At 44.6% G+C, this 115343-nt stretch carries 99 protein-coding genes and 6 pseudogenes (1 of these 105 running past the window's edge); 58 read left to right on the top strand and 47 right to left on the bottom strand.

Features of this window, described 5'->3' with window-relative positions:
• The 3 genes from L4C34_RS04910 to L4C34_RS04900 form a co-directional block, all read left to right on the top strand.
• On the top strand, window positions 1-307 hold the final stretch of the coding sequence (locus L4C34_RS04910) for a CoA pyrophosphatase (protein ID WP_428788233.1). It extends 320 nt beyond the left edge of the window; 307 of the gene's 627 nt are visible here — the last part of the coding sequence; its start codon lies off the left edge, out of view; it ends in the stop codon at window positions 305-307.
• Window positions 308-724: 417 nt separating this feature from the next.
• A complete protein-coding gene (locus tag L4C34_RS04905) occupies window positions 725-1978 on the top strand; it encodes an aromatic amino acid transport family protein (protein ID WP_428788232.1) in 1254 nt (417 codons plus the stop codon).
• A gap of 138 nt (window positions 1979-2116) precedes the next feature.
• On the top strand, window positions 2117-3478 hold the full coding sequence (locus tag L4C34_RS04900) for an L-serine ammonia-lyase (RefSeq protein WP_428788231.1): 1362 nt from the start codon (window positions 2117-2119) through the stop codon (window positions 3476-3478).
• 160 nt (window positions 3479-3638) lie between these two features.
• Here L4C34_RS04900 and queD read toward each other — a convergent pair whose 3' ends face one another.
• Window positions 3639-4001 carry a 6-carboxytetrahydropterin synthase QueD gene (gene queD / locus L4C34_RS04895; RefSeq protein WP_428788230.1) on the bottom strand — a complete coding sequence of 121 codons (363 nt, stop codon included), beginning with the start codon at window positions 3999-4001 and terminating at the stop codon, window positions 3639-3641.
• 338 nt (window positions 4002-4339) lie between these two features.
• On the opposite strand from queD, the gene asnS reads away from it, so the two are divergent.
• From asnS to L4C34_RS04875, 4 genes are all read left to right on the top strand, one after another.
• Complete coding sequence (gene asnS / locus L4C34_RS04890; protein ID WP_428788229.1) at window positions 4340-5740, top strand: asparagine--tRNA ligase; 1401 nt, start codon at window positions 4340-4342, stop codon at window positions 5738-5740.
• A 226-nt stretch (window positions 5741-5966) separates the two neighbouring features.
• Complete coding sequence (locus L4C34_RS04885; protein ID WP_428788228.1) at window positions 5967-6425, top strand: hypothetical protein; 459 nt, start codon at window positions 5967-5969, stop codon at window positions 6423-6425.
• A 170-nt stretch (window positions 6426-6595) separates the two neighbouring features.
• On the top strand, window positions 6596-8068 hold the full coding sequence (locus L4C34_RS04880) for an HD-GYP domain-containing protein (protein ID WP_428788227.1): 1473 nt from the start codon (window positions 6596-6598) through the stop codon (window positions 8066-8068).
• Between the two features lie 250 nt (window positions 8069-8318).
• Window positions 8319-9509, top strand: a complete 1191-nt coding sequence (locus L4C34_RS04875; RefSeq protein ID WP_428788226.1) for an amino acid aminotransferase — start codon at window positions 8319-8321, stop codon at window positions 9507-9509.
• Between the two features lie 79 nt (window positions 9510-9588).
• On the opposite strand, the gene L4C34_RS04870 is transcribed toward L4C34_RS04875, so the two are convergent.
• The 4 genes from L4C34_RS04870 to L4C34_RS04855 form a co-directional block, all read right to left on the bottom strand.
• Window positions 9589-10773, bottom strand: a complete 1185-nt coding sequence (locus L4C34_RS04870; protein ID WP_428788225.1) for a hypothetical protein — start codon at window positions 10771-10773, stop codon at window positions 9589-9591.
• A 209-nt stretch (window positions 10774-10982) separates the two neighbouring features.
• Window positions 10983-11804, bottom strand: coding sequence for a hypothetical protein (locus L4C34_RS04865; protein WP_428788224.1), 822 nt, complete (start codon window positions 11802-11804; stop codon window positions 10983-10985).
• Between the two features lie 246 nt (window positions 11805-12050).
• Window positions 12051-13241, bottom strand: a complete 1191-nt coding sequence (locus tag L4C34_RS04860) for a DEAD/DEAH box helicase (protein WP_428788223.1) — start codon at window positions 13239-13241, stop codon at window positions 12051-12053.
• A gap of 308 nt (window positions 13242-13549) precedes the next feature.
• Window positions 13550-14494 (bottom strand): homocysteine S-methyltransferase family protein, encoded by a 945-nt coding sequence (locus L4C34_RS04855; protein ID WP_428788222.1) that lies wholly within the window; start codon window positions 14492-14494, stop codon window positions 13550-13552.
• Window positions 14495-14723: 229 nt separating this feature from the next.
• Between L4C34_RS04855 and L4C34_RS04850 the strand changes: the two genes are divergently transcribed.
• The 3 genes from L4C34_RS04850 to L4C34_RS04840 all read left to right on the top strand — a co-directional run bounded on the left by L4C34_RS04850 (window position 14724) and on the right by L4C34_RS04840 (window position 17082).
• Window positions 14724-15314, top strand: a complete 591-nt coding sequence (locus L4C34_RS04850; protein ID WP_428788221.1) for a TetR/AcrR family transcriptional regulator — start codon at window positions 14724-14726, stop codon at window positions 15312-15314.
• A gap of 90 nt (window positions 15315-15404) precedes the next feature.
• The gene (locus L4C34_RS04845; protein ID WP_428788220.1) at window positions 15405-16433 is read left to right on the top strand and encodes an NADP-dependent oxidoreductase; all 1029 of its coding nucleotides are present in this window, start codon (window positions 15405-15407) and stop codon (window positions 16431-16433) included.
• A gap of 31 nt (window positions 16434-16464) precedes the next feature.
• Entirely contained in the window at window positions 16465-17082 is a 618-nt protein-coding gene (locus tag L4C34_RS04840; RefSeq protein ID WP_428788219.1) for a glutathione S-transferase family protein, read from the top strand.
• Between the two features lie 191 nt (window positions 17083-17273).
• Here the strand turns inward: L4C34_RS04840 and L4C34_RS04835 are convergent, their stop codons facing one another.
• On the bottom strand, window positions 17274-17606 hold the full coding sequence (locus L4C34_RS04835; RefSeq protein WP_428788218.1) for an NIPSNAP family protein: 333 nt from the start codon (window positions 17604-17606) through the stop codon (window positions 17274-17276).
• Window positions 17607-17901: 295 nt separating this feature from the next.
• On the opposite strand from L4C34_RS04835, the gene L4C34_RS04830 reads away from it, so the two are divergent.
• Entirely contained in the window at window positions 17902-19443 is a 1542-nt protein-coding gene (locus tag L4C34_RS04830; protein ID WP_428788217.1) for a methyl-accepting chemotaxis protein, read from the top strand.
• 144 nt (window positions 19444-19587) lie between these two features.
• On the opposite strand, the gene L4C34_RS04825 is transcribed toward L4C34_RS04830, so the two are convergent.
• Window positions 19588-20796 carry a multidrug effflux MFS transporter gene (locus tag L4C34_RS04825; protein ID WP_428788216.1) on the bottom strand — a complete coding sequence of 403 codons (1209 nt, stop codon included), beginning with the start codon at window positions 20794-20796 and terminating at the stop codon, window positions 19588-19590.
• 123 nt (window positions 20797-20919) lie between these two features.
• Between L4C34_RS04825 and L4C34_RS04820 the strand changes: the two genes are divergently transcribed.
• From L4C34_RS04820 to L4C34_RS04810, 3 genes are all read left to right on the top strand, one after another.
• A complete protein-coding gene (locus tag L4C34_RS04820) occupies window positions 20920-21480 on the top strand; it encodes a helix-turn-helix domain-containing protein (protein WP_428788215.1) in 561 nt (186 codons plus the stop codon).
• A 237-nt stretch (window positions 21481-21717) separates the two neighbouring features.
• Window positions 21718-22464 (top strand): outer membrane protein OmpK, encoded by a 747-nt coding sequence (locus tag L4C34_RS04815; RefSeq protein ID WP_428788214.1) that lies wholly within the window; start codon window positions 21718-21720, stop codon window positions 22462-22464.
• A gap of 428 nt (window positions 22465-22892) precedes the next feature.
• On the top strand, window positions 22893-24194 hold the full coding sequence (locus L4C34_RS04810; protein ID WP_428788213.1) for an MFS transporter: 1302 nt from the start codon (window positions 22893-22895) through the stop codon (window positions 24192-24194).
• Window positions 24195-24458: 264 nt separating this feature from the next.
• Here L4C34_RS04810 and L4C34_RS04805 read toward each other — a convergent pair whose 3' ends face one another.
• The 7 genes from L4C34_RS04805 to hisD form a co-directional block, all read right to left on the bottom strand.
• Window positions 24459-25148: a substrate-binding periplasmic protein gene (locus tag L4C34_RS04805; RefSeq protein ID WP_428788212.1), complete on the bottom strand. Its 690-nt coding sequence runs from the start codon at window positions 25146-25148 to the stop codon at window positions 24459-24461.
• Between the two features lie 429 nt (window positions 25149-25577).
• Complete coding sequence (locus tag L4C34_RS04800; protein WP_428788211.1) at window positions 25578-25802, bottom strand: hypothetical protein; 225 nt, start codon at window positions 25800-25802, stop codon at window positions 25578-25580.
• Between the two features lie 179 nt (window positions 25803-25981).
• Window positions 25982-27016, bottom strand: coding sequence for a nuclear transport factor 2 family protein (locus tag L4C34_RS04795; RefSeq protein WP_428788435.1), 1035 nt, complete (start codon window positions 27014-27016; stop codon window positions 25982-25984).
• A 24-nt stretch (window positions 27017-27040) separates the two neighbouring features.
• Window positions 27041-27754 carry an alpha/beta fold hydrolase gene (locus tag L4C34_RS04790; RefSeq protein WP_428788210.1) on the bottom strand — a complete coding sequence of 238 codons (714 nt, stop codon included), beginning with the start codon at window positions 27752-27754 and terminating at the stop codon, window positions 27041-27043.
• Window positions 27751-28758 carry a cupin domain-containing protein gene (locus L4C34_RS04785; protein WP_428788209.1) on the bottom strand — a complete coding sequence of 336 codons (1008 nt, stop codon included), beginning with the start codon at window positions 28756-28758 and terminating at the stop codon, window positions 27751-27753. Before L4C34_RS04785 ends, L4C34_RS04790 begins: the two co-directional genes overlap by 4 nt.
• Window positions 28759-28795: 37 nt before the next feature.
• Entirely contained in the window at window positions 28796-29530 is a 735-nt protein-coding gene (locus L4C34_RS04780; protein ID WP_428788208.1) for an SDR family NAD(P)-dependent oxidoreductase, read from the bottom strand.
• Window positions 29523-30827, bottom strand: coding sequence for a histidinol dehydrogenase (hisD, locus tag L4C34_RS04775; protein WP_428788207.1), 1305 nt, complete (start codon window positions 30825-30827; stop codon window positions 29523-29525). The genes L4C34_RS04780 and hisD overlap by 8 nt, the downstream gene beginning before the upstream one ends.
• A gap of 302 nt (window positions 30828-31129) precedes the next feature.
• Here hisD and L4C34_RS04770 point away from each other — a divergent pair, with 302 nt between their 5' ends.
• From L4C34_RS04770 to L4C34_RS04750, 5 genes are all read left to right on the top strand, one after another.
• Window positions 31130-31882, top strand: a complete 753-nt coding sequence (locus L4C34_RS04770; protein WP_428788206.1) for an HpcH/HpaI aldolase family protein — start codon at window positions 31130-31132, stop codon at window positions 31880-31882.
• A 27-nt stretch (window positions 31883-31909) separates the two neighbouring features.
• Entirely contained in the window at window positions 31910-32887 is a 978-nt protein-coding gene (locus L4C34_RS04765; protein ID WP_428788434.1) for a LacI family DNA-binding transcriptional regulator, read from the top strand.
• A 259-nt stretch (window positions 32888-33146) separates the two neighbouring features.
• Window positions 33147-34121 carry a nuclear transport factor 2 family protein gene (locus L4C34_RS04760; RefSeq protein WP_428788205.1) on the top strand — a complete coding sequence of 325 codons (975 nt, stop codon included), beginning with the start codon at window positions 33147-33149 and terminating at the stop codon, window positions 34119-34121.
• 265 nt (window positions 34122-34386) lie between these two features.
• The gene (locus L4C34_RS04755; RefSeq protein ID WP_428788204.1) at window positions 34387-35196 is read left to right on the top strand and encodes a substrate-binding periplasmic protein; all 810 of its coding nucleotides are present in this window, start codon (window positions 34387-34389) and stop codon (window positions 35194-35196) included.
• A gap of 2 nt (window positions 35197-35198) precedes the next feature.
• Entirely contained in the window at window positions 35199-35918 is a 720-nt protein-coding gene (locus L4C34_RS04750; protein WP_428788203.1) for a substrate-binding periplasmic protein, read from the top strand.
• 23 nt (window positions 35919-35941) lie between these two features.
• On the opposite strand, the gene L4C34_RS04745 is transcribed toward L4C34_RS04750, so the two are convergent.
• Entirely contained in the window at window positions 35942-37558 is a 1617-nt protein-coding gene (locus L4C34_RS04745; RefSeq protein WP_428788202.1) for a methyl-accepting chemotaxis protein, read from the bottom strand.
• 389 nt (window positions 37559-37947) lie between these two features.
• On the opposite strand from L4C34_RS04745, the gene L4C34_RS04740 reads away from it, so the two are divergent.
• The 4 genes from L4C34_RS04740 to L4C34_RS04725 all read left to right on the top strand — a co-directional run bounded on the left by L4C34_RS04740 (window position 37948) and on the right by L4C34_RS04725 (window position 41752).
• Window positions 37948-39549, top strand: coding sequence for a methyl-accepting chemotaxis protein (locus L4C34_RS04740; protein ID WP_428788201.1), 1602 nt, complete (start codon window positions 37948-37950; stop codon window positions 39547-39549).
• Window positions 39550-39579: 30 nt separating this feature from the next.
• Window positions 39580-40755, top strand: coding sequence for a hypothetical protein (locus L4C34_RS04735; protein ID WP_428788200.1), 1176 nt, complete (start codon window positions 39580-39582; stop codon window positions 40753-40755).
• A gap of 15 nt (window positions 40756-40770) precedes the next feature.
• Window positions 40771-41187: a type 2 periplasmic-binding domain-containing protein gene (locus L4C34_RS04730; protein ID WP_428788199.1), complete on the top strand. Its 417-nt coding sequence runs from the start codon at window positions 40771-40773 to the stop codon at window positions 41185-41187.
• Window positions 41188-41362: 175 nt separating this feature from the next.
• On the top strand, window positions 41363-41752 hold the full coding sequence (locus L4C34_RS04725) for an ASCH domain-containing protein (protein ID WP_428788198.1): 390 nt from the start codon (window positions 41363-41365) through the stop codon (window positions 41750-41752).
• Window positions 41753-41917: 165 nt separating this feature from the next.
• Here the strand turns inward: L4C34_RS04725 and L4C34_RS04720 are convergent, their stop codons facing one another.
• Window positions 41918-42730, bottom strand: a complete 813-nt coding sequence (locus L4C34_RS04720; protein WP_428788197.1) for a DsbA family protein — start codon at window positions 42728-42730, stop codon at window positions 41918-41920.
• 320 nt (window positions 42731-43050) lie between these two features.
• Here L4C34_RS04720 and nosR point away from each other — a divergent pair, with 320 nt between their 5' ends.
• The gene (gene nosR, locus L4C34_RS04715; RefSeq protein ID WP_428788196.1) at window positions 43051-44364 is read left to right on the top strand and encodes a response regulator c-di-GMP phosphodiesterase, NosR family; all 1314 of its coding nucleotides are present in this window, start codon (window positions 43051-43053) and stop codon (window positions 44362-44364) included.
• Window positions 44365-44458: 94 nt separating this feature from the next.
• On the top strand, window positions 44459-44809 hold the full coding sequence (locus tag L4C34_RS04710) for a GlpM family protein (protein WP_428788195.1): 351 nt from the start codon (window positions 44459-44461) through the stop codon (window positions 44807-44809).
• A gap of 95 nt (window positions 44810-44904) precedes the next feature.
• On the opposite strand, the gene metE is transcribed toward L4C34_RS04710, so the two are convergent.
• Window positions 44905-47229: a 5-methyltetrahydropteroyltriglutamate--homocysteine S-methyltransferase gene (metE, locus tag L4C34_RS04705; RefSeq protein WP_428788194.1), complete on the bottom strand. Its 2325-nt coding sequence runs from the start codon at window positions 47227-47229 to the stop codon at window positions 44905-44907.
• Window positions 47230-47457: 228 nt separating this feature from the next.
• On the opposite strand from metE, the gene L4C34_RS04700 reads away from it, so the two are divergent.
• Entirely contained in the window at window positions 47458-48369 is a 912-nt protein-coding gene (locus L4C34_RS04700; protein WP_428788193.1) for a LysR substrate-binding domain-containing protein, read from the top strand.
• A gap of 30 nt (window positions 48370-48399) precedes the next feature.
• Here L4C34_RS04700 and L4C34_RS04695 read toward each other — a convergent pair whose 3' ends face one another.
• The 3 genes and pseudogenes from L4C34_RS04695 to L4C34_RS04685 form a co-directional block, all read right to left on the bottom strand.
• On the bottom strand, window positions 48400-48600 hold the full coding sequence (locus tag L4C34_RS04695) for a DUF4250 domain-containing protein (RefSeq protein ID WP_428788192.1): 201 nt from the start codon (window positions 48598-48600) through the stop codon (window positions 48400-48402).
• A gap of 362 nt (window positions 48601-48962) precedes the next feature.
• Window positions 48963-50231, bottom strand: coding sequence for a hypothetical protein (locus L4C34_RS04690; protein ID WP_428788191.1), 1269 nt, complete (start codon window positions 50229-50231; stop codon window positions 48963-48965).
• A 521-nt stretch (window positions 50232-50752) separates the two neighbouring features.
• Window positions 50753-50856: pseudogene (locus L4C34_RS04685) on the bottom strand (IS1 family transposase); the annotation flags it as partial.
• 80 nt (window positions 50857-50936) lie between these two features.
• Here L4C34_RS04685 and L4C34_RS04680 point away from each other — a divergent pair.
• Window positions 50937-51329: pseudogene (locus L4C34_RS04680) on the top strand (transposase); the annotation flags it as partial.
• A 48-nt stretch (window positions 51330-51377) separates the two neighbouring features.
• Here the strand turns inward: L4C34_RS04680 and L4C34_RS04675 are convergent.
• Window positions 51378-52447, bottom strand: a protein-coding gene (locus L4C34_RS04675; protein WP_428788190.1) for an IS3 family transposase whose coding sequence is annotated in 2 segments (ribosomal slippage) — window positions 51378-52195 and window positions 52195-52447 — 1071 coding nt in all. Because the reading frame shifts where the segments join, the coding sequence is not laid out codon by codon here.
• A gap of 72 nt (window positions 52448-52519) precedes the next feature.
• Here L4C34_RS04675 and L4C34_RS04670 point away from each other — a divergent pair.
• Window positions 52520-53038: pseudogene (locus L4C34_RS04670) on the top strand (IS5 family transposase); the annotation flags it as partial.
• 68 nt (window positions 53039-53106) lie between these two features.
• On the opposite strand, the pseudogene L4C34_RS04665 reads toward L4C34_RS04670, so the two are convergent.
• The 6 genes and pseudogenes from L4C34_RS04665 to L4C34_RS04640 form a co-directional block, all read right to left on the bottom strand.
• Window positions 53107-53247, bottom strand: a pseudogene (locus L4C34_RS04665) (IS1-like element transposase); the annotation flags it as partial.
• 77 nt (window positions 53248-53324) lie between these two features.
• Window positions 53325-54278 (bottom strand): hypothetical protein, encoded by a 954-nt coding sequence (locus tag L4C34_RS04660; RefSeq protein ID WP_428788189.1) that lies wholly within the window; start codon window positions 54276-54278, stop codon window positions 53325-53327.
• 431 nt (window positions 54279-54709) lie between these two features.
• A complete protein-coding gene (locus L4C34_RS04655; RefSeq protein ID WP_428788188.1) occupies window positions 54710-55390 on the bottom strand; it encodes a hypothetical protein in 681 nt (226 codons plus the stop codon).
• Window positions 55391-55441: 51 nt separating this feature from the next.
• Window positions 55442-57898 (bottom strand): EAL domain-containing protein, encoded by a 2457-nt coding sequence (locus L4C34_RS04650; protein WP_428788187.1) that lies wholly within the window; start codon window positions 57896-57898, stop codon window positions 55442-55444.
• Window positions 57899-58245: 347 nt separating this feature from the next.
• The gene (locus L4C34_RS04645) at window positions 58246-59562 is read right to left on the bottom strand and encodes an EAL domain-containing protein (protein ID WP_428788186.1); all 1317 of its coding nucleotides are present in this window, start codon (window positions 59560-59562) and stop codon (window positions 58246-58248) included.
• Between the two features lie 447 nt (window positions 59563-60009).
• The gene (locus tag L4C34_RS04640) at window positions 60010-60132 is read right to left on the bottom strand and encodes a hypothetical protein (RefSeq protein ID WP_428788185.1); all 123 of its coding nucleotides are present in this window, start codon (window positions 60130-60132) and stop codon (window positions 60010-60012) included.
• A gap of 177 nt (window positions 60133-60309) precedes the next feature.
• Here L4C34_RS04640 and L4C34_RS04635 point away from each other — a divergent pair, with 177 nt between their 5' ends.
• The 6 genes from L4C34_RS04635 to L4C34_RS04610 all read left to right on the top strand — a co-directional run bounded on the left by L4C34_RS04635 (window position 60310) and on the right by L4C34_RS04610 (window position 67166).
• Window positions 60310-60972, top strand: coding sequence for a LexA family protein (locus tag L4C34_RS04635; RefSeq protein ID WP_428788184.1), 663 nt, complete (start codon window positions 60310-60312; stop codon window positions 60970-60972).
• A 438-nt stretch (window positions 60973-61410) separates the two neighbouring features.
• Entirely contained in the window at window positions 61411-63687 is a 2277-nt protein-coding gene (locus tag L4C34_RS04630; protein ID WP_428788183.1) for a YgiQ family radical SAM protein, read from the top strand.
• A gap of 256 nt (window positions 63688-63943) precedes the next feature.
• Entirely contained in the window at window positions 63944-64384 is a 441-nt protein-coding gene (locus L4C34_RS04625; RefSeq protein WP_428788182.1) for a hypothetical protein, read from the top strand.
• A gap of 261 nt (window positions 64385-64645) precedes the next feature.
• Window positions 64646-65563 carry a LysR family transcriptional regulator gene (locus L4C34_RS04620; protein WP_428788181.1) on the top strand — a complete coding sequence of 306 codons (918 nt, stop codon included), beginning with the start codon at window positions 64646-64648 and terminating at the stop codon, window positions 65561-65563.
• Between the two features lie 37 nt (window positions 65564-65600).
• The gene (locus tag L4C34_RS04615) at window positions 65601-66674 is read left to right on the top strand and encodes an HlyD family secretion protein (protein WP_428788180.1); all 1074 of its coding nucleotides are present in this window, start codon (window positions 65601-65603) and stop codon (window positions 66672-66674) included.
• Window positions 66675-66689: 15 nt separating this feature from the next.
• Window positions 66690-67166 (top strand): hypothetical protein, encoded by a 477-nt coding sequence (locus L4C34_RS04610; RefSeq protein WP_428788179.1) that lies wholly within the window; start codon window positions 66690-66692, stop codon window positions 67164-67166.
• A 43-nt stretch (window positions 67167-67209) separates the two neighbouring features.
• Here L4C34_RS04610 and serC read toward each other — a convergent pair whose 3' ends face one another.
• Both serC and L4C34_RS04600 read right to left on the bottom strand, forming a co-directional pair.
• Window positions 67210-68307 carry a 3-phosphoserine/phosphohydroxythreonine transaminase gene (gene serC / locus L4C34_RS04605; protein ID WP_428788178.1) on the bottom strand — a complete coding sequence of 366 codons (1098 nt, stop codon included), beginning with the start codon at window positions 68305-68307 and terminating at the stop codon, window positions 67210-67212.
• Window positions 68308-68449: 142 nt separating this feature from the next.
• Window positions 68450-69853: a DUF945 family protein gene (locus L4C34_RS04600; protein WP_428788177.1), complete on the bottom strand. Its 1404-nt coding sequence runs from the start codon at window positions 69851-69853 to the stop codon at window positions 68450-68452.
• 543 nt (window positions 69854-70396) lie between these two features.
• Between L4C34_RS04600 and L4C34_RS04595 the strand changes: the two genes are divergently transcribed.
• Window positions 70397-70957: a hypothetical protein gene (locus L4C34_RS04595; protein WP_428788176.1), complete on the top strand. Its 561-nt coding sequence runs from the start codon at window positions 70397-70399 to the stop codon at window positions 70955-70957.
• 53 nt (window positions 70958-71010) lie between these two features.
• On the opposite strand, the gene L4C34_RS04590 is transcribed toward L4C34_RS04595, so the two are convergent.
• Entirely contained in the window at window positions 71011-71628 is a 618-nt protein-coding gene (locus tag L4C34_RS04590) for a TfoX/Sxy family DNA transformation protein (RefSeq protein ID WP_428788175.1), read from the bottom strand.
• A gap of 339 nt (window positions 71629-71967) precedes the next feature.
• Between L4C34_RS04590 and L4C34_RS04585 the strand changes: the two genes are divergently transcribed.
• The 7 genes from L4C34_RS04585 (at window position 71968) to L4C34_RS04555 (ending at window position 79834) form a co-directional block, all read left to right on the top strand.
• Complete coding sequence (locus L4C34_RS04585) at window positions 71968-72882, top strand: HDOD domain-containing protein (protein ID WP_428788174.1); 915 nt, start codon at window positions 71968-71970, stop codon at window positions 72880-72882.
• Between the two features lie 161 nt (window positions 72883-73043).
• Window positions 73044-73949 (top strand): LysO family transporter, encoded by a 906-nt coding sequence (locus L4C34_RS04580; protein ID WP_428788173.1) that lies wholly within the window; start codon window positions 73044-73046, stop codon window positions 73947-73949.
• A 102-nt stretch (window positions 73950-74051) separates the two neighbouring features.
• The gene (locus L4C34_RS04575; RefSeq protein WP_428788172.1) at window positions 74052-74570 is read left to right on the top strand and encodes a hypothetical protein; all 519 of its coding nucleotides are present in this window, start codon (window positions 74052-74054) and stop codon (window positions 74568-74570) included.
• Between the two features lie 109 nt (window positions 74571-74679).
• Window positions 74680-76326: a pyridoxal-dependent aspartate 1-decarboxylase PanP gene (panP, locus tag L4C34_RS04570; protein ID WP_428788171.1), complete on the top strand. Its 1647-nt coding sequence runs from the start codon at window positions 74680-74682 to the stop codon at window positions 76324-76326.
• Between the two features lie 315 nt (window positions 76327-76641).
• On the top strand, window positions 76642-77496 hold the full coding sequence (locus tag L4C34_RS04565) for a MurR/RpiR family transcriptional regulator (protein ID WP_428788170.1): 855 nt from the start codon (window positions 76642-76644) through the stop codon (window positions 77494-77496).
• Window positions 77497-77622: 126 nt separating this feature from the next.
• The gene (locus tag L4C34_RS04560; RefSeq protein ID WP_428788169.1) at window positions 77623-77886 is read left to right on the top strand and encodes a GrxA family glutaredoxin; all 264 of its coding nucleotides are present in this window, start codon (window positions 77623-77625) and stop codon (window positions 77884-77886) included.
• Between the two features lie 265 nt (window positions 77887-78151).
• Window positions 78152-79834 carry an aspartate:alanine antiporter gene (locus L4C34_RS04555; protein WP_428788168.1) on the top strand — a complete coding sequence of 561 codons (1683 nt, stop codon included), beginning with the start codon at window positions 78152-78154 and terminating at the stop codon, window positions 79832-79834.
• A gap of 226 nt (window positions 79835-80060) precedes the next feature.
• Here the strand turns inward: L4C34_RS04555 and fabV are convergent, their stop codons facing one another.
• The 3 genes from fabV to psrA form a co-directional block, all read right to left on the bottom strand.
• On the bottom strand, window positions 80061-81263 hold the full coding sequence (gene fabV / locus L4C34_RS04550; protein ID WP_428788167.1) for an enoyl-ACP reductase FabV: 1203 nt from the start codon (window positions 81261-81263) through the stop codon (window positions 80061-80063).
• 217 nt (window positions 81264-81480) lie between these two features.
• On the bottom strand, window positions 81481-83763 hold the full coding sequence (locus tag L4C34_RS04545) for an acyl-CoA dehydrogenase (RefSeq protein ID WP_428788166.1): 2283 nt from the start codon (window positions 83761-83763) through the stop codon (window positions 81481-81483).
• Between the two features lie 81 nt (window positions 83764-83844).
• The gene (gene psrA / locus L4C34_RS04540; RefSeq protein ID WP_428788165.1) at window positions 83845-84486 is read right to left on the bottom strand and encodes a TetR family transcriptional repressor PsrA; all 642 of its coding nucleotides are present in this window, start codon (window positions 84484-84486) and stop codon (window positions 83845-83847) included.
• Between the two features lie 442 nt (window positions 84487-84928).
• On the opposite strand from psrA, the gene L4C34_RS04535 reads away from it, so the two are divergent.
• Window positions 84929-85369 (top strand): bleomycin resistance protein, encoded by a 441-nt coding sequence (locus L4C34_RS04535; RefSeq protein WP_428788164.1) that lies wholly within the window; start codon window positions 84929-84931, stop codon window positions 85367-85369.
• A gap of 66 nt (window positions 85370-85435) precedes the next feature.
• Here the strand turns inward: L4C34_RS04535 and L4C34_RS04530 are convergent, their stop codons facing one another.
• The 3 genes from L4C34_RS04530 to L4C34_RS04520 are packed head-to-tail and all read right to left on the bottom strand — an operon-like array spanning window position 85436 to window position 88294.
• Window positions 85436-85876, bottom strand: coding sequence for a GtrA family protein (locus L4C34_RS04530; RefSeq protein ID WP_428788163.1), 441 nt, complete (start codon window positions 85874-85876; stop codon window positions 85436-85438).
• Window positions 85866-87278 (bottom strand): ArnT family glycosyltransferase, encoded by a 1413-nt coding sequence (locus L4C34_RS04525; RefSeq protein WP_428788162.1) that lies wholly within the window; start codon window positions 87276-87278, stop codon window positions 85866-85868. Before L4C34_RS04525 ends, L4C34_RS04530 begins: the two co-directional genes overlap by 11 nt.
• Window positions 87275-88294 carry a glycosyltransferase family 2 protein gene (locus L4C34_RS04520; protein WP_428788161.1) on the bottom strand — a complete coding sequence of 340 codons (1020 nt, stop codon included), beginning with the start codon at window positions 88292-88294 and terminating at the stop codon, window positions 87275-87277. Before L4C34_RS04520 ends, L4C34_RS04525 begins: the two co-directional genes overlap by 4 nt.
• 155 nt (window positions 88295-88449) lie before the next feature.
• Between L4C34_RS04520 and L4C34_RS04515 the strand changes: the two genes are divergently transcribed.
• From L4C34_RS04515 to L4C34_RS04500, 4 genes are all read left to right on the top strand, one after another.
• Window positions 88450-89124: a response regulator transcription factor gene (locus L4C34_RS04515; protein ID WP_428788160.1), complete on the top strand. Its 675-nt coding sequence runs from the start codon at window positions 88450-88452 to the stop codon at window positions 89122-89124.
• 2 nt (window positions 89125-89126) lie between these two features.
• Window positions 89127-90395: a sensor histidine kinase gene (locus L4C34_RS04510; protein WP_428788159.1), complete on the top strand. Its 1269-nt coding sequence runs from the start codon at window positions 89127-89129 to the stop codon at window positions 90393-90395.
• Between the two features lie 137 nt (window positions 90396-90532).
• Entirely contained in the window at window positions 90533-91441 is a 909-nt protein-coding gene (locus L4C34_RS04505) for a 1-aminocyclopropane-1-carboxylate deaminase/D-cysteine desulfhydrase (RefSeq protein WP_428788158.1), read from the top strand.
• Window positions 91438-92469 (top strand): FUSC family protein, encoded by a 1032-nt coding sequence (locus L4C34_RS04500; protein WP_428788157.1) that lies wholly within the window; start codon window positions 91438-91440, stop codon window positions 92467-92469. Before L4C34_RS04505 ends, L4C34_RS04500 begins: the two co-directional genes overlap by 4 nt.
• A 23-nt stretch (window positions 92470-92492) precedes the next feature.
• Here the strand turns inward: L4C34_RS04500 and fghA are convergent, their stop codons facing one another.
• Window positions 92493-93332, bottom strand: coding sequence for an S-formylglutathione hydrolase (gene fghA / locus L4C34_RS04495; RefSeq protein WP_428788156.1), 840 nt, complete (start codon window positions 93330-93332; stop codon window positions 92493-92495).
• 131 nt (window positions 93333-93463) lie between these two features.
• Window positions 93464-94612 (bottom strand): S-(hydroxymethyl)glutathione dehydrogenase/class III alcohol dehydrogenase, encoded by a 1149-nt coding sequence (locus L4C34_RS04490; RefSeq protein ID WP_428788433.1) that lies wholly within the window; start codon window positions 94610-94612, stop codon window positions 93464-93466.
• 199 nt (window positions 94613-94811) lie between these two features.
• Between L4C34_RS04490 and L4C34_RS04485 the strand changes: the two genes are divergently transcribed.
• A complete protein-coding gene (locus tag L4C34_RS04485) occupies window positions 94812-95684 on the top strand; it encodes a LysR family transcriptional regulator (protein ID WP_428788155.1) in 873 nt (290 codons plus the stop codon).
• A 179-nt stretch (window positions 95685-95863) separates the two neighbouring features.
• Entirely contained in the window at window positions 95864-96235 is a 372-nt protein-coding gene (locus L4C34_RS04480) for a polysaccharide biosynthesis C-terminal domain-containing protein (RefSeq protein ID WP_428788154.1), read from the top strand.
• 150 nt (window positions 96236-96385) lie between these two features.
• Here L4C34_RS04480 and L4C34_RS04475 read toward each other — a convergent pair whose 3' ends face one another.
• The gene (locus tag L4C34_RS04475; protein WP_428788153.1) at window positions 96386-96838 is read right to left on the bottom strand and encodes a DUF2000 domain-containing protein; all 453 of its coding nucleotides are present in this window, start codon (window positions 96836-96838) and stop codon (window positions 96386-96388) included.
• A gap of 492 nt (window positions 96839-97330) precedes the next feature.
• Here L4C34_RS04475 and L4C34_RS04470 point away from each other — a divergent pair.
• The 9 genes and pseudogenes from L4C34_RS04470 to L4C34_RS04430 form a co-directional block, all read left to right on the top strand.
• Window positions 97331-98821, top strand: a pseudogene (locus L4C34_RS04470) (LysM peptidoglycan-binding domain-containing protein); the annotation flags it as partial.
• A gap of 2825 nt (window positions 98822-101646) precedes the next feature.
• Window positions 101647-102372, top strand: a complete 726-nt coding sequence (locus L4C34_RS04465) for a hypothetical protein (protein ID WP_428788152.1) — start codon at window positions 101647-101649, stop codon at window positions 102370-102372.
• Complete coding sequence (locus tag L4C34_RS04460) at window positions 102369-102830, top strand: hypothetical protein (RefSeq protein WP_428788151.1); 462 nt, start codon at window positions 102369-102371, stop codon at window positions 102828-102830. Before L4C34_RS04465 ends, L4C34_RS04460 begins: the two co-directional genes overlap by 4 nt.
• 113 nt (window positions 102831-102943) lie before the next feature.
• On the top strand, window positions 102944-103249 hold the full coding sequence (locus tag L4C34_RS04455) for a hypothetical protein (protein ID WP_428788150.1): 306 nt from the start codon (window positions 102944-102946) through the stop codon (window positions 103247-103249).
• Window positions 103246-103992: a hypothetical protein gene (locus tag L4C34_RS04450; RefSeq protein ID WP_428788149.1), complete on the top strand. Its 747-nt coding sequence runs from the start codon at window positions 103246-103248 to the stop codon at window positions 103990-103992. The genes L4C34_RS04455 and L4C34_RS04450 overlap by 4 nt, the downstream gene beginning before the upstream one ends.
• Before the next feature lie 75 nt (window positions 103993-104067).
• Entirely contained in the window at window positions 104068-104793 is a 726-nt protein-coding gene (locus tag L4C34_RS04445; RefSeq protein WP_428788148.1) for a hypothetical protein, read from the top strand.
• 21 nt (window positions 104794-104814) lie between these two features.
• The gene (locus tag L4C34_RS04440) at window positions 104815-105507 is read left to right on the top strand and encodes a hypothetical protein (protein WP_489686356.1); all 693 of its coding nucleotides are present in this window, start codon (window positions 104815-104817) and stop codon (window positions 105505-105507) included.
• Between the two features lie 28 nt (window positions 105508-105535).
• On the top strand, window positions 105536-106258 hold the full coding sequence (locus L4C34_RS04435) for a hypothetical protein (RefSeq protein WP_428788146.1): 723 nt from the start codon (window positions 105536-105538) through the stop codon (window positions 106256-106258).
• Window positions 106259-106286: 28 nt separating this feature from the next.
• Window positions 106287-107120: a hypothetical protein gene (locus L4C34_RS04430; RefSeq protein WP_428788145.1), complete on the top strand. Its 834-nt coding sequence runs from the start codon at window positions 106287-106289 to the stop codon at window positions 107118-107120.
• A 25-nt stretch (window positions 107121-107145) separates the two neighbouring features.
• Here L4C34_RS04430 and L4C34_RS04425 read toward each other — a convergent pair whose 3' ends face one another.
• The 8 genes and pseudogenes from L4C34_RS04425 to L4C34_RS04390 all read right to left on the bottom strand — a co-directional run.
• Entirely contained in the window at window positions 107146-109416 is a 2271-nt protein-coding gene (locus L4C34_RS04425; RefSeq protein ID WP_428788432.1) for a glycoside hydrolase, read from the bottom strand.
• Window positions 109417-110054: 638 nt separating this feature from the next.
• Window positions 110055-110753, bottom strand: a pseudogene (locus tag L4C34_RS04420) (DUF429 domain-containing protein); the annotation flags it as partial.
• Window positions 110754-111232: 479 nt separating this feature from the next.
• Window positions 111233-112162, bottom strand: a complete 930-nt coding sequence (locus L4C34_RS04415; RefSeq protein ID WP_428788144.1) for a WYL domain-containing protein — start codon at window positions 112160-112162, stop codon at window positions 111233-111235.
• Between the two features lie 205 nt (window positions 112163-112367).
• Window positions 112368-112931 (bottom strand): hypothetical protein, encoded by a 564-nt coding sequence (locus L4C34_RS04410; RefSeq protein ID WP_428788143.1) that lies wholly within the window; start codon window positions 112929-112931, stop codon window positions 112368-112370.
• Window positions 112932-113061: 130 nt separating this feature from the next.
• Window positions 113062-113898, bottom strand: coding sequence for a hypothetical protein (locus L4C34_RS04405; RefSeq protein WP_428788142.1), 837 nt, complete (start codon window positions 113896-113898; stop codon window positions 113062-113064).
• Window positions 113895-114377, bottom strand: a complete 483-nt coding sequence (locus L4C34_RS04400; RefSeq protein ID WP_428788437.1) for a hypothetical protein — start codon at window positions 114375-114377, stop codon at window positions 113895-113897. The genes L4C34_RS04405 and L4C34_RS04400 overlap by 4 nt, the downstream gene beginning before the upstream one ends.
• 4 nt (window positions 114378-114381) lie before the next feature.
• Window positions 114382-114633: a hypothetical protein gene (locus L4C34_RS04395; RefSeq protein ID WP_428788141.1), complete on the bottom strand. Its 252-nt coding sequence runs from the start codon at window positions 114631-114633 to the stop codon at window positions 114382-114384.
• A gap of 473 nt (window positions 114634-115106) precedes the next feature.
• A partial coding sequence (locus L4C34_RS04390) for an integrase core domain-containing protein (protein ID WP_428788140.1) occupies window positions 115107-115343 on the bottom strand: 237 nt, incomplete at its 5' end.

The raw sequence follows: 115343 nt of genomic DNA, 5'->3' as shown, positions 1-115343 counted from the left end.
AGGACAAATGCCTGAACTCGTCACCATCAGTCGTTTCTCAGTTACACCCATCGTGGGGTTAATTGATCCTAACTATTCAGCGGTACTTGATCCCAATGAAGTCGATGAGGCGTTTGAAGTTCCAGCTCAACACCTGCTCGACCGAGGAAAACTGTTTAGTCATACCTTCAAAGTGAATCAGCAAAACCACCGAGTGTTTGCAATTCCTTATAAACGACATTTTATTTGGGGAATGACCGCACAGATCATCGAAGCCATGCAAAAACACATCAACCCCAATAACCTCAATATCCAAGACTTAGTGTAATTACACTCGCGCTGAGCGTGACGGGCATAAGAATACCCAACCAGCAAGGGGCTTGGACCTACCCTCGCAGCCAAGTTTTGGCTGCTTAATCGAGCCTGATACTACCTCTATATATGCAATGGATAGATAACACACTAAAATATATCAATTTACTCATTAAGATTTAAGACCATTCACTTTTTGATATCGCTGAGGCTTTTAACGGTTCCTTTCCATCATTACGATGAATTAGTTTTTCTAATCGATATTATTATTAATAATTATTCCAAACTGACCAATTTCGTGATAAAAAGCCGACTTTCGAATTCTGGTGCAATTTTTTACAGCCAAATTTAGGTATTGATCATGTTTTTATGCAACATGTTCGTGTGAGAATTGCGCGCAATTTTTCCCGTGTAACAAAATGAGTAGCAAACTATGAACTCCACCGACACCTTAGCAGCCAATGGACGAAAATCGTCACGTTGGACCTATCACGACTTTACTTGGTGTTTATCGCTTTTTGGCACCGCCGTTGGCGCTGGTGTATTATTTCTTCCAATTACAGCTGGAGCCGGCGGTTTCTGGCCACTACTCATACTCGCGCTACTTGCCGCACCCATGACTTGGTTGGCACATAAAGGGCTCGCCCGTTTTGTACTGTCTGCAAAGAATCCTGAGGCAGACATCACAGACGCTGTTGCTGAGCACTTTGGTAAAAAAGGGGCAACTCTTATTACCTTCGCGTATTTCTTCGCGATCTTCCCTATTGTACTGATCTATGGTGTCAGCATTACCAATACCGTAAATTCGTTTATGGTCAACCAGATTGGCATGACAGCCTTGCCTCGCTGGCTTCTATCTGGTGTATTAATTTTTGCCATGACGGGCTGCGTTGTATACGGCAAAGAATTGATGCTTAAAGTCACCTCTGCGATGGTTTACCCTCTGGTTCTCATCCTGCTCGCACTTTCTATCTATATGATCCCTAGCTGGAACACCTCAATGATTGATGTGAGCCCTGACTGGGCATCAATGCCCGCTATTATTTGGCTTGCGATTCCACTGATTGTTTTTTCGTTCAACCACAGCCCGATCATCAGCCAGTTTACTAAAGAACAACGTCGAATTTACGGCGACGACGCCATGATAAAAACCGATAAAATTACTGGCGGCGCATCGTTAGTCCTTATGGTATTCGTGATGTTTTTCGTATTCTCTGTGGTATTAGCCTTGTCACCGGAGCAACTTGCCTCTATCAGCAAAGCTAACCTAGATGTACTTTCATTTTTGGCCAACACACACGATTCTCCAATCCTTTCGTACCTTGGTCCCTTTGTCGCATTTACCGCGATTACCTCTAGCTTCTTTGGCCACTTTTTAGGCGCAACAGAAGGTTTAACTGGATTAATCAAATCAAACACTAACCTGCCTTCGCGCACAGTAGAAAAGTTCTCTCTCTTCTGCATTGTCATCACAACTTGGATTGTTGCCATCATCAACCCAAGTATTCTTGACATGATTGTAAGCATGGGCGCACCAATGATTGCCGCTATCTTATTCCTTATGCCCGTTTTCGCAATGCGCAAGGTTCCTGCGATGGCAAAATATAAAACTTCGACTTTAGCTCAAATCTTTACAGCTATTTGTGGCGTTGCGGCTATAACCTCTGTTATATATGGTGCGTTTTAAACAAGCCTAATGAAACCCTGTCCAGCCAACAAAAAAAGAGGCGACCTGCCGCCTTGTCTGGACAGCGACAATATAACCAAAATAAAGATAAGAATGAGCCTCCATCCCTGCTGAGAGGCTCTTTTTAAGGAATTCAATATGATCAGTGTTTTTGATGTGTATAAGATTGGCGTTGGCCCTTCTAGCTCGCACACCGTTGGCCCAATGAAAGCCGGTAAGCAATTTGTCGATGACCTCATCGCTCAGAAAAAGCTCACCGCAATTAGCAAGTTTACGGTCGATATTTATGGCTCTTTATCATTGACAGGCAAAGGCCACCACACTGATATTGCGATTATTATGGGACTTGGTGGCAACACACCAGAAACCGTCGATATTGATTCCATTCCCGTATTCGTTAAACAAGTCGAAGATAACCAACAACTCGCAGTGTATGGCGACATGCACATTGTGGACTTTCCAAAAGATGGCGGCATCACTTTCCACCAGCATAATCTCGACTTGCACGAAAATGGCATGAAAATTCATGCGTGGGCAGGTGAAGAGCTCATCTACAGCAAAACTTACTACTCTATCGGAGGTGGTTTTATTGTCGATGAAGAGAACTTTGGCAAAGAAGTCAAAAGCCCAATTAGCATGCCATATGAATTTTCTAGTGCAGAGCAACTGGTTAAACTATGTAGTGAAAGCGGCCTATCGATCAGTGGCTTAGTGCTAGAAAACCAAAAGGCACTCTCTTCGGCACAAGAATCGAAAGAAACGTTCGCGAAAATTTGGCGCACCATGCAAGAGTGTATGGAACGAGGTATGAGCACTGAAGGAATTTTGCCTGGCCCATTGCGTGTTCCTCGCAGAGCTGCGGCATTGCACCAGCAATTAATTACTTCAGAACGCACGACCAACGACCCTATGTCCGTCATCGATTGGGTCAACATGTTCGCGTTTGCTGTCAATGAAGAAAATGCGGCAGGCGGCCGTGTGGTAACAGCACCAACCAATGGCGCATGTGGCATCATTCCAGCCGTACTGGCTTACTATGATAAATTCATTAACCCAGTCAGTGAACGCGATTACATCCGTTATTTCGCGGCTTCGGGTGCGATTGGTGGTCTATATAAACGTAACGCCTCTATTTCTGGCGCAGAAGTGGGTTGCCAAGGCGAAGTGGGCGTTGCCTGCTCAATGGCGGCGGCTGGACTGGCTGAGCTGATGGGCGCAAGCCCTGAGCAAGTATGTATGGCCGCGGAAATTGGTATGGAGCATAACTTAGGTTTGACATGCGACCCAGTTGCCGGCCTCGTACAAGTGCCTTGCATTGAGCGCAATGGAATTGCGGCTGTTAAAGCGATTAACTCAACTCGAATGGCCATGCGCCGTTCGTCAGCCCCAACCGTTTCTTTAGACAAGGTCATCGAGACCATGCTCGAAACAGGCAAAGACATGAACGCTAAATACCGTGAAACGTCACAGGGTGGCTTGGCCGTTAAGGTTGTCTGCTAATTGCGATGGTTGATAATTGCAATGGTTGATAATTGCGCTATCTGACTTGCCATAACACGATGGCAAGTCATAGACGATGAGTCGTACCCATAAAAACAAAGCCCAACTCTACAGTTGGGCTTTGTTTTAGAATTCCAGTTATTGGGTTTGCTGCTTTGGTTTAATCACCGCGATAGATACAGCCTGCCGTACAAGTCTCTTTAATTTCAATTTTACTAAGCAGAGGTAAACTTGGTTTCAGTTCCTGCCAAATCCATTTCGCCAAGACTTCGCTGGTCGGATTTTCCAAACCTTCAATATCGTTAAGGTAGTAGTGATCAAGGCGATCGTAAATTGGGGCGAACGCTGCTTTAATCTCAGAAAAGTCGACAACCCAGCCTGTATGCGGATCGACTTCACCTTCTACATAGAGCCTCACAAGAAAAGAGTGTCCGTGCAAACGCCCACATTTATGCCCCTCTGGAACATTTGGCAAGTGGTGCGCGGCTTCAAACATAAACTCTTTGTACAATTCTGATTTCATCTTGCTTCTCGGGGCTTAAAAAAGACAGGCAATACTAAGGAATAACACCCTTGCTGACAAGTTTAGACGGTAATTTTTCATTTAATCGAGCTATTTTCACATAGAGTCACTCAATGATTTTACGAGCCTGTAACACTTTTCCTCCCTTACCTTTTAGCTCATAAATGTAATTTGGCGAATAACACAATAAAAGGTTGATGCCAGCGATTTGGCAGGTAATATGTGGCTTTGAACAAAGTAATTTATACAGACCTGTATTTCGGCGCTTTTTTGTACTCTTTTCACTAGCGCTGCCAATACGGGTATGAATTTGTCCCTTAATGGAGAATTAAATCAACATGACTTACGCGCCTGTAACAGACGTACTTGGCGGCAAGCTAGCGGTAGACAGTGAAGTCACTGTTCGCGGCTGGATCCGTTCACGTCGTGATTCCAAAGCTGGAATCTCTTTCCTTGCCATTTATGACGGCTCTTGTTTCGACCCGATTCAGGCCGTGGTCCCTAATAATCTTAATAATTACCAAGACGAAGTCCTTAAGCTAACGACTGGCTGCTCTGTTGAGGTAACGGGTAAGATTGTAGAGTCTCCTGCAAAAGGGCAAGACTTCGAACTCGCGGCTACTGACGTAAAAGTTGTAGGCTGGGTTGAAGATGCTGACACTTACCCAATGGCAAAAACTCGCCATTCAATTGAGTACTTACGTGAAGTTGCCCACCTACGCCCACGTACTAACGTGATTGGTGCAGTCGCACGTGTGCGTAACTGCCTATCTCAAGCGATCCATCGTTTTTACCACGAGCAAGGTTTCTTCTGGACTTCAGCGCCACTGATCACAACCGCTGATGCAGAAGGCGCAGGTGAGATGTTCCGTGTGTCTACTTTAGACATGGAAAACCTACCTCGCACAGATGAAGGTAAAGTGGACTACAACGAAGATTTCTTCGGTAAAGAGACTTTCCTAACCGTATCTGGTCAGCTAAATGCCGAAGCATACGCGTGTGCCTTAAGCAAGGTTTACACCTTTGGTCCAACGTTCCGCGCTGAAAACTCAAACACTAGTCGCCACCTAGCGGAGTTCTGGATGGTAGAGCCTGAAGTAGCGTTCGCTGATCTAAACGATGTGGCTAAGCTGTCTGAAGATATGCTGAAGTACGTATTTAAAGCCGTCCTTGCAGAGCGTCGTGACGATCTTGAGTTCTTTGCACAGCGTATCGACAAAGAAGCCATTTCTCGCCTAGAGCAATTCGTTGATGCTGATTTCGCACAAGTTGACTACACTGACGCAATCCAAATCTTACTCGACTCTGGTAAGAAGTTTGAATTCGACGTTGAGTGGGGCATCGACATGTCTTCTGAGCACGAGCGCTACCTTGCTGAAGAGCACTTCAAAGCACCTGTTATCGTTAAGAACTACCCGAAAGACATCAAGGCTTTCTACATGCGCTTGAACGATGATGGCAAAACCGTTGCGGCAATGGACGTACTTGCACCGGGCATCGGCGAAATCATTGGTGGTGCTCAACGTGAAGAGCGTTTAGAAGTACTGGATGCTCGTATGAAAGACATGAACATCGATCCAGAAGACATGAGCTGGTACCGCGATCTGCGTCGCTATGGCACCGTGCCGCACTCTGGCTTTGGTCTAGGTTTCGAGCGTTTGGTTTCTTACGTAACTGGCATGGGCAACGTACGTGACGTGATCCCATTCCCACGTACTCCTCGTAGCGCAAGCTTCTAATATAGATTCCGCGCAAAGCAAAATAACGAAGCCCTCTACTGTTTGTTTCAGTAGAGGGCTTTTTGCTCTTCCCCACTCACTATCCAACGATTGCTTCGCTTGCTCGCATAAAGCGATCTCTCACATAAAGCAATATCTCGCATACACTCATATCATACGCCTTTCTAATTTTTCCTATCATCAGTCATAAGTTAAGGCTTCACAATACTTAATAGGAGTATGCACTATGAGCGAAGCTTGGCTATTGCTGGGGTTTTTAGCCTTTTTACTATGTGCTTATCTCTATGACCGCTTTAGCCCCAAATTCTGCGACCTATTTGTGGATAAAGAACTAAGACACGAAGCCCGTAACATTTACGCCGACTTAAAGTGTAATAAAATCGTCGGTAAAATAGACTCGGATTTTGAGGCATTTTTGTGGGAGGTAATTGGACGTAAAATCACCAAATCCAATAAAGAAATGCTGCTTATCGCCAAGCAACAATTTGAGAAAGCCATCAAGAAAAATCCGTCTTTAGAGGACCTAAAAATAGAAAACCCGCAGTCCAGCGCTACGGCAATAAAACGACTCGTTCTCATCGCCCATCAAATTGAGAATCAAAAGCCGATGTTCTACCACAGTAATACCGCCAGTTCATTGCTAATTCTATTTCTTTTTATGGGCAATGTACTCAAGGCAAAATAGTCGTTAATTCAAAGCATTGAAATACTCTGCACAAAATTCATTACAATCGTGAAAGATAATTCAATTGTGGGCGGTCTGTGTCTGCAATAGGATGAAATATCGCCTAACCTACTGAAAACAATCACAGCGACAAAGCGCAATAAAGAGTGGCGCGTAACAAGGAAGCGTTTATGGAACATTCTCACTACGACGTGAAACTCACCTCCCAACTTTACCTTATCGCAGCCCTGCTCTTTGGCTTCTACGGCAGTACCGTTTGCCCAATGCTCGATACCTTATCTGCCCAACAGATAATGCTGCATGTTTCTGTCACTTTTCTGCTGTTGTTCTTATTTCGTCATTTTTTGCTAGCCAATCACTCGCTGCTGAAAGAGCAAAAAATAGCTCAACTCGACACCACGATCTTCTTTATCGCCAGTATCCCACTGGCGATATTTTATAACTTGCATTACCACTTCCCACTCGAAAGTAACCTCAAAGTCGTTTTTGGTATGACGCTATTTGGTTTCTTTACCGGCACCATATTGCAACTCACTTCAAAAATTCGCCATTTTGAACACAATCGAGTACATAGCTGTAATCAGCTTGAACTTTCAGGTGAGCGTCATTCGCTAGTCAAACAAATGATCACACTGGTAATGATGTTAATTACCACTCTGACCGTCATTCTAATCATGGTTTCTATCAAAGATCTCACATGGCTAGAAATGCACCCCGAACGTATATTAGATGGTTCAGGGAAAATAAGTATTATCAAAGAGTTTGTGTACATCTCAGCGCTTCTTTCTGGCTACGCGATGCTCATTATGCTTCTGGCAAGCAAGTTAATGAAGAAGATCCTCACGGCACACGAGAACGCCTTAATAGCAGTCACCGAAGGCGATATGACACAGCGTTTACCAGTATTCACCCACGATGAACTAGGCTCGGTTGCACTACTGACCAACAAAATGCTCAACAGTCTGCAATCTGCCAACAACGAACTGCAAACTACACGTGACGCCGCGATTCTAAGCCTATCGGCATTAGCAGAATCGAGAGACAATGAGACTGGCGCTCACATCATGCGTACTCAAGAGTATGTCAAAGCATTAGCCATTCATCTGAGCCAGTTCAATCGATTTCAGTCACTACTTACCCCACAATATATTCAGACACTTTACAAATCAGCACCATTGCACGACGTCGGAAAAGTCGGCATCCCAGACAACGTACTACTCAAGCCCGGCAAACTCACTGGTGAAGAGTTTGAAATCATGAAAGGCCACCCTCAAATCGGAGCTGATGCGTTATCGTTGGCAGAAGAACAATTAGGCAGCAGCTCATTTCTTCGCGTCGCTAAAGAGATATCTTTAACTCACCATGAAAAATGGGACGGTAGCGGATACCCCAACCACCTCTCTGGCGATGAGATTCCTCTATCAGGGCGTTTGATGGCACTTGCTGATGTCTATGACGCTCTCATATCAAAACGGGTCTACAAACCCGCATTCAGTCACGACAAAGCGAAATCCATAATTTTACAAGGTCGAGGAACTCACTTTGACCCTATCGTGGTCGATGCTTTCCTCTCTATCGAAACTCAGTTCGTCGACATCGCCGCTCGATATCAAGACAAATCCCAGCAACAGGAAAGTGCGTAGAAAAACACCACTTTTAAAATTATGTTAGAGAAATGGGTGTATTAGCTGATAGAAATCATGGGGAAATTAGGTATTAAATACAAAACTTTGTCCAAATCATCATTTAGACAAGTTAAACGATAGCTAAGCCTCTTAGCTATCTGTTTTACTCTACATGTAATTTGCCTTTTAAGTTGCATCACGCGGTTGTCACATATATCTTTGACAGGTATAACTATACTCAAATCCTCAATCGACATGGACACAGATTATGTTTGATCACATTCAAGCCGCACCAGCAGACCCTATTCTTGGGCTCAACGATGAATTTAAAAAGGACCCACGCAACGACAAAATTAACCTTGGCGTGGGCATTTATAAAAATGAGGCAGGAGAAACTCCGGTCTTAAGTGCGGTTAAAAAAGCTGAGCAAACACTGGTCGTGTCGGAAAAGACCAAGTCTTATTTAACGATTGAAGGCACCAGTGAGTATGGATTAGCGGTTCAAAAACTGCTTTTCGGTGCCAATTCTCCGGTAGTTATGCAAAAGAAAGCCAAAACGGCACAAGCGCCGGGTGGAACAGGGGCTCTTAGAGTAGCTGGTGAGTTCATCAAGCGCCAATTAGGTGACGTGAAAGTATGGATAAGCAACCCAACGTGGGCCAACCACATTGGCGTGTTCACGGCAGCAGGCTTAGAAACAGCGCAATATAGCTACTACAACGCAGAAACAAAAAGCAAAGACTTTGATGCCATGCTTGCCGATCTCGAAAGCGCATCAGCGGGTGACATTCTGTTACTACACGGATGCTGCCACAACCCGACTGGAATCGACCCAACGGAACAAGAATGGCAGACTCTTGCAAAATTAGCGGCAGACAAGGGGCTACTTCCTCTATTTGATTTCGCCTACCAAGGCTTTGCCAAAGGCGTTGATGAAGATGCGCAAGGGCTTAGAATTTTTGCCGAGCATAACCAGCACATAGTGATTGCGAGCTCGTTTTCCAAGAACTTTGGCCTTTATAACGAACGTGTAGGCGCTATCACCCTCGTTGCACCAACAACTGAAACCGCAGAAACGGCCTTTTCTCAAATCAAAGGCATCATTCGTTCTATCTACTCCAACCCGCCAGCTCACGGCAGCGCCATCGTTACACAAATCTTAAACGACGACGCGCTCAAAGCGGAATGGTTGCAAGAACTAGCAGACATGCGCGATCGTATCCAAGAAATGCGTCACTTATTTGTTGCCTCGCTAAAAGAGCAAGGTGCTACGGCCGATTTCAGCTTTATTGAAAGACAAAATGGCATGTTCTCGTTTTCTGGCCTGACGAAAGTACAAGTCGAGCGCCTAAAACAAGAATTTGGCATCTACATCGTCGGCTCTGGCCGTATCAGTGTTGCAGGTATGACCAAAGACAATATGGTGCCACTATGTAAAGCTATCGCAGCGGTTTTATAACCCCGACCGAACACTTTATACCAAACATGAAAATGGGCAGCTCGAGAGATCTACCCATTTTTTATCGATAAGCCTCTCGCTAATCTAATAACACCCGACCATTGTCACCTTGTTCATAAATACATAAACTTACTCGCGATAAGGCCTCGATCTCCGCCAAACTGACTGATAGCGATGCATTTCCATTACTCATATTACTGGCAAGCCTAGCGACTAAGCGCTCCAATATTTCTACATCCCCTTTGGCTTTAGGCACTCGCTCTCTAATAAACTTAAACCAAGGACCGCTCATATTGCGTTGCACTTTGGCCAGCACTTCATGGTTCGTGATGGTAAAGGGTTTATCTAACGCTCCCCCATCACGCAAAATATCATAAATAATGTGACCATTTTTTTTCGCCACGATCATGTTGCGAGTGTTGAGCTGAAGCTCACCAATATGCCCGTTGCTCATTTTCAAAAAGAATTTAATGTCCTTATAGCCGGCATCCGTCGCACCGCAATTGAATCGAACGTCATCCCCTTGGCTCGTACCGTAACGATCTTTCATTGCGGACTGAAAATGTTGTAAAGCCTTAAATTCTTCTGTCAGGCGAATAATCGCCTTGGCGGCCACCATATCTTCCAAGGTTTCAAAGATAATCGTCATCCTAGCGGCGTCTTTTAAATCACCAATATCGTAATGGCGCTTCCTGTTGGTGATCTTGTCTAAAGAACCGTGAAAGTCTTTCACACCAAAATACGCGCCGGGGGGCTGCTTAACGATTCCTTTTGTCGAGAGTGCAACTTTTCGCGCATATTCCTTAAGTTCAGCCTGCGCTTCAGTTATCTCCATAAACATCATAAACAGCTGTTTTTTCTTTAAAGACGCATTTGCCAATTGGTTACGCGAACGAAAATCCACGTTACCCGATGCGACACTCTGTTTCGTTTGCTGATCAAGATAATTGGAGATTTTCTCTTTTTGGCTCATGATGCCTAACATGACTTGGTCTTGTTTCTTATTGTCTTGATTGGTGTACTGGTAGGACTCAATTTTTCTTTTGAGCTCCAATATTTTAGCTTTGTATTGGGTGTCGTTCACTAAACGAAAACCCTGTGACATGCTTTTCTGTTGATTAATTTTAGCTAAAACTTTAGCTTTGTTTTTCCTGACTTCGGCCTCACTAACGACATTTGGATTGTCGATGTCGGCCCCTCCCATACTATCTAAAAACGATACAAACCAATCTAACTGCTCTTCTGACTCTGATTGACCTGGCATAATCACCTCGACATATCACGCTAAGTGTAAACACAAACTCTTGCCTGCGATCCCAAACTATCTAAATTAACTGTAGACGGAATAAACGATGATATCGCTATGATAATCAGAACATTAAATCTCATTAATTCGCCTAGAAAAACGACGAAAACCCCCTATACATCCCCTTTGCGCGGACGGACGGTGGGTAAAGTGCGTGGTGGCGCTAATTAACAAAGTCTTGGGCAGGTTAAGTGGTCCGAAATCAGGTGATACATTTCCACTTCAGGGTGATTAAAAAACACTTCTTCGTAAGGGTTTTTATTCACGAATACCTGCTGCAAGTGGGAAAACAATAACGACGCTTGTGGCACTTCATACACCTCACCCCGAATAATGCAGTATTCGCATTCCGTTGCCTTTTCTACCGGAGAGGCAGAACGTCCATCAATAACAAAGTAACACTGGTTATTGCGCTTAAGCAGCTCAGATTTAAACGTACTTGGAAAGGTCACGAAAAAAATATCATCGTCGTACGTCGATAAATAAGCGAGTACTGTCGTGTGGGGTTGCCTCTGAGCATAAGTCAGTAGTATTCCCGCTTTATTTTCGTGGCACAGCACATCAGGTACTGGCACTTTTTGTAACGGAGAGTGCTCTAGGTGGATAACTTCACGGCTGTCACTTGGGAACTGGTAAGAAAGAGAATGGTACTCTTTTTCACATTCTTTCCCATGAAAGACTTGATACTGCTCTGCTTCTACCCAGACAAAAAATTCAGAAACACGCGTCACCAAACCTTTAAACGACGCTCTATGCACATGCAAATCTTCATCATAAGCCGTATGGTTTGAGCGGTTATCTAAATGAAGAGTGACCAGTTGATTTGGCAACAAATGATGCCCAGCAGAGAAACGTAACTTCAGACCCGTATCATCGATAACGTCGACACCACAAACATACACATCCATATCGGCCTTACCCGGAGGATAAGTCCCAAGTACCCCAACTACATGCTCACCAACCAACTGACTTAGCAGCGTATCGTTCATTTGGTCTCTGCTCCCTGCTCACCTTAGTTAAGCAATTATAGGAGCGAGATCTCATTTTAGACACATTACGTGGCAAGACAAATACGCCCTAACTGGGCTTAGTCACGCTTACTTACTGATAGAGAAAAGAAAATAATGTGACATTTTAGTAAGGCTTCAACCGTATCGCCAAAACTGCAAAATTCTTAATTGGCACAATGACTGGGTTCTTCCTGTTACACTACCGTCGCTATGAAACAGGTGACGTTAATCTTGATTACGTTTGTGTTTCGGCACGTAATTCAATATTGAAACAGGTACATCTTTTGTCGGTACAAACCCTTCAATCTCTCTACGCTCAATTAAGTGACCCAAACGGCTTTCAATCATGCAAAGGTTTTTAAAGTTATCGCGTGATACAAAAGAGATAGCCTCCCCTTTAGCACCTGCGCGGCCAGTACGACCGATACGGTGAACATATTCATCGGCTGGGAATGGAATATCGTAGTTCAGCACTCGAGTCAGATTTTCAATATCAATCCCACGCGCGGCAACGCCAGTGGCAACAAGGAACTTGATATTGCCATCTTTAAAGTCAGTCAACAGTTGCGAGCGAACATCTTGGCTTCGGCCACTATGAAAAGATTCCGCCGGAATACCACGTTTCTCTAGTTGAGAAACTAACTTAGCTGCGCCTTTTTTTGTTTCAATAAAAATCAGAGCTTGGTCCCAGTCATTGTCTTGAATCAAATGGCTCAATAGAGCTGATTTCTTGTCTTTATCAACCGTGATTAGCCACTGCTCAATGCTGCCTTTGGAAGCGCTGTGCTTCGCAATTGAAATCTCAGCAGGCTGGTCAATCGCTGATTTTGCCAAATCACGGACAGGGTTCGATAGCGTTGCAGAGAAAAGTAGGTTTTGAATGTTTTGCGGCAATCGAGCAATGATTTTATTAATATCTTCGATAAAGCCCATGTCGAGCATTCTATCCGCTTCATCAAGTACAAAGGTTTCAACTTCTTCAAAGTGAACCGCATGCTGACCGTAAAGATCCAATAATCGACCTGGTGTTGCCACGAGAACATCAATACCATCAATAAGCAGTTGCTTCTGCGGTTTTTCACTCACACCACCGTATATTGCCGTTGATGTTAAGTTAAGGTGCTTACCATATTCAGTAATATTATTATTAACTTGAATCGCAAGTTCGCGAGTCGGTGTCAGGATTAGAGCGCGAATGCGCTTTTTACGCTGCGTTTCGCCTTTACTCAGCATTTCCAGAATAGGTAATACAAAACTGGCTGTTTTACCGGTACCCGTTTGAGCTGCTGCAATCAGATTCTGCCCTGATAGTACTAGCGGAATCGCCTTTTCTTGAATCTCGGTCGGTTTATCGTAACCAAGTTCATTGATGGCTAGTAGAAGGGGATCGCTTAATCCTAAATTAGAGAATGGCATTGATGGTCTCGGTATGGTGTCAGGTAATGAAATACGTTGTCGCCTTAGTTTAGGCTAATTCGCAGTTTTGGCTTATGTTTCCATGGTTAGCGGATATTTTTAGAATCAGCTAATCGAAGCAAAGTGGCGCATTTTAACACGCACACATCGCTTTCCAAGCGGTTTTCAGGATTGTTTTTCTTGACGTAGTAACGCATCAGCGGCTGTTTTCTTTGCTTTACGGATGGGTTTCACCTGTTAATGAGCCACCTTCGAAAAGCCACACTCTAAGGATTCAGCTTAGATGGCTATACCCGTCAAATTGTTTCCTATGTAAAGGAAGAGTTTGGGTCGCGACGCCAACATGTTGAACTAGCTGTTGCCTCGGCCCTATCTCTATATGCCGCAAGCGCCTTGATATGAGTAGGTTCAATACCGCAACATCCGCCTATGATACTTGCCCCTAATTGATGCCATGTCTTCGCGAACCCAAGGTACTCCTGAGGTGAAAATCCTCGAAATTCTTGGTAAGTATTATTGGCTTGGTGACAAGACTTAATCGGCGTAAAATTATTAGCAAACACACCGATTGTTGACCTCTTCCCTGCACGTTCTAGAGCTTTGTTCACGGCTCTAATCGCTGGTTCAACGACCTCTGGAATCGAGCAATTAAAGAAAATACCGGCGGCATTGGTTTTCAATAAAGCGTCTACCGCATCAATCACAGACTCCCCTGAGCGAAGCCGTGACTTAGAGCTAAGTTCATCCATTAAGGTAAATGAAACGTAATAAGGTTTGGTCGTGTTCGCCAATACCTTTGAGACCATGTTGGCTTCCGCGAGACTAGCCACCGTCTCGGCAAGCCAAATATCGACGTATTCATCTTGGGCCTCAAACAAAGTCGCGCTAATCTCATAAGCTTTATCAGCTTCAAACAAATCAGGCCGGTATGAACCCAAAGCAGGAGGGAGTGAACCGGCAACCAATATCTCGTGTTGAGCATCAGTGGCGACATCACGAGCAATCTTGGCGGCTTCTTTTGCAAGCTCCGCCCCTTGCTCAGCGTAGAGCTCTTCCCCAAGATGAAATGGTACACAGGCATAGCTGTTAACAGTGATAATCTGTGCACCTGCCTCTACGAAACTTTGATGGGCTTGTTTCACATGTTGAGGCGATTCTATCAGCGCTTGTGCGCTCCAAAGTGGTTGCGAAAACGGAGCGCCAATACGCTTTAGTTCACGCCCCATACCACCATCTAAAATGGTCAGCTTCATTTTTAGACACCTAAATGGCTAGACTTCTATAAGCCCATTCAACCACAATGTATAGCGAGTTGAAAGAAAACTTTTCTACTGACAACATCTTTTATACTGACTACATAAGTAAGCTTCACGCTGTCCACTCAGGCAATGAAATATTAATTTCCTGCTCTATTCGAATTACAACTCAACGTCAGTAAATTAGCACTAGACGACTGGTCTAATTTACTTTATATTGCCCCACATGAAATACGATACAAACGATACTCGCCAGCACATACTGAATGTTGGTTACCAATTAGCCGTTGCTAAAGGGTTTACTAGCGTTGGTTTGTCTGAGCTATTAAAAACGGCCGATGTCCCGAAAGGCTCTTTCTACCACTACTTTAAATCAAAGGAGCAGTTTGGTGAGGCGCTAATCAACGACTATTTTCAACACTACCTTGAGCGTGTAAATCACTTGTTCAACCATGGTGAAGGCGATAGTTTACAACGGCTAATGCAATATTTTACTCGCTGGCTCGAAATGGAAAACGGAACTTGCAATGCCCATCGTTGCCTTGTTGTAAAACTCAGCGCTGAAGTCTCTGATCTGTCGGAACCGATGCGCGAAGCACTGCACAAAGGAGCAAAACAAGTGATCAATGCCATCGCGTCTTGCATCGAAAATGGCATTCAAGAAAACGTGATTGCGCACCAACCAAGTCAAGTGACAGCCAACATGCTGTATCAATTATGGCTTGGGGCAAGCTTATTAAGTAAATTGAGCCAAGATACATCAGGTTTGCAGCAAACACTCGTCACCACTGAGCAATTGCTACGCACTGAAATCTAAAGAACCACCCGCACCGCATGAGTTACTCATCTGATGCGGGATTTTTTCGACCCAACTCTAGACGACTGGTCTAATTGAAAAGGAATCATTATGACAACTGAAAATCGACAAATCGTATTAGCATCTCGTCCACATGGCGCTCCAACCCAAGAAAACTTCCGCTTAGAGTCGTCTCCAGTACCGGCTCTGGGCTCGGGCGAAGTATTATTGCGCAGCGTTTACCTCTCTCTCGACCCATATATGCGTGGACGCATGAATGATGCAGAATCTTACGCTGAGCCCGTCGCCCTGGGCGAAGTCATGGTTGGCGGAACCGTCTGCCAAGTTGAGCAATCTAATCACTCTAACTTCGCTGTCGGTGAATGGGTGCTGGCGTATACAGGCTGGCAAGACTACGCAGTATCAAATGGTGAGGGGCTCATGAAACTTGGTGACGCTCCTGCTCATCCTTCCTACGCATTAGGTGTCATGGGCATGCCGGGTTTCACCGCTTATATGGGTCTGCTCGATATCGGTCAACCAAAGCAAGGAGACACATTAGTCGTTGCGGCAGCAACTGGTGCGGTTGGCTCTATGGTGGGACAAATTGGTAAATTAAAAGGCTGCAAAGTTATCGGTATCGCAGGCGGAGCGGAAAAATGCCGTTATGCACAAGAAACACTGGGCTTCGATGCTTGTATCGACCACACCGCCGAGGACTTTGCCTCGCAACTAGCTGCAGCATGTAACGACGGAATCGATATCTACTTTGAGAACGTCGGCGGTAAAGTTTTCGATGCCGTATGGCCCCTTCTCAATACCGGAGCACGCATTCCTGTTTGCGGTTTGATCTCGCAATACAATGCCACCGCATTGCCAGATGGCCCAGATCGCACATCGAAGCTCGTAGCGACTCTTCTTGTAAAGCGCATTAGAATGCAGGGCTTTATCATTTTCGATGACTACGGACATCGCTACAACGAATTTGCCACGGACATGTCCCAATGGTTAGCTGATGGGAAAATTCACTACCGAGAGCATTTGGTCGAAGGCTTGGAACAAGCCCCTAGTTCATTCATTGGCCTATTAAATGGCACAAATTTCGGCAAACTCGTCGTCCAAACGAACCAAGCCCGCTAAAACGTCTAAAGAATTAGAAATAGGATACAAGATGATAACCCTACACCACTTAAATCGCTCTCGCTCTAAACGCATCATTTGGCTTCTCGAAGAACTCAAGCTTGATTATCAGATCAAACCTTACTTACGTGACAGCGTCACTCACCTTGCCCCACCAGAACTAAAGCAAGTACACCCGTTAGGTAAGTCTCCTGTTATAGAGAACGACGGGACGGTGATTGCAGAATCAGGCGCGATTACCGAATATCTGATTAATACCTATGCTTCAAAGGCACTAGCCCCTGAGTTTGGTAGCAAAGCTTATACCGAGTATTCTCAGTGGATCCATTTCGCTGAAAGCTCAGCTATTTTACCGCTACTGCTCAAACTATTTGTCTCAAAAGAGCCAGAAAAAACGAGCTTCTTAGAAGGTTATGCCAATGATGAGACAATGAAAGTGATCAGCTACTTCGATCAAGCATTAGAAAACAAGACGTATCTCGTTGAAGAACGTTTGACTGGCGCTGATATCATGATGTCTTTTATCGTCGATATACTAAACAATCGCGGCATGATTGACGATTTCCCCAACATTCGACGCTATGGAGAACAGCTCAGAACTCACCCTGCTTTGATTCGAGCAGAGCAGCTAGAGCAACAACACGGTTAGGCTATTATTCCAATTAAGCCATTGTTATAATTAAACTATTTCTATAATTAAACGATTATTCCAACTAGGCTACCGATCCAATTAAGGATCAGTACGATTAGCCTGTAACTACGGTTAAAATAAAAACCGATAAACAACCTAAAGGCCAGCTCAATCCGCTGGCCTTTTTACTATTCGGCTCTTTAAATAGTTCACACGTTACATGCTGGAATAAGTTCCACCGGTTCTAAAATACGAACCTTAATCTCATCTTGTTCAATGTGCTCAAACACCTGCGGGCGAATGTTCTTAATCCACCAGTCATTGTACGTTTTGCTATAAATGGCTTGGCGTTGATCTTCGTTTTCAAAAGCACGTAACCAAACAAACCAATCATCACCCTGCTCATCTTGGTAGGTATAAGTCTGTAGCACTTGCATGCCTTGCGACACTTGGTAGGGCAACAATTCCTCTTTCATCCAAGTAAGCCATTGATTCTTTTTGTTTGGCTTGAGCTTGTATTCTCTTAATTCAACCAACGGCATCTGTATCCCTTAATATAAATTGATATAGATCAATAACCCGCACCAAAGAATTCACATAAAATATGATACGCCCACATTCCATATCAAGTTACTGCGAAACTAAGACCATCACGACCACGGGTTATTGTATTAATAATACAGATGGGGGACACACAGCTTATTTACAAGCCCATAAACCACAACACAGTGCCAAGATCCTAAACAAAATGTGCCGCCAATCGAAGCGCATCACCAAGCCATTAATAGAACATATTCTGAACCAGATTAGAGCCTGAATGCTCCGAGGACACCCTACATGAACAGACGCAACGCCTATACTACCGACCAAGAAGTGACGTTCTCCGATGCTGAGGAACTCGTTTCCACCACCGATTTACGAGGCGTTATCACGTATGCTAACGATGCTTTCTGCAAAGTTTCAGGCTTTAGTCGAGAGGAACTTGTTGGTAAAAATCATAATATCGTTCGTCACCCAGACATGCCAAAAACCGCATTCTCCGACCTCTGGCAGCATATGCAAGAAAACGAAACTTGGCGTGGCGCCGTAAAAAATCGCTGTAAAGACGGGCGGTATTATTGGGTTGATGCGTTTGTTACCCCAATTTTTGAAAACGGAACCAAGGTCGGCTACCAATCGGTCAGGCGCTGCCTTAAAGCAAACACGCTCAAGCAGGCCGACACTTTGTACAAACGCGTTCGCGAAAAAAGTAAACGTCTCGCTTTAAAAAAACTGATGCGCCAAATGAGAACGTTCGTCTTTTTTGTCGTCGCTGCCGTCACTCTTTTCTTTGGCATGCAATTTTATTGGGTCACGACACTTCTTATTGTTCTACCTTGGCTCTTCTACTATCCAGAACTTGTGCAAACCCCACGTTTTTTACGCAATCAGCGAAAACAATACGATAGCGTCTCTAGGCTCGTTTACTCAGGGAATTCTCCCACTAGTATTGCCGATTTTCATATCAAGCTCTTAGAAGGAAAGGTTTCGACCATCTTAGGTCGGATTGAAGACAGCCTGCACAGCTTCGATCAAGGCTCCGACGCGCTGTTAACCGTCTCTAGACAGACAGAACTGGGGGTCGAACAAGCAACGTCAGAGTTATATCAAGTTTCCACCGCAGTCGAAGAAATGGTGCAGAGCATAGGGACCGTTGCACACAACATTGAAACGACCAATCAGAAAGTTCATCAAGCTCACCTAGACTGTGAAACTTCCAAACAAGGAATGACACAAACGATGGAAAAAGTGTCGTCGCTAACAGAAGAAGTGGAAAAAGCAGCAGATTCAGCCAGCGTACTGGCCAGTAAAACAGAAAACATCAGTGGGATAATGCAGGAAATACAAAGTATCGCTGACCAAACCAACTTGTTAGCGCTTAACGCTTCCATCGAGGCAGCTCGAGCTGGTGAACACGGCCGTGGATTTTCTGTTGTCGCCGATGAGGTGCGAGCGCTATCTAGCCGGACACACACTGCAACGGAGCAAATCCAAGCGTCCATTGCTGATATATTAACTATGCTAGCGGAGTGGTCGAAAACCATGGAACAAGGGAAGAAGACCGCGCAGCTATGTTTCAAGGAAACCGAACAAACCCAAGAGCTGGTCACTCAAGTTTACTTGGCTATTTCAGATATCTCAGACTTAGCTGCCGAAATATCGACCGCTGCTGAGCAGCAAAGCCAAGTGTCGCAAGAAATCAACCTGAACATCGTGAACATCAGCGATACCTCAAATCAAAACCTAGTGCACGCTCAAAGCGTCGCAACGGAATCCGAAGCCTTCAAGCAAAGATCTCAAAATCTGGCATCGCTCGGAGTATCGTTTCAATTAAACTAAAACGCTCCTACCCGTGGGGCAGAAGCGTTATCATTCAGCGCCCAAATTGCGGCGCTGTTTAGCTGTTTAGCTGTTTAGCTTATTGTTGAGATCTAGGGTTAAACTACATCAGAACCCCAGAGATATATCCGATTCTAATCATCGCTAAGCTTTTGGGCTTCTCAGCTTTTGGGCTAAAGCAATCAAAGCAATCAAAGCCATCACTGAGAAACCTAAAGCCGCGGCACTTTCGAAATGGAACTGAGCCGCAATGCCTGAAACCAGAGATGCGACAAAAAATAGAGTCCCACCAAACAGGGCATTCGCACTCGCAGACATACTAGGGAACAGCGAAAGCGCAAAAGAAAAGTTCACGGTTACTAACATTCCGCCAATAGTGTAGATAAAAAATAAAGGTACGACCAAACTATAGATAGACAGAGGTAGCCACACCATTGAAGCAAGCAACACTGCACCAAAGGCAATCAGCCCCGTCACGCCGACGCGCATTTTACTGGCGAGACTATAATGCATCAAGAATCGATTACTTAAACTACCAATCGACCAACCGACCCCGAGAGTCAGAGCGAAATAGCCAAATTCAATTGGGCTAAAATGCAATTGGTTTTTCAGCAAGAACGGAGTAACCGCTGTCACTATCATCACTAAGCCATAGGTAAAGCCATTGGTAAGGCCAGCTGCGAGGAAATCTCGATTAGTTAAAATTGTACGATACCTGCTGGCGATCGCTCCTAGCTTAAACTCATTGTAATAGCTGGTTGTTTCCGGCATGTTGAGCAAAATAAAAGCAAACACGACCGCGCTATAAATCACGAGGAAGTAGAAGTTAGCTTCCCAGCCAAAGTAGTGCGTCAGGTAGCCACCAATAAACGGCGCGATGATTGGCCCAATGGTCCAAGCAAACGCCATATAAGTAGTGATTTTTTCAAACTCTTTGCCTTTAAACAAATCAGAGAGCACCGCACGCATTGGCACAACCATTGCCGCAACGGTCGCACCTTGAATCAACCTGAGTCCAATCAACTGATAGATAGTTGCAACATGGGGAATAGCAAAAGTCGCGAGTAAATAGGCTATTGTCGCTATAATAAATGGTTTCTTACGGCCAAAACTGTCAGAAATCGCACCAGCAAAAAGTTGCATGACGCCTAAACCCAACATATAAGCGGTAATGGTTAACTGAACCGCACCCTGAGTGGTATCAAAGACTCCTCTAATCTCAGGCATACTCGGCACAAATATATCAGTGCTTAAGCCAGAAAGAGGAACCACTAAAATCGCTAGCAACGCGATAAAGTAGCGATTTTTAGGTGACGGCTGCGACATGGCAGGGTTTTGCGAAAGGTTTTCCATAGCAACTTTGCTCACTAAATGAAACATGTGTTGCGGATATTAAACGAAGGATTGATTTTGATCAATATTTTCGTTTAATATTTTACTACACCCGTTCTTGATGGAAAACAAAGAGAGACATAGATGACCGAAGCCAATTACTTCGCGACACAGTTAAAGACTCAACGTGCTCGATTGGGCCTCAGTATGCAGGCGTTAGCGGACCTTGCCTCAATCAGTAAATCCATGATCTGCAAAATAGAGCGTAATGAGACTCAACCCACTATTGATGTGGCTGCGCGCATCGCGCACGCTCTGGGAATGACACTCACCGAGTTAATCCAACCACCTGAAAAGGCAATGGCGCTGCTGATCCCTGTCGAAAATCAGCCAATAATGGAAACGGAAGACAATGTAACGTGTCGCACTATCTCTCCGACAAGACATGGGCATACCATCAAGTGGAGTCAAGTAACGCTAGGCGCTAACACCTCATTCGAAAACCCGCCCGATAACCTTTTGAATAAAAACTATTACTTATATCTAAAAGAAGGGAAGTTATCGATTCAAGTTGATCAAGAAACGTTCGAAGTAAACCGTCACGAAAGCTTTTATTTCAGACCGAGACTCTCGTATAAAGTAAGTAATTTAAGTACTGACAGCGAAGCGAACTATGCGTTGATCCAAGAGCTTACGAGCCGATAGCCCCTATTTACTTGTTCAGACTCAGACTGGATAACAGGTTGGAGTGAATGGATCACGATTCATTCATTCTGCCTAAACATCCACGTCATAGGTTGGTTCGACTGTAAAAAGAGATACTTACACCAACCACATATTAAACCAACCTTTTATCCGCCGCTAGCCGCCCCCCCTGAGCAGCATTGAATAATCTCCGATCGTTATCTATAACTATATCAATAATCAAAACATATAAATCACATGATGACAAAACTTTTTGGGCCTACTTTTTTATGTTTAAGCCTACTTTATGCATCGCCGACGTACAGTGAATATTTGTCGGGCTTTGGTGCTACCAGTGCGAACTTTATCATCCCTTCTGAAGGCACCAGAGAGCGCTCGCCGTATGTCGATTTAGCCCTTGTTTCTGTACATGGCGGCGCAAATTTCGATTGGGGTGAAATAGTTGGGGCCATTGGCGTGTATTACGTTGATAAAGATTCTGATCGATGGACAAATTTTACTAAAGGCCATCTTGCCTACAAAACGGGCTTAGGCGAATCAAGATGGTATGCCTTTCGCCATACTATTGACGGGCCCGGTTTCAGTATCGATGATACCGCCTTCGGAATGAGTTATAACTTCAGCGGTGATGGCTGGTTTTTGAAACCATGGACAGGTGCGCTACTCTCCACCGTCAATCAATTAAGCGATTCCTTTACTGGCTTCAATGGCGGGATTGCTGGTTACACCGCTGGCTATACGTTTGAATTGCACGGGGAAGATTTCCGAATAGTTAACTGGTCTGAAACCGAATTCGGTCGCAGGCAAACCTACACCGATACCTTTGCAGAAACCTCTAAGGCTTCGCTTAATGGTGCACTATCAATATGGTGGTTGACCAATAGCGAGCTATCTATGGCCATTCAATACCGATATATTTATAATGACGTACTGCTTCCAGTGAACACTAACGCGATGATATACACCATTCAGTATCACTTTTAAATGATCACTTTTCAGCGATTATTTTTCAGTCATTACGGCGGTCATTATCCTCGCCGTTTCAGCTAATTCCCTTTCATTTTCATTGAACCTCGAAAGCAAAATTTAACTTTCCACTACATCAACCAATATTTCAGTTGCATCTTAGGATAAATGTTAACGATGAGTTAAATATCGTGATCCACATTAACCTACTAAACATCCTCCTGCTCATTATCTTGACAATTCTCTCAGTCAGAATCACTTTGGATACGTAGTCAAAAATGACTCTAGCAAAATACCTCAAGGGTAATGCTACGACCTGTTTGACCTCATTATCCAAGCGACAAAGCATGCGCATGCTCAGATTAAACGCGCACGGAAATAGAAGTAAGAGAATTTTCACTATTGAGAATGACATAAGTATTCTATCGACTATCAAGGAGTTCACCATGCCGCAAAGCGCATCGCCTAACGCACCATCTCAACCTGTCATTGGCAAAGACTGGTCTTTTTCTAGGCGCGTACTAGCCTTCATTTCCATTATGATGGTGTACTTCTTTTACGATCTGAACTGGATGATCGATGGAAATATCCGCCACTCATTGATCAGCACTTATGGCTTTTCTTTTACCCAAGTCAGTATGATTTTCAGCTCACTTGAATTAGGTACGATTCCTGGCACTCTACTCTTTGGCATGATCGCTGCCAAAACGAGCAAAAAGCGCACATTGATGTTATTGGCATTAATGATGGGCTGCTTTACTCTACTACCTTTAATCTCGCCGGGCAGTTTAACCGTTTGGTTAGGCTCACGTTTCATCGCCGGATTGGCTCTCGGGGGGTGTTTTGGTACTTCAATTGCTCTAGTGGTTGATCTGTTTCCATCGAAAAGCCGCGCCATCTTTGCATCCATACTATGCAGCTCTTTCGCAATCGGTATTCAAGTTTCTGGTTACATGTATAGCATCATGGGAAGTAGCGGTTGGAAATTACTACTTACAGTCTGCGCCGTCGGCCCGATTATAGGAATGCTCGCTGTAGCATTGTTCGTTCCAGACGACTTCAACCACATGCAAACGATCAGACAGAAACAAAGTGCATCGAAAAGCAAAGACGGCATTTCTTACTTTGCCATGTATTGTAACCACACCCGTATTGGTATCAGTGTGCTACTACTTTCCGCATGTAACTTCCTTGGCTACGCATTGTTTAACAACAACGCCCTCCACTACATGACAGACGCCCTAACTCTTTCTCACGACATGGCCGGTCAAGTCTTCATGTGCAGTGGATTAGGCCTGTTCATAGGTTATTATTTCTGGGGAATCATGGCTGGCTGGAAAGGAAGAAAAGTTGGCTTGGTCGGATTTTTTATCGCCGCGATTGCTATGTTTTGTTACCTCAATCTTGGCGCCGAGCACCTTACACTGCTGTACCCATTTTCGTTCATGATTGGCTTTGGCTTTGGTTGTACCTCTTACTGGGGAGTCTACTATACCGAATTATTCCCAGAAAAATATCGCCCTATCGCGGCTGGCATTTCATTTAACGGCGGTCGATTGGCCACATCATTTGCCATCCCGACCATCGCAGCCTCATCACACGGAAATATCTCAGTGGTGTTCACATGGGCCATCGCAGCCGTAATATTAGGCGCTTGCATTTGGTCTACGCTACCTGAAACCCTAACCAAGAAACGCTCAAGCAAAGAAGACTCATCGACTACCTCTAACCTACAAAAAACAGCCTAGATATAAGCACCAGTCAGTACTCTGACTGGTGTCATTTGGTCGTATCTGAGCATTAAAGTCAAAGTAAATGAAGCCTTAGGTTTCCTAAGCTTAATACATCGACCTTTCCATGAATGTCGCAGTTATTATCTGAAATCAGGTTATCTGAAGTCAGGGATTCGGAGAAGAACCACCTAAGTATGCAGCTCGTTAGCAAAGCTGAGCTTTATGAAGCGAGAAGATTAGCAAAGTAATTTGGGAAACAACGCCGATTCAAAAGATGTTTTAATCAAACCCGTACTCACTTAATATTTTGTTATACTCCCCGCTGTCTTTTAAACTTTTCAGCCCTAGGTTAAATTTGTATATTATGTCATTCGCCTTTGGATTTTTCTTTCCAGATAGCATATAGATAAATTTCTCATCAAGCATTGGTTTTACAAAGATATACTCTTCATTATTAATATATGATGGGCTAAGTTTTGAATACTCAGCAAGGAAGACACCTTTCGACATCACTACCATATCAACTCTTTTTTTGAACAGTTTCCTAATGTTTAATATTTGGTTGGAGGCTACCTCTTTGTTTAGATATGTGGCCTTATCAAAGGCCTCACTATTTACCCAACCTCTCCCTACACCAATTTTGTATTTTTTTAAATCTTCTAATTGCCCAAAGGATGTTATACCGAGAGATTTCAACGCAACAATACTAACTTTTATTTCATATACGGGCTGGCTAAACATAAACCTGCGTGCTCTATCATGACTGTAATAAGCCCCCATAAGTACATCTGACTTCCCTTCTTCCACTTCCTGTATCGCTCTCTTCCATGGGACGAAGCGAATAGTAGACTCGACTCCAGCCTTTGAAAATGCAGCCTTTACTATTACCGTGATTACACCGCCATTTCTGAGTTCGGAACCATAATAAGGATCCCAATCTGTCGTAACAAGACGGATGGTGTCAGACATAGCAGGGTATGAGATAAAAGCGGAAATTAGTAAGGCATGCAGTAGCCGAAATGAAGAGAACGTCATAAATTTTCTTTCTATATTCATAGACACATAATACAACTATAGCTGCTCGTGCTCTTAATGACGTTGACTTGATTTTCTCCGAAAAGGTAGACTCCGTTGCAAAGTCAGTCATTTGAACCACACTGATTAATCATTGCAACGGTAACTCACTAAGTCTTCCTGCAAAAATCACCAATTCGCTGACGACATCATCCTATGGGCAGTGCGTGGGTACGGCATTATTTCCCAAATCGCTCTGCTAATTTTCTCGATTCATAAAACTCAGTTTGGCCAACGTAAAGCGATGAATAAAATCAATAGACTCAGTGTCCCAGTTCATCAGCCAATGTGAGCTTGATAACATAATGAGGTTAGTGAGGCGCTTTAGAAAGCAACGCCAATATTCATCCCCAGTACTTTCATTCGCAGGTCTTTGAGCCTGTCACTAGCTCGGGATTTCTCTACCCAATAAAGCTCAAGCTCAACCTGATCGATTTGTTCTTGCTTGAAACTCTTTATCGCACGCTCATACGCGACGTTGGCTTCTTCTTCCTCTAGCCTTGCGACGTAATATAGTTGTAAGTAGTCTGTGTTGATGGAACTAAGCATTTGCTCACCCCTTATTATGGAACCTAGCGCACATAAATATAGTTCATATTTCGCAATTGGAGAAAGTTTAGCTGCAGCGAGGTGAAAATAGTGGGATAGAAGGGAGGGAGATAAAACACAACCTCCCATGGAGTTGGGTGATTGTTTAAGGGAAAGTTCTAGTGATTAGACGTCATCGATTACTGGGTACTCGATGACTGGGAAGTGGCTGGATTAAAGATCTGATTGGTTCGGCCCAATACATCAAGGCCTTGCTGCTGGAGCCAGTATGGGATATCAATCAATACCCAATTTTCTGAAAGTTTATCATCGCGGCGATAATAGACATCCACCACCTGCATATCAGCTTCAACACCTCCTCCCGGCAAACCAAGAAAACCGCCCGCAGGCGTATTAGAAAGATTTGGCCAGCCAAAGAAGCAGGCAAACTGCCCTTCGGCGAATCGGCACACATGCCCATTAAACTTCTTACCTTTTAAGTTATTACGAAAAGGCAACTGATGTTGCTGCTGGTAACGAGGGATAGTGTAACTCGCACCGATACCGCACGGGCCATACCAAATCATATCTTTGGCCCACGTTTTTGCGAGCAGTTCAGGCTGTGGCTGAATATCATCAAATTCATTAAGTGATGATAAATCATCAATCATTTGATTCACCAATGCCAACGTCTTAACGCTTTCGCCTGACGGAGCATCTTCATGATGAATACCATCATGGTATCTTGGACCAGGATAGACAAAATGACGGCCAGTAGAAGGAGGTAAAGGATAGCAACCTGCTTGCTCCATAAAGCCTAATAAATCGACAAACAAACCGGTTTGAGTGATTTTTCCATCGACGACGCAACTAAATTCGGCATAGCGCAGCATCGCCATTTTATGAGTGGCTTTGATACCCTGCCAATCATGATCGAAAAGGCCCATAAAATGCCCCATACTCATCACCCAGTGCTGACCATCGTGCTCATTCTCACCAGCGATGAAAATATCTTCCCTGCGCTGTAAATGGTTTAATGACTGCTTAAGCGGCCGCCAAAAACTCTCGGCTGAGCCCTCTAAGGAGTTCACCTCTCGGAATGGGTATACTCCACGCCAAAGATAGTCTTCAGACGTGCAAGAGCGTAGCACCTCAATCTCAGCGCCTAGTGGTGCTTCTTCCATCTTCGACATATAGCCGCGCACCACTTGTTTCGCTTGTTGATAATTAGTCATCATTTCTCTTACCAAATTAAATAATTAAAATTGATTTTTCAGCCAGCCATTAATGAGGCCTGCCACCTCAGTGGGCTTTTCTAACGTCGACAAGTGCCCACAGTTCGGCAGAACATGCAAAGAAGCATTAGGGATCTTTTCTAGTATTAATAAGTGGTTAGTTACAGGGCAGAGTGCATCTTCCCTACCGCAAATGACCACCGTTGGCACGACAATATCACCAAGTAACGGCCGAGCATCAGGACGACTTGCCAAGGCCTGTGCGTGATTGACAAAACGTTCGACGCCAATATTCTCCGCCATCTGGCAGATAGTTTGAGTCAACTCCGTATCCTTCAAGCGATCGATATGAATTAACACAGGCATTAAGCTATCTGGAGTAATCGAAGAAAACTGTCCGTTGATCGCTTTATCGACCAACAGGTTACGTTTTGCCGTCACTTCCGGCAATGCAAATTCATCCGCAGAGTTAGTATCGAGTAAGATCAGCCCTTTCACCCGTTTAGGAGCTTGTCGGTACACTTCAAATGCTAAAATCCCTCCCATCGACAAACCGCCTAAAATAAAACTTTCAGGGGCTTGTTCTAGAATGGTTCTCGCTAATTCTTGCATTGAATTTTGCGCGGTAAGCTCCGCGCAAACGGGCTCCACACCCTTTAGATGCTGATTGACTGGCTGAAATAGCTGGTTATTACAAAGCAGGCCAGGTAACCAAAGTAACGGTATGGTTTGGCTCATGGAGAAACCACAGGGGTCGATGGTGTATCACTGCCCACAATCAAGTATGTGAAGCTCTCACCACGGCGATTTTCAAGACTGATATGCGCGCCAAGTGGCACATTGAACACATCGCCAGTCGTCAATAGAACTTGTGCCGTTTTGTCATTTTGAGACACTTCAACCAAAGTGTCGCCGCTAAAGTTGATCAGCACTTGCTTCTCTTCTCGGGTGTATCTTGGCGTTTTAGCGCCATGCGTTAGGCTAAGTCCATGTACGCTCACTTCATCGTGACTTTTTACTTGGAAGTCGTAGCTCGCCAAAGGGCTTCCAGATAATGAAAACTGCTTAAAGTTGACGCGATCAAAATCTGGCGTCACAGCTTGATATTGATCTCGGCGGACAACGAATGGCTGCATTTTCTCCGGTGTGTAGCTGTCAAACTGAGCCATTTCTTCATCAGACAGGAGCGGCATCAATTCAGTCAGCTCAGGAACGGCTTCTCCCGCTTGAGTATCAACAAGCACTTTGTCTTTACGCAGATATAAACCGTGTCCTTGGCTATCTTTTAAAACTTCAGGATGCCATGTCACACCACCGCCGGAGTTGTCTCCACCTAGAACGGAGTACATGAAGCCATAGTCACGCCCGACAACTTCAAAGCCGCGGAACAAGTTAGTCGGAATGGAAATCAGATCACCAGAAGTGAGCACCACTTCTTCTTCGCCTTCATTGCCCCAGTAAAAACGAAAGCTACCTTTGAAGACCACAAAGATCTCTGCCGTTGTATGAGAGTGAAGAGAGTTTTTGATGCCCGGTGGTTGCCCTGCTGCGCCAATATTAAAGCCCGTAGTTTCACGGATATGCACGGGTTGCTTGTCACTTTCCGCCACACCAGCACCAATGATGCAGTAATTGTCTTTTAAATGGCTGCCCGGCGTACGTGCATCTATAAATGCGGCCGTGCCTGGCTTTAATTCCATATAACGAACTAGTTGTTCATCTAAATCTTGTTGAAAACTCATTATTATTCCTTACAGAAAGCTTACTTGGGCGTAGCTATCACACACCTAACGGACGGCCGCCATCGACAGTCAGCGTTGTACCCGTTGAAAACGTCATCTGCTCCGCGGCAAACACGACGGCTTGAGCCACTTCATCACAGTTTGCGAGACGTTTTAACGGCGTGGCTTGTTCTTGGTGATTGCGCCAACCTTCGTCCAACCCTTTAACGAATTCGGTATCGATCAGCCCCGGAGCCACTGCAAGTACCCGAACTTCAGGAGCAAGCGCTCTTGCTAATGAACGAGTCATGTTTTCCATCGCGGCTTTGCTAGCGCAATAAGCGATATTACTGCCCATTGCAGTTTGCGCGGCAATGGACGTAATGTTGACCACACACCCGCGCTGCTTTCTCAAGTGAGACTCAAATGCTCGAACCATAGCAAACGGAGCACGCACATTGACTTGGAAGATGCGATCGACCAGCGCGTCATCCAACGTAGCTAAATCAGCGTGTTCGACGAACTTGGTCATCCCTGCACAATTGACCAACAAGTCCAAACCTAATTTATCGGCTGACCACTGCGCCGCAAGCTGATTAATGCTGCTCGTATCGGCCACATCCAACTGGAGACTTTGGTGTCCATCACCTGATAGCTCATTCAGCAAAGCATCCGCTTTGCTTTGGCTAGAGTTATAAGTAAACGCCACTTGATAACCTTTATTGGCGAGCGACTGGCAAATAGCGGCCCCAAGGCCGCCACTTCCGCCCGTTACTAACGCGCGTTTAGTCATTCAGTGCACCTTCTTTCTCAAGTTTGCTGTAACGGCGTACACGAATGTCCGCTTGCTCTTTATGCCCAGCGAACCCTTCTAGCGCACACAAGCGTGAGCAGTATTCACCCACCTTTAATGACGCTTCCGCAGTCACACGTTGATACGTACAAGTCTTAATAAATTTACCGACCCACAGACCGCCCGTGTAACGAGCCGCTTTTTTGGTCGGCAAAGTGTGGTTAGTGCCGATACACTTGTCACCGTAAGAAACGTTTGTTTCTCGGCCCAAGAATAGTGCGCCGTAGTTTGACATGCTATCTAGGAAGAATTGCGGATCTTGAGTCATCACTTGAACGTGCTCAGAGGCAATGTCATCGGCTACTTTAACCATTTCTTCGTAGCTATCACAGACGATCACTTGACCGTAATCTTGCCATGCTTTACTCGCCACTTCCGCCGTTGGCAAAATAGTCAACTGACGCTCGATCTCAGCCATCGTCTCGTGCGCAAACTTCTCAGAATTGGTCAAAAGAACCGCTGGAGAGTTGTAGCCGTGCTCCGCTTGACCGAGCAGATCTGCAGCTGCAAGTTCAGGATCACACCCCTTTTCGTCGGCAATCACTAATGTTTCTGTTGGGCCTGCAAATAAGTCGATACCCACACGGCCAAATAGCTGACGCTTCGCTTCTGCAACAAAGGCGTTACCAGGGCCAACAATCATGTCGACAGGCAAAATAGATTGTGTTCCCAATGCCATGGCACCGACAGCTTGCACGCCGCCAAAGCAGTAAATTTCATCTGCGCCGGCCATCGCCATTGCGGCAACGATAGCTGGGTTTGGCTCACCGTTGAAAGGGGGCGCACAAGCAATAACACGTTTCACACCAGCCACTTTCGCCGTTAATACACTCATATGTGCAGAGGCAACTAGTGGGTACTTACCACCTGGAACGTAGCAACCTACACTATCTACTGGAATATTTTTGTGGCCAAGTACGACACCTGGTAGCGTTTCAACTTCTACATCCTTCATTGAATCACGTTGAATTTGAGCGAAGTTTTTCACTTGTTCTTGAGCGAACTCAATGTCTCGTATAGTCGTTTCGTCTAGGCTATTGATACACGCTTGAATTTGCTCTTGCGTTAAACGGAATTGCTCTGGAGACCAATTATCGAACTTAGTGGATAGATCGCGCACTGCCGCATCACCACGAGATTGGATATCGGCAAGAATACCTTCCACTGTTTGTCGCACTTGCGTGTCGTTTGATGCAGATATTTCTTCGGTGATTCCGTTTTTAAGGTAAGTTGCCATGTTCATTGCTCCAGTTATCTATTTATCTACGCACGTGACTACGTATTCATTTTTAATTTAAATATATCGCTATTGAAATATAGCTACCGATGAAAAACCTACGTCAGTGTTGGGTTTTCATAAATGACTACGAATGCAAAAACACTAAACAACTTACCCAGCAGGTGCAATCCAAATTAAGGAAAATTGTCAATAAATATCAAATAACATGACTGACCTCCGTTTTGTGACCATCGGTATTGGCTATTTACCGTGACCTTTGGCTATCGTACTGGTTTTCACTTTTTTAATGGAAATAGAGTATGAAATTCGCATCTCACCCCCAGCACGACGCTCAAATTGGTACCTTTGTCAAAACGCCTCATCCACATATCATTGAAGTGCTGAGTTTAACCTCGCTAGACTTCCTGATTCTTGATGCTGAGCATGCCCCTTTTGATCGCAGCTCTTTAGACCTTTGCTTAATGGCTGCAAAACTATCTCAAACACCGGCACTGGTTCGGGTTCCTGATTCTCACCCTTCGACATTGCTTAATGCACTTGATTGCGGTGCCAGTGGAGTATTGGTGCCACATGTATGCTCAGCTAAACAAGCACAAGAGATAGTCAAACGCAGCCACTTTGGTGCTGGCGGACGTGGTTATGCAGGCTCAACTCGCGCCGCCGATTACACCAATAAAACGTTACCTGAACACCTTTCATCCAGTGCCGAAAACACCAGAGTCATCGTTCAAATAGAAGACATTGAAGGGGTTGAAAACGTTGAACAAATTGCAGCAGTTGAAGGGGTTGATGCCTTGTTCATCGGTCAAGTCGATTTAGCAGTTGCGTATGGCACTCAATCTGTACACAATGACACCGTATTACAAGCAAGCAAACGAATTATTGCCGCAGCACAACAACATCAAAAGCCCGTGGGAATGTTTGTAGCCGATGCTTCTCAAATTCGTGACTGGAAATATTTAGGCGTATCTTTTTTCGGCGTGGCGTCAGAGCACAAAATGATCCTTGACGGTTTTAAGCAACAGAGGCTGTCGATGGGTCAAAACACTTAATCAGAGGACATTACAATTAAAAGCAAAATCACCTCGACAGATGTAGCCAAAATGCTCGGGATATCGCAATCAACGGTATCACGAGCCTTTAACCCTAAAGCCAGCATCAGCGAAAAAAAACGCAAGATGGTGATGGACGCTGCGAATAAGTTGGGCTATACCCCGAATGCTATTGCACGCAGCCTGATTTCCAATCGTTCAGGTTTAATAGCGATTGCCCTCGACAGCGAGTCCAACCCTATGTACGACACATTGGCTCGCTTGCTCACCAAAGCGATCCAAAAAAGTGGCGGCCAAGCAATCCTCTGCCCTATTGATGAAGGCAACCTCGATCTCGCCATTTCACGTGCCATCGAATACCAAGTCGACGGACTAATTATCGCTACCAGCCGCCTAACCAGCCGAGCCATCGCCCAGTGTGATAAGTTTGGCGTGCACCTGTGCTTGATAAACCGCTACATTGAAGGCCTCAGCGCCAATAGTGTCGGGCTCGACAATCTAGACGCTGGTGTTCAGGCCGCGCACTACCTCACAACAAAAGGCTACAAACAACTTGCCTACCTCAGCGGTGATGCAGGCTCAATGACAAGTGAAGAGCGGTGGAAAGGGTTTTCTAAAACCCTTAATGAGCTTGGCTATTCTCCGGCCAAGTTCATCGAAGCTTGCTACACCTTTGAATCTGGGCAAGAAGCCGCGCAAGAGGTGGTTAGTTCTTCGCATAAAATCGATGCGGTTTTCTGCGCCAACGACATTTTAGCACTCGGGCTTATCGATGGTTTACGCCAGAAAGGCCACCGCGTCCCTGACGATTATGCGGTGTTGGGGGTCGATGATGTGCAAATGGCTGCTTGGCCTGCGTATAACCTGACAACCATTCAACAGCCCACTGAAAAAATCGCGGCGGTCGTCGTTGAAGACTTATTGGCGCGGATTCATGGTGAAGAAACCAAAACGGGCCAATATCTGATGCAACCAGGAACCATGGTCGAGCGATCGAGCTGCTGACCGAGTCCATTCACTCTGGTTTACTCATTGACAAGCACGATACAACTTGGGCAGGCGATAACTTACGCGCTTGCCCGCCGATTCCGTCAATCAAGTAGCCAAGCTCGCCCCTTCCCCATTCTTACCCACAAAACCTGATCGCAAGCACGAAACCAGCTTAGTACTCCAAGATTTCGTTGACAAAAATATCGCGATAGACGAATTTGGGTACGTACCCAAATTGTAAACCAAGCACAACACAACCCGATGGAGAGTATTAATGAGTATGCAAGGCTTTGATGAAAAATGGCAAGATTTCCCTGACTACATCCTTGGAATCACCAAAGAAATATGGGAAGAACGCGGACTACATACTCTAGAAGATTACTACTCTCCTGACATTGTTGTACGCTCACCAAGCGCTATCTCCACTGGTAATAAGGATGTCATAAGCGCGACGATGGCTACCCTATCCGAGTTCCCAGACCGAACTTTATATGGCGAAGATGTTATCTGGAGCGGCACACCGGAAACTGGAATGTTGTCGTCGCACCGTATTATCTCCACAGCCACTCATACGGGTAACGGAGTGTACGGACAAGCGAGTAATCAAAAACTGCGCTACCGAATCATCGCCGATTGCCACGCAATCAATAATCAAATCAATGATGAATGGTTGATTCGCGATCAGGCCGCGATTGCACACCAGCTCAGCATGTCATCAAAAAAATATGCACAAGATCTCATCGAGCGAGAAGGTGGCATCGAATCAAGTCCATTCCCATTCACTCCAGAACAGGATATCGTCGGCCCCTATCAAGGCATCGGCAATGATAATGAATGGGGACAAAAGTACTACTCAATCTTAAATCGTATTATGAACGCGGAATTTTCAGTGATTCCTCAAGAATATGATCGAGCCTGTATCGGTGAATACACGGCCGGGCTCTCTGCGCTTTCCCATGCCGACATTGATAAGTTTTGGCTATCACTGCGTTCTTCTTTCCCAGATGCAGAATTTAAAGTGCATCATGTCATTGGCCGTGAAGATCCGATGATGGCTCCGCGCGCGGCGCTACGTTGGTCTTTAGAGGGAACTCATTCTGGCTACGGAGCATTTGGCAAACCAACTGGTGCCAAAGTTTATGTCATGGGTATCAGCCATGCTGAGTTTGGTCCTTGGGGACTTCGCCGTGAGTTCACCCTCTTTGACGAAACCGCCATTTGGAAGCAAATACTACTTCAACAAGGTTAAAACCTGTTGCTTGTTCTATCCGCAAAGCCAACTAATCAACCCACGTCAGATACGTTGGCTTTTCATTGAGTTGCGCTCTGAAGGCCAACTCTCTATTTATCTCTGCTTTCTACCGAAAGTATGACAGGTTCGATTATCTAATAAACATATCAGGTAAAAAGAGCTAAATAACATAATAAGTCTTCATGTGCTTTCACTACAACGTAAACGATAAATCAATTCTATACTTGTAAGATCCGAGCGACTGACGAAACCGTTTAATCCTATGTGGCTAGCAGCACCTTTTGTTCAACGCCCTATCACCGCACTGATTCTCAGCGCGTTTTTCGTTTTGTGCCCAACCTACACTTGGGGAGACGACAACAATACAATCACCATTGCAACCATTGATGTTCCTCCCCTCACGCCATATAAAAATGGGTTAGTTTCTGAGATTGTTCGGCAAGCATTTAAACTTGAAAATATCCACGTCGAATACCATCTCTACCCTCTGACTCGGATTCCTTGGGCACTAGAGAAAAACAAAGAATGTGCAGCCATAGGCACGACACGCTGGTTCGCCAAGACTAATATAGAAATAAGCGTACAGCATGTTTACTACGGACGAGCGAGCCTATTCTATCTCAAAGAAAACTTCCCCAATGGTTTCGATTTCAATCAATTGGACGAGATAAAGCAGTATCGAATTGGAACTTATCTCGGAGGGGCTCTTGATAAGTTTTTCGTTAACAATGGATTCATTAACAACATTCAATTGGTTCCAAGCTTACATCAAAACATGAAAAAGCTAATCTTAGGTCGAATAGATTTCGTCGCCACCCTTTTGTACCCAACACTCAAATTTATCGAGGCTGAATATCCTAATTATATCGACGAGATAAACTATGCAAAGACTCCCCTCTTTATAGGACAACTTGGCATTATTTTCACTCCCCGCTGCAAAGAAATGAAAGAAAGATTCACAAAAGGATTCTACAATCTGCGCCAATCTGGTGAGTATCGAAAAATCATTGAGTCGCACTTTCACCCGTATTCAGCACCCTCAGATGTGTTTGTGAAGCTAGAGGGGAAATAGTGATGATATTAAGACGACACATCATTATGATATTGCTCATCCTTCCAATATCCGGTCTAACAAAAAATCTGAATATCGCAACGATCGATATTGTCCCAGCAGGTTATAAGAGCAATGGTGTGGTGACTGGCGCTTTCTATGACATCGGCAATGAGATTGCCAAACGTGCAAACCTCACTTACGTTAACAAATTAAAGCCATATACCAGAGTTATCCATGAACTTCGTTCGGGCAAGGCTGATATGACCATCATTTTGAAACACCCTGATCTAATCGAACACGTCATTGTGGTAGACAAAGTTACGACGATAAAGGTCATCATCCTCAAGCATAATATGAACCAAATCCAGTCTTTGAGCGATTTATATGGCAAAAAGCTTGGCGGGATTAGAAATAGCGCCTTTGCTCGAGAGATATACACCCATAAAGAAATTATCCCTACCATTCTAAAAGACAATCGACAGGGATTAAAGCTACTCAAACTAGGGCGGATCGATGCTTTGGTGGGTGTTGATATGAGTATTTATTACGCGATGAAGAAATTAAACATAACACGTGACCAATTCTCACAACCGTTTATCTATAAGAGCATGGATGTCATGCTTTTATTATCCAATAAAGTATTAGACCCTGAGCTTGAAGAGCGACTAAGATCAACGCTAAACAGCATGAAAGAAGACGGAACGTTAAACAAAATCTTTGAAGGCTATATTGGGAAATAGCCTGAACTAGTCTTGGCATTCCGTTAATCAATGTTAAATTTGCCTAGCTCGGTGGTCAGTTGCTGAGACATGGTATTGAGCTGTTTCGCCGATTCTTCTATGGTATCGATGTCTTTCGTCACTTCTTTAAAACTGCCATAAATCTCGGTGACATTTCGGCTGATTTCATTTGCCACAATGCTCTGCTGCTCAGAAGCCGTAGCAATATGGGTATTCATATCTTGGATATGGTTGGCAGACTCAATAATCTGATTGAGCCTTTCATTCGTCGAATCCGCGAGAGTGGATGTTTGCTCGGACATGGTGAAATTTTCGCCCATTTTTTCCACCGCTTTTTCAGACTCAACTTGCAACTTGGTTATCGTTTTATGAATATCTTCTACGCTAGATTGAGTTTTAGAAGCAAGATTTCTAACCTCATCTGCCACCACCGCAAAACCTCGACCATGTTCCCCGGCACGGGCTGCCTCAATCGCGGCGTTTAGGGCGAGTAAGTTGGTTTGCTCTGAAATCTCACGAATCATCTCTAAAACACTTTCTACGTTGCGCGTTTCATCTTTCAACTGTTTAAGCGTATTGCTGATGTCCGTGGTATTGGTAACCAGATCATAGGCCTTAGTGGTTACTTGAGACGTTGCTGAACTGCCTTCTTTGGCATGGGTATAAGTTTGAGTCGCGGCATCTAATGCAAGTTGAGCATTCTTCGCTACCTCACTCACCGTTGCAGACATTTCATCCACCGCGGTAGACACTTGCTCTAGGCTGTTTGTTTGCGTTACGCTCACTCCGCTAAACTGCTCTACCGTACGCTCTAAATCAACACTGGTTCCCCGAACTGACTCAACCACACTTTTTATTTGGCCCAGTAATGAGCGGAAATTATCTCTCATCACCAGCATCTGCTGCCCAAGATTGTCGATTTCATTGTTGTTAGAAACAGAAAGGTCAGCCGTTAAGTCCCCTTCTGAAATTCGCTTCGAGAACACCGACAAAGAAGCAAGTGGCTTAACTATGCTCGCGACAATCATAAAACTTATAATGATAAACACCACCGTCGATAATACTGCCGTCCAAATGACCACTTGAGAAGCTTGGTTTACGTTTGCTTTAACACCACCGTAAAACGTCTCTAATTTCCCTGCCGCAAAGGTTTTAATATAGGCGATGCCATCTGAGAGTTTTTTAAGCTGATCAACACCTTCAGTCATTGTGATTTTCGACGCCATTTTCTGATCGCCTTTCATCTTATAATCAATGACTTTCTGACGTATCTGTTTCCAATCTACAAAGAGCTTCTTGAGGTCTGTAATTTGCTTCTTATTACCCAAAAAACGTTCTTCCAACAAATCGAATTTCTTTAACGTATCATTATGCAAGCTACTTACTATCCCTTGCGCAGTTGAGATGTTCTTCCCTAGCGCTATATCTTTCATTTCTCTATGTATTAATACGATATTGTAATCAATATCCTTGACCACACTCGAAACGAAAACTGGGTGACGATACATTTTATCGACTAACTCCCCAACTGAACGAAACTTCGCAAACTGAAATAATGACGTCCCTAGAATAATCAAAACAGACAAAGAGAGGACCAATATAATTCTCAGCTTTAGCGTAAGCCTTTCTAATATAAACATAATTTACTCACCACATGATAGTGTTAGCCACGAAAACAAAAAGATTACCTATTAAAAATCTAATACTTAATGAAAAAATTACAAATTACTGGTGAGCAAAGAGCGAGATTCATTTGAAATTTCTCTACTACCCTTGCGATCTCCGCTAAGTGACCCTGATATACCATCCAGTTTCTTAAATTTCACACTATTCCTCTAAGGGGTTAATTTTTATTGATATTTTTATTAATTAACATTTCAATCAGAACCGTTTGTTTTATATAAAGTGTCTTAGAAATAAGATTAGGTCCAAATAAGCCTTTACAAAATTCAGACTCACATCTAATTTTCGTGTATGAAATCTCTGTAATCAAAATTCATTATTTTCATTACTTCTGGGTTATAGCTTCATGAAAATAAGCAATAAAATTGGAATTTCCACGTTAACTTTTTTTCTTGGTTTCATCATTATTACGGGAATTAACCGAAATGCATTAACTAACAATGAACTACGTTTGCAAGAAATAAAGTCTATTTACTTCCCAACCGTGGAATCCGCGACCGTAGCGACTGGGATTATTAAACAGATTGACCAGAACCTTCAGGCTGCAGTCACGCTTGCAGAAGAAGAATACATCGATAATGCAAAATCATTGCACGAAGATCTTAATGTGGCCTTCGCTCGTATCAAAGAAGTGAATATCGCCCAACGTGAACAAGTCACCGTGCTGGAAAACAATGCGGAATCCTACGTCAGCCAAGGCACTAAACTCGCTCAAGGTATGATTGATGAAACCATAGACTTTGACGAAATAACCCCACTAGGTCGTAGCTTAGAACAAGCTCGAGTTGATTTGGTTAAGAACCTTGCTAACTTCGTGGAAAACAGTAAAGGCTCCTTCGATGAGGTGATCAACGATTCATTAAACAGCTCCAACAGCGCTAAATCTATGAGTATTTGGATGGGCATTGTGGTGGTGGTATTAGCGCTGGGCGTTAACGTTTGGAGTATCCGTTCAATAGTCAGTTCATTAAAAATCGTTAGTGCATCTCTCAAAGATATTGCGCAAGGCAACGGCGATCTTACAGAGCGAATCTCTTATAAAGGGCGCGACGAAATTGGTGAGCTCGTTTCTTGGTTCAACACCTTTATTGAAAAATTGCAAAACAATATCAAATCAATACATGAGAGTACGGATGTGTTGGTTTCCGTCACCTCCTCACTTAAACAATCGAGTTCAAGCACACAAAAGCTCATTCAAGTACAACAGGAATCTATCCTTAGTTCCTCATCTGCCATTGAGTTAATGAAGGAACGCGTACAAGAAGTGGTTTCACACTCCGACAGCGCTTCGACCGAGGCAAATAATGCCAATGAAACCGCTCAATCTGGACAAAGTACCGTCTCATCAACATTGAAAGAAGTGTCTGAACTGGCTGAAGAAGTGAAAATGACCGCGGAAATTATCCAAGATTTAAATCAACACACCAGCAATGTTGGCGAGATATTGGAAACTATTCAAAGCATCGCAGAGCAAACTAACTTGCTGGCCTTAAATGCGGCCATTGAAGCTGCTCGGGCGGGCGAACAAGGTCGGGGCTTTGCCGTCGTTGCAGAAGAGGTTCGTACCCTTGCCTCCCGTACCCAGCTTTCCACTCAAGAGATACAAGAAGTACTCGAGAAGTTAAGAGACTCCTCGAAGTCAGCCGTTGACGCCATATTTAGAGGCTCGGATAAAGCCGACCAAACACAACAACAATCACAAAAAGCCTCAGAATCACTACAAGAAATCACCTTAAACGCGCAGAGCATTATGGAAATCAATCAGAGAATTGCCTCGACGACTTCAGATCAAGTCAGGGCATCAGACAGCCTTGAAAATAGCGTCTCTGAAATTGAAAGCGCGTCTAAAAACGTTACCGAAAACTCAGAAGAAATGGACAAGTCCATTAACTACATAACGGAAGTCTCTGAGAAATTACAAACTGTTCTAAACCAATTTAAGGTTTGAAGAAACAGGACTGATCTTCAGGAGGAAGAGATGAAGCAAATACTAAGATACATACTGTTGATCCCGCTGCTTTTTGCCGCTCCATCAATGGCCGAGCAGAGCCTAGAGGATCGAATTAAGGCGCTGGAGAAACAGGTCAGCAAATCCAAAATGACAAGCGATAAGGTTCGATTTGGCGGTTTTTTGTCAACCGATTTCGCCTATGAAACTCAATATGTTGGTTATGCTAGAATGCCGACTGATACCAAAATGGACATCAGTCGCGGGTCCATTGTCGGATTACAAATGGACTACAAGTTTACCGACAGTACGGGTGTGGGCGTACAAATGACCGCAAGAGGCTACCAAAACTGGGAGCCTGAGTTTATGTGGGCTTATGTCAAACATGAGTTTGATACTGGGATATCGGTTAGAGCTGGTCGACTAGGAATGCCCCTATTTCTATATGCGGACTATATAGAAGTCGGTTATGCTCAGCCTTGGGTAAGACCACCGACAGAGGTGTATGACATAATACCTTCTCGTTCCTTCTCAGGTTTAGACGTAATCTACAACTGGGACATCGATTGGGCGACGTTGAGATTCCAGCCCTTCTTTGGTGAGATAGATGGTGATGTAAGAGATAACGGATTTGGTGATATATCAGTTCCACAGTTTCTTGGGATGAACACTTCTCTTTTCTACGACGATCTTACACTTCGAGCAGTATACGCTCAGTCAAATGACATAAACTTAACAGCAGCAGACGGAACAAATACATTCGGCGGTATCATTACCATCGATCATATGAATGCGTGGTTTGCCGGCGTCGGTGCTAGCTTTGATGATGGGGATTATATGGTCATCACCGAAATAGTACGAAGTCGATCACCCGGCTCGGAGTTCCCAGGCCAAGATGCCGCTTACCTAACCTTGGGTTATCATTTAGAAGATGTGACCCCATACGCCACTATAGCTAGAACTCGCTCTACCGATGATTATATTCGCGCCAGTAACCCATCCTCTGCTGCATTTTTTAATATAGCTCGAACCTCATATTCCTTAGGGGCAAGATGGGACGTATTATTGGGCTTGGCGCTAAAAGCAGATGTTACTTACGCAAGCAATTTTGGTGACACTAACGGTGGTCTAGCTGGTAAGAGTACTGGTGCTAGTACCGCAGACAATGTGCTGGTTTATACTATATCAGTAGATGCATCATTCTAATGGAGGGACAATATTATGAAGCATAAAACGTGGGCACTACTCGTGTTAAGTTTGTTGTTGCCTTCCATCGCCATGGCCGAAGTGGTTGTGATTGGCAGTAAAAGCATGCCGGACTTATCCAAGTCTCAGGTAAAAAACTTGTTTCTCGGTAAACTGGGCAATGTTGATGGTGTAGGTAAAGTCAGCATACTTTATTTAGATGCCAGTGACCCAGCTCGGAAGGTATTCAACAAGAAAATCTTACGTAAAAAAGAGAAACAGCTGAAATCTTATTGGACCAAAATGATGTTTACCGGTGAAGGGGAAACTCCAGAATCCGTAGGGGGTTCCTCAGATATGGTGAGCATGGTCGGCGGAGCATCAAATGTTATTGGTTATACCGATAGCTCTGCAGTAAACGACAGTGTCAAAATACTGTATAAGGTGAATTAGTTACTAGGTTTGTTACTTCACCAAGTCTGGGCATATAGGCCTCCTAACTAGAGTCTATATGCCCTTTTTTATTCTGAAGCGGGAGCCGTATTGGCAAGGCGAGCGTAACCGAGTACTATTCCCAGCTCTTATAGTGATTAAAGACTCAATATCTTACCTCGGGCGACCCCATACAATGAAAACCTATCCACTCGAAATTTATCGCAAGCCTCTTGAATCTATCCTCTCTGGGCTTAAAAAAGTCGAAATCCGTACGAATAATAGCTACGAAGCCATTGAATACGATAAGCTGAATGTCGGCGATCGTATCCAGTTTCAGATCATCGCAGGTCCTCCATTTGTGGGTTTAGATGTAATCGAACCGAACGCACTCACCGTTGAGATTAAGGCAGTTCGTTGCTACCCAGATGCTAGAGCATTGCTTGAAACAGAAGGTATGGAAGTTCTTTCTAACCTTTGCGATACCGTAGAAGAAGGTATTGAGCTGTTAAACAGCTTCCATGAATACAAAGAAATGATCCCCGTGCACGGCATCTTCGCTATCGAAATTGCACCCCTCGCTTGATCATTTTTCTCCCTAAATTGATACGCTGCCCTTGATAGCCTTAGAGTGAAGTTCAGAGCATCGCAGACCTGTGCTTGGACTTAAGTATCCAGTTAGAATAAAAAAGCCCCTAGTTATCAAAAAATAGGGGCTACATTCATGACGTCAAAGAATGACGAGTTAGAACTACGAAGCGCTCGTTGCCGATTTTGCGCTTTTCACTGGCACTTTCGCCGCTTGCGCTTTAACGCTTGCAATCGCAGCTTTCAAGCCTGCAGGATCGTACCCAGCTATCACTTTTACATTTTCAGCAGTCGCGCCGGTTGTTGGCATTACAACCAATGAAGGTGTGCCGCGGAACGCAAGTTCGCTGAACAATTGTAGGTTTTCCATGTAGCTCTTATCTGATTTGAACTTACTTACATCAACGCCCGCTTTTTTGGCAGCTGCATCGACGTCTTGCTTCGTCATTTTGCCTTCTACTTGGCCACTTTCAAACATAGCGTCATGGTATTGATTAAACACTGAGCTACCTTTCTGAGCAAAGATCCAGTTACCCATATCAGCGGCATAAAGAGATGGTGCCCAACGCATACCGAATATTGGTGTTTCTTTGTAGATGAATTTTACATCTGGGTTTTCTTTTTGTAGCTCACGCACAACAGGTGAAAGCTTCGAGCAATAAATGCATTGGTAATCGAAGAACTCAACGACGTTCACTGCTGCATCCTTTGGCCCAACAAATGGCGTTTTAGGGTCGTGAAGCAGTTGATTCGAATGTTGAATGACTGCTTGAGCCGCTTGATTTTCTTGTTTCTCTTGTTGCTGCTTCTGAAGGTTTTGTGAGGCTTTCACCAACACCTCAGGGTGATCGATAATATATTGGCTAGCAATTTTCTCGATTTCTGATTTCTGGTTGGTTGAAAAGTTGGTGTCTTGCGCACTACAACCCGCTAGCGCTACTGCAGCAATCGCAGTAAAAAGAAGTGTCTTTTTCATGGCTCATCTATTCGTTAGTGGAAAATTTCATTATTGGAACCTCTTCTACCACAAAAGTTCATCATTTTTATTGTTATGACAATAAATTTACATAAAATCAGCTAAGCACTGGAATAACGGCTAACAAACCACCAAAACAATCAATTATTATAATGCATTAGAATAAATTGATTTAAAATAAGAATTCTTTGGCTTTATTGTCGCCAGATTTACACTTATGCTATAAGTAACGTGTTGATTATAAGCGCGTCAACCAATCCTACACTATGCTGGTAATACAGGTGGCAGCGACAAATAATGGGATTCCTAGGAGACGATCAATGCACGAAAGTAACACCGGCTCGGAGTCCAGCGCACCACCTAAGTTGAACATACTGTTAGTCGATGACGAGCAAGACATTTTAAAATCACTGACTCGTGTCCTCCGGCTCGAATACCATGTCACCTCATTTGATAATGCTCCAGAAGCGATCGAGCACTTAAAATGCCACACCATTGCCGTCATCATCTCTGATATGAGAATGCCAGAAATGGATGGGGCTAAGTTTTTAGCTCAAGCTAGAGAAATTAGCCCAGATTCAGCGCGACTACTTCTCACCGGATACAGCGATATGGAATCTACCGTTCGCGCTGTCAATTTAGGTGGCATACACAACTATATAGATAAACCTTGGGACAACGACACCCTAAAAAAAATTGTGGCGAACGCCGCTGAAATCTTCCAATTAAAAGAAGACAAATTGCACTTAACGAACCAATTAGAAGTGAAAAATGAGCAATTGGAAACACTCAATTCAAAGCTAGAAGAAAAAGTCTCCCAGCGCACAAAACAATTGCACATAACCAATAAAAAATTGCAGAGCATACTTAAAAATCAAAATCTCGCGTTTAAAGATATGATGGCAACTCTGAGGGCAATCATTGAACACTGCACCGGACAACCACAAATCCACAGCGAACGTATCGCCAACATTGCCAAAGCAGTCGCTAAACGTTTAGATCTCGCAGATACTGAAGTTGCACTGTGTTATCTCGCGGGGTTGGTACACCAGATTGGCCTTGTTCACGAAACCGATGCCAACGACAACAAACCCGTGTTTAAGCCCAGCTCTAGCATGGATGTGCCAGTTCCAATCTCCAACCCAATCCGCGGGGCGGACATCATCAGCCAGATTGCCAGATTTGAACCCATGGTGAAAATCATTCGCCACCAAGATGAAAACTACGATGGTACGGGCTACCCCAACCACCTCGTAAAATCTGATATTCCGATAGGCGCGCGAATATTAAGAGTGGCGAAGAGCTATGAGTTTTTTATTTCCAACCCTGACGTTTCTCAGCGTATGACTCCGGAAATGGCTCGCGCTTATATTAAACGAAATACCAGCAAGCTATTCGACCCCCACGTTGTGAAGGCATTCCGACATGTAGTAGAAAATGAAACCACAGAACTGGACGTCGATGCCTGTATTGGCGTAGATGAGTTACGCGAAGGTATGAAGTTGAAACAAGACCTGTATTTGCCTAACGGCAAACTCATGCTCACCTCAGGACAAATCATCAATAGGCATATGCTTGAAAAGCTGAGACAAATTAAGCAAGACGGTCAATTACCTATCGTTATCTTTGTCTAGTTAACGACTGGCTTCAAAGATTTGAGCCTCTCAATTGATCTACGATACGCGTTAAGGCAAATTTCACCTCTCAATCAAATAACTCAGTTCAAAAATGATTTCGCTTCTCTTAAAAAGTCAGTTGGGCGCTGCCGCTGTTTTACTGATTGCTTTGCTTTCCAAAAGCAAGAACTTCTACATCGCTGGCCTAGTGCCACTGTTCCCCACTTTTGCTCTGATTGCCCATTACATTGTTGGCAGTGAAAGAGGCATGGAAGACCTTAGAACGACCGCCTTGTTCGGCTTATTTTCTCTCATTCCCTACGCCGCATATTTGGTGGCCATTTATTATTTCAGCTTCCGTTATAATCTCGTTTCAACATTGGCTTTCTCCACACTTACTTGGATTGCGTTTACCAGTGTGTTGCTGATAGGTTGGACGAAAATGGCCCCAGCATTTAGCTAGGGCCATTTTCGTTAGGGGATGGCTTGTCGTTAGGGGGAGAGCCTGCCGTTAATTCGCACTTTTTATACCGCCAGCCTCCATTTAGCGAACATTTGCTACGCTTCACTCGTCGCTTTTTGATCTTCTTTTAAGTCAAGCTGTTGGCTCCACTGCTGTCGTACATATTTGGCAGCCGCGACCAAATTAGATAAAGCGGCTTCGGTTTCCTGCCAATTTCGGGTCTTTAGGCCGCAATCAGGATTCGCCCACAAGCGTTCAGCTGGTATTTTTTCAGCAGCTTTATGTAATAGGTTTTTAATCCAATCTTGACTTGGAATCACAGGTGAATGGATGTCATACACTCCTGGGCCAATTGCGTTCGGATATTCAAACTCTTGGAATGCTTCCAACAACTCCATGTTAGAGCGTGATGTTTCGATGGTAATCACATCAGCATCTAAGGCTGCTACCGACTCTATAATTTCATTGAATTCGCTGTAACACATATGGGTATGGATCTGAGTGGCAGATTTCGCGCCAGATGCCGACAGTTTAAACGCCTCAACAGCCCAATCTAAGTAGTGCTTATGATCGCTGTGTTTCAGTGGTAGCCCCTCACGCAATGCTGGCTCATCAATCTGAATAATATCAATTCCAGCTTCTTGCAGATCGCACACTTCATCGTGCAGCGCTAATGCCAACTGCTGGGCAATCTGCTGACGCGAAATATCTTCACGAGGGAAAGTCCAACACAAAATCGTTACAGGGCCCGTAAGCATACCTTTCATTTTCTTATTGGTTAATGACTGGGCGAAAGCCGACCACTGCACTGTGATCGGTGCCGCTCGTTCAATGTCCGCAACGACGATCGCAGGTTTGACACAACGCGAACCATAACTTTGTACCCAGCCAAACCGAGTCGTTTGGAAGCCTTGTAAATGTTCGGCGAAATATTCCACCATATCGTTACGCTCAGCTTCACCGTGCACCAACACATCCAATCCTAGCGATTCTTGGCGACGCACCGCATCTTCGATGTGTTTTTCAAGCTCAGCTTTGTAATCCCCTTCAGACAAACGCCCTTCCTTATATGCTCTACGTTGGGCGCGAACCTGTGGTGTTTGTGGGAAAGAGCCAATCGTTGTGGTTGGTAGTAAAGGTAAGTTCAATTTCTCTTTTTGGATCAGGGCACGATCTGGGTAGGCCTGAGTACGTTGCGACGAGTGTGCATCCAACTTAGATACTCGTTCTTGAACTTTTGGTTTGTGGATTTTATCTGATTGACGACGCTCAGCGATGGGCTGGCTATACGTATCACATTCCTCAATTGCTGCTTGATCGCCATCTAGCGCTTCGGCTAGCAAGGTAACCTCGGCCACCTTTTGCTTAGCGAATGCAAACCAACTTTTTACGCCGTCGCTCAGGCTACCTTCCAAATCCAGATCGACTGGGCTATGCAGCAAAGAACAAGAACTCGCTAGCCATAGGCGTTCTCCGAGCTTCTGCTTAACGGGTTGTAACGCCTTCAGCCACAGGTCCAAATCCGTTTTCCACACGTTGCGGCCATTAACAATCCCAGCCGACAGTACCCAATCTCTTGGTAGCTTTTCTAATACTTTATCAAGCTGCTCAGGTGCCGCAGCTAAATCAATGTGTAAGCCTTGTACTGGCAGAGTAACGATACGATCTAAATACTCAGTCAATGAATCAAAGTAGCTTGTCAGCAGCAATTTACAGCGGCCTGTTAAGTTAGCATACGCCGTATCCAGACCCGCCAGCCACTTATCATCCAACTCCAAAGCCAGGATCGGTTCATCGATTTGTACCCAATCGATACCGAGTTCTGAAAATCGAGCTAGGATTTCTTGATAGGTAATAAGTAAGTCTGGCAACAAGGACAAACGGTCAAAATTACTTTCTACCTCTTTACCAAGATACAGATAGCTGACTGGGCCAAGTAACACCGGTTTTACCTGACGCCCAGACTCAATCGCTTGTTTAGTTTCGTCAAACAGCTGCGTCCAGCTCAGTGAAAATGTGTCGTTGGATGAGAACTCTGGCACGATATAATGGTAATTGGTATTGAACCATTTAGTCATATCAGAGGCGGCTAAGCCGCTGCAATCGCACGACTGAGAAGCTTGGCCTCTGGCGATGTTGAATAGGGTATCCAATTCAATGTTTTGATCGCGATGTCGATTCGGGACGTGCCCCAACAATAAAGATGTCGCTAATACATGGTCATACCAAGCAAAATCTCCGGAAGTTAAAAAACTTAGATTAGCGTCAGACTGAACCTGCCAATTATCTTGACGTATCGTATCGCCGACTTGTTCCAATTCGCCTTGTTCTATTTCACCTCGCCAGTATTTCTCCAATGCAAACTTAAGCTGTCTTTTTTCTCCGATTCTTGGATATCCTAGCACGTGCGTTGTTGTCATTTTCCCTGCTCCTTGTCTGGTAACATGTCGCCCTAATTAGGCGTCTAGATAGCTAAAATATCGTATTAATCCCGATCATGAGCAATGTACGTTTATTCAAACCCAGCATGAAAAAAATTCATAATTAAAGTATTTATTGAGTCACTTTAGACGTCTAGATGTTTACAGCTCTACTATTTCAAGGTAGCTTAACCGTATACAGGAGAATGGATGGAATGAGAGGAAGTCATGATAGAGCTAAAGCACCTGCGCACTTTAAGCTGCTTGAGAAATACAGGGTCGTTAACGGCAACAGCAACCACATTACATCTCACTCAATCGGCTCTATCACATCAGATCAAAGACTTAGAAGCTAGGCTCGGGAAATCCCTGTTTTTCAGAAAAACTCGCCCAGTAAAATTCACCGCTGAAGGAGAGGTATTGCTTGCTCTCGCCGATGAAATTTTGCCAAAGATCACTCATGCAGAGCACACGATCGCGGAACTGAACCAGGAGCAAAGTGGTCAACTGCATATGGCGATCGAATGCCATTCCTGTTTTCATTGGTTGATGCCCGCAATAAAAGAGTATCAGGTGGGCTGGCCTAGTGTATCACTGGATTTTTCTTCAGGGTTTGGCTTTGAACCTCTCCCTGCCTTAGTTGCCGGAGAGCTCGATGTGGTTATCACCTCGGACATTCAACCTCGTGACGATATCCACTATGAAGCTCTATTCGATTTTGAAATGCGTTTAGTCACTGCGACAACCCATAGCCTAGCAAGTAAAGAGTTTATCGAACCTCACGATCTCACCGATCAAACTATGCTGACTTATCCAGTTCAAAAGCATCGACTTGATGTGGTCAAACACTTCCTACAACCTGCGGGCGTGGAACCGAAAAAGTGGAAGCAAGCAGATAACACGCTTATGTTAGTGCAGATGGTATCAGCTGGGCTTGGCGTCACCGCGCTCCCGAACTGGGCCATTAGTGAATTTACAAAACAGGGATTGATTGCCAGCCGGCCACTAGGACAAGCTCTTTGGCGAAGGCTATTTGCGGCAACTCGGCATGGCGAGCACAATAAGCGCTATCTACAGGCTTTTTTCTCTACCGCTAGACAGCAATGTAAACACCACCTTGACGGGATCAAGATGGTGTAAGATGTTTTCATACCAGCGCAAGCTATCGGCTTAACGTTTACCAGCCTTAAACTGGTTGGTGGTCGCGTCATAGTGATAACCTAAGCCATCAAGTTTCCCTGTCACGTTATGTTCATCCATTTCGTAAGTCACAATCAACTCAGATAAACTATCACATTCCAGGCGAAGCTTTTCGTTCACTATTCCTAATAAAATAGCGCTATCCAAGCTATTTACATTACTTAAATCCATACGACCACTCCTTACCGAAGTCTATGCATTTCACCTATGTTAAGCATATACAAGATTGCCTGAAAAAGTAGTAATATCGACCCAGCCAGGAGAGGCTAATGCGATCCCTCTAAACGCCAATGGCTTTAACCTGCGTTTCTATATATCAACGCTTCGATGCTTGTCGGAATACAAAATAGTTTGATCACTTTTTGGCTTTGAGGGCGTGATTAGCTAAACACGAACTATCCATTTGGGACTGCTCAGGCTTCAATAGACATTTTTCGCCTATGATTCTCTGAGCAGTCTCAGAAAAAGGCATTTCTCAAAAGTCTGCTAGCCATGTTAAATAGGCCATGATAATGCGCATAGCTTTGCTATATTTATATAAGATTCTCTAGTTTAATATCCCTGTCTTTGTAGAGCGTTTTATTTGAACCACCTTCCGAGCTATATTTTATGGCCCAACCATAATGAACCTTAGTACGTTTTACTTTATATTTTGTCATATTTTTAAAGCTGACTAGAGCCCAGTCAACCGGAAAGTCACTCAATGTTTTTTCTTGAACCAAACCATGCGGTGGTAAATTTATGTCTAAATTGGATAAAGATGCGATTTTGGATTGATAATAAAAAGCAATAGAGCTTACAACAATATACTTGCTAGTTTTGTTTTCTACGTAAACCTTTCGGCCTTCCAACCAGACTCTTAAGTGCTTATCAGAAGCCTTTAGTGAGCTAGGGATAACATCGTTATAGTCTACTGAGGATATGATTACTTTAGCCGATACTGATTTGTTATTGATACCAACAGAAGGAGCACATTGATACTTAAAGTGTATATTACGCAAGTATTTAGGGTTACAGCTTAACAGATAGTTCTCAGCAGCTAATCGTATTTGATCCAATCTGAGCTTTTCGTAAGAGTTTATGCTGTCGACGAGTTTATACAAATTATCATCACTGAAGTGTTCCCAGCGAGTGAAGTTGGCCTTAGATAACTTCACTCCCCTTTCGAAGGTTTTAGTATTAACGGTATTATTTTTGTAAAGTCCAGATTTATCGACAATTGTTAGTTTTACTGGTTTGGATTGGTGGTTATAGTAGGCACTGCCAATCTCTTTAACTTTCGTTTCCATTTTTGTTCTGACAAAGTCAAATCGTTCCAAATAGGCTCGATAATTGGGGTATTTGTCTTTGAAGGTGGTGTTCGCTTCTTCTAGTGCTTTGTTGTACTTGCCTTTATCAAATTCAACAGAGCCGGGAGGAGCAATTGACATAATTCCAATAGATATGACCGACAGTACTGCATATTGAGCAGTTTTTTCTGCTGTAAAATCCGAACCTTTGTACATAAAAAGGGTATCATCCATTTTTGAACATCTTTCGCTTTCAACCGGGGTGAGTCCAATAGTACAGTCCTCTTTCCTTGTATCCCACATTGGATTGCCATCGGATAGCCGCACCCATGGTTTCCCTCTTACGTAGTCATTTGAAAACTGCGCAAATTGATAGCCATTAGAGGTGTTTTTTAGTAATGCGTATAGAGGTATTTTTGGTGCGTCTGTTTTTTTTGTTTGAGATATCTTGTTACTTGAGCACCCAGCTATAACAAGCATGGCTATAGCGCTACCTAAAACTTTAGCTTTCATGAATATCCTTTTATTATTGTCAGTCCAACTGCTGCCTCAATCACTCTGATAACAGGCGCTGAAATTGTGCCACATGTAAAGTATTTTTTTTGTGATTGATATTTTGTTTAACTATTGATAAATGGAGAGAAATAAAGCTCTTATGTTAAGGGTAATTGAGAGCGATGTTCGTAATGCCAATTATCTATAATTTCGTTTGACACCCGAATATCAATACGTCCCCTATCACATTGACTTTGGTTGTATTCGGCATAATTGGCCTAGCGATAAATGTTTTTTTCCCAAAGTGAACCAGCTATGTAAGCTGGCCATGGTCATCTCCCCTTAAAAATCATAATACTGTTGTTTTATACAGATTATTTCTTAATTGAGACCTGAAAGTTTGATAAAAGTAGGCAACTTATCTTTCGAGCTTGCTCGTTTTGTTGGACAAACAGGAAATAGTTAACGGATAATCAATGAGTTATGAATAAAAATGGGTCATGACGCCAATTGATTCTATTTATTCCCCACAAAAGGCATTGCTCATCGACTTCACACATCAGTTCAATATTTTCGACGTCGAATGGGATCGTGGTTACTTGCCTTGGTTGGTGTTTTTTAAAGTGCGCAAAACGGTGTGGTAGGGCGTTGTTGCCCAAATCGATTGAACCTTTTTCCATCCTTACGATCTGATCTTTTGAGAATGATTATTGGGATACAAAAATGGGTAAGTCGAAAGCTAAAATCACGAACTGGAGAGCATACAACCAAGTACTCTGTCAGCGTGGCGGGGTTACTTTTTGGATTGACGATTCAGCGGTGAAAGCCTGGAAATGTATGACCCATCACGGCAAGCGAGGTCGAGGGTTTCAATACACCGACGCGGCGATTGAAACCGCCCTAATGATAAAAGGTATCTTCTCTCTCCCGCTTCGTGCTCTTCAAGGCTTCATCGATTCGATCTTTAAGCTGATGGATGTGCCGCTCACTTCTCCTGATTACACTTGCATTAGCAAGCGCTCCAAGACAGTCCAGGTTCAGTACCGCAATAAATCTCGTGGCAGTATTCGTCATATCGCGATTGATTCTACAGGCCTTAAGGTGTTTGGGGAGGGGGGTAATCCTCCCTTTAATAACTGCACCGTCGAGTAGAACGTTTGTTGTTTAGTGTAAAGGAGGCCTCCCATTATTGGCTTTGTGAGGCTTTTCATGATTGTAGAACCAAAGCCACTTAGTGGCCATATCCTGTACTTCATCGAGAGAGTCAAACAAGTATTTACTGACCCAGCTAAAACGCACCGTCCGATTAAATCGCTCGACGTAAGCATTTTGTTGAGGGTTTCCGGGTTGAATGTAATCGATGCGGATCGAGTTATCTTTAGCCCACTGAATAAAATCACCACTGATAAATTCCGGCCCGTTGTCACAACGAATGGCCATCGGCCTCTTACGTTGTTCAATCAAATTATCTAATGTTCGAATGACTCTTTGTGTCGGTAATGAAAAGTCGGCTTCAATCGCGAGACCTTCACGTTTAAAATCATCAATGATATTCAACAAACGATACTTTCTGCCGTCTGAAAGCTGGTCGTGCATGAAATCAATCGACCATACCTGATTCGATTTGAGAGGATCTTTCAAGGGTTCCGGTACCTGACGATGCAACCGTCTTCTTGGCCGAATGCGCAGATTTAAAGACAGTTCGCAATAAATGCGGTAGACGCGTTTGTGGTTCCATGGATGCCTCTGCACATTGCGCAGGTAATCAAAACAAAGCCCGAAACCCCAATCGGATTCTTGCTTTGTGAGGTCTAGCATTAAACGGGCGATCTGTTCATTTTCAGGTTGCCGCTGCGGTTGATATCGATAGCAGGTTTCACTGACTCTAAACCACCGGCACGCTTGTCTAATACTAATTTCATGAGTGGCCACTGAATGCTGAGCGACGATTCGGCGCTCACAGGGCTTCACCACTTTTTTGTCATGGCGTCTTGGATGACTTCGGCTTTTAGGCGCTCTTCCGCGTACATTTTTTTGAGTCGTCGGTTTTCTTCTTCCAACTCCTTCATCCGAGTCATTAACGACGCGTCCATTCCGCCGTATTTCGTTCGCCATTTGTAAAATGTGGCAGAGCTCATACCGTGCTCGCGACAAAGTTCAGGGACGGGAACTCCAGCTTCCGCTTGTTTTAGAATTGATAAGACCTGACTGTCTGTATATCGTGATGTTTTCATCGTGAACCTCCTGCATTAATCATACGAGAAAATTCTACTTTTTCATGCGGTTATTTTTCGGGGGGATTACCGGGGGAGTGGAAAGTTAAAAAGCATGGCAATGAAAAGCGGAGAACTTGGCGTAAATTACACCTCGCTGTTGATGTGGATACCCATGAAGTCATCAGCGCTGAAGTCAGCCTCGTTAATGTCGGAGACAGTGAAGTGTTCCCCACACTCCTCAACCCTCTTCGAAGAAAGGTGCAAGCGGTATCGGGTGACGGAGCGTACGACACAAAGGAGTGCCATAACGTGTTGCAACAAAAAGGGATAACGCCATTAATACCCCCACGTAAAAATGCGGCCTTTTGGGATGATGGGCACCCAAGAAACGAAGCGGTTAAAGCGTTAAAAAATGACACGTTAACCCAATGGAAAATCGACTCTGGTTACCATGACCGCTCCCTGTCTGAGACGACCATGTCTCGATACAAAGGACTCACTAGCGGTCAATTGAGCTTAAGGCATTACAACGCTCAAGTCGGTGAGGCACTCGCTAATGTCAAAGCCATGAACAAAGTCATAGGACTAGGTATGCCTGTTAGACACTAACGGAAGCTAAGCATAGGTAAGATCTGCCTTCAACCTGATTTGTTCAACAACGCCGTGTGGTAGCCCACTTTCAGCACTCGCTCTGCGTCTCGAAGTCCTGATCTATCCATGGCCATATCGACAATCTTTTCCTTAATTCCCGGCTTACAGGCTTCATAAGCGTAATCAAGAAGAAAGCTTCGTTTACATTCCAAACAGCGGTATCTCTGAATGGCGTCCATTACATCAACGCCACTATAATTGCATGTTCCTTTGTTAAATTAGCCTTTAACTTTTTATATTAATGCTATGGGGACAAGTGAAACGTTTTATAAAGAGAGTGTTTGTCTTTTTGTTTCGCAGTAATTGACGGATTAAAGTAAATGATTTCACCATCACTTAGACGCTTTATATAAGGGTTGATCGACAATCGATTGAGTTTGTACCACTTAGTCGTATCACTAAGGTTCTTTTTTAGGAATAAGGCTAGCACTGTGCTTAGCCGTAGTGGCGGCACGTACAAGTATTGCTCGACACCTTTGTTTTTGAGTGGTTTGATTTTCTCAATCGGAAACCCCGGAGCGAGGCCCACTGCTGAAGTAATAACATCCCCTTTAGGAAGCCACGGAATGTAACCGTCGTTGTCCCAATCTATAAGCGGAGTATTCGCCATGTAAGAATAACAAAGGTTGCTCATGTCATCAGGCTTAGTTCCTCTGCAATGAGGATTCGAGGAGTCATGAATGTACCATTGCTTAAGAGTATAGTACTCGGTGATATTCTTGGCGATGACCGCATTGCTTCCCAAAGCACTACTAACCGTTTTGAGACTGAGTTGATTAAGACCATCACTCTGGGATTGCCAGTCTTTGTCTTTATCGAATGTCTTGATAGTAAAAAGAACAGTTCTGCCCATAAATTGAGAGTATTGCGTTTTTGAGCCTTCCAAACTCACGATAGACGAAGCGGCTGTGAGTAGAGATAGGCTGCCTGTAACCGCGCCAATGACCGAAGATACTTGCCCAACTGAAGCAACTGGCGATGACGGGATGTCATCATGGAACTCATCGAGGTTGTTACGATTTCTACTGGGCTTATTCCACGTCGTCGCATAGAAAAAGCGAGTCGCTTCTGAATAACAGCTACTATTCAGCTGGTAGTCTTCGGCATATTTTGACTTAATCCAGAGAGAATCGTGCATTGAGTTTGCGCAGCCAGATGTAGCCAGTATCGAACATACAATGAGAGAGAGCGCTTTCAAAGGATTTCCTTATCTTCTATTGACTTAGCAGTTGTGATAGAAGTTATACATCAGGTTTCATGATGAATTCAAGGAATAGTTCCACCTAATCGATGAACTATCGGAAGTCGAAGTCGTTGTGCGTTTCTAGTTACATACCATGTTGGGAAGAACTTAGGGAATGTTCAATAGAGATTGAGAATTGTATCCACTAGTAAACAAGAGCTAACTAGACACCACTCTTATCGTCTGCAGTAAGTTGTCGTCCAGAATTAAGCCGAAAACTTCTCCAAAATGATCAAACTTTAACATCAATGTTGATGCCAAACGCTCAAAATAGCGCAATTTATGAACAAACTTTTTGTACTCTGACAACGCTTTGATACTTCGACATATCGGTAAGTCGAAAGGTCGATGTATCGGTGCATCTAAAAAGTGGACACTGGATCGAATTAAAGCTGAAGAAGAGAAAACGTTGAACCGATCGAAGCAATAAGCATCAGCAAAGACAGCTGTAGTTGCCATTTTTGTGGTGCCTTATTGACAAATATATGCCCACACCACACGCCAACACTTGCGATCAGTAATAGGAAAGAGATAACTGCTTGTTCAGCGTGGCTAGACAACAATATTTGAGGCCAAACATAGACACACGCCATCAAAAGTGAAACTAAGCCTAACGCACACACAGTTCCAGTAAAGGGTAATACCCGATGGAAAGCTTGCAGCCTTGAGCGTGCAATCAGTAGAAAAACATGGACCAAAGCGGCACCAAGCAAAGGTACACAAAGCAGATAGCCCACCGCACTCGTCACGTTAGGCAGAGAAACTACGTCTAACGCGACGGTAATCAGCGCAGCGACGACAGCAACATTCAGTGCCCACTTAGGCCCTTGCTGCCGAGTCTTACCTGTTTTTACCCGACTAAAGAAATAGCCTATCGAGACAGCGCTCACGATCATAGATAGTGAATGCCAAGCTGCGAGTAAAGCAAAAATGCCAAGTATCGGGAACGTCTTGTAGATGCGGCCTCTTTGACCCGGACAGATGTCCCCTTTACACAAAATAAGAACAAGAACAGCCAAGCAACCTAGCCACATAGCAGGAATGAGAGAAATTATTTGGTCAAACATGAACGTTTAGATAATTTGAGTTAAGTAAATATGAAGCTCGCTATCATAGCACTAGCGGTTAGCGAAGTAAGCCAGCAAATCGTGTTCTGTCACCAAGCCCATGTAACTGCCAACCCCATCTTCGACCACCCACGGTGTATTGATACCACTGCTAATCAAATCTGATATTTCAGACAACTTAGTATCATAGGTCAGACGGTACATGTCAGTGCGCATAACTATATTCAGCCTTTTCCTCCAAATTGAGGCTTCTTTAGTTGTTTCTAACTTAGAGCCTGATGTCGGTGAAAGATACAAATTCAATATCTCTCTGTCTATTATTCCCACACAGCGCCCGTCATGCAAAATTGGAATCACACTTAAATTAAAAGATCTCGAGTCAAAATATTCTTTTGCTTCTTTTACGGTATTATCAGGCGCCAAACTCGGAATATGGCTGTGACACACATTTAGCACCCCAATGCTGAGTTGGCTAGATTTTCGGCTTAAAAAATCATCCAACTGATCTTGATAACTCCAGGCCTTTTCAAGCTCCGACAGTGGTAAGGGCTTGGAGAAAAAATAACCTTGAATAAAGTCGACACCAATTCCGCACAACACTTCCAGTTCCTGCCTTGTCTCCACCCCTTCAGCGACCACCTTTACATCAAGCGTATGCGATAAATCTGTAATCGATTTCACGATATAAAATTTATGAGTACCCGTTTTAATACCAGTGACAAACTCTCGGTCTATCTTAAGAACATCAAAATTACAGTCACTTAAATAGGTGAACGAAGAATAGCCAGTACCAAAATCGTCAATGGCCACACTAACGTTATGTTGGCGAATTTTCTTTATAAGCGCTGCTTGGCTCGATTCACTGTCAAAATACGCACTTTCTGTCAGCTCAAGTGTGATGAGGTCAGGCCGCTTAGCGTATTTAATAATCATGTCTTCCGCGAGCTTCAATACCTTATCAACCCCCAATTTGGTATTGAGAGAACGGTTAATCGTCATTCCAAGTTTTGACCCAAATCGCTGGTGAATTTTTTCCAAATCTTGAATCGAACGTTTACCAACGCACCAATCGAGTTCTGCCACTAAATCAAGATCTTCGGCAATTGAGACCATTTCTTGGGTATTCAGGTATCGACCATTAGGGGCTTTAAAACGGCATAAGGCTTCAAACTTGGCCACGTCCCAACTTTTGGTGTCGACGATCGGTTGATAGAAAACTTCAATAAGCTGATTCTTAATATATTTTACGGTTAAGTCTTCGAGTTCTTTACGTCGCAAAATTTCTTTGTGAATCGTTCCATGATAAAAGGTGATCATGCCTTGTGAGTCTGGAGATTGTTCAAGCATTGCTTGAACGGCATGAGGAACAAGAAGTTTAGGCTTATGCGCATCATGCCCTAATACCGAAACCCCTACTTTTCCAGCCAATATCGCCTGATGGGTTAACTTACCTCCTTGACGATTTAATACAGCAAAAAAACGTCGTATCGCTTGGTGAATAGTACGAGTTTGCTCGCTGACCACCGTTTTGGGGCACTCAATACAAACAGCAAAATGGTTGTGACCCAGATACCCTGCCAGTTTCGCGATACGATTGTTGGCAATGTCTTCCGACAGTTTGGCTTTTAAATCAAATTCATTCTCAGCCGGAAATTCAGGACAAAACGCGACAACCAGTGTGATTGGTTCATCTTTTGAATCCATCCAACGATTGCCCAGTTGGCGCGTAAATTGATCTTCCGTTGGTAATTGGGTCAACAGCTCAACGCCACCTCTTTCCACATCTTTAACTCGATATAAATGGTTAGATAAATCGACATATAGAGATAAGTAATAGATCCTATCTCGCACAGACAAACGTTGCACAGTCAGTTCCTGTGGCACGATTTGACCACCCGCTTTGCGAATCAAAATAACCCCAGACCAATAGCCTTCGCTGGTCACTCGTTCCCATATAGCACGATAAAACTCTGGGCTATGCTTGCCAGAATTGAGCACGCTGGCTGGCTTACCCATCAGATATTTTTTCGGATAGCCCGTGTGCTCGGAGAAATAATTATTGGAGAGGAGGATATGGTGTTCACTGTCGGTAATGATGATTCCGTGATGTTGATTATCAAACACTTGATGGAACAAAGTACCGATATCATGTCCAGCGGTTGGAAGAAAAAACAGTGGGTACATCAACCCACAGACACTCTCCCCGTCGCGGTGCTGCCGCATCACAAACTCGACATAACACACCCTTTGGTTATCGAGTAATAAAGCACAACAATAAGTAGCGGGCGCCCCTCTTTCAGAACAGGCGTCAAGGCATTCGTTAAGCTCTATCTGAGCCTCTAAACTGAGTGCCGATAGGATAACATTTTCTTCACTTTTAGGCAGAGCCGTATTAAACGCCTTGGTAAATTGGGTTTTGTCTACATCTATTTCTCTGCGCTTTTTATTCCAGAGCCATTGCAATGCCACTCCATTGGCCTGTCGCACCCTGACAATTTTATCATCCATAACTTGCCATATCACCGTCGCATATTTGTCGGCCCTGTCACCTTGTTACAGGTACGCTAATTACAGGTACGCTTCGAGATTGCTCAACTCAAAGCTAAAGAATTAAGGACCGGCATGAGGCTTTCTTATCAAGTGAAGTCACTTCAATCAGCGAGAAACCATCTATCTGGCTATCTTAGAGTGGATAGTCTGCATATATGTTATTGGAACGCACTCAAACATCAGGGTTACACTTGCATCACTGATGAATATCGGCCCTCCTATTGGCCAGTTATTGCTGGCTTACTGCCCCTTCTACCGACTCTTTATTCCACTCCCTTAACAGTAGGACAAAATCGTCAGAACACCTACCCAACCTGCGCATCGCGTTGTTCAGTGAACCATCTAAATAGCGACTCTGATTCGATAACACCTTGAAAGTTTTCATCATCAAGCAATACCCATGGAGGAAGATTGCCCTCTGTGACTAACTCTGCTATTGAATCAATCGGAGTGGAAGATGGCACCGTAGCGAAGCTTGGCGACATGATTTGGTTCATTGGTTTATACCACAACGCCGCTTCTTTCATCGTCTCTAGGTCAGTGCCCATGCTCACCGTTAAGTGCAAATTTATTAGAGTTTTCGTCACTACACCAACACACTTAGCACCGTCTAAAACGGGAATAGTCGCTTGAGGCTCTATATTCAGGTATTGATGGGCAAGCGAAAGTGGTTCACTGGGGTCGAGTCGATAGGATGACTCTGAACGAAGTGAGTATAAGTCCTTTTGACTAGAGCTTTCACTGGATACATTAGCTCGTACACTCAGTGCGTATACTCGCTTAGATTGCTCTTTCTGCATGTTAGCGAGATCTGAAAGAGGCACTGGTTTTGAGAAAAAATAACCTTGAATAAAATCTACATCTAATGAACGCAGTACCAATACTTCTTCTGGTGACTCTGCACCTTCTGCAATCACCTGAATACCTAAATGATGAGCGAGCTCCACCAGCATTTTCACGACCGTATACTTTACCGTCCCTTCGCTAATATCTTGGACAAACTGGCGATCAATTTTCAGCAAGTCAAATTGACAATTGGTAAAATAGTTCATCGACGCATAACCAGTCCCAAAATCATCAATTGCTATTTTGACACCAGATTTTCGCAGCGCCGCCAATATTCTTGAATGGGCAACTTCATTATCAAAGTATGCATTTTCCGTAAGTTCAATCGTCACGTCCTTTGGGTTGTCTACATAGTCTGTGATTTGCTTTTGTGCGTCCTGCAAAACCTTAATTGCACTGAAGTCAGTATTTAGTGAGCGATTTATAGTAATTCCGACCTCTAAGCCCAATTCAGCTTTGATTGTGTCAATGGCTTGCATTGCCATCCGACTGACGGTGCTATCGACTTGGCTTACTACTCCCAGCTCTTCTGACAAGTTAATCATTTCTTGCGTGCTAAAAGTTTCACCATTGCTCTTAAATCGGCATAAAGCTTCCACTTTTACTATTTTCCAGTTTTTTGTATCTACAATCGGTTGGTAGTGAACGTCAATTTCATCATGGTCAATAGAATGGCGTAGAACGCCTTCCAGCCGTTTTCGACGCTCTATTTCGTCATGAATCGTTTTATGGTAGAAACTAATCGTACTATTTCCACCTGAATGATTTTCCAACATAGCTTGCACAGCATGTGAGACCGCTCTTTTCGGGCACAGCTCCCCAACAACACCTTCTTCATCGTATTCTGTATTAAACGAGCGTGAGATTTAGATAGATGATGGAGCAGCGGAATAGATCGTTTCCCTTCCTTCTCGATGTTCAGAAACTGATTTAAGCCGCGTTTGTTTTGCTCGTCGATAATCGCCCGCTTTGATTGCGTCACTCACACTTTTTCCTGTTGATTATTTGATCCCGAATCTTCCGACGAATTCGCCTTTTCTCTAGGCGGGCTAGAATGAAATTAACAATAACTATTGTTGAGCACACTAACGTCAAGATATCGGACAACTGCCAATAGAAATGGCCATGGATCATTTGTGCGAATGAAGCACTTAACAAAGATTTGGCAAAACCATTTTCTCTCATCACGATCTCAGCGGACGCGTTCAGGACTAAATTGTTGTCTACCATTGGCGAATACTCTTGATGAATAAGTTACTTTGGCAGCGATGCAGACATGGGAGGAAAATACTCATTGCCTCAAGCACGCCTGACAATTCCCGAATAACATCAAATAATCTATCCATATTGACTCCTAAATCGAACTGAAGACAAAAGGGATAGGAGGCGGATTCATTAAACCAAGGAAACCGAGTTCATATCCCTCAACCACCGAAAATATACACAATTCGTGTATAGCAATCAAATAACAATTCACATTTAGTGTACTAAAAGGTTCACGTTTTGTGTTATTTTAATCCCCTATGGATAAAAAAACGGAAGTCGGGTTGCGCTTAAAGCAGATCCGCATTGACAAAGGCGTTAGCCAAAAAGATCTTGCCGAGCTATGTGGTTGGGGGCCTTCAAGGGTAAGTAACTACGAGTCCGGAATCCGCAGTATTAACCTAGATGATGCAGAAACCTTAGCCCATCATTTAGAAGTTAAGCCCTATCAAATATTGTTTGACGCTAAAGAGTTAACTGAGCTGAAGAATGTCAGAAGCCTCGACATTCAGCCGGATTATCACCAATCTTTCCCAATTTTGAGTTCAGTACAGGCTGGCGCGTGGACGGAAGCATGTGAGCCCTACTTAAGAGAAGAAATAACTGAGTGGTACAACACCACAGAACGGACTAGCAGTCGCAGTTTTTGGCTGCGTGTTCAGGGTGACTCCATGACATCCCCAACGGGTGTAAGCTTTCCAGAAGATACGCTGGTATTGGTTGATACTGAACGAGAAGCACAAAACGGATCACTGATCATTGCCAAACTCATGGAAGTCAATGAAGCAACCTTTAAGAAACTCGTGGTCGACGCTGGTCAAAAGTTATTGATGCCTTTAAATCGCGCCTACCCTCCCGTACCTATTAACGGAAACTGCAAAATTATTGGCGTAGTTGTCGACGCCAAGATGAAGCTATTCTGACTATTTTCATATCTAGGGATTCATAACATATCTAATCACCCTCTCTGATCTAACCAGCCTCACGAAAACACGCTTTGTGTAAATAATCATTAAATACAAGGTTCACAAATCGTGTTTTAATTTTTCAGACCCAAGTGCGCTCATACAATCACGGCGACCGCATCATTGATTATGTGGTAAAAACTGAGAAGTGAAGCGAACTGGGTGAAAACATGTTATGATCCGCGGCTATTTATTTTTGGTCTATATTGTCTTCGAATATAGCCAGCTGTTGGCGGTGCATGATGAGGTGCAGTGAGAGATAAATATCTCACAACATACAAAGCGAGTCTCATAACGAGACGACAATGAGCTTGTGGTGGCTGCCTTCAGGGGATGAGCTTGCAACAACGCATTAGCTAAATTTTAACCCTGAATAAGCGTAAAAGATTTGAGTTTATGAACGTAAAAAAGATCAACGAGTACAAAAAATACTGGGCGGAGTGTTACGGAACGTCTAAATTTTTACCAACCAGCCGAGCGGAGATGGATGAGTTAGGCTGGGATAGCTGCGATATCATTATTGTAACAGGTGATGCGTATGTCGATCACCCTAGCTTTGGTATGGCCATCGTCGGTCGTCTTCTTGAAGCACAAGGTTTCCGTGTTGGCATTATCAGCCAGCCTGAGTGGCAAAATAAAGATGCCTTTATGGAACTGGGCGAGCCGAATCTATTTTTCGGCATCACAGCCGGCAACATGGACTCGATGATCAACCGCTATACGTCAGATAAAAAGCTGCGCCATGACGATGCTTATTCGCCGAATAATGAGGGCGGAAAACGCCCAGATCGTGCCACCCTGGTATATTCACAGCGATGCCGCGAAGCCTATAAACATACCCCTATCGTTTTAGGTGGTATTGAAGCCAGCCTACGTCGAATTGCCCACTACGACTATTGGTCGGATAAGGTTCGTCGCTCTATCATTTTTGATGCGAAAGCCGACATCTTGCTGTTTGGTAACGCTGAACGCGCTTTAATTGAAGTTGCGCACCGATTAGCGAATGGCGACGCGATCACTGATATGACTAATATTCGTGGTACGGCCGTGATTCTTCCGTCAGAGCCTGAAAGCTATAAGGTGGTAGATTCTTCACGAATTGAGAAACCAAGCAAAGCTGCGTTCGTGGTCCAAAACCCTTATCAGGTTGAAGAGCAATGTGAAACCAACAAAGCCGCTAAAGCTGATGAAGAAAAACAAACTGTCGAAGAAAGAAAACCAATCACAGTTCAGCCTTCTCGCCATGACGCGAAAACCACGGCAGTCCGTTTACCAGCATTTGAGAAACTCAACAACGACCGTATTCTTTACGCTCACGCAAGCCGAATCATGCACCTAGAAACTAACCCATATTCTGGGCGAGCTCTATTGCAAAGGCACGGCGATCGAGAGCTATGGGTCAACCAATCTCCGATCCCACTTTCAACGGAAGAAATGGATTTTGTTTTTGGCCTACCTTACGCTCGTGTTCCGCACCCTAAGTACGGCAAAGCTAAAATCCCTGCTTACGACATGATCAAAACGTCGGTGAATATCATGCGTGGCTGTTTCGGTGGCTGTTCGTTCTGCTCCATCACGGAACACGAAGGACGCATTATCCAAAACCGTTCAAAAGAATCAATTTTGGGTGAGTTAGAAGAAATACGCGACAAAGTACCTGGGTTTACAGGCACCATTTCCGATTTAGGTGGCCCAACGGCCAACATGTATCGATTAGGCTGTAGCGATCCAAAAGCAGAAGCGAACTGCCGCCGCCCTTCTTGTGTGTTCCCCGGTATTTGCAACAAGTTAAATACTGACCACCAACATACGATCGATCTCTACCGCTCTGCACGACAAGTCCCGGGCATTAATAAAGTGATGATTGCATCAGGTGTTAGATACGACTTGGCAATTGAATCACCGGAATACGTCAAAGAACTCGTGACTCACCATGTGGGCGGCTATTTAAAAATCGCCCCAGAACATACCGAGAAAGGCCCGCTCAATTTAATGATGAAGCCGGGTATGGGCACTTATGACAAATTCAAAGAATTATTTGAAAAATACAGCAAAGAAGCCGGTAAAAAACAATATCTGATCCCGTACTTCATTTCCGCTCACCCCGGAACGGAAGACGAGGACATGTTGAATTTGGCATTGTGGCTGAAGCAACACAACTATGAGTGCGATCAGGTACAAAACTTCTATCCGTCGCCAATGTGTAATGCAACGTCTATGTATTACTCAGAAACCAACCCGCTGAAACGTGTTAAGTACAAAAAGCGGGAAGAGCTCCCTGTTGCGAAGGGTGAAAGACAGCGTCGCTTGCACAAAGCGCTACTGCGCTACCACGATCCAGAGAACTGGCGTCTTCTGCGTCAAGCACTAACTGATATGGGTAAGGCTTATCTAATCGGTGACAAGCCTAGTTGCCTAATCCCTGCTGAAGACAATGATGCGCTTACGCCTGCACAACGACGTAAGTCAGGTCGCCATGGGGCCAATCGATTTGCTACCAAACACAGTAAAGGCCAACCTGGCTTTGGTGACCATCAACGCAGCAATGGCAATGGCAATGGCAATGGCAATGGCAATGGCAAGAAGAATGGCGAAAGTAAGGGCCGAGGTAAACCAACTCAAGCCCAAAATAGCCGTCATTCTGGAAAACCAAAGAGCAAAGCTACTCGCTAAACACTTTTTAGCCCACAGCTAACCCCCTTAATCTAGAGAGCACTAAGTGCTCTCTTTTTTTATGTGCGCTACATTGACAGCCGATCTATTGATTCCCCCTTCCTTCCCTATTTCTAGTGCTAAGAAAACACTTCCATATATGGAAGTGTCTGTTTTATAAATCGTTCTTTTATTCTGCTCGCAACTAGGTAGGATGCTGCCCATAAAACAAAATACATAATATTTACAATAATTATCATCAAACTGCGGAGAGAAAATGAAATCATCTACTGTATTGAAAATCTCGTCTATCCTATGGGCAATTTGGGGCGCATTTCACTTATTTATCGGTCTCTACCTCACATCTCTTCTGATAGAAGGTCACCCCGTTACCGCCATGCAAAACTTTGCGGCTGGCGCTGACCCACAAACGTTACAAATTAACTACCCAGCCGCGGTAGTTGCCGCCTTAAAACAGCATACATATAACCTTGGCTGGTTTGGCCTAGTGGTACTAACTGGCAGTATCTTTGTTTGGCGTCAGAGTCGGATGGCTATCTACCTATGTGCACTCGTCGGCGGTCTAGGCGACTTAGGGTATTTTAGTTTTGTCGATTTAGGCGGGTTTGCCGCGCCTCCAGGGCCACAGATGACTTGGATATCGGGCAGCGCTATCATTCTAAGTTTCTGGTATTTACTTTCGAGAGAACGTTCCTAGTACACCTTCAATAAAACTAAGGTGAAGTGTGTTTTCTTGTAATTATCTCTAGAAACAATCAACTAGGATAAATATCGAAAAAAAGATAGCTAAGATAGATAGGAGGAGCGATCGAATTATCACTCCTTCAATATCATCATTCGTACAGCGCCCTACGTAACCCGTAACTTAGCACCTATCCTCCTCATTGACCCCACGGAATTCTATTGCCATATTTTATATGTTAAAAATAAAACTCATTGTCTCTACAAGGGGCTTACTGTGAACTCGATATTCGGTTCGATTGACGATTTATATTTATTTTTTTCAGTGGTAGAGCAAGGCTCATTAAAATCTGCCTCCGAAAAATTGAAAATTCCAGTCTCCACCATGTCGAGAAGATTGTCTGTATTAGAATCAAAGTTAAATACACGTTTAGTTGAAAAGAAAGGGAGAGGACTGTCCGCGACAGAGACTGGGAGTGAAATATATGACTTGATTCACGATGATATGCTGCAATTCGAGCAATATTTCAATGATATCTTAAACCGAAATCGTGAAGTTTCTGGTCGAATCCGGATTACTGTCCCGCAGATCTGGTATCACTACTTTGTTCGACAAGCTTTAGACGAATATCTCAATGAATTCCCTAATATCTCTGCGAATATTGTACTCACTCTCGGGAATTTCCTCCCTGAAACCGAATATGACCTTTTGCTTACGTTTGATCTACAAAATGCAGACGACATGATTGCTCGAAAGCTATTTAATATTCCTCATGGGATATTCGCTAGTAAAGAGTTCATTGATAACAATCTGATCTCTAGTGATGTGAGAGACTTAATTCACCTAGATTGGATTTGCCCTGATCATGTTAAAACTCTTTCTCTCATTAAACAAAACTCGGAGCACGAAACGATAGTGGTAGAGCCCAAATTTATTATCAACGACATCCGAGAGATTATCGATTTTGTTAAATCTGGGCGGGGTATCGCTTCACTTCCTTTTTCTTTCGCAAAGCCGCATGCAGATTTGGTTCAGTTATTTCCCGAGTATATTCGGATAGATAGGAATCTATATTTAGTTTACAAGGAAAGAAAATATCAACCTAAAGCAATACAAAAAATTATCGATTACATTATCAGACACTCAGAAATTTGGAAAGAAGAGAGTGGGTTAATATTAAGTAGTAACAATTGACAACTCACAATCTTAACTCTTTGCATAGGTTTATATCATGAATTTTTATAAAAAATTTAGAAACTCCATTCAGCCATCTAAAAATAAAATACTATCCGCATCGGTTGTTACCATATGTTACATACTTTATAGCGTCATACGATCGGTCCCAGTAACAAACGATGCATTTATTCAATACCCAATCCAAACTCTTGCAAGCCCAGTATCTGGTATCATTAACCACCTCTACCCCAAAGTAAATCAACATATCGAGAATGGAAATCCTATATTTTCCATTGACGACACTATCTATGTAGACACGGTAAATGGTATAGCAAGCCAAATAGAACAAAAAAAAGAAAGCTTATTACAGTCTGAATTAAATATTCGCCGGTCAGAACTAAACCTAGAACAAGATATCCGTACATTTCGATACAATGAAAAACTCTATCGTGAAAAGCTCAAACTTTCCAAACATAAATATGTTAGTGCTCTTGATCTAAAAAACATAAAGACTACCGCATCGAACCTGAGGAGTGAAATTGAAAAAGACAAAGTCTCCATCACTTTACTTCATTCTCAGCACCGCACCTACCAAGAGGTGATCAAACAACTTCAAAGCCAATTGAATACTGCTAAGTTCAATTTGAACAACACCACCGTATACGCAAGTTCCGGTGGTTATATCAGTAACCCTTTATATCAAGTGGGCGCACCCGTCACTGCAAATTCACCGATCCTGTCGTTTATCAACACTGATAAAGTGTATGTGCAAATTAATATGTCAGAGTCGGATTTGAAACATGTCAAAGTCGGAATGAAGACATTCGTTAGCTTAAGGGTAGATCATTATTCTGAGAAATACTTAGGGAAAGTACTACAGATCAACTCGGGAATATCAAGAGTCAATCGTTCGACAACCAGTTTGCAAGTGGTTAGCTCAATCAACAATCAATTCTTTTCTCCTGCCCGCGTACCGGTAATCATTGAGCTAGATAAGTCGCAGTTGGCCAAAGAAGACATGAGTTACTTCAAACAAGGCTATTCGGCATTGGTAGGCATAGATACAGGTGCCATGAGCAATCAGGTTTTCCACTTTATGCGTTGGCTGTTAAGGGTTTTACCGAAGTAGGCAAGGGAGCAGTATATGTTTATTAATAATACCAACACTCTAAAAATCCCTTTTGCGGTATCTATGGCGTACATCGTGGCCAACCTACTGGACTATCAGTCGCAAACTCTGACTGCCGTCATGTCCGTGATGGCCACTTACGCGCTGCAGCAAGATCCGCTAGATTTTGCGGCCAACAAACGCGTGTTGTGGGATCGAATAAAAAGTTCATTTATTGGAATCGCAATAACTCTAGCGGCCGTTTCATTAACTCACGCAAATAGTGGCGCACTCTACTTCATAGTTCTATTGGCGATCACATGGCTAAACACCAAATTCGTCTTTAACCGATTAGTGGCAATAATCACTGCTATTTTCATTATCAATGCAGTGGAAGTAAATACCATAAGCTACGTGGAAGACCGAATCGCGATTATCTTTATTACCGTGTTCCTATGCTACTTTATCGACCTATTCCACATTACTTGGGTCACTAAAGTAGAAAGGGCGTAAACAACGTTAGTTTAATGGGGCACATTGTGCCCCATTAATGCGGTTATTTGGCAAACTCTCGCTCAAATTCTTGCATAAATTCTGTCAGCGCTTGAACACCTTCAATTGGCATCGCGTTATAGATTGACGCACGCATCCCACCCACAGCGCGGTGACCTTTTAGTGCCAATAGGCCTCTTTCTTGCGCTAGTTCGAGAAATTTAGCATCTAACTCAGGCTTAGAAAGAGTGAAAGGGACATTCATTAGTGAACGATTATTCGAATGAACATTGTTGAGATAGAAGTCTGAACTGTCGATACAGCTGTACAAGAGCTGCGCTTTATCTCGGTTGATACGTTCAATCTCTTCCACGCCGCCAAGTTCTTTTAGCCACTGAAAAACAAGGCCGGAAAGGTACCAAGCGAAAGTGGGCGGCGTGTTATACATCGACTCTTTTTCTGCCAGCTCTCGATAGTTTAAAATACTTGGCAGTGTCGCACTGACTTTGTCTAACAAATCATCTCGCACAATCACTATACAAATGCCCGCAGGTCCAATATTTTTTTGGGCGCCTGCGTAGATCACGCCATATTTCGATACATCGATTCGACGCGATAAAATAGTCGACGACATGTCCGCAACAATCGGCTTATTGGTCACAGGTAAATCGTTGATCTCAATCCCATCGATGGTTTCATTTGGGCAAAAATGAACATAAGCACTCTCTGAGGCAATGTTCCATTCCGACGCTGGTAAAACCGCTACCTTACCCTCAATTTCGGTTTTGGCCTGCACAACCTCGGGCGTACAATATTTCTTTGCTTCTTGTACGGCACTTGCCGCCCAGTAGCCGGCATCGATATAGGTCGCGCTGCTAGCCTCTCCAAGCAGGTTCCCTGGTACTGCTGAGAATTGGCCTCGAGCTCCGCCATGACAAAATAACACTTTGTAATTGTCTGGCACCGACAATAAGTCACGTAAATCTTGCTCTGCTTGTTTAGCAACCTGAATAAAAGCAGCACTACGGTGGCTCATTTCCATCACCGAAGTCCCACATTGATTCCAGTTAATAAACTCGGCCTGCGCTTTGCGCATTACCGCTTGAGGAAGGCCAGCAGGGCCTGCACTGAAATTGAAAACAGTATCCACTAAGTTCTCCATGAATGTTTGATCCTACTCACAAATGGTGTGCTTTGATTAATAGCACTTTTTTACACCGATAAAAAGCAAGAAAGAGGCTCTTGCCTCTTTCTGTATCCCTTTCTAACTAATGGGCGTCATTAACACAGATAAATTGTCGCCGTTAATGAACCATATTACCGATGAACAAGCCTAATAGCGGTATCTTGTGCCCATTTTCAAACACTAGGTTACCTTGTTCAATTTTTGCTTTCACATCGTAGCCTTTATCGGTTTTGGTCATCATTTTACTCGCAACCGCCGAGTCAACTTCACGTTGCATAAACGGATAATCCTTAACCATCGCGGTGTTTAGGAAAGTATTGAGATGCCCTTGTAGCGCTGTCAGTAAAACCATTGGATTTTTAACGACATTGGCTGTACCAGCAGGAATCACAAACTTAAGGTCAGAGCGGAACTCTCCTTTACCCACCTTCATAGACAATTGATTCACGGCCAAGTAGAAGCCTTTATCAAACAAACTATTCACGTAAGGGACAGTATGTTGGATATCGTCGTTAGTCATGCTTTCTGATTTTTGCAGCAATTCTGTGATTTTTTCAAACGATAACTTATCAATATTGCCCAGCGTTGCGTCGAGCATAAGATCCGAGGCTTGAGTGCCATCTGCCATCGTTATTGTTTTCACCGATAAAGTATGGTGAGCATCAATACGCTCCCCTTTATCACCTAGCGATGAGCGGAAATGCAATTTACCGTCTTTAAGATCGAAGGTCGTGTGCTGGGTAGAGACTGCTGGAACCGTATTCTTTTGATCCTGTGTTGCAACTTTGTCAGTACCCTCGTCGACACTACTCACGGTTTTCATGCTAACGGGAGTTGTGGAATGATGATCCTGTGTGATCGTGTGAGGGACTTTATTCGTGATAACCTTTAGTTCACCTAAGTTAAGAGTCTGCTCGCCTAACCAAAAACCTTTGTCACGCTTACCAAGACCTTGTCCTGTAATGCTCGAAATCAGCATTTTTTCGCCTGATCCGAAATCCAATTCAATCGACGGAATATTAAGCTTAAAACTCGCCTTGCCTAGCACAGAGACATCGCCCGATAAATACGATGGCGACATAGAAATGGAGTAATTACCGTTACTTTTATCTTTGCCTTTCACGTGCCAATTAGCCACGTTAACTTTGTATTTCGTATTCCCGTTTAGCTGTGTCACAGTATCTAGCGTAACTGGAAAGTCCGCATAGCCATCCAGCATAGAATGAGATGTTAACCGGTAAAGGCCGTGAGACACATCACTGGTGATCACATAAGAAGTCGGCATACCATCAGCTTTCAACTGTCGCAGCAATGTAGGGTTTTTAATATCTACTTCGGTTTTTACAACTGACGAGAGATAACCGCGATCATAGCTGACAATTTTGGCACTAATCGATGAACTATTCAGATTTCCGACAAATTTTTCCATCGCAGTTTGGCCAATTTTGCCCACAGCCAGTGGCCAACACAAAACCAGTGCAACGCCACCAGCAATCGCACCGTATTTCTTTACATTATTCATAATCGTTTTATTTTCCCTAGCGCAACGTAAAGTTGGATATAAACACACAGCCACAAAGTCACGCTCAATAATACAACTAAACCGTTCAAGCTTTGTGGTTTGGAACCTAGGCTATACGTTAGCACATCTTAGTTAAAAGCTTTTAGCTCAATGCATATAATCCTTAGGAAATTGCACCAAAATCACCCCAGTAAACCACCGACAAATGGTTCATTTGAGTAGAAACTAGCAGATTTGAGGCTTTATTTGTCAAACAGTGACAAAACGCGGTTAAATTATTAGATAGTAAAGGAAAAAATGGTTTATGATGACGGCACGCGAAGTGATAATACTAATGCCATTAAGTGTAAGAGCCGTTTGTACATAGGAAAAGCTACCTAGTGCAAGGCGAAGTTTGAAACCGCAGGCAATACTACAGAGCACAATTCTAACCTCGCGGTTAGAGAAGTTAACTCGCAACGTAGTTAAATAGTTAGTGGAATTGGTATAACACACTGATCACCTAAGATCATGGAAATAATTAAGATATAGGTTTATGTAAGTATGCGCAAAACATTGATTGCAGCAGCTCTGTTGCTAGCTTCTAGCCCTTCTTTTGCTCAAGTTGACCCAAATTCTCTGTCAACAATGAGTAACTTTAGCTACGACTACGCCGAAGCACGAATTGGGGTTAGCCCAGTAACCTACGGTGCCGCGATAAGCCACTCAATCCACCCAAATGCTCACGTGATCGGACGAGTCGACTCAGAGTTTGATGGCGACTACGATGCTGCCGGCGGCTTTGGATTTCATGCGCCAATCAACAACTGGTCTGATCTAACTGGCGAAATGTTGTTTAAAATGCAAGACGAAGGCAACAAGAGCAACTCTGTAAAGGGCACCGATACTGGCATGGAGCTAAACCTAGGCGTGCGCCAATGGCTTGGTCCTCAGCTAGAAGTCGGCGGAAAAATGGGCTATGTATCAATCGATGATGACGATGATTGGGTTGGCTCTGTGTACACAAGGTTCCACTCTACGGAACTGTTCTCGATTGGCGCTGAAGCTCGATTCAACGATTTCTATGGCGATCAGCTAATGTTCACCACAAGATTTAACTTCTAAGCCACATTGTATTGGGGTATCAGCCTTATCGACCAAAGCTGATACCCCAAGACCTACACCGATTTACATTCAAGCTCTTTGTTTTCAATAGCGCGATATGCATTGAGTAGTTCACGCTTCTTTGGCTCTTGAATTAACTCCCAATGAATCCCTTCTATCGCCCCTGAAAATTTCCACAACAACGTCACATCGGTATGGGAACCATACATTTTACACACTTGGAAAAACACCTCCGGTGCTCCTAAATCGCAAAACGTATCCACATCCTTTATCCCAGCTTTTTTCACCATACGTTCCAACGTTAAGCGCATATTGGGTAAATCCCTTAACCGTTTGGGCTCGCTATATTGCTGATCGATCCGCTGAGAAATTGATTTCTGGATAGATTTCTCAATGAGAGCATCGACGGCTACCTCATCATGCATCAAGTATTCGGTAACGTCATAGTAGTTAACTGTGGCTTGGCTGTGCTTTTTAATGTGGACGAGCTTCGCGCATCCCATGCTAGAGAAATCGTCATCCAATTCATCGCCACCTCGAATAAACAGGTGTTGATCGGTCACGACCGCAAACATCGCACCATTTTGAAAGAGCCCTGTCCCACCAAACATAGAGCGACACTCAAACTCACCAAAACGCGATATATATTTCGTCAAATTCACTTTTGTCATTTCCTTGACCCTTTCTGTGTCCTTTCTCCGCCCTAAATCTAGCGAAAAAGGTTGTTAACAAAAATTTCAATATTCTCGTTGAATCAGCTAGTTATTATTTATGCAGTCACCATAATAGAATAATCAGTTGTACGATGTCAGCAACAAAAACTTAGAGCAATAGCTCCAATATAATATATGCGATGTGTTTCTCAATAAAGTTGCCCGTAAAGTACATACTAATTTTGAATCTCAGTCTAGACTTAAAAGGCCGCGCCATCATGTCGTAAATCATGACGCAATTTAGTGGTTGGGCACTGAACGATAATATGATTAACGAAATGTAAAAGTGTGTGATTAATGAACCATTTATCTTTTTTTTGGCTCCCAGACAACCGTGAGCTCCTAATCAGTGGCATTGAGGGAGAGTTCGCCCAATTGATTGAACGTTCAATCAGTACAGGTAAAGTTGTTTTGCCACCTATTCCTGAAGTTGTGCAAAAAATTCAGCGACTCAGCACATCAGATGAGACGACGATTGCCGACGTTGCGGAATGCCTCCTTGAAGACCCGAGTCTTGCCGCAATCATACTTCGTGTCGCTAACTCAGTAATATTCAATCGCAGAAATATTACTTGCACGGATCTCAATACATCGGTCGCTAGGCTTGGTGTAACCCGTGTGCGTGATATCGTGACCGCGCAAGCCATCGAACAGTTAAAACGTTCTGTAAACCTAAGTGTCCAATGTAACACCATGCTGAAGACCAGCGCTGGCTATTCTCGGGAACTTGGAGCGACTATGGTTATAGTCGTAAAATCCTACCAAGAAGACTCGTCTGAATACCGCTATTTAGCTGAAGATAAAGCTTTGTTGGTTGGGCTGCTTGCAGATATTGGCTTATTTTGCCTCGTTAACGAATACTATCTATATTTGGAAAATGGTAATTATCTGAGCGAAGATATCGCCCTACAAGTATTTCGCGCCCTCTGCCCTATGGCAAGCCAGCTAGTGCTTAAAAATTGGGGTTTTGATGACGACTTTATTTCAGTCGCAACCAATATCAAGAGTAATTTTGATGACGAGCGAGTATCCTACTTAGACATTGCCAGAATCTCACACCAATTGCTGACTGTCCGTAAACAAGAAGATCCCGATACTCGTTTTATGCCTACAGACGTCAAAGCCTCCAACATATTGGGAAAACTAACCCAGCTCAGCGACCATGATTTCCAAACACAAATCGATGACATCATCAGCACAAGCGGTTTGTAGCATTTACTTTAAATCATCCCGTTTAAAACACTTTTTACTACTCAATATCACCTCGTATCCAAGTTACTATTGTGCAAGCTTCACTGCATAAAAACCGTTAGTATGTAAGTTATTACCACCTCTGTTTACCACCACTGCCCAACAGGATCACGACATTAATTATGCTTTCAGGGATGCTATTCATATTTGCGGCGCTCATCGTCGGCTATTTGATTCCAATTTCAAACCAAACGCTACTCACACAGATCACCACCAATACCTCTCGATTGGTCTACATTATACTCGCTTTAATGGGGCTGAGCCTTTCCTCACTCGATAACCTAGGTCAGAACTTGCAATTGATCGTCGAATACACAAGCGTGTTTTTCCTGTGTATCGGGTTATGTAATTTAGTCTGCCTACCCATTATCGATCGAATTCTGAAAGTGGAAATAGACGCACAGAAGAATAAAGTGCCAATGCTGCGCATGGCATTAGAGTCTTCTAAACTCATCGTGGTCGTCGCCGGTGGTTTGGTCGTTGGACTATTATTCCCAGTTGACGCACATTGGGTAGACAAACTCAGCGAATGGATCCTTTTCCTATTACTTTTTCTTATCGGGATTCAACTTAGAAATAGTGGCTTGACGCTAAAACAAATCATACTTAATAAGCAAGGAATGCTCATTGCTCTAGTTGTTGTGGCAAGTTCACTGGTTGGCGGGGTTATCGCCGCGCAATTTCTCCATATCGCCTTGTACAAGGCCCTTGCCATGTCTTCAGGTTTCGGTTGGTATTCTCTTTCTGGAATCTTGATGGGCGGCGCATTTGGGCCTGTTTTCGGCGGAGCTTCTTTTATGCTCGAACTCTCTAGAGAGCTAGTCGCGCTCATTATTATTCCGATGCTTATCGCGCGTAAGCCTTGCTCAGCCATTGGCTACGCGGGAGCTACTGCAATGGACTTCACCCTCCCGATTATTCAAACTACGGGCGGCGTACGCTGCGTACCCATTGCTATTGTCAGCGGCTTTCTTTTGAGCTTATTAGTGCCTGTATTAATGCTATTTTTTGTGTCACTTGCTGGCTAGGTCTCAGGGCTGCTAGCGTATTCATTCTACGCTATAGTTAAGGTGCTCTCCGCCTATTCGAGAGCACCTGCTTTCGCCCACCGTCGACGACAAGGACAGTCCATGAAGCGATACCTATCTCTAACATTGCTTTGCTCTCTAGCGCCTTTTGCCCAAGCAGGTACAAAGATGGACCAGTGCCTACAAAATAAATATCATGCCTATCTAGACGCTTCACTAGACTGGTACCGAGATCTCATCAACATCACCACCGATAGAAACCCAGATCTCAAACAAGTCGGCCAACAATTTCTTATCAGTAGACAGCACCACTTTGATCTCAGCGGCGTTGCATTTAACTACTACCTCTACACAGACCCAAGTAAAGTCACCCTCGAGCAGCCCGTTGAGCATTGGCTAAAACTGAGCCAACAAGATGTCAAACAGCTTGCAAAACGGGACGATGAGCTCGGAAAAGCAGCGAAATTGACCTACAACGACCGTCAAAAAGCGCCAAATCAACAAAATTACCAGTTACGTTCCGCGTTTAGCCAAATTTTAAGCAACCCAAACATCATTGGGACCGCCTTAAACAAATATAATACTTCCATCACAAAAATAGACTTAACCCTATGTAAATAATTGGGTTTAGCTCTTATTCTTCGCCAGTTCTCGAATAAATACGGGACTTTGATGATTTTTTCGTTTAGATTGTCGGCCTTATTCAGAATAACGACAACTTTGACGCTGTATGGTATCAGAACAAAAAACGGCTGACGTGAGTTTCGAAAGTCTACTTCGTATCTTCACCGTTCCCGAAGGACCCGACTCCACGCTCACTCAAATTGAGCAAAAGCTTTCACAAAACCTAAATGAGTTTTTGCGTGAGCATATCGTAGCCGAAGAAAAACCACTTAAAGAAATAGAGAAGAATTTCTCCAATCCGGCGATCCCCGAGCAACCTGAGTTTGTCTCACAGCACACCGAATATCTGCTAGATACATTAGTTGCCCACTCGGTGCATACGTCTTCACCAAGCTTTATTGGTCACATGACGTCGGCTTTACCGTATTTCCTAATGCCGCTGTCTAAAATCATGATTGCGTTGAATCAGAATTTGGTTAAAGTCGAAACGTCGAAAGCCTTTACGCCGCTAGAGCGCCAAGTGCTCGGGATGTTGCATCGCTTAATCTACGATCAAAAAGACGACTTTTATCAAAGCTGGATGCACAGTGCTAACCACTCACTCGGCGCATTTTGCTCAGGTGGGACTATAGCCAACATCACTGCGCTATGGGTGGCAAGAAACAATGTCCTAAAAGCCAATAACGATTTTAAAGGTGTTGAGCGAGAAGGCTTGTTCAAAGCAATGAAACACTATGGCTACAACGGATTAGCGATAGTCGTGTCGGAGCGAGGTCACTACTCACTGAAAAAGGCGGCCGATATCCTTGGCATTGGTCAAGAAGGCCTAGTCTCGGTGAAAACAGACAACAATAATCGACTCTGCCCTGCCGATTTGCAAAATAAACTGGCTGAACTCAAGGCTCAGAATATCAAGCCTATTGCCGTTATCGGTGTCGCGGGTACCACAGAAACCGGTAACATCGACCCACTGCAAGACATTGCGGAGATTTGTCACCGAGAACAGTGTCACTTCCACGTCGATGCGGCTTGGGGCGGCGCGACTTTGATGTCAAACCAGTATAGAGAGTTGCTGCAAGGAATAGAGTTAGCTGACTCAGTGACCATTGATGCACACAAACAGCTCTATATACCGATGGGCGCTGGCATGGTTCTATTTAAAGATCCATGTGCCATGGACGCAATTGAGCATCATGCACAGTATATCCTGCGTCAAGGTTCAAAAGATTTAGGCAGTCGAACTCTGGAAGGATCTCGCTCAGGAATGGCGATGCTAGTCTATGCCGCGATGAATATTATTAGCCGACCAGGCTATGAGCTACTCATCAATCAAGGAATAGAAAAAGCGCAATACTTTGCAGAGCTGATTGAAAAGCAAGATGATTTTGAACTCGTTTCTGAGCCTGAATTATGTTTGTTAACGTATCGGTATGTTCCTAAGAAGGTTGCTAGAGCACTTTCTTTGGCAACAAATGGACAGAAAAAAGAGCTTAATGAACTTCTAAATGAGCTCACAAAGTTCATTCAAAAGCGCCAACGCGAAACGGGGAAATCGTTTGTCTCACGAACCAAACTCACTCCACAACGCTGGCAGCATATAGACGTCATTGTATTTCGAGTTGTACTTGCTAACCCTCTTACCACATTGGATATTTTGCAGTCGGTACTGGATGAGCAACGAGAGATCGCCGTGCAAGCGCCGAACCTTATGGCTCGAATTAGTGCTTTGACTGAACAAATCGTCGTCGGTTAAAGTGCTCGCCTACTGGCTTACAGCATACTGAAAGTTTATTTCTTCATGTTGTAAGCCAGCTATCACATCGGATCACCTTTTCGCCTTCGAACACGCCTCGATAACAGTTAGTGTAGTTTTCTGAGAATTTAGTTTGAAGCAAATCATATTCTCAATATTTGTTTTGTATAAAAATTACTGTAAATCGGTGCTTGCGTTATACTGACCACACGATGTTGGTTTGATATCACTTTTTTCGGAAACAGTTTTTTTCCTTTTCCAATCAATTTAATTTAGATCGCCAACAAGTTGTTGTGTCTCGCTATTGTGAACTCTATGAATACATTAGAAAAAATACAGAAAAACCTAGAAAACTTTAGCAAATCTGAGCGAAAAGTGGCTGAGGTGATCATGGCTTCCCCTCAAACGGCCATCCACTCCAGTATTGCCACCTTGGCGAAAATGGCCGATGTCAGTGAACCTACTGTCAATCGATTTTGCCGTCGCCTCGATACTAAAGGCTTCCCCGATTTTAAATTGCACCTAGCGCAAAGCTTGGCAAATGGAACGCCATATGTGAACCGCAACGTGGAAGAAGATGACGGCCCTGATGCCTATACGCATAAGATCTTCGAATCCACGATGGCCTGCTTAGATGTGGCGAAAAACAGCCTAGACTCCATGCAAATTAATCGCGCGGTGGATTTACTCACCCAAGCGAAGCGTGTTTCGTTCTTTGGCCTTGGGGCATCGTCAGCTGTGGCCAAAGATGCACAAAATAAGTTTATCCGTTTCAACATCCCGATTACGTGTTTTGAAGACATTGTGATGCAAAGGATGAGCTGCATTAACAGCTCAGACAACGATGTGATTGTGCTGATCTCCCATACAGGGCGAACCAAAAGCCAAGTTGAGATCGCGAATTTAGCGAGAGAAAATGGTGCCACGGTTATCTCCATCACCGCGAAAGATTCACCACTCGATAAGGCGAGCTCACTATCTATCACTTTGGATGTACCAGAAGACACAGACGTGTATATGCCGATGGCCAGCCGAGTTGTACAAATGACGGTCATTGATGTACTGGCAACAGGTTTTACTCTACGCAGAGGCTCAGGTTTTAGACGCAATCTCCGCCGAGTCAAAGATGCTCTAAAAGACTCTCGCTACGACAAGTTATCCCAGTTGTAATCCAAAATAAGCCGATTTACTCTCATTTGATAGGTTTTCTCTATTGTACTAAGAGGTAATTGTGGCTTTATTTCCTATTCGGGATCAGGCATAGTTGCAGTCAAATTACCAAGCGGAGAGAATTTTATGTTTGTAGTCATCTTTGGACGCCCAGGTTGCCCATATTGTGTTCGTGCGAAAGAATACGCTGAGACACTTAAAGCAGATCGCGACGACTTCAACTATCGCTATGTTGATATTCACGCTGAAGGTATCAGCAAAGCCGATCTAGAAAAAACAGTCGGTAAACCTGTTGAAACTGTGCCGCAAATCTTTATCGATCAAGATCATATTGGCGGCTGTGACGAATTTGAAGCATACGCAAAAGAAAACCTAGGCCTTTTCGCTTAAGCACCTGCTGAGCTCCCAAATCGGTAAGGCGACCAATCTCATTGGTGAATTGCCTTCCGATCACTAGGTATCAATTCAATCCGTGGCTATTGCCGCGGATTTTTTTATTAGAAAAACTACTCCCCACGCGTCAAAATAATTCATAGTAAAACACTCAAATTCCCCTTACGTTTTTGCACGATTCAGATACAATCCTCATACTTCATTTACACTATTACGTTATAGTGTGTTTTTTTAACCTGCTGGCATAAAACAGAGCCGTGCTGTGAATATAGACGTCGTACATTTGCTTCAACAAAATCCTATCCTACTCATGTTTGTCGCATTGGCCATTGGCTTAGCGATAGGTAAAATCCGCTTTGGCAGTTTCCAATTAGGTAACTCCATTGGTGTTCTACTGACCTCACTTATTTTAGGTCACTTAGGCTTTTCTTTTAACGCAGAAGCGCTAACCATCGGCTTCATGCTATTCATCTATTGTGTAGGCATTGAAGCAGGCCCTAACTTCTTCGGTATCTTTTTTCGTGATGGTAAGCACTACTTCATCCTGAGCATGACGGTAATTGTCACCTCCATTGCCATAACCTATTTTTCTGGTCACTTCTTTGGCCTCGATTTAGGTATGATGACGGGTATGATGGCCGGTGCCATGACCGCGACCCCAGTGTTGGTAGGTGCACAAGACGCCCTTAACTCTGGTCTCGCGACCATTCCGCACAACACCAACTTCGCAGTGGTGATGCAGAACCTGTCCGTCGGTTATGCGATGACCTACCTTGTCGGTTTGATCAGTATGATCATGTTCGCCAAGCTGCTACCAAAACTGCAACGACAAAACTTATCGGATTCTGCCCAGCAGATTGCCAAAGAGCGTGGCTTAGGCGGCTCAGGGCAGCGTAAAGTCTATTTACCTATCATTCGCGCCTATAGAGCGGGCCCAGAGCTAGTCGACTGGACTGGCGGTAAAAACCTGCGTGAATTGGGTATCTACCGCCAAACTGGCTGCTATATCGAGCGTATCCGCCGTAATGGTATCCTCGCCCACCCTGACGGTGACGCCATCTTGCAGGAAGGCGATGAAATTGCATTAGTAGGCTTTCCAGACAGCCACGCTAGACTCGACCCTAGCTTTCGCAACGGCAAGGAAGTTTTCGATCGTAACCTACTCGACCTGCGTGTTGTTGAAGAAGAAATCGTGGTTAAAAGCGATAGTATGGTGGGTAAACGCCTATCAGATCTTAACTTGTCAGAATACGGCTGTTTCTTAAACCGAGTCGTGCGGGCCCAAATAGAAATGCCAATGGATCTAGACATTGTAATTGCCAAAGGCGATGTACTTCAGGTCAGTGGTGAGAAAAGCCGTGTCCATGGTTTAGCGGAAAAAATTGGTTTCATCGCGATTCACAGTCAACTTGCTGATTTGTTTGCCTTCTGCAGCTTCTTCATTTTCGGTATTTTGTTGGGTCTTATTACCATGACCTTTGGCCAAGTCTCCTTTGGTTTGGGTAATGCCGTTGGCCTGTTACTGTCTGGCATCACTCTTGGATTTTTAAGAGCGAACCACCCGACTTTTGGCTACGTTCCCCAAGGGGCACTGAATATGGTCAAAGAGCTCGGTTTGATGGTCTTCATGGTGGGGCTGGGGCTAAGTGCTGGTGGTAAGATGTTTGATCACTTTTCGCAAAATGGCCTACAGATCATTAGTCTTTCTTTAGTGATCAGTGTAGTCCCGGTGGTCTTAGCCTATCTAGTGGGCGCGTATGTGTTAAAGATGAACCGTGCGTTGCTATTTGGCGCCATTATCGGGGCAAGAACCTGCGCGCCAGCGATGGATATCGTTAACGACTTAACGAAATCGACCATCCCTGCTCTAGGTTATGCCGGAACCTACACCATCGCCAATATATTGATGACTCTAGCGGGTACTGTAATGATTATCTTGAGTTGACCGCTTTCCCGCTACTAGCAGTCAGTTAGTAACCAGCTATCAATCAGCTAGTAACCAACTAGCAGTTAGCAATTAGTTAGCAATAAACTAGTTAGCAATAAACGTCTTTTAGGACGAAACACTCAAAACGTAAAAAGGCACCGAAAGGTGCCTTTTTTATTACCATTGATCTATTGCAACCAATTGTTCTATTACAACTGCATCAAACCTAACTAATATCTAGCGATTAGATATTGATGAAATCAGTTTCAACCGCTGGGTTTACGTCAGCTGCGTAATCTACGCCTTCAACGCCAAAACCGAATAGTTTCAAGAACTCTTCTTTATATTCAACGTAATCAGTCAACTCTTTCAAGTTTTCTGCAGTTACTTGAGGCCAAAGCTCGCGGCAGTGTTTCTGAATATCTTCACGCAACTCCCAGTCATCCAGGCGTAGACGATTCTTATCGTCCACTTCTGCGGCCGAGCCATCTTCTTTGTACATGCGCTCACTAAACATACGGAAGATTTGCTCCATGCAGCCTTCGTGCACGCCTTCTTCACGCATCTTCTTGAACACCATCGCAATGTAAAGTGGCATTACAGGAATTGCAGAGCTTGCCTGAGTAACAACCGACTTAAGTACCGCAACATTTGCGCTACCGCCAGTAGCAGAAAGCTTAGCGTTCAGAGCTGAAGCTGCACGATCTAGGTCCATTTTTGCACGGCCTAGTGCGCCATCCCAGTAAATTGGCCAAGTCAGCTCAGTACCGATGTAGCTATAGGCAACGGTCTTACAACCATCAGCCAGAACGCCTGCTTCAGAAAGCGCTGCTAACCAAAGTTCCCAATCTTCACCGCCCATAACAGTTACAGTGTCTTGGATCTCTTGCTCAGTCGCAGGCTCAATGCTCGCTTCAATGATTGCATCTTTGTTGGTATCAACAGCCGTTGCGGTGTAAGTTTCGCCGATAGGCTTAAGCGCTGAACGAATGACTTCGCCAGTTTCAGGCATCTTACGAACAGGAGAAGCCAATGAATAAACCACAAGATCAATTTGACCTAAGTCTTCTTTGATCAAATCAATGGTTTTTTGCTTCGCTTCATTTGAGAAAGCGTCACCGTTTAGGCTCTTTGCGTATAAGCCTTCTTCTTTCGCCAGCTTTTCAAAAGCTGCAGAGTTATAGAAACCCGCAGTGCCTGGCTTTTTCTCAGTCCCTTCTTTTTCGAAGAAAACACCGATAGTCGAAGCGCCGCCACCAAATGCTGCAGCGATACGAGAAGACAAGCCGTAGCCGCTAGATGCGCCTACAACCAATACGCGCTTTGGCGCATTTTTAATCGGGCCGTTTGCTTTAGTGTAAGCAATTTGCTCTTGGACATTCGCTTCACAACCGACTGGATGAGTGGTTGTACAAATGAATCCACGAATTCTAGGTTTGATGATCATATTCAACTTCCTTAAAAAAACTTTGTAAGGATAAAAGGTTCGAGCTTAAATCTCATCTAGTTTCTTCAAATTTCACATATCTAGGGTTCTGGTTTGACCACTCGAACCTATAAAGTGCTAACCAAAACCTATAAAAAAGCACCACAACGTGATGCTTTTTCAAGTTTAGCTTCTACACCCTACCTATTAGTTTAGGCGACACTGTTCAACTTGTAGTTTAAGCTACGCTGTTCAATTTGGGCTTTTCAGGGTGACCTGTTTTCACCTCAGAAAGATCATGGCTGAAGTGATCCACTTGAATCGCGTGATAACGAAGCTTCTCTGCCTCTAACACTTGATCGACTTCCTGCTCAGTCAGTGCCCCAGTTTCTAGTGCTTGTGCTAGACGAGTCTGTAATGGGCCTTTACGATCCACTTTGCCCTCTTTCACCGCATTGAGTAGTTTCCGCTCAAGTGGACGCACGCTATACATAGCCAGAAAGGCGTTCTCAACTAGACCAATGCTGTCGTCATCGTCTTTCCCTATGTAGCACAAGTGAGTTAAGCGATCGCGCTGCGCCCCCGGTGTCATCAAACTATCGGCAATTTTAAGTGCTAAATCGTCCGAAGGTTGTTTAAAGTGGTTACCGATTGGGAAGACAAGTCCTTTAAGAAGCGGCCCAACCCATTTTTTCGGGAAGTTGTTGTAGGCTTCCTGTAGCGCTTTAGCAGCGTGATAACAGCAATGCTGCAGTGCGTAATTAACAAACTCAAGATCTTGCTGCTGACGCCCTTCATCTTCATATTTTTTCAGCGCTGCTGAGCCCATATATAGGTAGCTCAATACATCACCCAAACGTGCAGAGATCATCTCCTTACGCTTAAGGTCGCCACCTAACGTTAGCATGGCAAAGTCAGCGCTCACCGCCAATGCTTTACTCAAACGCGTTAAGTCCTTGTAGTACTTCTGAGTCGGCCCTGACATATGTGAAGAAATAAATTTTGAGCCCGTCAGCGCTGCGAAGAAACTGCCCGCGGTATTACCCATCGCGTGGCGAATATGCGCAAATAACAGTTCATCAAAATCTTCCGCTCCTTCAGCAAGGTCTGGGTTCGCCGCCGCAGTCATTTCTTTCAATACATAAGGGTGACATCGGGTTGCACCTTGGCCAAAGATCATTAAGTTTCGGGTTAAAATATTCGCCCCTTCCACCGTGATCGCCACTGGTACACCAAGATAGTGAGACGACAAGTAGTTCATTGGCCCTTCTTGAATTGCTCGACCAGAATGAATATCCATCGAATCATTCAAGATAGTGCGCGCCATTTCCGTCATATGGTATTTAGCAATCGCTGTCACGATCCCCGGCTTCTCTTTCAGGTCTAACGCCGTTGTGGTCAGAGTTCGGGTTGCTTCTAGCAGATAAGTTAATCCACCAATGCGGCCCATCGCCTGTGCCACGCCTTCAAACTTACCAATTGACATGCCAAACTGCTTGCGCACATACGCATACGCACCAGTGGTTCTAGAAGTGAGATGGCCAATCGCTGTACCTAATGCTGGCAATGAAATACCACGCCCTGCTGATAGACATTCCACCAGCATCCGCCAACCTTTACCGGCGTAATCTGCCCCGCCAATCAACCACTCTAACGGGATAAACACATCTTCACCGCGAGTCGGCCCGTTCATAAATGCAAGACTAAGTGGATCATGACGTTCGCCAATTTCAACACCTTCATGAGAGGCTGGAATTAAGGCACACGTGATGCCGATGTCTTCCTTGTCGCCCAGCAAGTGATCAGGATCGTACATTTTAAAGGCTAATCCCAGCACAGTCGCAACCGGCGCCAATGTAATATAACGTTTATTCCAGCTCACTTTTACGCCCAGTACTTCTTTGCCTTCATGAGTACCGTAACAAACTGTTCCCGCATCTGGGATACCGCCCGCATCAGACCCCGCTTCCGGCCCCGTTAAAGCAAAACACGGAATATCCGTGCCGTCTGCCAATCGCGGTAGCCAATAGTCTTTCTGCTCTTGCGTCCCATAGTGAGAGAGCAACTCGCCCGGGCCTAAAGAGTTAGGCACCATGACGGTCACTGCGGCACTGATGCTTCGCGTTGCGATACGTGAAACAATCGTCGAATTCGCCAGCGCCGAGAACTGACGTCCGCCGTATTCCTTAGAAATAATCAGAGAGAAGAACTGTTCCTTGCGCAGGTACTCCCACACCTCAGGCGGTAGATCTCTATCCTTTTTCACGATCTGATGGTCATCAAGCATGCCGAGCAAGGTTTCCAACTCGTTGTCCATAAATGAACGTTCTTCATCAGTTAATTGTGGTTTGTGATATTGATGCAGCTTAGTGAAATCTGGACTACCAGAAAACAATTCACCATCCCACCAGACACTCCCTGCTTCCATCGCTTCTTTCTCGGTATTGGAAAGCGGCGGTAAGATTTTCTTAAATGTCTTAAAAGCAGGGTCACTAACCCATTTTCTTCTCAAAGAGCACATGTTCAGATCCTTTTGTTCACGAATGGTCACCCAGAGGACGACTTTACTAAGTAAGTTTAGGCGGTAAATGGCAATTGCGACCTAGTCTGCAGCCACTCCGGCGGATAAAAACGGAATCAGTTGATCAACAACAGCATTTACGTTCATTGACTGTTGATAATTGCTTTCCGCGATTTCTAGTAGTGCTTGGCTGGACGCCATGGTAAATACGCAAGTACCCAAGGTGAAATGCAAACGCCAAAACAAGGTGCTTGGTGACAGTTTAGGGTTCGCGATCATCACAGATTGGGTAAACAACGCCAATACGTCTTGGTAACGCGTGGTGATAAACCAACGTAAGTGCCCTTGAACATCGGTATAGCCGCGCCCAATCAGCAACATAAACCGGCTCATTCCATGGGGGCGAACCGTATTTAGCATCTCTAACGGTTCACGCAAAGATTCAAAAACTTCTGTCATTGTGTAATCTTGGCGCTGATTCAATTCGCCGAGGGTGCGTTCGACAGCTGGCATAAACGCTTCTAAGTATCGATCTAGCACTGCGCGCACCAAGGTTTTCTTGTCACCGAAATGATAATTCACCGATGCCAAATTAACGCCAGCTTTACTCGTGATGGTTCTTAACGAGGTAGCATTAAAACCATGCTCGGCAAACAACACTTCTGCCACATCCAAGATTTTGTTCTTGGTTCCTTTCTCTTTCGTATTACTGCGTACTACCATTTCAATCAGCCGTATTAAACATATGTTTGAAATATACCCCACCGACCAAGATTAACAACTGGTTAACATCACAGTTTTGGCTGTAACAGGCTAATTTTGTTGGCGTTCGACATAGAAAATGACAAAAGAAAAAAATTAGATGAAGTTTTTATAAAAAAAATGGAACTGTTTGGAATTGGCAGAGTCTGATTTATTGTAATTAGCAAGAGCAATGAGAGTCTGGCTGAATGTATCTTCGGTCCTTAATGTAACTACTATTTACACTGCTTTTTCTTATTTAACTCCTATATTTGTATCCGCCCAGAATAACTTTTCATTCTGGGCTTTTTTTTGCCTTTTCTCTAGTCGCTGCTACACATACATATCTCTAATACTTATTTTGCGCGCGCGTTCCGTCGTGCTATAACATTGACACATCAAACCCGCTTTAAATCAGGATATTATGAGTAACGTCTACTGGAACCCTATGGTACCTGAGCTATCGGTCCGTGATTTTGACCTGTCTTTATCTTTTTATTGCCACCTTCTTGGATTCGACATCCGAAACCAGCGTAGCGACCCTAATTTTGCTTACCTAGAGAGCGGACAGGTCCAAATAATGCTTGAAGAGGTACATACTGGCAGTTGGGATACTGGAGAGCCTGGCGCGCCCTTAGGCCGAGGCGTCAACTTTCAGATTGAGTTAGACGATATTAGCCCCGTGTACCAACGTCTTAAATCGGCAGGCGTCTTACTTTTTCGCGATCTAAAAGATGAATGGTACGACCAAGGCACGTGCTTTTCAGGACAGAGAGAATTTTTGGTCCAAGACCCAGATGGTTATTTGTTGCGCTTTTCACAATTCTTAGGAGAGAAACAAAAACTTGGTCAATCAGACGCTTGAGTATAGAGACAGGTATACGAGTAAACCGTCCCCTTGAATAAGATACTGTGCAAGATGACGGTTCTTTTATAATAAATTAATCCGCCCGAAGAGCCCTCTTTTCTGCACGCTAAACACCCAGAATTTACTCAAAGTAAAGTTACTGATCATTCCCGCCAACACGCCCACCACGAGAGCAACCATTGGCGCTAGTCCGCGTTCCCCCAATAATTGAACCGTAACGTGAAAAAACAGCAAGTTCGGTATTGCCGAAAACAGAGCGCTCGAAAAGGATTTCAGCCATTGTGTCTTCCACCCCTCTTTCATGCTGGCAGAAAAGGTAAAGTGTCGATTACCTAGCCAAGTGGTGGTCGCGGCGCAAACAAACGCCGCGACTCTAGCCAGCATTAAACTCCAGTGAGCACCATATAAAACCAGCGCAAACACCAGACTGTCGACCAAAAAGCCTATGCTGCCGACCAAAGCAAACCTAAACAGCGGATTTGTTGGCAATCGACTAACTGACATAAGCATTGCTGCATAAATACAGTGAACGATGACTCGGCGCTGAAAACTTCATCTCACAGGTGAGTTTATCGTGTTTGATCAAGCGCTCAATTTGTTGCCCTTCCCCGACTAATTGAAACTGATTCAGAGCTGATAAATCAATTTTGGATGTCAGCTGTAACGCCTTACCATGACTATAATATTGGCCTGAAAAAGTGCGATGACTGACGTAATAAGTCGGCAGTTTGTTATTTGCATGCTCAAAAATCACCTTATCACTGCGCACTGGGCCAACATCATAATGAATGTAAACCAAGGCACCAATCAGCAACACAGGGACTAGGCTTGCCGCAGATTTAAACCATTTTTTTTCCAGATCGCTATCGGAAAGCAGCGCAGCCATCAATATCCCCACCGCAGGAATACCCGGCAGCACGTAAGCAGGCAAAATATTCCCAGCCAACGTAAACAGCAGTAACGGCGACAATATCCAGCAAAGCAAAAAGCTCACTAAACGACTTCCTTCAGGCTGCTTAGTTCGTACAGAGCGCCGCTTCACCCATAATACAATCGGCAGAATGACCGACCATGGCAGAGCAGCATAAAGCCAGTATAACCAAATAGTGCCGCGCAGATGCTGGTGTGCAGTACCATACAAGTCGCCTTTCCAGCCACTATCAAGAAAACGTTTAACGTATTCCCCTAATAGAAAATAATCGAGAAATCCTGGGGTCGCGCGTTCGGCCATCACATACCAAGGCAAAGCAATCACCAACATCAGCACGCTGCCGCCAACGACAGGAAAACGCCGCCAAAGCACTTTAAAGGAGCCGATAAAGCCATGCTCTAACATGAGCCACGGCATAACAGAAAGACCAACTAAGACGATAATTAGTGGCCCTTTCGCCAACAAACCAATCGCAAGCCCAACAAAACCTAGATAGCCCCAGCTTTGCTTACCTTCGCTCCAGCATAAGTAAAACCCGACCATGGCCATAGTCATTGCCAACGTCAACGCCATGTCCGTTTCTACCACGCCAGCTGAAACAACAAAGATACCGCAACTCGCCAAAATAGCAGCGGTACGCAGCGCATCGACACCGACGCGACGAGAGAAAAAGGCCATCAAACCGAGTACGGCGACTCCGGCTAACCAATGAGGAAACCGCACGCTAAATTCGCTCAGCCCAAACAGCTTGATCCCGATGGCGCTCATCCAGGCAAATAAAGGCGGCTTGCCCCAAAATGGCACCCCATAATCAAATTGTGGCGTTAGCCAGTTGTGAGTTTGCACCATGATCCTTGCCATCTCACCATATCTGGCCTCCGTGGTATCCATCAGTGGATACAGCCCCAATGAGATCAACCGGATGGCGAAGGTGGTAACGACTATGCCCCATAAGAAATAGCGCCCAGTCCTCATGCGCGTTTCTCCATTACTGGCAAATCTTGCCCCACACTCTGCGCCTTGCTCGCACGCTCCGACACAGACTGAATAATGTAAAGAGGTCGGCGCTTGGTTTCTATAAAAATGCGACCAATGTATTCACCGAGCAAACCAATGCTGAGCAGCTGAATACCACCCAAGGCTAATTCCACCACCATCATTGATGGATAGCCTTGGGTGGTTTCACCAAAAACCAACGTTTTAATCACGATCGCTAACCCGTAAAAGAAGGCACTGGCAGCCACTAATCCCCCCGCGACGGTCGCAAAGCGAAGCGGACTAATTGAAAACGACGTAATCCCATCTATCGCTAAGCCGAACAGTTTGAAGTAATTCCATTTCGTGGTGCCAGAATGACGAGCTCTGCGCTTAAACACTATGGTCGTTTGTTTAAAACCCGGCCACACAAACATGCCTTTCATATAACGATTACGCTCTGGCATGCTGTTGATATGATCTACCACTTGCCGGCTTAGCAAGCGAAAATCACCCACATTTTCGGGAATATCAGATTCCGACAAAGAGTTTAGGAGACGATAGAAAACCGCCGCCGATTTTTTCTTTAGCCAACTTTCACCATTACGTTCAATACGCTGCATATTGACCACATCGAATCCCTTGCGCCACTCGCCAAGCATACTTGGGATAAGCTCAGGTGGATCTTGTAAATCAGCATCAATCAACAAAACCGCCAAACCATTACAATGTTCTAGGCCCGCACTCATTGCCGACTCTTTTCCGAAATTTCGACTCAGATTTAAACTCACGACATGACTTCCTGTCACAGGCAAAGACTCCACCAGCTCAAAACTGCCATCCGTGCTGCCATCATTTACGTACACGATTTCACTACTATCTGGAAGCGCATCCAATACTTTGATTAATCGGCTATGGAACTCGGTCAGCACTTCCACTTCATTGTAATAAGGGACAACCACAGACAGCACGACTTGGCTGTCTGTGGATTTCGGCAATAGGGCTACTCGGCTCATACAAACTACTCTTATTCATATCATGACAAATTTTTTTGCGACAAAGGGGTCGCTGGAGTGACCTTTTTAACAACTTGGATGTCGAAACAATGTGATTCACGTTTTTTTCACGTTAACGTGGGAAGATCCCCCACAACACTAAGGTAGAGCATTGGATGAAAAAGATTTTGTTAGTGGAAGATAATCGAGAAGTTGCTGGGATTTTATTTGATTACTTTGAAAGCCTTGGAATGGAGCTTGATTATGCCGATAATGGCGAGTTAGGGCTCAAACTTGCGCTAGAGCAGCCGTTTGATATTATTTTGCTCGATTTAATGCTGCCACGTATGGATGGGCTGACGGTATGTAATCAACTCAGGGACGCCGGAAATAGTACCCCCGTTTTGATGCTCACTGCCCTAGACAACAAACAAGATATGTTAGACGGCTTTAAACACGGCGCGGACGATTATATGACCAAGCCATTTGATCTCGACATTTTAGAAGCGCGGATGACGGCGCTCATTAAACGCTATCAAGGCACGGTCTCCCACTCTATGCTTCAATTTGGCAGTTTAAAGATTAATCAGAAAGTTCGCCAAGCTTACCGCGACGATAAGCCACTCGCACTTAACCCCACTACCTATACGATTCTAGAACTATTGTGTTTAAAAGCACCTGATATTGTCACCCGCCAAGAAATAGCAGAAAAACTGTGGCAGGAAAATGAACCCAGCAATGACGTGTTGCGCAGCCACATCTACCAACTGCGTAACCAGCTCGATAAACCTTTTCCTATCCCTATGCTAACCACAATCCCCAAAATAGGCTTTCGTTTAGAGGAACACTAACTATGCCCAGCCGATTGCTTCGTCACACCAAAACCTTAACTGGCCGATTAGCTCTATTTTTTACGGGTATCGCACTGATCATTGGGTTATTCACTTTTTTGATCTTTATCTTTGCGCTTCAATGGTCTGAAGATAAAGCGGGTGAGCGAATGCTAATGGTTGATCGAGATGAAGCGATTTATAAATTCACTCATGGCACAACAGGGCCAATTAAAATTGATAGCCTGACCACCGCATACAATGACTATGCCGATATCCCAGAGCCCTTTCGCGATTTCGCCAAGAGCAAAAACTATTATCTCGATGAAGTTGCCTTTGATTCTCTGCCTGTCGACTACATGATGTACGTCGGACACTATTTCGTCAAAGGCAAAAAGTACCCAATTGTGATGGTGCTCGAAATCGATCGCATTGAGTTCGACATATCAGAGCTTGCGGACGCTGGCGCCATAGTCTTAGCGCTGATCCTTGGCTTGATCCTGATGTTTGCTATCGTGCTCAATCGATTATCAAAGAAGCTGATTGCGCCACTCAACGATATCCACGCGCAATTAGAACAGCTCGGCGGCGATGTGCAACAACCCTTCACCATGCTGCCAGAAGCCGCAGAGGAGTTTCAGGTGTTAGTGGATAAAATAAACGGCTACCGAGAGGATATGCACACCACCATAAAACGCGAGCAAGCATTCGCGCGCTATGCCAGCCACGAACTGCGCACTCCTCTTACCATCATCAAAGGTGCAAGCAAGCTACTCTCTCGCCAAGAACACAGTTCGTTCCAACTTCGACAAATGACTCGCATCGATTCGGCGTCACAACAAATGGAGACGATGATCGACGCTTTATTAAGCCTAGTTCGCTATGAGCGGAGTGAAGATAGCAGCCCAGATCGAGAACTCAGTAACGATGAGTTACTCGAGATCATTACACAAAATTCCGCACAAGCTGAACAAAAAGAGCTGCAGATAGTTCTGAAAATCCACTCACTTCCTACAGTGTGCGCTTCTACCTCCGTCATGAACATGCTGGTGGGTAACCTACTGCGAAATGCCATTGCAGCCACTCCTGAGGGGCAAATCGTCCTCACCGTCGATAGCGAAAAACTGACTATCGTCGATCAGGGACACGGCTTACTTCCCACCCCAAACAAAGATGGGCATGGGTTAGGCCTGCTCATTGTCGATGACTTATGTCGCCGCTATGGATGGGCTTTTAGCCTTAAAGAGAACGTAAACAGAGGCTGCGTGGCGAAAATTGAATTTTCACTTTGATATATCCTAAATAACTTGATATCGAGGTAGGTTTGCTCCAGCATGAGCGCAGCCATAACCTAGTACATTTACTATCTATCTGTGCAGGGGCGCACCAAACAAACCATTAGCATTAGCATTAGCATTAGCATTAGCACATGAAAATCGCCAACAGCCCGACAACCCAGCATCGCTTCAACGACTTCACATTTTTCTTGAAACGTGACGACTTGTTACACCATCACTTTTCTGGCAATAAAGCACGCAAATTTATGTCGCTTCTCGACCAGCGGAACTCTAATATAACCACCCTAGTCAGCTACGGTTCAGCGCAAGCCAATTCTCTGTATTCTCTCGCGGCGCTGGCCCAGTTAAAAGGCTGGCAACTTGAGTACTATGTAGATCGCATTCCTGAATGGCTTAAACAAAATCCCATCGGCAATTATCAAGCTGCATTAGAACTCGGCGCCAATATCATCACAGTGTCTGAGCACGCTCACGGCGTTCATCCTAAAGACTATATCCTCAAACACTGCCAGCTCAGTGATCAGCACCAATTTGTACCCGAAGGTGGTTACTCCCAACAAGCGGAGCTAGGTGTGCGTGAACTCGCCGAAGAAATTCAAACTTGGGCAAAACAGCAATCGATACCCAAACTCACCGTGGCACTACCATCCGGTACAGGTGCGACGGCGGCGTTTCTGCGTAAACATCTTAATAACGATATTGAGCTCATTACCTGCGCTTGTGTCGGCGGTAGCGACTACCTGAAAGAGCAATTTACTGAACTGTTAGGCAAACACGCCGCACAACCCAAGGTTTTGCAACTCGATTCAAAGCACCATTTCGGCAAACTTTATCGACAAGATTTTGAGGTATGGCAACAGTTGCTCGAAGAAACTGAGGTAGAATTTGATTTGTTGTACGATCCCATGATGTGGCAATGCCTGCAAACGTGGTGGCCAAGCAATACTGACCGAACCTTGCTGTATATTCACCAAGGTGGCGTACTAGGAAACCAAAGCATGCTTGCTAGATACCAACGAAAATTCAAGACCCACTCATGACATACGTGAAACAATACCTACTCAGCCACCAACAATTTGCCCACGCTATCCGAGTCACCGCCGCACTGGCCTTCGCGATGGCCTTTGATTATCTCACTCAGATCCCACACTCTCTGTGGGGGCCGATCACCGTCTCAGTCGTGATGATCCAGCCGCACGATGGCGCCATCGTCCACAAAGGCTTTCAACGTATTGTTGGCACCTTGGTTGGCGCAGCACTAGGGCTAGTGACACTCCTATTCCCAAGCCAGATGCCCTACTTGGTCCCAATGTGGATTTTGCTAGCTTGCTTTCTGCTCACACTAAGAATGCAAGGCCAATACAGTTATCTGTTTTTTTTGTGTGTACTGACATTACTTATTGTCGGCTATCAAGATGACAGCGACACTGAACTGGCAGTGGCCCTCTGGCGAGTAACGAATATTTTGATTGGCGCGCTGATTGCAATGGCTTTTTCACGCTTATTTCCGATCCGTGCTACCAGTGCATGGAAGCACCTCATTGGACAAATGTATACGAACCTCAAAACGCTCTACCTAGCGCACTGCTCTAGCCACCTGCCTTCCGACTACCATCTCGTTGAACTGCGCAAAAAAGTGATCACAGATCATCTAAAAATGTCGAATCTGACAGCAAACATTGGAAAAGAGCAAGCAACCTGTATCGAACTCTATACTGATTATTTACGGACCCAGCGAACCTTAATCGCCTTAGTTGAGCAACTGGTCGATACGCACTGGAGCTCTTCTCTCGGCCACCAGCAGTTGCTCAACAACGAGGAGCTGAAGCACTACCAGCACTGTATTGGAGAACTATTTATCCAGCTAGATAAAGGAGAGCTCGACGATGTCACCATCCCCGAGCCACTCGTATTATCAGATATGGGTAAAAAGCTCGCCCACAGCGACGATCTTGACCAAGCAAACTTCAAGCTCGGCCCGTATGGCTATTTATGGCTCACACGGCAACTGCTACGAAACCTAGATACTCTGTTCGAACAAAAACGGCAGTTAGATAGCTTGCATTAACTAAGTGGCGTAAATGATGAGAATCAACTCAATAAACTCTTAGCATGAAAACGCAAGTGATCGTCAATAAAACTAGAGATGAAAAAGTAACTGTGATCGTAACCCGGTTGCATTCTCAGAGTCAGGTCTGTGCGATGCTTATCTGCCGCAGCGCTCAATAATTCAGGTTTAAGTTGCCCTGTGAGGAATGAATCGGCGTCACCCTGATCGACTAGAAGAGGCTGCGATGCTTTGCCTTGGTTCAGCAATTCTACCGCATCGTATTGTCGCCATTGTTCAACATCGCTCCCTAAATACGCGTTGAATGCTTTTTGGCCCCAAGGACACTGTATTGGGTGCGAAATTGGGCTAAAAGCTGAGATAGAACGAAACTTGTCAGCGTTGCGCAGACCAATCACCAAAGCGCCGTGCCCGCCCATACTGTGCCCAGCAATCGATCTCACCTTTGATACGGGAAAATGCGTTTCGATGATCGCAGGCAGCTCCTCAGTGACATAGTCGTACATTTGGTAATGGCTCGCCCAAGGACTTTGAGTTGCGTTGATGTAAAATCCCGCCCCTTGGCCTAAGTCATAACTTTCGTCGTCGGCAACGTCCTCGCCGCGCGGGCTGGTATCGGGCGCGACAATCGCAATGCCAAGCTCAGCCGCCATACGAAACGCCCCTGCTTTTTGCATGAAGTTTTCATCGCTACAGGTCAAGCCAGACAACCAATACAAAACTGGAACAGGCTCAGACGCTTTCGCATTTGGCGGTAAGAAAATCGCAAAGCGCATTGAACAATTCAACGCAGTAGATTGATGGCTATATTGTTTGTGCCAGCCACCAAAAACCTTATTTTGGCTAATATTGTCTATCGACATGATACTTCCTCGACAAATTTTCAAATGATATGTGCACAAAAAAACGCGCCGCAATTGACCATGCAGCGCGCGTACTTCATAAATTCATAAACCAATTAATGGAAATTAACGAAACCGATTAACGGCGCTAACTACTTATCCATATGAATAACGGTACGGATACTTTTGCCTTCGTGCATAAGATCAAACGCTTCGTTCACATCTGCTAAGCCCATGTTGTGAGTGATAAACTCTTGCAAGCCAAACTCACCAGCCATGTAACGCTCTACAATCTCTGGCAACTCTGAACGACCTTTCACGCCGCCAAATGCACTGCCTCGCCATACACGACCTGTCACCAATTGGAATGGACGCGTTGAAATCTCTTGGCCTGCGCCTGCAACACCAATAATCACAGATTCACCCCAACCTTTGTGGCAGCACTCCAATGCTTGACGCATCACGTTCACGTTGCCAATACATTCAAATGAATAGTCAACGCCGCCGTCTGTCATCTCAACAATCACCTCTTGAATAGGCTTGTCGAATTTCTGTGGATTGATGACATCGGTTGCACCAAGTTGCTTCGCAAGATCAAATTTACTTTCATTGATATCAACACCAATGATGCGACTTGCGCCCGCCATACGTGCGCCAATGATCGCAGACAAACCAATGCCGCCTAAACCAAATATCGCCACCGTGTCGCCTTTCTCGACTTTCGCCGTGTTAAGCACGGCTCCCATACCCGTTGTTACACCACAACCCAGTAGGCAAACTTCTTCCAATGGCGCTTCTTGATTCACTTTCGCCAAAGAAATTTCCGGTAGGACCGTATATTCCGAGAACGTTGAACAGCCCATGTAGTGATAAATTGGCTGACCATCTTTGTAAAAACGCGTTGTGCCATCTGGCATCAAGCCTTTGCCTTGTGTTTCACGTACCGCTTGGCACAAGTTCGTTTTGCCCGATTTACAGAATTTACACTCGCCACATTCAGCAGTGTAAAGAGGAATCACATGATCGCCGATGGATACGCTAGTGACACCTTCACCAATCATTTCGACAATACCGCCGCCTTCATGACCAAGGATAGATGGGAAGATACCCTCAGGATCATCACCAGACAAAGTAAACGCATCAGTGTGACACACACCCGTTGCCACGATACGTACCAATACCTCGCCTTTTTTCGGCAATTGCACGTCCACTTCTTCCATTTTAAGTGGCTCGCCTGCTGCCCAAGCAACGGCTGCTTTCGATTTTATGAATTCTTGACCTGGTTTAATTTCAAGTGCCATCATTGTTTCCTTTTCTATCAAAATCTAAGCGGCCAACAAGTTTTCTTTTCGCCGCTGCTTATTAAGTGGGTCTAGTATAGTTTGTTTCTGGGCTGTGATAATCCCTCTAGATTGAAAATCATTTTTACGTATTTGTAATAATTGCTACACTTGCGAATAGAAAGCCGAGTCTAGAAAACTGATGATAGAGGGGAAGCGTGTGGCAAATTGGGAAGGCGTTAGCGAATTTGTCGCCGTGGCGGCGCACCATAGTTTTACAGCAGCAGCCCAACAGCTCTCCACCTCGGTCGCCCAAGTCAGTCGCCGCGTAGCGGCATTAGAAGATCGCTTAGCGGTGAAACTATTTAACCGCACGACTCGCCGCGTCACCCTAACCGATGCAGGGCAAGTGTATTTCCACCAATGCCAGCATTTAGTCGAAGGATTGGAGTTGGCTGAACTGGCGGTCACTCAAATGCAAACGGCGCCAAAAGGTTTAATCAAAATCACCGCCTCCGTGATGTATGGCGAGCAGCATCTCGCTCCCTTGATCAACGAATTTTTAATTCAATATCCTCAGCTTGAAATTGAACTTATTCTCACCAATCAAAAATTGGATCTCATCGAAAACAGCATCGATTGCGCCATTCGCCTAGGCAAACTAGAAGACTCCAGTATGAAAGCGAAACGGCTATCCAGCCGCCAGCTTTATGTGTGTGCCAGCCATGATTACTTGGCGCGATTTGGTGAGCCGCACACTCTATCGGAGCTCAATCGGCACCAGTGCCTACGTGGCTCGGTAGACTATTGGCGCTTTAATGAACAAGGAAGAGAAAAATCACTGCGTATTACTGGGCGCGTGAAGTGTAATAGCGGCTATGCGCTGCACGACGCGGCGCGAAAAGGGTTAGGACTAGTGCAATTGCCAGATTATTATGTCAAAGAGGATTTAGCCACCAATACGCTCATCGAAGTGCTCCCTAGCTATCGCTGCGAACGCGAAGGGGTGTGGGCACTGTATCCAAGCAGTCGTCACCTTTCCACCAAAGTTCGCCTATTATTAGATTTCCTAGCTGAACAGCTTCCTGATTAACTACAAAAGCTTTCTGATTAACCACCAAAGCTATCCGAGTTATCAGGCCTTTACTGAGGCTTAGCCGATACGTTACTATGCGTGCTTTCTCATATATTCTTTCTTATCCTCTGTGATCAAAACAGATGTATTTCGCAATCTGATAAGAGAAATAAAGCCGTTAATAAAGGAACAACACTATGATCAAAGTGACAGAATTCAACCCAATTGGCAGCGACGAGCGCGGCGAAACCAAATCATTTTCCGTCAAAGATTACGGCGAATTCGTTTATATCACTCGTAAACAGGGCACGCTGAGCGGCAACAGCTATCACGAAGGAAAAAATAAAGGCACCAACCTAAAAACGTTCGTATTGTTGCAAGGTGAAGCGCTTATCAAATACCGTCATGTCGAGTCTGATGAAGTAAAAGAAATTATCGTACCGCCACAATCTGTCGTTGAAATCTCACCATACGTAGTGCACAACATGTTTGCTAACTCCGACATTTTGGTGCTAGAGAACAACTCTATTGCTGACATTAAAGCAGATGTGATCCGAGAGCAGGTGTAACTGCGCTGCGAGATTGCTTAGAATTTGGAAGTAATCTTCGCTCTATACAAAGAGCGCCTATCACTTATGGCGCTCTATTTAATTTCTACCTATTAATCTATCTAGCTCATTTCCAGATCAATACGACATTACTGCCATATTCCAGGAACTCTACTGATAGGCACTGAATTCATTGGTGAGTTGATCCACCACGTCAGCCTCAGCGAACGTGCATATACCCAGATAGGTCAGATCTTGCTCTTCCGTTTCCGTGGTTAATGCCATTCTCTGTCTAGTGTCACCTTGAGCCATTAGGTGAGTAAAGTCGGTCACTGGCAGATCCAAACTCTCAAATTTCTGGCGTAATTCACGCAATTTGGTCGAGTTATGTGCCTTGAGCACAACAAACGGGTGATCGGAGATATTTGGGTGGGTGACGTCAGAGTGATCAACGTAATCAGCAAAACTTGGCGACTCTCCCTGTGTTTTAGACAGTGTTCCAATAGAGAGCGACAAATGCGCCAGTGCGTTAAGCTGCATCCCTAATTCCGCGCGCTTGTTCAAGATTGCAACAAATTTTTTATTATTAGTATGTAGGGTATGGTCTTTTGTAGCTATCGACATGAGTCATCCTTTTTCATATAGCTTTCATATTATTGTGTCATCAATACACATTTAGCCCAGTGCAGCTTTTTATTCGGGTTTGCTCTTCTTAGAGAGCAGCCTGATTTCCGGTGACTGCGTTTGAATCATAATAGGCACCGACTTCTTACTCATTGATAGCATTGAATTTTTACAACAACCCACAAAGATGTCACTGTTTGTTAACATTTACAGCCAAATACCATACTGTATTTTTACTGGCACTTTGTTAGGGCCATTGGGATAACGGCAAAAAATCGAGAAAAATTCGTAAAAGAAATAACTGGCTCACGTCTTAACATAAACATTACCCAGCAATATTGAGATATGGATCACATTAATGACCATTTAGGTAAAATGCCTAGGCAAACAGGCAAAACGCCAATCAATTAGATTCATATGCCTAGAGCATAACGACCTGTTATTCGGTAAAATCCAACTCAAATTTATATCCGCAGCGAGTATGAGAAGCCCATGCCGTTTAATTACTTCCCAGACGATTCCGATGAGATTCAACACCTCATTCCCAGCGCAGGTTACACCCCGATAGAAGAGGATGTAGTGTTACCCGCACCGCTCCCACCTGTCTCTGAGAAAGAGCCTGAGCCGACACTCGCTTATCGGATGGAAGTTGCTTGTCAACGCGAACCGTTTCTTCAAGAAATTGGCGGAAAGCTGGGTTTTGCTCTGGCGACGACCAAAGCCGAAAAGGCCATTTCTCAATGGTCAGAAGTGAACCATGGCCAGCATTGTTATGTGACCTGTCAGGTCCAAGAATATGAAGCCAAACGCTTGTTAATGCGCTGGAAACAAAATCCAAGCGCAACCTACAACTTACTTGATGTTGTGCCACAACCTAAAGATCAAGTGCAAGTAGAAGAGGCGTTTGTGCCAGTGCGCTTTGCTGTGCAGATGGGTACCCAGTTAGGTATGCCAACGGAAGGATTTCTCTATCATTTCATTGATGGTACCTTCGTTAACGAATACCGCTACCAAGGGGGGAAAAGTTCTCTGTTCCAAGTCACACAAAGTTCAGATGGAGCCATGAATCCCGATCCCGCGACCCCTTTTGGCAGTGATTTCTTATTAGCACTCTGGAAACGTGGCGGACAAGTGGTTAGCGACCAGTATGTACTTTATCGTAAGGACGCGCTCGACAACGATGCTATGAGCGACATCGACAGCGCTTTTCTCGACCAACATGGCGTGAAGCTCGATATGACGCAGCTCATTCCGTTAACTGAAAACACTGGCCAACGTAAAAAGTACCGAGTCGCAACGGGGGATACTCTGTCATCCATTGCTGGCGACAATAACCTCAGCCTCGACGACCTGCTCACACTAAACCCTTACTGGCGTGACCGACGCGCCGAACTAGAAGAAGGGGACACCCTCTTCCTCGCGCCGGTTTCGGTGTATAACCACGGCAGTGACGTCGCCTACCCTGCGCTTTCCGTTATGATGGCTAAGGGCCTAGCGAATGCCTCTTTCCTCGCTCGGAAAAAGTCCGTGTTTCCGGTTGTCAAAGTCGCGGAAGCCAGTGCTGAAACTCATATGGCGATTTCACTGGTGCGTTATGCTGTCGATACGCGTGATGCTGACGGCAAGGCCGAGCACCCAATTTCAGACGACAAAACCTTCCCCGGCGGCGTATTTCAATCCGATAACGTGCCTTATACATTGCGCCAGCTTCGTGACGGCTGGTGTTATGCCCTATCGCAAAAACCCAACGAAGATACTTGGCAACTAGAAGAGTACCAAGTCACCCTCGGCGAGCTGTATCAATTTGAAGGAAACACTGCCGAAGAGCGCGCAACGGCGAAAGGGAAGCCAACCAATGGCCACCTCCTCTGCGCCACCGAACGGCAATATTATCTCGGATATTCGGTGCAACGCTGGACAGATCGCATCGCCGATTATTACACCAGCACCCCTGATGCCCGCGATAAATACCTGCGTAAGCTCGATTCCGCTTCTGGCGCCCAGAACCAAGCCGATATTCGCCAAATAGAAGACTACGTCTCCGATGTCAACGAAGCGCAACAAGCTGATCACAGCTTTAATCGCTCTAGCGCCACCTTTGACAAAGCGAGTCAAAATCCAAGTGAATTTTTGAGCGTGCTGTCTCCCAAGAGCTTGCTCAGCTACACTTATCAAGTGCCCACTGGCTTAGAACAAAGATTTGTCGCCCTCGACGATCCGCTAGGCGACATCAACGATTTGTATTTGCAGTTGCTCACCCCGCTACTGATGACCACGCCAGACGATGAAACGCATCATAAGGTGGTCATGGCGGAGACAGTGCGCGCCATTGCTCGCGTGCAAATTCCACAAGATAAGATGCCAGATATTCAGCCTGAACAATTGGGAGAATTCGAGCATGCATTAGACATCAGCTTAGAATACCACTACTTTCTTCAGCAAATGGCGTTGCTTAAAGACAGCCCGTCGACACTGGCTGATAATCAACGTAATGCTTTATTGACCGCTTCTCAAGAAGCAGTGCAGAACTACGAGGAAGCCAATGCGACGTTGCAAAAATTGGGTTTCACTGACGTAGAACCCTATGTCGATGAATACGTTGAGCGGCGCCGAGTGCATTCTCAAATTAACTGGCAAGGCATTGATGCGTTTTATCCGCAATATATTCAAGACCAAGTAACCTATTACTCCGAAGTTGCCAGCGCCTGCGAATCTTTGCTCACCGCTGTGCGCACTTTAGGGGTCGAGCCTCAAAACTTTGGCATAGACTTACTCAACAGTAAACACATGGCCCACCTCATCGATTTATTCGGCGAGCTTCTACCTGCGATTAGCAATAGCGCCTTAGATGACGACCTTAAAGGCAAACTGGCCGAGGCGCTCTTCCAAGAAAACCCAGACAACTTGATGGCGCTCGCACCCACTCTGTTTTCTATTGAACTGTACACCAAAGCCAACGAACTGGTCAGCGACACCGATTTTTTCCAACTCTCCAGAGACGGCATTCCGCTCTCTGGCGCGATTGCCGCCGTCGATAGCGTAATGGGGATTAGCAGCGATAATGAATCCGCGCTGCACAAAGCAACACAAGCCACTGCTGTACCACTAGATAAGCTGATCAACAGTGTCATCGGCGCAATGAGCACTACCGTCAATACCGCGGGTGAACTGGCAGGTGCCGCCGCCAAGCTTTCAGCCAATGGCTTTAGTCATGTAGCAGGCATAGCATTTCAAAAAACCTACTATGCACTGCTAGGAGTCGCTATGCGCACTGGCAACGCGCGAGCTGCGTTCTCCGTCGCCAGCATGACATGGAGCCTAGACCAACTCACCACGGGCAAGTTGGCCGTTAACCATGGCTACCAACAGCAAGCCGTAGATTTTCGCGGCCACCTTTCGCAACAGGTGAAAAACTGGCAAAGCATTAACAACCAGTTTAAAATTCTGCCAGCAGGCCACCCTGAGCGTGCCACTCTACAAGCTCACATTGAAGCGCAAGAGGGAAAAATACACGCGCTTATCAAAGATAGTCCACGCTTATTCACCAGCTTCGATGGCCAGCCGCTAAGAACTAAAAGCAATCTATTTGCCAAAGTCGAGCAAGGCTTTAACGCCCCGGGCGGCTTAGGATTTGTGCTGGTGTTTCTCAACGCGTTAAACGTGGTGCAACAACAATGCGATATTGCCGAGGCCATCGACTCCGACCCAGATATCGATCTCACCACCCAGCGCTACACACTGGATTACAGTATTGCTTGGTTTGTGAATGCGACAGCAGATTTGTTTGCGGGGGCGAAATATGAGCTGTTGAAAAATGAAGGTGGAGATATTGTAAAATACAACTTATCTCAACTTAAAGTAAAAGCGCAAGGTGAATTAAATTCCATAGCCAAAGCATACATCAACCGTTCTCTCACCGTCGCGATGGCAGGCTGCTTAGCCGCTGCAATGGAAGGCTGGCAAACCTTGCAAGCAGCGAAAAGCGCAGATTCAATGATGGAGAAAGGACTTCTTTACGCTAAATCCTTAACATTAGGGGGGCAAGTATTAGTCTGGGGCGACCAATCTCTTCGAGTTCTGAGATCTTATCGCGCAGATATCTCACTCGAAACTCTATTCGAAGAAAGTGCCGCCGACGCACTATTCTGGTTTTGTGTTCCATATTTGATATTAGGCTTAATCCTTAATTTCATGCAACGCTCTCCTATCGAAACATGGTTACGTGAAAGCATTTGGGGGGAGTCACCGAAAGGCCAAAGCGCTGCAAAAGAATATCAGGCTCTGCTACAGGTAGTCAGCAAGCCTTCAATTCAAACCAAGGTGATAGAGTCTGTCACAGATTTAAGCCATGATATTCCAGCGTATGCGCCAATCCCAGTACATATGAAACTTGCTCTTTCACTTCATTTCCCTCAATTAAGAGCAGGCCAAACCGTAGGGATTGCCGTGCGCGTTTCTCGCCAAAACGAAGAGCAAGAAATCTACTGGAGCTTCGATCCTAATGCTGAAGCCGAAGCCAAGCCAAGAAAGCTCACTGAACAAGAAATACAAAGTGGCACTTGGTCTATCGATGATCAGAAAAGCGCAACTTTCAGCCTAAACCTTCCATTCACTATTGCACCAACCGATCACGTCGAAATATTTACCAGCACCGTGCAGTCAAACCCATTTGCTCAAGAACATAAAAGCCACCTTTTTTATCAATCTCGTTTGAAACCCGTAACGATGGACGATGCAATAGAAATGCTAGACTTGGCCAAACTCGACTTACGCAACAACAACTTTGTCCCTTTCAAGGCACCAGAATTATGACAGTATCGAATTTTCCAACCAACCCGACTGAAGAACAAATACAACTACAGCGCCAAGCTGTCTTGGACTCTGAGGTCATATACGAATGGCGCTGCTTAATGAGAGAAACAGGCAAACTGTTTCAAACTCTAGGAGGATGTGGGATTGGGTTGGTGATCATGGTGATATTTTGTATTGCATCACAAAGTATGACGCCACTTATTATGTTTGTGCCAGCGTTGATTATCACTACTCCCATGATGTATCACTTAGGAAGTGTCGATCGAGAGTATCACGGGCAAATCACGGCTAAAGGCATCATCGAACACAGAACGAAGATCATCCCCGACATTTTCTACAAAATCAATCGCTGGATGGGCTATGTCGGCACAGTAACTTGCGTGTTAGCTGCAATTTTCATCGGCCCTGCTGCATTTGTCGGTGCTGGTGGGTTTGCGTTGATGGCGCTGCTACGTGGAGCGAGAGAAAAAACTACTAACGTCGACATAATTCCTTGGTCGACAAATGACATCTATGAGTATGATAACTTGGGTACTACATATGCCAACTCGGTAAAAACCCAATGCTATTTTATCAATCAATACCACAAAACGAGGCATGCATTTCTATATTCTGTAGCATTCACCTGCACCGAAGAACAATTCCCCAAAATAGACGCTATCGTACGCCAATATATTGAGGTCACAGAGCCCGTTGAACGCGAGGTTCAACCGGAAGGATGACTTCTAGCTTTCCAACCAACCCCAATGAAGAACAGCGGCAGCAACAACGTCAAGCTGTCTTCGACTCAGACGTAGTTTATGAATGGCGCTGCCACCTACGTGAAGGGGGCAAATTTTTCTTTTCCGCTGTGGCTTGCGGAATGGGGACGATTGCTTCATTACTTTTATATTATTTTACCGGCGATTTCATTGGGTTTAGCATTCTCGTTTTCGTGACGGCGATAGTGACCACCATGACCTACCACTTAATATGTCTAGATTTCGACTACCGTGGCCAAATTACTTCCAAAGGGATAATTGAGCACAAAACCGAAGTTGTCCCCGACATTTTCTACAAAATCAATCGCTGGATGGGATACATCGGCGCAGTTACTTGTGCGTTAGCGGCAATCTATAGGCCCAGCTGCGTTTATCGGTGCTGGCGGGTTTGCTTTGATGGCTTTGGTTCGTGGTTCTAGAGAGAAAGTGGTTCAGATAAAAGCTAAACCTTGGGCCACGGATAAACCCTATGTATACGACGGGCCAGACATTGGATACGCCAATGCTATAGATACATATTGGTATAGCGTCAATGGATATAGAAAAACAGAAAATGCCGGGCTCTATTCATTTGCCTTTACGTGTAATGAACAACAACTCCAACATATTGATTCGATTATCCGTCAACACCTTAACGTCGGTGAACGAATTTTATCGGAAGAAGAAAAACAAGAACTTAACTCTCACAGCCAAGCTTCAAGCTAACTTCATTATTCCACCTGAGATCGAGTCGCCTCGGGATTTAGGCGACGTCGTTCGTCAGAAGCGGTATGTTCCGCCCACTAAACTCGACTTACGCATCAACAACTTTGTCCCTTTCAAGGCACCAGAATTATGACAGTATCGAATTTTTCAACCAACCCGACTAAGGAACAAAAACAACTACAGCGCCAAGCGGTCTTAGACTCTGAGGTCATATACGAATGGCGCTGCTTAATGCGAGAAACAGGTAAACTGTTTCAAACTCTAGGAGGATGCGGGATTGGGTTGGTGATCATGGTGATATTTTGTATCGCATCACAAAGTATGACGCCACTTATTATGTTTGTGCCAGCGTTGATTATCACCACTCCCATGATGTATCACTTAGGAAATGTCGATCGAGAGTATCACGGGCAAATCACGGCCAAAGGCATCATCGAACACAGAACGAAGATCATCCCCGACATTTTCTACAAAATTAATCGATGGATGGGCTATATCGGTGCCGTTACCTGTGCGTTAGCGGCAATCTTCATCGGCTCCGCAGCGTTTGTAGGTGCTGGTGGGTTCGCATTGATGGCTTTAGTCCGAGGTTCGAGAGAAAAAACAACCGAAACAAGTATTATGCCCTGGGACGACCAAAAGCTATACCAAGCAACAGGCCCGCGTATGAAATACGCCAACTCTATAACAACGTACCGATTTCTAATAGTAGAATATCGTCGTACTCCTCTAGCAGGTAGATCTGAGGTTTCCTTAACTTGTCCTGAACAAATGTACCCTAAAATCGAGAATATCATTCGCCAATACCTGAACGTTATGCAGCTCACACTCGAAGAAACGATGGCTCAAGAAGGAGAAAATAGCACCACTAACTGATATTTTCACAAACATAACAACGTTGACCAAACTCGACTTACGTAACAACTACTTTGTTCCTCTTAAGGCACCAGAATGATGACAGTCTCAGATTTCCCAACCAACCGAACCGAAGAGCTAAAGCATAAACAACGTCAAGCGGTCTTAGACTCTAAAGTAGTGTACGAATGGCACTGCTATCTTCGCCCGGGAGGAAAGTTATTTTTTGCCGCATGTGGAGCAGGATCGTGTGCCCTTGTTGTATTGATATTCTGCTGCCTAGCAAATAGTTTTGCTCCACTTTATCTAGGCATTCCTGCCATTCTCATCACGACTCCTATGATATATCACCTTATGAGTGTGGACGAGGAATACCGTGGCCAAGTTACAAGTAAGGGGATCATTGAATACAGAACCGAAGTTGTGCCCGATATTTTCTACAAAATCAATCGCTGGATGGGATACATCGGCGCAGTTACCTGTGCGTTAGCGGCAATCCTCATCGGCCCCGCGGCGTTTGTCGGTGCTGGCGGGTTTGCGTTGATGGCTTTGGTTCGCGGAGAAAGAGAAAGGACCATCACGATCAACGTTATCCCGTGGGCGGAGCATAAACCGTATGAATTTAAAGACAATGGTCCACGCTACGCTAATTCAATTACGTCGTATTGGTATTATGTCAAAGATTATTATCGGACTAATTACGCGGGTTTAAACTCTGCGCGATATACTTGTCCCGAAGAACTATTTCCCAAAATCGACGCTATCGTACGCCAATATATTGAGGTCACTGAGTTCGCTGAACGCGAAGTACAACCGGAATGACGACTTCTAGTTTCCCACCCCATCGAAGAACAAAGACAACAGCAGCGTCAAGCGGTCTTGGACTCTGAAGTCATATACGAATGGCATTGCTTTTTACGCGAAAAACATAAGTTCCTATTAACGGTAATAGGCACCGGAATTACAATACTTTTGATGCTCTTGTTCTGTTGGTTATTTAACAGCTTCGGCCCTATACTGCTATTTATTCCTGTAATACTCATCACTACTCCAATCATGTACCACTTAGGGAGTGTTGATATACAGTATCACGGGCAAATCACCGCCAAAGGTATCATCGTACACAGAACAAAGATCATCCCCGACATTTTCTACAAAATCAATCGCTGGATGGGATACATCGGCGCAGCAACATGCACATTCGCTGCAATCTTTATCGGCCCCGCAGCATTTGTCGGCGTTGGTGGATTTGCATTAATGGCTTTGGTTCGGGGGGAGAGAAAGAGAACGACCGAGGTCAGCGCGAGAGCATGGGATCGAAGCAAGCCATATAGAGATACGGGACCCGGTATCCATTATTCCGACCAGGTCACAGCCCACTGGTATATTGTCAAAGAGTATCGTCGCACCGCACATGCTGGGCGAAACAGTATAATGTTTGTTTGCCCCGAGCACCTTCGATATGAAATTGAAGATGTTATTACCCGATATATCAATATTGTGGAAGTAGCGATTCCAGAAGCTCAACCCCAGTGACGACTACACGACTGAATATTATTCAATTATGACAATCTCAGCTTTCCCAACCAACCCCACTGAAGAACAAACACAGCAGCAATATCAAGCTGTCTTAGACTCAGACGTAATTTATGAATGGCGCTGTTATCTTCGTCCAGGGGGTAAGTTATTTTTTGCGGCATTTGGAGCAGGATTTGGTGCCCTTGTTGTGTTGATATACTGCTACCTAGCAAATAGTTTTACCCCACTCTATCCAGGTATTCCTGCCATTCTCATCACGACTCCGATGATATATCACCTAATGAGTGTGGACGAGGAATACCGTGGCCAAGTTACAAGTAAGGGGATCATTGAATACAGAACCGAAGTTGTGCCCGATATTTTCTACAAAATCAATCGATGGATGGGATACATCGGCGCAGCAACATGCACATTCGCTGCAATCTTTATCGGCCCCGCAGCATTTGTCGGCGTTGGTGGATTTGCGTTAATGGCTTTGGTTCGGGGGGAGAGAAAGAGAACGACCGAGGTCAGCGCGAGAGCATGGGATCGAAGCAAGCCATATAGAGATACGGGACCCGGTATCCATTATTCCGACCAGATCACAGCCCACTGGTATATTGTCAAAGAGTATCGCCGCACCGCAAATGCTGGGCGAAACAGTATAATGTTTGTTTGCCCAGAGCACCTTCGAGATGAAATTGAAGATGTTATTACCCAATATATCAGCATAGTGGAAGTTGCTGTTCCAGAAGCTCAGCCCCAGTGACGACTGCACGATTGATTATTATTTAATTATGACAACCTTAGACTTTCCAACCAACCCCACTGAAGAACAAAAACAACTGCAGCGCCAAACTGTGTTGGAAGCTGACGTCATCTACGAATGGCATTGCTTTTTACGCGAAAAAGTGAAGTTTCTATTAACGGCAATAGGCACCGGAGGCACCATACTTTTGATGCTATTGTTCTGTTGGTTATCTCACAGCTTTGACCCTATACTGCCGTTTATTCCTGTAATACTCATCACGACACCAATCATGTATCACTTAGGGAGTGTTGATGTACAGTATCACGGGCAAATCACTGCCAAAGGTATAATTGAACACAAAACACAAATCATTCCCGACATTTTCTACAAAATCAATCGCTGGATGGGCTACATCGGTGCCGTTACCTGTACGTTAGCGGCAATCTTCATCGGTCCCGCTGCGTTTGTCGGCGCTGGTGGGTTTGCGTTAATGGCTTTGGTCCGTGGTTCGAGAGAGAAAACGGTTCAGATAAAAGCTAAACCTTGGGCCACGGATAAACCCTATGTATACGACGGGCCAGACATTGGATACGCCGATGCCATCGATACATATTGGTATAGCTTCAATGGATATAGAAAAACAGACAATGCAGGGCTCTATTCATTTGCCTTTAACTGTAGCAACAACTCCAACATATTGATTCTATTATTCGTCAATACCTTAACGTCGTTGAGCGAACTTTATCGGAAGAAGAAAAACAAGAGCTTAGCTCTCACAGCCAAGCTTCAAGCTAACTTCATTATTCCACTAAGATTCGAGTCGCCTAACGATATAGGCGACTCGGCTAATGTGATGGGCGAATTAGTACAAGTCCATTGATATAGACTATAAACGTTACGGCCGATCACTCTCCCATTGGTTGCCAGTGCAGTATTTGGCCGGTGCTTAATTTGGCCAGTATTGACATGGGTGCGAGAGAGCTCTTGCCTATGTGCGCTGTTTTACTGGTAAAGTTGGCGGCGATTGTGCTGCCATCGCTGAACTTGGTTTGCTGAAGTGTGCCTTGTGGGTTTAGCCAGTGAAAACTTACCAGTTGTTTATTCCACAGCACTTTATGGATAGGCATGTAGCCATCTTGATAGTGCTTAAGCTGTTTGAGCCTTGGGCTGGTTGGCGACAACGCTTCATCTCGACTTAAATGCACCATTGCTGGGGTGTTATATAACATAGCAATGAGGTCACGCTCTTTCTTGACGTCGCTAAACTTTAGGTTATCGCTGAGCCAATGATCGCTGTTGATCACCTCATCATGGAAGACCGTTTGATAAAGAGGCACGCGATATTGCGGGGCAAACAACAATGTTTTATACGGCTCTTTTACTTTCGCTGGCTTGAAAAAACGATCGGGTTTGTTATCTGGATACCAACGTCCTAGATAATACGGTGACTTCCTATTGCTCTTCATGTCTTGATCTGTCCAGCCAAACCCGACAGCCTCTAAACCATGTGCAAACGCAATACCTTGAGTGGTTAAACTGTTGCCATCTTCAGAGCCAAGCACTAAGTGTTGCTGATTGGCCGTCCAACTTAACCGCTGATTAAATGCGGTGAGCATCTGCTTTTGCGTGGTGTTATCTCGGTAATCTTCTCGCGCCATTGCGGTGGCATCGGCATCAAGAAAGTAGCTGTTGAAGTGGCCATATTCCACCACGTGTTCGATGCGTTTTTTCACGTAATCCTGCATGCAGCTTGGATCTAGGTAGTTGCCTTTGCCACCAAAGCCCGTCTTTTTCTCGCCGCTTGCTTGCTCAATCGCGCATTGCTGTCGCATTTGTTTTGGCAGTTGCGCCGTCACCCAGTCATTATTCACGCCCCTAGGAATGGCCGTATTATACGAATCGTAGACCCCAACAAGATACCCCGCCTTTTTCGCTTGGGTGACCACTTGAGGCTGATAAAAAGCAGGCATCCAGCTCGCAAAACCTATCCATAACCTTTTCAGCCCAGCGGTTTGCAGGTTCTCGACCATGCCTTTCGATAATGCTTGCCCCCAGCTCGCTTCTGGCGCCAAATAGACACCAGCATGCACGCTCAGCCACTGCTTACGCTGCTGGGCAGCGCGATACTGAGATTCGATTGAATCATTCTTCAGAGTCGGCGCTTGAGAGGGGAATTTGATCCTTAGAGTGTCGTTAATGCGGCTAACCAACAAACGTTTATCGTAGTGATTAAACCAGTCTTTGCCTTTCACAAGAGCTTTGAGCTCTCGGTCGTCGCTGGTGGCTGATTTAGGCGCCAAGTTATCGAGATACCATTGCTTGATCCCCCACCAATCTTTGACATCGGCCTCTGCAATGCCGTCTCCACCAAAAACGTACACCATGCTGGCACCAATCAGTTTGCTAACGTTCGGGTTACTCTGCACTTTCTCGCTCAGTGGTTCGGCCAAATGCTGAGCAATACGCCACTGCCGATACTGTTTGGCCCCCGCAAGCATCGTTTTACCTTGAGTAATACGAATCACCAAAGGCTGATGTTGATTTAACACGGTGAATTGGTGCGATGCGCTCATTGCCAACTTCGGATCTTGGTCGTTAAAGCGCAATTGATTGTTCGTCGCAGTCACTAATTGATAGGTAAAATAAGTTTGGTCGACTTGAGCCGTCCAAAACGGCATTTTAAGATCTTGAGTGGTATTCGATGGCGAATAACTGCCCGCCAAAAATTTCGCCCACATTTTGTTGTCGGTTGGCACTCTCATGCCTTCGCTAAACGGCAACAATAAGGTTTTGGTACTCTGGCGCGGTAGAAAATACCAGTCTAGCGTGAGGGGATGATTACGCTGGAGCTTTTGCGATGAATCTAATGCGAACGTTAACGTGAGCGCATTTTTAAACGATGCCTCGACATGAATCTTAGCAGGAAGCAGTGTCCAACTCGCCTGCTGTGGGTTAGTTTGTTTTAAGTCGGCTACTGATTGGCGAGCGCCGTCTACGTTCAGGTGCGCTTCATTGATGTTCAGTTTCCCCCACTCAGTCGCCAACGTTTGTGGGTCGATGGAAACAACCTGCCCATCCTCACGATGCAGAGTCACTGCCCAAGCTGGAACTGAGCACAAGATAGCAAACAACGTAGCAATAAATCGCATGTTCAACTTTTTATAAACCAAACACATAGAAAGAGAGTAACGAGCCATGATTAATCCATATCAACAAGCTAAGGTGATGACACCCTAGCGATCCAAACTGATAACGCAGCGTATGTAAGCTGTGAAAACAAGGTGTCAGGGACGCGTGAATTTCAACGAAAAGAGAAAAAGGGATCAACAACACTGGTCGACATGGCTGTAATACGCGGCGATTTAAAAGCAGCCCCCTAGCAACGTCCGCTATCACGTTACCTACTAGCCGATATTCATAGGTTGTGGGCTTTTGTTCCTTTACCTAAAATCACTTTGTCATTCTTCATTGGCAGTCCTTCGGCGATTAATTGCGACTTTTGCCCATTGACGTCGACAACATTGCCGCTAGCGCCAACAACTCGATTGGTCCAAGTTGCATTTGAATCATCATCCGCGACCGCCGCCTTGAGCATAGAGATGATGGCTTGTGTCGCACTTGGGTGGCCATAAAAATGCTCAGACAGCTGTTTATAGGTGGTGACGTTACCGTAGCTAACCTGAGATTGTAAATACGCTAACAATTGTGGCCAAGAGAGTTTCTTATCCGCGTTTTTTCTTGGTTTGGTTGTGGCCTTAGAATGGCTACTCAAGGGAATCGCACTTTGTAAACCAACAGGTTCGTTAGCGTGGATATACACGATTTCTCGCGAAAAATCAGATTCGAAAGAGGCTGAGTTGGTGGGCAAACTGATCAGTTCATCCCATCGAATCGCACTCAACATGAGAACAAACGCATCGATTAGATCGTCTAACTCGGCGACTTTACGAGGCACTCTTGCCATCTCTAGCAGCAGTCCTTCAAACCATTGAGGTGCATAGTATTTTAGTACGGCTAAGCGCTCATCCCGACCTTGAGTCGTCTTTTTATTGAAAGACATCGGACGCCCCGCTAACCCTGTAAAGACAACCTCTGGGTGAGATTCGCGAACCTTCAATGTACTTTGAATTACGTGACAGCGTACAAAGGCATCAACTTCTCGCATCTTTGGTACAATACCCCACGTTTGCTTTGAGAACTTCTTGCCTAACCTCTGCACATTAATCTCACAAGCTTGCTCGTAGCTTTCACAATAGACGGCTTCTCGGCAAGGTACGGTAAACACCGATGAACGACGCTCCTTCAAAATCGCTCTCGCTGCTTTATCGCATAGCCTGTCAGGTTGCTCTGGTGTGCTAAAACCTATTGGCATATCAATTAGCCAATGGCCTTGTGGCCCAACACGCTCAGCTAACTCTTCTAAACATGCGCTGATATATAACTTGGGTTGCTCATCTTTCAGCGCCCAAGCCACCCAACCGGCTTTGCAGCCATCAATACCAACGTAATTCATGCTCTACCCTGCCTATATTTAGTTCGAGACATCATCTCACAACAACAGTTAAATTGACTATGCGAGATCAATAATCGCCTTTAACAGGCAAGGTTAACAACCGGTATTTCTGCCCGACTAGATTTACACAGATTCTGAAAAGTTCTGCTGTAAAAGGCGCAGCATATTACGCTTACGTTTATAGGTTTGTGCCAAAGATGCCACCTCAGAATAAAAATCACTGAGTGAGACAGCAGGATTAATTGACTAAGCCTTTGGTAATATTATGAAAATTTAAATCTTACTTTCATAATATTACTATTGGTATTACTTAGTGAAAATCATCAAAATAAATGATCTTATGCACGTATTTTCATCACGTACTCAACATGCCCGTAAGTCGATGATGAACTCTCCGCACGGGTAAATTGTAGTAGATATGAATAGGTGCGCATTAAATGATTCTCACGTTTCGATGTCTCATTGCCCGTCACTCACATTCAGATCATCGACTCTTCCACTCCCGGTGCGATGGCTAAGTTCGTCACGCCGTATAGTGTTTGTGGGTTGGCCAAAGCAAGTTGGTGAACGTCACTCGATAACATGTGCTTTTCAGAGCAATCCACGTTCCATTGACGTAGTAAGTAACCGGCTAATGCAGCGCGGACTTCTAATGTTAGTTTGCCGTCTGTCATCTCATAATCCAGCTCTACGGCTTGTGGAACTGCCAGTTCTGGATGCGCAATAAGCTCAAGGTCGACAATGCGGTTCCATTGTTTGTCGAACTCTCGTTGCTCCGACACTTCGGTTGACTCATCTATGACCTCTGCCTTTAAAAAGCGCGTGCAAACAAAGTCGCGGAACTCGCCATGACCTCGGTCAAAGGCACGCACGTGCCAACGATGGCCATTATGAACAATAGAGTGCGGAACAATGACACGCTCGCCCTGCCCTGAAGACATCGACACATAGCAACAATCAACGGCTTTCTTGCTGTGAATTGCGCGCATCAAGCTGCTGATAATCGCCCGCTTTGGCGAAACTAAACGAACCGCATCAAAGCAAACCGCGTTGTGCTGATGCCCTTGTGATGCGCCAGCACCTGATTCTTGCGCCATTGATGTCAAAACCGTTTCCGGATCGTGAGCAAATAGCGGAATGAATACCTCGGTGCGATGGTAACTTTTGGTTTGATGCACTAAGTGCATGTTGTCTTTGGCTAACTCTTTATAGGCAGCAAAATCTCGGGTCGCAGCCGCGGATCCCACCTGAAATTCTCCGATCAGCTCAGCGCGAGAAATTTCTCCGATAAACTCCAAAGAGAAATCAATAAAAGCTAGGCGCTCTCTTTGAGCATGCGGCAACTTTAACAACAAAGCTTCTTGCTCTGAGTTGAGTGGCATTTCTGGGTTCTGGCGGTGATTAGACATGACTAAGACCTCGATCTCTATTATGTCGTGAAGCATAAATGACACTACCCCCATATGCAATCATAACGATGTCATCATATTGTTTGCATGATGACACCTTTCAATACTACCCGCTTGTAACTGTACGTTCGGTTAGCAAGCTCAATCGCCTTCCTTGGCAGCATTTTTCTTAACACATTTTCTAGTACAAACTTACCTTTCAGTGTTAGAAAGTGTGCTTAACATTGAGCATCAAACTAGCCACTTGCCCAGTATAATCATCGGAACCAAAGTACACCGTTTCCGTGGCAGTGAGAGACGTTTTTGATGTCGCATTAAAACCTACCCCAGCGGCCAACATAGGCACAGTATCGGTCACAGTCGTAAAGCCGTAATCCAACGTTTGGTAAGAAGCGCCTGCTTTACCAATTAGGTATGCGATGTCGTTGACGTGATAGTTTGCCACGCCAGCGAAATCTAACGAGTAGGAGTCCACCGACTCGCTATACACTGTCCAACCGTTGGTAAAATAGTCTGTTTCGTTACCAAGATAGTTGTAGGTTAGCTCTCCGCCTACTTGCAAGTGTTCCACTGACGTGTCGGCAAGGAGGCCTCCACCGAAGTTATACGCGGTATGATTATAAGTAGAGCCCGCCATCGAATTATTCGCGTAACCCAGACCACCCGTAACGTATGAGTGAATCTCTTCTGCAGCGTTGGCAGCAAAACTGGTTACAAACGTACTCGCTAAAAGCACGATAGCTAGGGACAACGTTTTCTTAGTATTCATGTTTCTGTTCTATATTTCTGGCTTAGCTTTATGATGGCTGAGCATGTTGATCTAATGACGCGCTTATCGCGCCATACGGTGAAGGCATCCCTTTCTTCATGCATTTACAATTTCGGCATGTGCCTGTTTGTTATTTGGGTACTGAATAAGTCGTTGTCACTTTTCCAACAACTTTGGTGTCTTCCGTTTTTTGAGCTTCGGCCTTCGGTTCTTTCTCTTGGGTTGCTCGAATAACCAGACCTTTTGAAATCTTCACGTCATGCGCCCAGTCTTTGTAACCCGGCCGGGTGACTTTCACACTTGATATGGTGTTATCTCTAAACGTTGAGGTAGTCGGCCCCGTACCAACGTAGACATTGTTCGCAAAGATAGTCGCGTCATCTGCGACCACAAATTTTACTGAGTCCATTTTTGCCACTGGACGCGGTTTAAATGAACCGAGCTTGTACCTAAACGTGCTGTCAGAAACCAATTTATCTGCCGCTTTGCGGATCAACGCAGTCCAATTTCCCGTCCCATTATAGGTTTGGGAAACATCAAAGTTCTTTGAATACACCAACGTGCCTTTTGTCACATCCAGCATCTTGATTTGCAGTTCAATCGTCATCGCCGTCTTGTGGTCAGTGAAATTACTAAAGTGCACTGACTTATCTGTCTTAGCTGCGTATGTTACTTTCGGCACGATGATAAAACTTGAGCCTGCCATCGCTCCAGATTCATTCATTTGAGACTGCGCTACTTTACCCGTGTGCTGAAAAGCAAACTCACTAGACACATCCTTTTGGTCTTGGCGATCTGCCACAGTGACGTTCGGCAAGTTCACTAGATCAGATTCTAGGATGGAGATAACAGCGGCATTATTGATACGAACGTTCGATAAGTTCTCAACATTTTTAATCGAAACTGTTGTCGCATTTGCCCCAAACGATACGGAAGCTAATAGTGCAGGAAGGATTAACTTTTTCATTTTTTAGCTACCTCAACTGGTTTATTGTTGTAATGGATGCGAATGTGCGCTTTTTTCTGATTGTCGTATCCCACTTCTTTCTCGGCCATACCGCGCTTGAACCATTTAGGATTTCCCATCTCGGTAAAATTCTTCGTCACACCGTCGGTGTCGACGTAAGTCAGGGTGACTCCCGTATCTTTATGCATCGCACCGGTAATGCCACCCGCGGCAGCGCCAACTCCAGCACCGATCATTGTCGATAGACTATTGTGGCCAATGACCTGACCAAGCAGTCCACCTGCCAGCGCACCGACACCAGCATCGCCGCCTTTTCCTGTGTCATTCTTGATGACCACTTCTTTGATTCTCAGAATTTTCACGTTCTCAACTTGAGTAACCATGTTCAATTCCGACATGCTGTATTCATTAGGTTGGTAGCTCTGAGCACACCCACTCAGGCCAACAATGACGGCTGATGCTAAAAGTAGTTTTTTCACGATATTACTGCCCCATACACAATTCAGATTTCGTCGACTTCCATTTCTGAACGTTGGAGCTGTCACCTTTTAGCTCGTAGGCTTTGATGATCAAACTCGCGCTAGAGCACGCGTCTTTGGTGTTACCGTTTTCCTTAGCATGAGTGAAGGCAGAAAGTGAGCTATCTAAATTTGGCGCAGCGCTTGGCAAGCCAAATGCAAATGCTGAACTAGAACAAAGTAGAGTCAATGCCGCTGAGGCGAGGAGTTTTTTCATGGTCGTTTCCGTAGGTTGATTAAGTAAAGTCGAATCCGCGAAGTCCCACTGAAAAGACACAGTTCAATCCCCTCGCTCATCTGGGTGTGGACTTTATCAATAAAGAAATCATGATGCAATCATTTTGATTTGATCATGGAAATTAAAAGATCTTAAATTAAGATCAATTAGATCCAATAGTATCGTCTATTTGTATGAGTCGAGTTTCAAAAGGCCCTATAAATCAGATTATTGAATAGGTGATGACACGTTTGGCAATGCGTGCTTTTAAAGGAAGTAGCTGGAAAATATTTTTCTTATACAGATTCTGGTCATGCCAGTTAAGGGGGATGAAGTGTTTCAGGTCGAAATTTCTGTCAGGAAAAAGGTGCGTTATCACCTAAAAAAAGAAAGGACGTCCTAAGACGCCTTTAAACTGTACTAACTCAGACTTGATCTGACAGTTACCCACTTTTGACTTGGTGCCTGTCAGGTTATATCTGGTCTAGATTTTTTTCAGCCCAGATTGATTTCCCATCTTCTAAGGTTGCAGCTGGCGTTCTGCCACAGCACATTTTCCCTTGATGGGTACGATGATTGTTGTAGTAGTCCATCCATTCGTCCAGATCTTTCTGTAACTCTTCCATCGAACCGTACAGCTTCTTTCTGAACGTCACTTGGTAGAACTCATTCAATATGGTCTTGTGGAAGCGTTCACAGATACCGTTTGT

This window comes from Vibrio profundum (genome assembly GCF_050337555.1).
Classification (GTDB): Bacteria; Pseudomonadota; Gammaproteobacteria; order Enterobacterales; family Vibrionaceae; genus Vibrio; species Vibrio profundum.
Note: the sequence above shows the minus strand (reverse complement) of the source record. Positions and strands in the feature narration are given on the sequence as shown.

Bases quoted from the DNA above. Each gene is read 5' to 3' on its own strand.
- L4C34_RS04905 (WP_428788232.1), top strand. From the start codon at position 725: ATGAACTCCACCGACACCTTAGCAGCCAATGGACGAAAATCGTCACGT.
- L4C34_RS04900 (WP_428788231.1), top strand. From the start codon at position 2,117: ATGATCAGTGTTTTTGATGTGTATAAGATTGGCGTTGGCCCTTCTAGC.
- queD (WP_428788230.1), bottom strand. From the start codon at position 4,001: ATGAAATCAGAATTGTACAAAGAGTTTATGTTTGAAGCCGCGCACCAC.
- asnS (WP_428788229.1), top strand. From the start codon at position 4,340: ATGACTTACGCGCCTGTAACAGACGTACTTGGCGGCAAGCTAGCGGTA.
- L4C34_RS04885 (WP_428788228.1), top strand. From the start codon at position 5,967: ATGAGCGAAGCTTGGCTATTGCTGGGGTTTTTAGCCTTTTTACTATGT.
- L4C34_RS04880 (WP_428788227.1), top strand. From the start codon at position 6,596: ATGGAACATTCTCACTACGACGTGAAACTCACCTCCCAACTTTACCTT.
- L4C34_RS04875 (WP_428788226.1), top strand. From the start codon at position 8,319: ATGTTTGATCACATTCAAGCCGCACCAGCAGACCCTATTCTTGGGCTC.
- L4C34_RS04870 (WP_428788225.1), bottom strand. From the start codon at position 10,773: ATGCCAGGTCAATCAGAGTCAGAAGAGCAGTTAGATTGGTTTGTATCG.
- L4C34_RS04865 (WP_428788224.1), bottom strand. From the start codon at position 11,804: ATGAACGATACGCTGCTAAGTCAGTTGGTTGGTGAGCATGTAGTTGGG.
- L4C34_RS04860 (WP_428788223.1), bottom strand. From the start codon at position 13,241: ATGCCATTCTCTAATTTAGGATTAAGCGATCCCCTTCTACTAGCCATC.
- L4C34_RS04855 (WP_428788222.1), bottom strand. From the start codon at position 14,494: ATGAAGCTGACCATTTTAGATGGTGGTATGGGGCGTGAACTAAAGCGT.
- L4C34_RS04850 (WP_428788221.1), top strand. From the start codon at position 14,724: ATGAAATACGATACAAACGATACTCGCCAGCACATACTGAATGTTGGT.
- L4C34_RS04845 (WP_428788220.1), top strand. From the start codon at position 15,405: ATGACAACTGAAAATCGACAAATCGTATTAGCATCTCGTCCACATGGC.
- L4C34_RS04840 (WP_428788219.1), top strand. From the start codon at position 16,465: ATGATAACCCTACACCACTTAAATCGCTCTCGCTCTAAACGCATCATT.
- L4C34_RS04835 (WP_428788218.1), bottom strand. From the start codon at position 17,606: ATGCCGTTGGTTGAATTAAGAGAATACAAGCTCAAGCCAAACAAAAAG.
- L4C34_RS04830 (WP_428788217.1), top strand. From the start codon at position 17,902: ATGAACAGACGCAACGCCTATACTACCGACCAAGAAGTGACGTTCTCC.
- L4C34_RS04825 (WP_428788216.1), bottom strand. From the start codon at position 20,796: ATGGAAAACCTTTCGCAAAACCCTGCCATGTCGCAGCCGTCACCTAAA.
- L4C34_RS04820 (WP_428788215.1), top strand. From the start codon at position 20,920: ATGACCGAAGCCAATTACTTCGCGACACAGTTAAAGACTCAACGTGCT.
- L4C34_RS04815 (WP_428788214.1), top strand. From the start codon at position 21,718: ATGATGACAAAACTTTTTGGGCCTACTTTTTTATGTTTAAGCCTACTT.
- L4C34_RS04810 (WP_428788213.1), top strand. From the start codon at position 22,893: ATGCCGCAAAGCGCATCGCCTAACGCACCATCTCAACCTGTCATTGGC.
- L4C34_RS04805 (WP_428788212.1), bottom strand. From the start codon at position 25,148: ATGTCTGACACCATCCGTCTTGTTACGACAGATTGGGATCCTTATTAT.
- L4C34_RS04800 (WP_428788211.1), bottom strand. From the start codon at position 25,802: ATGCTTAGTTCCATCAACACAGACTACTTACAACTATATTACGTCGCA.
- L4C34_RS04795 (WP_428788435.1), bottom strand. From the start codon at position 27,016: ATGACTAATTATCAACAAGCGAAACAAGTGGTGCGCGGCTATATGTCG.
- L4C34_RS04790 (WP_428788210.1), bottom strand. From the start codon at position 27,754: ATGAGCCAAACCATACCGTTACTTTGGTTACCTGGCCTGCTTTGTAAT.
- L4C34_RS04785 (WP_428788209.1), bottom strand. From the start codon at position 28,758: ATGAGTTTTCAACAAGATTTAGATGAACAACTAGTTCGTTATATGGAA.
- L4C34_RS04780 (WP_428788208.1), bottom strand. From the start codon at position 29,530: ATGACTAAACGCGCGTTAGTAACGGGCGGAAGTGGCGGCCTTGGGGCC.
- hisD (WP_428788207.1), bottom strand. From the start codon at position 30,827: ATGGCAACTTACCTTAAAAACGGAATCACCGAAGAAATATCTGCATCA.
- L4C34_RS04770 (WP_428788206.1), top strand. From the start codon at position 31,130: ATGAAATTCGCATCTCACCCCCAGCACGACGCTCAAATTGGTACCTTT.
- L4C34_RS04760 (WP_428788205.1), top strand. From the start codon at position 33,147: ATGAGTATGCAAGGCTTTGATGAAAAATGGCAAGATTTCCCTGACTAC.
- L4C34_RS04755 (WP_428788204.1), top strand. From the start codon at position 34,387: ATGTGGCTAGCAGCACCTTTTGTTCAACGCCCTATCACCGCACTGATT.
- L4C34_RS04750 (WP_428788203.1), top strand. From the start codon at position 35,199: ATGATATTAAGACGACACATCATTATGATATTGCTCATCCTTCCAATA.
- L4C34_RS04745 (WP_428788202.1), bottom strand. From the start codon at position 37,558: ATGTTTATATTAGAAAGGCTTACGCTAAAGCTGAGAATTATATTGGTC.
- L4C34_RS04740 (WP_428788201.1), top strand. From the start codon at position 37,948: ATGAAAATAAGCAATAAAATTGGAATTTCCACGTTAACTTTTTTTCTT.
- L4C34_RS04735 (WP_428788200.1), top strand. From the start codon at position 39,580: ATGAAGCAAATACTAAGATACATACTGTTGATCCCGCTGCTTTTTGCC.
- L4C34_RS04730 (WP_428788199.1), top strand. From the start codon at position 40,771: ATGAAGCATAAAACGTGGGCACTACTCGTGTTAAGTTTGTTGTTGCCT.
- L4C34_RS04725 (WP_428788198.1), top strand. From the start codon at position 41,363: ATGAAAACCTATCCACTCGAAATTTATCGCAAGCCTCTTGAATCTATC.
- L4C34_RS04720 (WP_428788197.1), bottom strand. From the start codon at position 42,730: ATGAAAAAGACACTTCTTTTTACTGCGATTGCTGCAGTAGCGCTAGCG.
- nosR (WP_428788196.1), top strand. From the start codon at position 43,051: ATGCACGAAAGTAACACCGGCTCGGAGTCCAGCGCACCACCTAAGTTG.
- L4C34_RS04710 (WP_428788195.1), top strand. From the start codon at position 44,459: ATGATTTCGCTTCTCTTAAAAAGTCAGTTGGGCGCTGCCGCTGTTTTA.
- metE (WP_428788194.1), bottom strand. From the start codon at position 47,229: ATGACAACAACGCACGTGCTAGGATATCCAAGAATCGGAGAAAAAAGA.
- L4C34_RS04700 (WP_428788193.1), top strand. From the start codon at position 47,458: ATGATAGAGCTAAAGCACCTGCGCACTTTAAGCTGCTTGAGAAATACA.
- L4C34_RS04695 (WP_428788192.1), bottom strand. From the start codon at position 48,600: ATGGATTTAAGTAATGTAAATAGCTTGGATAGCGCTATTTTATTAGGA.
- L4C34_RS04690 (WP_428788191.1), bottom strand. From the start codon at position 50,231: ATGAAAGCTAAAGTTTTAGGTAGCGCTATAGCCATGCTTGTTATAGCT.
- L4C34_RS04655 (WP_428788188.1), bottom strand. From the start codon at position 55,390: ATGTTTGACCAAATAATTTCTCTCATTCCTGCTATGTGGCTAGGTTGC.
- L4C34_RS04650 (WP_428788187.1), bottom strand. From the start codon at position 57,898: ATGGATGATAAAATTGTCAGGGTGCGACAGGCCAATGGAGTGGCATTG.
- L4C34_RS04645 (WP_428788186.1), bottom strand. From the start codon at position 59,562: ATGTTGGAAAATCATTCAGGTGGAAATAGTACGATTAGTTTCTACCAT.
- L4C34_RS04640 (WP_428788185.1), bottom strand. From the start codon at position 60,132: ATGGATAGATTATTTGATGTTATTCGGGAATTGTCAGGCGTGCTTGAG.
- L4C34_RS04635 (WP_428788184.1), top strand. From the start codon at position 60,310: ATGGATAAAAAAACGGAAGTCGGGTTGCGCTTAAAGCAGATCCGCATT.
- L4C34_RS04630 (WP_428788183.1), top strand. From the start codon at position 61,411: ATGAACGTAAAAAAGATCAACGAGTACAAAAAATACTGGGCGGAGTGT.
- L4C34_RS04625 (WP_428788182.1), top strand. From the start codon at position 63,944: ATGAAATCATCTACTGTATTGAAAATCTCGTCTATCCTATGGGCAATT.
- L4C34_RS04615 (WP_428788180.1), top strand. From the start codon at position 65,601: ATGAATTTTTATAAAAAATTTAGAAACTCCATTCAGCCATCTAAAAAT.
- L4C34_RS04610 (WP_428788179.1), top strand. From the start codon at position 66,690: ATGTTTATTAATAATACCAACACTCTAAAAATCCCTTTTGCGGTATCT.
- serC (WP_428788178.1), bottom strand. From the start codon at position 68,307: ATGGAGAACTTAGTGGATACTGTTTTCAATTTCAGTGCAGGCCCTGCT.
- L4C34_RS04600 (WP_428788177.1), bottom strand. From the start codon at position 69,853: ATGAATAATGTAAAGAAATACGGTGCGATTGCTGGTGGCGTTGCACTG.
- L4C34_RS04595 (WP_428788176.1), top strand. From the start codon at position 70,397: ATGCGCAAAACATTGATTGCAGCAGCTCTGTTGCTAGCTTCTAGCCCT.
- L4C34_RS04590 (WP_428788175.1), bottom strand. From the start codon at position 71,628: ATGACAAAAGTGAATTTGACGAAATATATATCGCGTTTTGGTGAGTTT.
- L4C34_RS04585 (WP_428788174.1), top strand. From the start codon at position 71,968: ATGAACCATTTATCTTTTTTTTGGCTCCCAGACAACCGTGAGCTCCTA.
- L4C34_RS04580 (WP_428788173.1), top strand. From the start codon at position 73,044: ATGCTTTCAGGGATGCTATTCATATTTGCGGCGCTCATCGTCGGCTAT.
- L4C34_RS04575 (WP_428788172.1), top strand. From the start codon at position 74,052: ATGAAGCGATACCTATCTCTAACATTGCTTTGCTCTCTAGCGCCTTTT.
- panP (WP_428788171.1), top strand. From the start codon at position 74,680: ATGGTATCAGAACAAAAAACGGCTGACGTGAGTTTCGAAAGTCTACTT.
- L4C34_RS04565 (WP_428788170.1), top strand. From the start codon at position 76,642: ATGAATACATTAGAAAAAATACAGAAAAACCTAGAAAACTTTAGCAAA.
- L4C34_RS04560 (WP_428788169.1), top strand. From the start codon at position 77,623: ATGTTTGTAGTCATCTTTGGACGCCCAGGTTGCCCATATTGTGTTCGT.
- fabV (WP_428788167.1), bottom strand. From the start codon at position 81,263: ATGATCATCAAACCTAGAATTCGTGGATTCATTTGTACAACCACTCAT.
- L4C34_RS04545 (WP_428788166.1), bottom strand. From the start codon at position 83,763: ATGTGCTCTTTGAGAAGAAAATGGGTTAGTGACCCTGCTTTTAAGACA.
- psrA (WP_428788165.1), bottom strand. From the start codon at position 84,486: ATGGTAGTACGCAGTAATACGAAAGAGAAAGGAACCAAGAACAAAATC.
- L4C34_RS04535 (WP_428788164.1), top strand. From the start codon at position 84,929: ATGAGTAACGTCTACTGGAACCCTATGGTACCTGAGCTATCGGTCCGT.
- L4C34_RS04530 (WP_428788163.1), bottom strand. From the start codon at position 85,876: ATGTCAGTTAGTCGATTGCCAACAAATCCGCTGTTTAGGTTTGCTTTG.
- L4C34_RS04525 (WP_428788162.1), bottom strand. From the start codon at position 87,278: ATGAGGACTGGGCGCTATTTCTTATGGGGCATAGTCGTTACCACCTTC.
- L4C34_RS04520 (WP_428788161.1), bottom strand. From the start codon at position 88,294: ATGAGCCGAGTAGCCCTATTGCCGAAATCCACAGACAGCCAAGTCGTG.
- L4C34_RS04515 (WP_428788160.1), top strand. From the start codon at position 88,450: ATGAAAAAGATTTTGTTAGTGGAAGATAATCGAGAAGTTGCTGGGATT.
- L4C34_RS04510 (WP_428788159.1), top strand. From the start codon at position 89,127: ATGCCCAGCCGATTGCTTCGTCACACCAAAACCTTAACTGGCCGATTA.
- L4C34_RS04505 (WP_428788158.1), top strand. From the start codon at position 90,533: ATGAAAATCGCCAACAGCCCGACAACCCAGCATCGCTTCAACGACTTC.
- L4C34_RS04500 (WP_428788157.1), top strand. From the start codon at position 91,438: ATGACATACGTGAAACAATACCTACTCAGCCACCAACAATTTGCCCAC.
- fghA (WP_428788156.1), bottom strand. From the start codon at position 93,332: ATGTCGATAGACAATATTAGCCAAAATAAGGTTTTTGGTGGCTGGCAC.
- L4C34_RS04490 (WP_428788433.1), bottom strand. From the start codon at position 94,612: ATGGCACTTGAAATTAAACCAGGTCAAGAATTCATAAAATCGAAAGCA.
- L4C34_RS04480 (WP_428788154.1), top strand. From the start codon at position 95,864: ATGATCAAAGTGACAGAATTCAACCCAATTGGCAGCGACGAGCGCGGC.
- L4C34_RS04475 (WP_428788153.1), bottom strand. From the start codon at position 96,838: ATGTCGATAGCTACAAAAGACCATACCCTACATACTAATAATAAAAAA.
- L4C34_RS04465 (WP_428788152.1), top strand. From the start codon at position 101,647: ATGACAGTATCGAATTTTCCAACCAACCCGACTGAAGAACAAATACAA.
- L4C34_RS04460 (WP_428788151.1), top strand. From the start codon at position 102,369: ATGACTTCTAGCTTTCCAACCAACCCCAATGAAGAACAGCGGCAGCAA.
- L4C34_RS04455 (WP_428788150.1), top strand. From the start codon at position 102,944: ATGGATATAGAAAAACAGAAAATGCCGGGCTCTATTCATTTGCCTTTA.
- L4C34_RS04450 (WP_428788149.1), top strand. From the start codon at position 103,246: ATGACAGTATCGAATTTTTCAACCAACCCGACTAAGGAACAAAAACAA.
- L4C34_RS04445 (WP_428788148.1), top strand. From the start codon at position 104,068: ATGATGACAGTCTCAGATTTCCCAACCAACCGAACCGAAGAGCTAAAG.
- L4C34_RS04435 (WP_428788146.1), top strand. From the start codon at position 105,536: ATGACAATCTCAGCTTTCCCAACCAACCCCACTGAAGAACAAACACAG.
- L4C34_RS04430 (WP_428788145.1), top strand. From the start codon at position 106,287: ATGACAACCTTAGACTTTCCAACCAACCCCACTGAAGAACAAAAACAA.
- L4C34_RS04425 (WP_428788432.1), bottom strand. From the start codon at position 109,416: ATGTGTTTGGTTTATAAAAAGTTGAACATGCGATTTATTGCTACGTTG.
- L4C34_RS04415 (WP_428788144.1), bottom strand. From the start codon at position 112,162: ATGTCTAATCACCGCCAGAACCCAGAAATGCCACTCAACTCAGAGCAA.
- L4C34_RS04410 (WP_428788143.1), bottom strand. From the start codon at position 112,931: ATGAATACTAAGAAAACGTTGTCCCTAGCTATCGTGCTTTTAGCGAGT.
- L4C34_RS04405 (WP_428788142.1), bottom strand. From the start codon at position 113,898: ATGAAAAAGTTAATCCTTCCTGCACTATTAGCTTCCGTATCGTTTGGG.
- L4C34_RS04395 (WP_428788141.1), bottom strand. From the start codon at position 114,633: ATGAAAAAACTCCTCGCCTCAGCGGCATTGACTCTACTTTGTTCTAGT.